This window comes from Candidatus Paceibacterota bacterium (assembly GCA_041666915.1).
In the GTDB taxonomy this organism is placed as follows: Bacteria; Patescibacteriota; Minisyncoccia; order Phycocordibacterales; family PALSA-1337; genus C7867-002.
The window spans coordinates 1-99,216 of sequence record JBAYFZ010000003.1 but is presented as its reverse complement, the minus strand read 5'-3'; the positions used below and the strand labels follow the sequence as shown (position 1 = coordinate 99,216).

Genomic DNA, 99,216 nt, shown 5'->3' with positions numbered 1-99,216 from the left:
TGTAATTATTAGTTAATAGTTAAGGAACTTAATAATTTTTAACTAAAACTTTGCATTTTGCACTTTTCACTTTGCACTCATATCTCGTAATAATCCTAGATTCCCGCCTTCGCGGGAATGACAACAGTGACTTAATTAGTAATTCTTCTTAAACTCCTCCCACCTTCCTTCCACAATCGCCTTCCTCGCTTCCTTAACTAAATTCACCAGAAAATAAAGATTGTGAATAGATGTCAAAGTGGCTGCCAACATCTCTTTGGCTCTAAATAAGTGAGCAATATAAGCTCTGGTGTAATTTTTGCAAGTATAACAACCGCAAGTAGGATCAATAGGAGAAAAATCGGAGACAAAACGAGAATTGAAAAGATTGATGGTCTGTTTCTGCTGGTTTTCCGGAAGCGAGGCTTCCGAATCGCTGCTTCCGGAAGCGAGGCCTCCGGAGGTTACACCTCCGGAAACATACGCGGTTCCATTTCTAGCGATGCGCGTAGGAGCAACACAATCAAAAGTATCCATGCCATTTTCTATACCCAAAATGAGGTCAGCGGGATTGCCAATACCTAGGAGATGTCTCGGCTTACCTTCTGGCAACTCGTCAGCAACCCAACCAACAGCTGTACCAATATCATCTTTATCAAAAGAACCACCAATGCCGAAGCCGTCAAAGTCCATAGCACCAATAGTTCTTGCGGAAAGACGTCGCAAATCTTCGTGGCGACCGCCTTGAACTATACCGAAAAGGGCTTGGGATTGGGTTTTTCCGGAAGCCTCGCCTCCGTAAGTCCCAAAAGCATTCAGACACCTTTTTGCCCAAATTGCAGTCCTTTCTATAGCTTTCTTTTGTTTTTCGTAAGATTCGTGAGGCGATAAACATTCATCAAAAGCAAAAATGATGTCCGCGCCTATAGCCTGCTGGATTTCGATGGAACGTTCTGGAGTGAAGCGATGAGTAGAACCATCTATTATGGATTTGAAAGTAACGCCATCATCGTCCATCTTTGCCATCATTGCGGAAACCTCGCTTCCGGAGGACTCCGACATTCGCTGGCTGGCGGAATGGGCTACCGAAAAATTCAATACCCCCTCCCCCCCAGGGGGGGTGGTATTTTCATTTTCGGACGATACCCCCAAGGCAATCTTCGCAATCTTTCCACCTTTTTTCCCCATCCCAGAACCAAGAGAAAAAGCCTGAAAACCACCAGAATCAGTGAAAGTTGGACCAGACCAATTCATAAATTTTCCCAAACCACCTGCCTTTTTCAATACATCAATCCCAGGTTGTAAATACAAATGATATGTATTAGCAAGAATAGCTTGTGGACCGACATCATCTCGTACCTGCTCTGGTGTCAAAGCCTTTATGGTCGCTTTTGTGGCAACAGGAATAAAAGCAGGAGTTTCAATCTTGCCATGCGCAGTTTCTATAATACCAGCACGACCACGACCGTTGGGCAATTTTGATTGGATGGTGAATTTCATATTACTGTCATTCCCGCGAAGGTGATTTAGTAAAATCATGTCGTATGGACCGGTAAATCCAGGATTATTACGAACAAACAATTACTTCACTTTGTGGTAAGCATGGATTCCCGCCTTCGCGGGAATGACACCCTTTTTAATTAATATTTCTCCACCACTCACTGACTGGAGCTTTTTTGATGATTTCTATAACCTTATCAAGAGAATCGGTAATCTCAAACATATTCAAACTGTCCTGATCTATAGCATGATATTTATTCATAGTATGGTCAGTCAAAAATTGTTTGAATGGATTCCAATAATTTGAATCAAAAAGAATGATAGGTACTTTTGGAATCTTCCCTGTTTGAATCAAAGTTAAAACATTGAAAAGCTCATCCAATGTACCATATCCCCCAGGAAAAAATACAAAAGCCTCAGCCGCAAACATAAGCATTGTCTTTCTAGAAAAGAAATACGAAAATTTTATAGAATGGGTAACATAGGCATTTGTAGTCCTTTCATGAGGAAGGCTGACGTTGAGTCCCAAAGAAACTCCTCCCGCTTCATAAGCACCCTTGTTGGACGCTTCCATGATACCAGGACCTCCTCCAGTAATAATGGTATAACCAATATCCCTAACTATACGAGCCGAAAGTTCCTCTGCTTTTTTATAAGCTTCATCTTCTGGCTTTGCTAATGATGAACCAAAAACTGTAACCGACTTGGGGTATTTTTTTAAAAATTCAAAACCATCACTAAATTCTCTATTAATATGTTCTAGATGAGATATCACCTCGTTGCCGTGAATATCACTCTTGGAAAATTCGTTGTTGTTTGACATGGAGATAGTATAACAAAATGTTGTCATTCCCGCGAAGGCGGGAATCTAGGATATCACCGCAAAATCCATTTTCAAATAAATTACAACAAACTATTATCTCGTAATAATCCTGGATTCCCGCCTTCGCGGGAATGACACAAAAAACAATAAACCCCGTATTGTTTCCAATACGAGGTGTTACTGTTCGCGAGCTTGGGGCAATTATGCCTTTGGGCGTGCTTCTGATACGACAATCTTGCGACCATCTAATTCAGAACCATTGAGCTTGGTAACAGCATCGACAGCTTCCTGATCGGAAGACATCTCAACGAAACCAAAACCCTTTGAGCGGCCGGACATCTTGTCCATGATAACACTTGCCGACTCAACTTGACCGGCCTGTTCGAAATGTGATTTCAGGGTCTGGTCGGTCGTACCCCAGGCAATACTGCCTACGAAAAGTCTCTTTGACATTTTCTTTTATTTTACCCGTGAGCGGATCACTAGAAGTAACGCGCTAGCGGAAGCTCTCGTACATTAATTGCTAACGCGCGTAAGTGACGAGAATACCTACACGAAAGTAGCATAGCATAGGTTTTGTATAAATGCAAGCTTGAAAACAATTACGGTCTTATGTGTTTTTGGATTGATCGGATATAGTTTTCGTATAATGGGACAAACTCTTTCGCTGACTTGTAAAAAATAAAATTGTCTTCGTCAAAATCATATTCATGAATCAAAATGTTTCTCAAATTAGAACTTCTTATAAAATCTGGCAAAGATTTTTCATCTAGAATCTTTAGTTCAACTACTCTTCTAAATGAATCTTTGTATGTATCGGGAGTCTGTGCTCCCATATCCGCTATGATTTGCGCGTTTATATCGCTTGCAAGTTCAATAATGAGTTGGAAATTCCTTTCTGCAGAACGAATATTTTTGAATGTAGACTTGAACTCAGAAAAAGGAATTTCGAGAAGTTCTCGCAGTTCTCCGAGCAATACAGACATTTGTTCAAGCTTTTTTAGGATGAGATTGTTAAGCATATTTCTTCATCATTACTTCTTCACGTAAACGACGGAATTTCGCAGTATCAACGTACTCTTTAAAAGCTAGGACTTTGAATCTAATAAAATCGAAATACTCACCATCTATGAGTTTGCCATTTCTCGCAACCTCGAACTTCAAGAGAGGTGAGGCAGTACGAAGATCGACGATGTCAATCTTATCTTCATTGATATCTAGCTTTTTTGAGATGTAATCTGACAGGTCAGTACGTTCAGATAGAGATAACGACTGCTTTCCAAGCACACCAAAATCATGGTCAGACATGGTAGTAGATTTACCGCTCACCTGCGAACCAAAAGCAATGATAAGTGGAGTCTTCATGTTTATAATATAACATATCTCTCTAGATTTTCCTATTTTTGTCGGATATATTCTGACAGAGATCATCAAGGTGCAACCTTGATAATTAGCCCTACCTCCCCATATTATATAACTGTTTAACTTCGGAGGCAGAGAGAGCGCGGTTGTAGATACGGACGTCGTCAACCAAAGAATCCCAACTGTATGTACCGGTACTTCTTGCTCCTATAGTCGTTATTTCTCCAGTTCCAGCTATAGTTCCTGTTAAATTATCAGGTGTTCCAGTAAGTGCCCCATTTACATAATATCTCACCTTACTTCCATCATAGGTATAACCTACATAAGCCCACGAACTTCCTATTACATTACCAGATTGATTAACAGTTGTGCAATCTGAATTCCTAACAAATATATCTATACTATATCCTATACTCTGTTTGATAAAAAGATCTCCGCAGGGAGCTGTCCAGTAGCCTCCATCATAAGAAGATATATTAATCTTAGACGGATTTAATATTTTTATCCACATGAATACAGACTTCTGACTTAAATTGGTTAGACTGGTAGAAGTCATTGAACCAACAATTTTTACTCTGTCATCCACCCCATCAAACTTCAGCCCCTGCCCCATCTTCCCTTGCGCGTAAAAAGTAGAAGTGGCGATGTTGATCAAGTTACCATTATTACCATTGCCACTTTTATCTTGTGCAACACCATTTGCCATATCTTTTCCATCAAAAGTCCAATAACCCATCAACCCGGAAGCGAGGCCTCCGGAGACTTTTGGTGGAACTGATACTTTATTTCCACCCATACTATATAGTTGCTGGATTTCAGTGACTGAGAGGGCGCGATTGTAAATACGGACGTCGTCGAGGGATCCGTTGAAAAAATTGGCGGGGGTAGCTTGATAATCAGCTCCAACGCGCACACTACCAGCTTGTACAGGTATAGTACCTGGAGAGCTTTCACTCGCACCTTTTTGGACTCCATCAACATAGACTCTCATATCAACACCATCATACCTACCTACCAGATGATGCCATTTACCATCCGCTATATTAATCACACTATCAGCTGTATACGTATTTGCACCATTCTTCATCATAAATTGACCACCATTGACCATACTCAAAGCATAAGGAACATTGGTTTTTTGTTCGGCACCACAAGTGACTGTAGTAGGAGGACTTTCACTTGTTACTGAATTAGTAGCTTTGATATTATATACACCAGCAGATTCACATTTTAGACTTTTGGTAAAAGAAGAAAGGCTAGAAGAACAGGTATCTCCATTACAATCAAGATATGGATCGGGTGTAGGTGTTCCAGAAGGTATAGTTACATAAGAACCAGTTACATCAGTTTGAATATATTTCGTCCCACATGTACCTATAGAAAAAACATTTACAGACACTGTAGAGCCAACATTTGCTGTATATGGGTGATCTGTAAAATATATATCCGTACACGGTGAAGAAAAATCAGTCCAAGACATTTCCTTCTTAGTCAGAGTTCCAATTTTATTTTTTGCAGTAAGAACAGTCTTGTATTCTTTATCAATAGTATCGTGTACAAACCAATCTCTTTTCCATAAACCATCATATATAGTACCTTTAACCAATTTCAAATCTACCCAATCAGTCCCTTTTTCATGAGGAAAAGAAGCTATTACCGATTGAATTCCATTTTTATCAACTATCCTTGAACTTATATTCATATTATCCCCAGGCTTAACATCCAGAGGAAAGATATGGGAACTTTTTATTGAATTATTGTCAGATATTGGTTTAGCTAGATGTACGAAGTAATCCTTGAAATCTTTTTGACTCCAGTCATACCAGATCTGACCGATTGATTGATTGTCCAAAGTACTGATCTTGAATACCTGATCTTTTTTGATTCTCTCTTGAAGATTTTTCTCATTAGTATTTTGTAATACTTTTTGCTTACTTATGATAAATTCCGTATTCCAATAATAATCTTTCCCTTCACGGACATCCATATCCGTCTTTATAGTTATATCGCCATAGACTTGATCTAATGTTTTGTAAACAGCTTTAACAAATTCATAATTTCCACAACAAACCCAAAGACGAATAGTACCTTCGCTATTAACTTTTTTCTTTAATAACTGAAAATATTCTACAGAATAAAAAGGTGAGACTTGGCTTAATGAAGGCATATTCAATTCAACATTCACAAAATCGTATTTACTTTGAGTTCTAGCCAAAAAATGTAATATATCATCTGTACGCAAAACGACTTTTTTATCTTTGAGGAGATTATCATTACCAAAATATTTCAGAGTTTGCTGTAATACTGGATTTATATCTACAACTTCAACAGTATCTATTTTGCTACTAGAAGCGATCATTTGTGCTGAATATCCACAACCAAGCCCAACATCTAGTGCCGTACTTTTTCCCGGCAATTTGCCTAAAATAGAATCTAGATTCGTCTCCAATAAAGGATAATTGCTATCACATTGAATGATCTTGGATATTGAAAGTGATGTATTATTATTTTTATTCGTGACCGCAATAGCACCAAAAGCAGATTCTTTTTTAAAAAGAGTATTCTCAACCGAAGAAATCGTACCCGAACTTGATACTGTAAAATTTTTATCTTTTACAAGACTTCCAATCAAAAATATGAGAACAATTGTGGTCAATAGAACAAACCATATTCTTTTTGTTTCAATTTTATAAATCAATAAACCAGCAATAATATTTATTGTCGCTCCGAAAACAAAAGCTATACTCAATCCAAATATTGGCAATAAAATAAAACCTGACAATAATGCACCCAAGACTGCCCCTACCAGATCCCAAGAATAAAGTTTTCCTACAACACTACCTGCAGTTTGGACATCTTTTATTATTAATGATGAAGCCAGTGGAAAAGAAGCACCGAGCATTACAGTTGGAAAAATCAAAAAGGAAATACCAACCAAAAACTTAAGAATTAGAATCAAAGTCGGAGAATTGAAAGCTAAATCATAAACAACCGGCATAGCATACAAAATATGTTGATATTGAGTTAGAACAATGAGAGCGTATATGCCAGCCAATATCTGCATAATAACTAACAATCTCAACGGAGATTTGATACTGGATAAATATTTTGAAATGATAAAACTACCCAAAGCCAAACCAAATAAAAATGAAATGATGGCTGTAGCGACCGAATAAGAACTGGAATTGAAAAAGTAAGTCAGAGCCTGCGTTGAAGCTACTTCATATATCAAAGCTGAACAACCAGACAATGCTGTAACTATGATAATAATATTTGCAGATATTTCTTTTTGTCTTGATTTATAAAAACCTAAACCAATAAACGAAAAAATAAGAATTATTGATAATATTAAAATATCTTTTTCAATAGCAAAAAGACTTGGTGGATTTTTATTTGGAACCTTAACATCGACAACTTCGGAAACCTCGGTAATCGGTGGATCCTTTGCGATGATATAACCACCGCTTGTTGTGGTTTTTACCCACGCAGACAAGGTTACATTCGCAGGATTCAACTCTGATGCGTCAGCCACCTCAACATAATCATCCACCCCATCAAACTTCCCCGCTTGACCAATCTTCCCTTGTGCATAAAAAGTAGAGGTGGCGATATTGATAACATTCCCATTGTTTCCATTACCACTTTTATCTTGTGCAACACCATTTGCCATATCTTTTCCATCAAAGGTCCAGTGGCCCACCAATCCAGAAGAGATGCCTGCAAGGGATTGTCCAGAACCTGTAGATGAGAGCGAGGCTGATACTTTATTTCCACCCATACTATATAGTTGTTGGACAGTGGAGGTAGAAATAGCACGATTATAGATACGAACATCGTCTAATAGACCATTGAAATAATAACTACTAGCTTGACTCCCTAAATAAGCTGTTGTTGCCAATGTACCACCTCTTGCATAATAAGCTCCCTGTGCAACAATAGAATTATTACGGTAAATTTTTAGACCTTCAGTTGAACTACACGTTGCCACAATGTGATACCAAGAGTTTGACCAAGAAAGTACACTTGAATTTAACCAATGGCCTCCTCCATCACAAGTCATAACCAATGACTTATCAACAGCGATTCCAATCTTAAAATCATTAGTTGAGGGAGCATCTGCTAGACTAAAAAGATACGGGGTATTTGAATGAAATGTACTACTATTAGTAGGTTTCATAAATAACGAGATTGAGACATTACCAGTCCCTATACTATTTTTAACACTGGAGACGTCCACTTTTTGAGCACCACTAAACTTCCCCGCTTGCCCCATCTTCCCTTGTGCATAAAAAGTAGAAGTGGCGATGCCCAAAAAATTACCATTATTACCACTACCACTCTTGTCTTGCATGACCCCATTCACAATATCTTTTCCATCAAAGGTCCAGTGACCGACAAGACCATTTGTGAGTGAACCAGATGAACTCCTAGTCACTCCGACCAAAGCACCTTCGGCAAATCTTGAGCCAATGGCAATAAAAAACACGACAATCATTATCAAAATTAATTTCCTAGAGGAAGATGAGTTCGTTCGCATAAGCCTATTTTAACACATCTACGACTCTTCTATCTTCCCATGTTATACAATTGCACAACCTCGCCAGCAGAGAGAGCTCGGTTGTAGATACGGACTTCGTCAATAGAACCTTTAAAATAATATGCATACTGACTTAAACCAATTATCAAAGGCCCAGCTACTATAGGTGGAACCCAAGCAGTAGTGTCAGAATTTGCCAATAATCCATTGACATAAAGTTTGTAACCACTAGCGTCAGCAGTAGCAACAACGTGATACCATTTGTTTATTCCGCTGAGAGAAGTATATATATCGTGAGAATTATAGGCATTTTTAAAATACAACCTTCCAGCTGAACCAGTATTCAAATCAAACTCCGTATAAAAATCATAGTTATAAAGGTTATATGAAGGAGTAGTATAAAAATCAATTATTCCTCGTCTGATACTATAGCCTTCGGTGAAAAGATTTGGATATATCCACGCTGAAGTGGTTATACCAGCCGAAGGCATAAAGTTGGCACTTGTACCAACGGTCACAGTATCATTTACACCATCAAAATTTCCTGCTTGACCAACTTTTCCAGCCTTATAAAAAGTGGAAGTGGCTATACCAGCAAAAGCGCCTTTACTATTATTCCCACTTTTATCTTGAAGTACTCCGTTAACTATATCTTTTCCATCAAAAGTCCAATAACCCATCAAACCAAAATTGAGGCCTCCGGAAGTCTGGGTGCTCGTAGCCATACTAGGATATACTGCCATTTTTGTACCTGCACCAGTGCTATATAACTGAGAGATTTCTTGAACAGAAAGAGCACGACTATAAACACGGATATCATCAAGTTTTCCTTTGAACCAATAACCATTGTTCCAATAAGTCCCAATAGTCCAATTTGTACTTGGAGGATTGCCGTAGGTACCAGAACTATCACTACTACTTACTCCAATATCAACATTATTCAAATAACATTTCCATAGGGAAGCATTCGTAGATGAATTGATTATAAATGTCAGATGATACCATTTATTCAAATCCGAAGCGGTAAAAGTTTTATTGCAAAATGTTCTGAATGTACCAGCAGAATAAGAATCAACTTCAATCACATTTGAACTAGTCAAGCTTATCCCGTAAGCGGGATTACTAAGTGAATATTTTATGAATGCTTGAGTTGAACTAAGTTTGGTCGGATAAAACCAGAGGGACACCGAATACGGAACAGTCAGAGTTGGAGCGGTCGGGACTTTCATATAATCATTTGTCCCATCAAAATTCCCCGCTTGCCCGATCTTTCCAGCCTTATAAAAAGTGGAGGTTGAAATACTCAAGAAAGTGCCGACGTAATTATTTCCACTCTTATCTCGCATTCCTCCATTGACCACATCTTTTCCATCAAAAGTCCAATAAGCAGATAGACCGTTCATCAAGGAATTGTCGGTACCAGTTTGAGTACTGGTAGCTGTACTAGGAGATGATGACATCTTTGTGCCTGCACCTATACTATATAATTGAAAAACTTCTTGAGCAGAAAGCGCACGGTTGTAGATACGGACGTCGTCGATGGAGCCTGGAAAATAACGGAAACTTGCCGATGAACTTCTGCCAATATTCAGTGAAGAAAACGAATTCAAATTCTTTAATGAAACTGTTCCGGCTGATATACCATTCACATAGAGAGACTGGTTGGAACCGTCAAAAACTCCAACCGCATGATACCAAGTATTCGCCACTATTCCAGTAAACGTATTTCCCCCACCAAAATCCTCACTACCAATATGGAAAACTAATTGGGTATTTATTTGTCCTATTCCTGCACCACTATAAGTTTGACCTGGAAAGAAAACAACATTTAATGTCGAGCCACCCGTACTAGCTGAATTTGGCTTAAACCAAACACTAATCGTCATTGGAGCATTAGCTGAAAATGAATTAACAGTCGTGCTGGCATAATCATTCACCCCATCAAACTTCCCCGCTTGCCCAATCTTCCCTGGTCTATAAAAAGTGGAAGTAGCGATACTTATAAAATTAGCGGTGTTATTGTTACCACTTTTATCTCGCATAGCTCCACTCACTATATCTTTTCCATCAAAAGTCCAATGACCAACAAGACCATTTGTAAGAGGACTAGTAGATCCTGTTGTTGTAACTCCTATAAAGGCAGAATCGGCTATCTGGTAGCTCCACAGAAAGCATAATAAAAACAAAATAGTAATTCTATATAGAAGAGTACGCATAAATGTATTTTAACACATAAAGATCTTTTACTTTCCCATGTTATATAATTGTCGAATCTCAACAGCAGAAAGCGCGCGGTTGTAAATGCGGACGTCGTCCAATGCGGAATTAGTATACCCAATACCCTCTTGATAACCGATCAATAAATTATTTCCAGCATCAGAATATAATCCAGCTCCATCTGTTCCACCACTTTGAGTCTGTAATAAACCATTCTTATATACAGTAACTCCACTTTGTAACGCGGAACCATTCCATGAAAAAACTATGTGTTGCCATACGCCAGTCGTCAATTCACTGTTGTAATATACAATCATATCTGTCGTGCCATCTTTTCTGAATATTAATCTCGCGGGATTTGTGTCAGAAGTTTTTGAAATAGTCATATGCCCAGTACTATTTGAGAGTACACCCTTTGATATGATGGCACCTGTACTATTTGAAGGAGGTTTAATCCAAAACGCTACTGTCATTACGCCACCACTTTGAAGTTGAATGTCATCCAGAGTTGAAGCTGAACCCGCATTTATATAATCATTGCTTCCGTCAAACTTCAATCCCTGACCTATCCTGCCAAGAATAACCGCGCTAGAAGTAGAAGTAAATCCTGACATTGATCCATTATTTCCTTGTCCACTACTATCTGTAACATTTCTTAACATCTTGTTACCATCAAAAGTCCACCAGCCTACCAATCCGGAAGAGAAGCTTCCGGAAACTCCGGAAGTAGGAGGTGATACAGATACTTTATTTCCACCCATACTATATAGTTGTTGGATTTCTACAGCAGAAAGCGCGCGGTTGTAGATACGGACGTCGTCGATGGAGCCGTCAAAAAGAGCACCCGTGACCGGTATACTTGAACCAATAGCCATATTAAGCGAACTATCAGTTCTCCTCGAACCAGCTATATCTGCATCGCGACAATAAGTATAAGGTACCTCCTGCCCATTCTTATAAAGATGAATATGAGTGCAATCATTTGTACCGTCCCACGTAGCAACTAGATGAATCCATGTATTTACAGTAATAGAACCTAGCTCGGCCTTACGACTAACGGCACCATAACCACCCCCAGTGTAGGCCTCTTGAAAAATAAATGCTTTATCTGATGTTGTATAAAACAATGGGCCATTTGAAAATCGTCCTCCTTTATTAACTATATTATATGTACCGTACGACTTAGGATTAATCCATACGGAATATGTCATCTCTGCCAATTGATCTAACGACGCACCCGACCCAACATCCACATAATCATTACTCCCATCAAACTTCAATCCCTGCCCTACCCTGCCAAGAATAACCGCGCTAGAAGTAGAAGTAAAACCGACCATGCTTCCATTGTTTCCTTGTCCGCTGGAATCGGTTATATTATTTTTCATTTTCGGCCCATCAAAAGTCCACCAACCTACCAATCCGGAAGAGAGGCTTCCGGAAGTTCCAGAAACAGGAGGTGGAACTGCCATTTTTGTACCTGCGCCGAGACTGTAGAGTCTACGGACTTCATTGGCAGAAAGCGCGCGGTTGTATATACGGACATCGTCCAAAGTACCCGGAAAATACGAGCTACCATTTGTATCTCCACCAATGACTAGAGCATTAGCGGTTGTTGGTTGAACCCATGCTGTTGTGGTTGAATTATTGAGCGACCCATTTATGTAAATATTGTAACCAGTAGAATCTGCTGTAAAAGTCACATACGACCACGCGTTTAGAGGTAATGCAGAAGCACTATTTAAATTAACCCATGAACGAGACGCATCTAGGATCCCTACCAAACGAGTATTTGTGAATCTTGTATAATATCCATTGCCAGTCTGGAGCTTAGTAAGAAAAGTTTTGGTAGACGCCGTAGTAGGTTTTAACCACAAAGATATAGTGATACCATTTGCGGGATTGAAGGTGGCTGAAGATCCTGTATTTATTACATAATCATTGCTCCCATCAAACTTCAACCCTTGCCCTATCTTACCAGCTACAACTGCCGAAGAAGTTGAGGTGAAATTTACGAGTTTTCCATTATTACCATTACCACTTTTATCAGTAACATTACGTAACATATCTGCACCGTCAAAAGTCCACCAACCCAAAAGACCACTCATCAAACTATTAGAGCTAGACATAGAACTACCGACGACCGAAGCTGACACTGTTTGATAGCCAAAAAGAATACAAAAAATAAATAAGGGAAGTATTTTATTTATTTTAAGTATTTTTTTATTCATAAATTAATATTTAATTATGGGGCTGGAGTTGGTGCAGGTGCTGGAGCGGGTTCAGAAACAGGCGCTGGTGCTGGAGCTGGAGTAGGTTCAACGACAGGTGCCGGAGCAGGAGTTGGTTCAACTACTGGATCTGGAGTAGGTGCTGGTGTTGGTGTTGGAACAGGTTCTACAACTGGTTCTGTAATTGGAGATGGTGTTGGATCTGGAGTTGGGATTGGTTCAGAAACTGGAGGTGTACTCGTTGCAACAACAGGAGGAGTTGAACTTGCTTGAATAGGATTAACTACAGGTTCTACTGGAATTACTACTGGATTTGGAGTGACTATCGCAGGATTCTCTGGAACTACTGGTATTGTTGAAGTTGCAACTTCTGGAAGAGGAACACTAGCACATGTACCTTGAATCTTATTCCAATCACCATTCTTGATAGTTACACACCATACTGCACCAGAAGCCTGATCTACGATTTCCATACCTTTGGAGATAGCGACTGTTCCTGCTTCAACACGATTGATATAAGCGACCTTGGCCGTAAATCTGTCTACGACCCAATCACCTGCTGAAGAAATAATATTTTTGACCGCCTCTGCGACAACGGCAACAAATGAAGGATTTGAAGTCAAAACAGAAGCTGTTGAAGAAGAGACAGCAGTAACAAATTCTGTACTTGAAGCCAAGTTTGAAGCAACAGTAGCGCTAGTTGAAGCTACGAGAAGTTCCATATTCAAAGTACTTGAAGCTAATATTGCATCAACTTTCAAATCCAAAGCTACGATAGCGTCGGCTAGACTTTGTACTGACGAAGAGGTTGTCTTGATCTGACCATCAATACCCGCTTGCATATCAGCTGTACTTGAAGCCAAAGAACTCATATCTCCAGACAATTTACTCAATGACTGACTGACACAAGTGACATTATTTGAACAAATGTCTCCAGAAATATTTACATTTCCTAGATCGTCAATAGACAAAACTCTCTCGCCTTTTTGACTCTTTAAATACAAAGCCTGAGTAGTGGTTGAATTGATAGGTTGTGCTTCAGTGAAGCTGAAGTTGTTTGCGAAGAATAGATCACCAGTATAGGTATTGTCTGCACGGAAACCGCCTATGACCTGTAAGTTACCAGTGATAGTAGAAGTTGCTCCGGGTGTATTCATTGTCAAAAGTCCATTCTGATCAATTTGTAGAGATGGTGAGGCATTGGTTGAAGTAGAAATTGCAAACAAAGGTGTAGTACCAGAAGTTGCTCCTTGGATAGAAAGTTTTGCGTATGGTGAAGATGTAGCAATTCCCACATTTCCAGTACCGCTAACCATAAAGTATGAACCAGTGAATGTTGCTGTTGTCGTACCAATATTGAAAGCTGGGTATGTGGTTGTAAATGGTGAGATTGCAAAACTACCCCAAGGAGAAGTCGTACCGATACCTACTCCGGCATTTGTAATATTACCTCCACCATCAGAAAGACCTCCGATAGTAAGCATTGGCGCACTATTCAAATGAGCAGTATAACTCTGTGGTGTATTTGCAGGAGCGCCAGAATCTATGACAAGTTCTGCCCATGATACAGCACCGGCATTTGTTTCAAAATTGAAGTTTCCTGTTTGGAGTGAAGAAGCTGAAGTAATACCTGTGTAAGCTTCGTAGATAAGACCACCATTTCCAACATTAAATCCACCAGCGATAGTAGTCGTTGCTGTAGAAGTACCCATGCTTATACTGCCGTTTGCTAAGACACTAAAGAGAGTGGTTGTGGCATAAGCACTGGTAGAAGAAGCGATTGCAAACAAGGTGGAGTTATAAGTATCAGTTGCTCCGGCGTGAATAGAAAGTTTTGCAAATGGTGAAGTGCTACCGATACCGACATTGCCACCAGTTGTAGCAAAGTAAGCATTTCCTGTTGAACTGATCTGTGTGGTACTTGCATATCCGAAGACATTCAAGCCTGTCCATGTATTGTAATCAGATAATAGAGTAGAACTTGATGTGCCGTCGCCTGCACCACCACCGCCACCTATACAAACATCATTAACAGCAAAACATCCTGTTCTTAGGTTTATACCTGTGCCAAATGTTGAAGTGGCTGTGGCTGAGATGTTGATGGTGTTACTGCCAGTATCACCCAAAGAAAGGATAGAACCTGGGGTGGTTGTTCCTATTCCAATATTTCCTGAGAAATAACCTGTACCATTTTCCAATACACTCATGAGTGTTGTTGAAGCACTGTTTGTTAATTCAAACATCCTATTTGTTCCTGTTGAAGCCCCCCAAACTGAAAGTCTGGAATATGGAGTGGTTGTACCAACGCCCAATTCTCCTGCAAATGAGTTATCACCCGTACCATAGAACACTGCGTGTCCAGTACTATTTATAGTAGCTACCGTAGCTTGAGATCCGTTTGAAAAGATGACTCCTTGATTGCCGTGATCGTAGTTGAAATAGACAGCTCCAGACTTTGCGCTAAGTATTGCATTACCGGTTGCAGGATTTGTTCTAAAATCACTGTATGAGGTACCAGCATCACTGTTGCCTGTATAGAAACGGAAGGCGTCAGCGACTATTGATTGGCCACTAGATTTGAATGTTCCACTGACATCAAGAACATTTGTTGGGCTTGCTGTTCCGATACCAACATACCCATTTCCCAAAACTGTAAGTAACGAAGCTCCAGTAGTAGAAGCCACTGTAAAGAGTGGTAATGCTCCATCTTGTTGTGCAGAAGTAGAAACTGAAAGAGTTGAGAATGGTGAAGTTGTTCCAACTCCTACCTTTCCACCTGTTGTAGCAAAGTAAGCATTTCCAGTTGAACTGATCTGTGTGGTACTTGCATATCCGAAGACATTCAAACCTGTCCATGTGTTGTAATCAGATAGTAGAGTAGAACTTGATGTGCCGTCGCCTGCACCACCACCGCCACCTATACAAACATCATTAACAGCAAAACATCCTGTTCTTAGGTTTATTCCTGTGCCAAAGGTTGAAGTGGCAGTAGCTGAGATGTTGATTGTATTGTTTCCAGTGTTTCCGAGAGAAAGAAGAGTACCTGGAGAGGTTGTGCCGATACCGACACTTCCATTATTCAAAACTTTCATAAGTGTTGTTGAGGCACTATCTACAAGCTCAAATATTCCTCCTGTTCCAGTACCATTACCAAAAACTGTCAATTTTGAACTAGGTGTAGTCGTACCTGCAGATGTACCTCCGATAGATACTCTCGGCCAATCAGATTGAAGATTACCAGCACCATCTGATATACCATATATAGTAAGTGTTGAACTTCCGTTTAGACCTGCTGAATAACTCTGGACTGTACCGCTTGGAGCATTGGAATCTGTAGGAAGATCTACCCATGAGACCATACCTGCATTTGTTTCAAAATTGAAATTAGAAGTCTGTAGAGAACTGATATAAGTAATACCTGAACCCTGTTCGTAAGTAAGTCCACCACTACCTACATCAAAACCACCAGCAAATGTTGAGGTTGCTGTTGTAGAAGTTGCATGGAAGTATTCAGCCACTACTGGACCAACTACTGAAAGTTTTGCATAAGGAGAAGTTGTACCAATTCCAACATTACCCAAGAAATAGCCTGTACCATTTTCCAACATACTCATAAGTGTTGTTGAGGCACTGTTGGTTAGCTCAAACATTCTGTTTGTTCCTGTTGAAGAACCCCAGACGGAGAGTTTGGAGTATGGGGAGGAGGTGCCTACTCCTAAATTAGTGCCAAGTGTTCCATCAGCAGACTGGACTATAAGATTAGATCCAGAAGCCCCAATTGCAGGAAAAGCTGAAGTGGTTCCTCCAAGATTAATTCTTGAAAAAGATGTTCCAGCGTTATTATAGAAAGAAAATTGACCATCAGCAGTTGAATAAATACTACTACGACCATTCCATATCAAGCCGTAAACACCACCCGCATATAAGGCTCCACCAGCAGCAATATTTCCACTAGCAGATATTCCCCCTGTCACATCCAAAGCAACCGTTGGATTAGATTTACCAATTCCAACATACCCATTTCCCAAAACAGTTAATAACGTCGCACCAGTCGTAGAAGCTACTGTAAAGAGTGGTGATGCTCCATTTTGTTGTGCAGAAGTAGAAACAGAAAGAGTTGAGAATGGTGAGGTGGTACCAATTCCAACATTACTATTGAATATATTAGAACCTGTCCAAGTATTATTATCAGACAAAAGAGTAGAACTTGCTGTACCATCACCTGCGCCTGCACCACCTCCTACGCAGACGCCGTTAATGGCAAAACAACCGGATGTAATATTCCAACCTACGTTAGAAGTAGAAGTAGCTGAACCGGAGATATTTAGACCAGCCAAAGTAGTAGTGCCAAAGCCGGTGGTAGCTACAGAGAAGACCGAGCTGGTAGCCGCGTTCAGTATCTGGAAAGCCGTGGCTGAATTGGTTGGAGTCTGGAAAACCACGTCGCCGTAGATGTTAAGTTTGGCTAATGGAGTGGTGGTGCCGATGCCGACGTTGCCTGGTAAATATTGCGTAGTAAAACCAGTACCCAACTGTAACTGTGTACCACTATAAGAAACAGCGGTTCCACCATTAAGTTGAAGATAAGTTGCTATATTCAATAGACCCGAAGAATTCATACTCATAACTGTGTTTGCTCCAGACGCGACAATAAAAAGCTTTGTTGGATTATTTGTCCCAATCCCAACATTCCCATTTCCCAAAACTGTAAATAACGAAGCACTTGTAGTAGAAGCTACTGTAAAGAGTGGCGTTGATCCATCCTGTTGAGCAGAAGTAGAAACTGAAAGTTTACTGAAAGGAGAAGTGGTACCAACTCCAAAATTCCCTGTACTTGTAATGTACGAGGCACCCTGATTGCCGAAATAAACATTACCAAGAGCGCTTGAAGAATCATAACCGAGATAAAGATTACCAGCAGTACCATTTGCAGTAGAACCTGTACCTCCAGCACCACCTGATATATATAGACTCCCTCCAGCACCACCATTATTGGTTGTAGCACCACTAGCATTACCTCCAGCACCACCTTTCAAAGTGAAAGCTCCACCATTACCAGCAGTATTAGAACTTGCTAGACCACCATTTGAAGCATTACCTCCAGCACCACCAGCCAAAGTCATGAGACCTCCGTTACCTGCAACTCTAGACATAAAATCAATACTAGGAGAAGCCGTTGCACCTCCAGCACCAGCAAGCATAGATACTGCACCTCCAGCACCACCTGTCTCTGAGAAAGTAGAAAGTCCTGCGGAACCTCCAACACCAGCTGTAAGTTGCAAACCGCCACCGATACCACCAACACCAATATTTGTATCATTTGAATTTCCTCCGATACCACCGGCTACAGAGAAACCTAGAGGAGCATTTGTACCTGTACCACTACCAACAACGGTCGGTTGAGGATTTGTGATAGCAAAGCCTCCGAGAGAACCATTGACTGCCATTGTAACTCCACCAGTAGAAGAAACCCCGACATTCATGTAATTACTCGTGTTATATGCGAGCTGGAATTGAGGAGCGGAAGCGTTGAAGACTGACAAAGCTGAGGTAGGAGTAGTTGTACCGATACCAATAAAACTATTTGTCTGATTTATAAATATAGAAGAAGTTGCAGAAACTGCTTGCAAATTTGCAGAGTAATAAGGTATCTGACCAGGTGTACCCAATGCAATAGCACTAGCACCCAAAATTCCCAATGTTGAAGTTGCAACTAAGTCATATTTTCCAGTACCATCACCCATAAGTAATTTTCCATATGTTGGAGATGTAGATGTACCTGTACCTCCATAAGCAATTGAAAGTGTTGAAGTTGCAGAAACTACTCCGTTGACAGCTTGGAGAGAACCATTCAAATAACCGATAGTAACATTACCATTTGCAGAAACTTTAAATAGACTTGAGACTATATCTGTTGCTGTCGTTGAAGAAACATTGAATAAATCTGCTTGAGAACCCAAGACTCCGGCAACATCCAATCTTGCCAAAGGTGAAGTCGTTCCAACACCAACATTACCAACAAGAGTAGACAAGCCTTCAACTTGTAAGACTGAGCCACTTCCATTTGCAGTAGAAGCTCCAATGAGAACATAAGGACTCATTAGACCGAATTGACCATCAGAACCAGCACCTACACCATCAACCAAATGGAGGTAACCACGACTACTTGATGCGGCTCCAATCTGTATAAAAGCATCATTATCATTACCTGCTAGCAAATTACCAGTACCGTAACCGAGGAACAATCCGCGAGAATTATCATCTTTGAATATACCCACATGTCCATAATCTTGATTGGAAATAAAGTTTGCTATCTTACCTGCTGTACCAAAATAACCATCAGCTATGACATTAAGAGGAACTGAATTATCTATAAGTGATGTTCCACCAATGATAGTGTAGCCACTAAAGCTAGAAGTCCCATCAACTGAAAACTTACTGACAGGACTTGTCGTACCAATGCCAACATTGCCTCCCAATGTCGCAAGATATGTATCAGCCGTTGTTGTGAATTGTGTTGAAGAGGCATACCCAAAGACATTCAAACCTGTCCATGTGTTGGTGTCTGATAGTAGAGTAGAACTTGCTGTACCATCTGCACCACCGACACAAATTCCGTTGACGGCGAAGCAACCTGTTCTTAGATTTATTCCTGTACCAAATGTTGAAGTGGCAGTAGCTGAAATATTAATGGTACTGTTGCCGGTATTTCCAAGAGAAAGGAGTGTACCTGGGGTGGTTGTTCCAATTCCAATATTACCCAAGAAATATCCTGTGCCATTTTCCAACATACTCATGAGTGTTGTTGAAGCACTGTTGGTTAATTCAAACATTCTGTTTGTTCCTGTTGAAGAACCCCAGACGGAGAGTTTGGAATATGAGGTAGTTGTACCGATTCCGATACCAGCATTTATAATATTCCCAGCACCATCAGAAAGACCTCCGATAGTGAGCATTGGCAAACCGTTCAAGTTGGCAGTGTAACTCTGTGGTGTATTTGCTGGGGCACTACTATCTATTGGAAGATCTATCCAAGATACAGCACCTGCATTGAGATCAAAACTTAAGTTACCCATTTGGAATGAAGAAGCTGAAGTGATACCTGTAGAAGCCTCATAAACAAGTCCACCATTTCCTACATCAAGCCCACCAGCAAATGTTGAAGTTGCTGTTGTGGAGGTTGCATAGAAATATTCAGCCACTACCGGACCAACCACTGAAAGTTTCGCGTATGGTGAAGTTGTTCCAATTCCAATATTACCCAAGAAATAGCCTGTGCCATTTTCCAACATACTCATGAGTGTTGTTGAAGCACTGTTGGTTAATTCAAACATTCTGTTTGTTCCTGTTGAAGCACCCCAGACGGAGAGTTTGGAATATGGAGAGGTGGTGCCGATGCCGACGTTGCCACCAGTCGAGACTCTCATCCTTTCTGAACCACCAGCATTAACTACAAGAGGATAAGTACTTCCATAAGTATCTCCTATATTTATAGCAGAATTTGCTAATATAAGAGAAATCACATTACTTGTTCTATAAGAGGCTGCGTTCACACTTCCATTAACATCTAATGGATACGCTGGATTCATTGTTCCAATCCCCACATTCCCATTTCCCAAAACAGTTAATAGCGTCGCACCAGTCGTAGAAGCTACTGTAAGAAGTGGTAATGACCCGCTCTGTTGTGCAGGAGTAGAAACAGAAAGGGTTGAGAATGGCGAAGTTGTTCCAACTCCTACCTTTCCTCCAGTCGTTGCAAAGTAAGCATTTCCTGTTGAACTGATCTGCGTGGTACTTGCGTAACCAAAGACATTCAAACCTGTCCAAGTATTAGTATCAGACAAAAGTGTAGAACTTGCTGTACCGTCTGCACCGCTCAAACAGACGCCGTTAATGGCGAAACAACCTGTTCTTAAATCTATTCCCGTACCAAAGGTTGAAGTGGCAGTAGCCGAAATATTAATGGTACTGTTGCCGGTGTTTCCAAGAGATAAAAGTGTGCCCGGAGTGGTCGTGCCGATGCCGATATTTCCATTGCCTAAGACAGAAAATAGAGAAGCGCCCGTAGTAGAAGCAACCGTGAAGAGCGATAACAATCCACTCTGCTGTACAGGAGTAGAAACAGAAAGAGTTGAGAATGGCGAAGTTGTACCGATACCAACATTTCCAGAAACTATCAAACTCTGCATGGAAGAAGTTCCTGATTTACTGATTGACCAATCTGCCGTGTTTAATGAAAATTGACTTAGGCTTGAAAGACCGTAAGCATTCAACGTTGACATTCCACCACCTAGTTGTATTCCCTTTGTAAAGCTACCACTTTGTGCATAAATAGATTTGAAACGATTGCCGGTTGGGGTAAAGATATATGTTTGACCGCGAGATGTACCTCCGCCAGCGGCACCATATGCTCCAACCATAACATCAGAGTACCCATCATTATTTATATCTCCAGCAGAAGTAACACTGGAACCAAAAGCATCACTAGTGGCAATTCCTGAAAAAGCAACGTCTGCAGATGAAGCTGTATAAGTACTTGAAAGATCAGACTTACCGTAGAAAATATATGCTTGACCGCGAGATGTACCTCCACCAGCGGCACCAACTGCTCCAACTATAATATCTCCATATCCGTCACCATTCACATCTCCAGCGGAGGCAACACTGTAACCAAGAGCATCACTATTGGCGATTCCGGAAATAGTTACATTAGCGGAAGATGCAGAATATGTACTTGCTAAATTTGATTTACCGTAGAAGACATAGGCTTGACCGCGAGAAGTACCTCCACCAGCTGCACTACTTGCCCCAATGATAAAGTCAGAATATCCATCACCGTTCACATCTCCAGCAGAAGCAGAACTGATACCCATAAAGCCCATATCTACCATTCCAGTGACAATAACATTCGCAGAAGAAGCTGAATAAGCACTTGCAAGGTTTGGCTTACCATAAAAGATATAGGCTTGACCGCGATTATTACCTCCAACATCTGCAGATTGTGCACCAATGATCACATCGCCATATCCATCACCGTTCACATCTCCAACAGAAGCTACGCTATTACCCATCTGAACACCATCGGTATTTCCTGAAATAATAACATCAGCATTTGCTGTAGTATATGTACTTGCAAGGTTTGGCTTACCATAAAAGATATAGGCTTGACCACGATCAAAACCTCCATCATCAGCAGACAATGCAGTCATGATCACATCGCCATATCCATCACCGTTTACATCTCCTGCAGAAGCTACAACTTGACCATTACTATCATAATCAGCCGCTCCGGAAATAATTACATTTGCAGAAGAAGCAATTATTGCACCTGTGAAATTTGGGCCTCCATAAAAGATATATGTTTGACCACGATATGAACCTCCGCCAGCAACATTAGTAGCTCCGACTATCACATCGCCATATCCATCACCGTTTACATCTCCAGCAGAGGCGACACTAGTACCAAAACTACCAGAATCTTCTGAACCAGAAAGGATAACGTCGGCAGAAGCAGGAGCAAATGTTGTCCTAGGAGTGGTTGAACCAAAGAAGATGTAAGCTTGACCACGATCGGTACCTGCACCATCAGCAGCAGTTGCACCGATAATAACATCGTTAATACCATCACCATTCACATCTCCAGCAGAAGCGGAACTAACACCAAGTAGATCTGAATTAGCGATTCCTGAAGCTGTAATATTAGCTACGGAAGCAACAGCGGAATTTAGAGTGTAGCTACCAGCGGTATATAGGTTAGTCATTGAAGGAGCAATGTTGCCTTCCACAAAAAGTTTTTCTGAAACAGTAGAAGTCCCAATCCCCACATTCCCATTTCCCAAAACTGTAAATAATGAAGCACTCGTTGTAGAAGCAACTGTAAAGAGTGGTAATGTTCCACTCTGTTGTGCAGAAGTAGAAACTGAAAGTTTACTGAAAGGTGAAGTTGTACCAACTCCAACATTCCCACCAGTTGTTGCGAAATAGGCGGAACCTGTTGAAGATATCTGCGTGGTACTTGCGTACCCAAAGACATTCAAACCTGTCCAAGTGTTAGTGTCTGATAATAGAGTAGAACTTGAAGTACCATCTGCACCACCGACACAAGTTCCGTTTACAGCGAAGCAACCTGTTCGTAGATTTATTCCTGTACCAAAGGTTGAAGTGGCTGTAACTGAAAGATTGATGGTGCTATCACCGGTATTTCCAAGAGAAAGAATAGTACCTGGAGTGGTGGTGCCAATTCCGATATTACCCAAGAAATAACCTGTACCATTTTCCAACATACTCATTAGTGTTGTTGAAGCACTGTTGGTTAATTCAAACATTCTGTTTGTTCCTGTTGAAGAACCCCAGACGGAGAGTTTGGAATATGGGGTAGAGGTGCCGATGCCTACGAGGCCGGCATCTTTAATCGTCATAACTGTGCCGACAGAGGCTGTTTTGAGAGCAAGATCAACACCAGAATTTGCAAAAGAATACGCTCCATTGGAAACCGAGTCATAATATATTCCTGTATTCTGAACAAGTAGATGAGTACCGGCTATCATGGTTGTAGCATTTATATTTCCATTAACATCTAAAACACTTGTAGGCACCGCCGTACCAATCCCCACATTGCCATTCCCAAGAACCGTAAGTAGCGAGGCACTCGTTGTAGAAGCAACTGTAAAGAGTGGTAATGATCCGCTTTGTTGAGCAGGAGTAGAAACTGAAAGTTTACTGAATGGTGAAGTGGTACCAACTCCAACATTACCTCGCAAATCAGCTAAGACAATTTTACCATTACCTCCACCTCCAGTTAGACCTGGATTTATTGTTACATTTCCACCAACACCACTCCCATCAGTAGCACCACCATTACCGGCCGTAAATGTTAAACTACCTCCGTTACCATCTCCTAAAGCAGAACTTGCTCCATTACCAGCGATAAGGATAATATCCGCTCCTTTACCCCCAGGGATCGAAGATCCTCCACCACCGGTTCCTCCTTGAACATAGAGAGCTGTTGGTGCAATCCTAGTTTCCGCCGTACCTTGTGTCTTGCCGTTTCGTCCTAAGATACTGAAAATTGCAGAAGGGCTCGTGCTTCCAACCCCAATCATTCCTTCATTTGTAACTATAAAATCTGTTCTAGTAGAAGAACCAATGACGAATGACGCCCCATCACCAGCAATTGGATTGATTGCAAATTTTGCGAATGGCGAAGTGGTGCCGATACCAACATTCCCACCAGTCGTAGCAAGATAAGCATTTCCTGTTGAACTGATCTGAGTGGTACTTGCATAACCAAAGACATTCAAACCTGTCCATGTGTTGGTATCAGATAATAGAGTGGAACTGGCCGTACCATCTGCACCACTCAAACAGACACCGTTGACTGCAAAACATCCCGTGGAGATATTCCAACCTACGTTAGAGGTAGAAGTAGCTGAACCAGAAATAGTTAGACCAGCTAAAGTAGTAGTACCAAAGCCTGTAGTAGCTACAGAGAAAACCGAACTGGTGGCCGAGTTTAGTATCTGAAAAGCTGTGGCTGAATTTGATGGAGTTTGGAAAGATACGTCACCATAAACATTAAACCTAGATGATGGAGTAGTTGTTCCGACTCCGACATTACCATTTGATAAAATTGAAAAGACACTTTGTGCTGCGCTCCCAAAAAATTCTGCAATCTTACCAGCACCAGATTGTAAGACACTGAAGAAAGTTGAAGATGATGAAGTAGCATTTTGTATATCAGAGCGAAGGAATTGTGAAGAATTCAATCCAGATAAGGTGTCAGCAGAATTTGCAGAAAGAGCCACCGTAGAAGTTGCGGAATAAAATGCGGAAGGGACAGCTCCGAGAATCTTACGAGGTGACATTTCCCCATCCCATGAAGCCGTTGCTCCAGAACCTCCGATCTCAACACCGAGATATAGAGGCTGATTGAAATCAATGCCATCTAAAGCAGTCGTACTTCCAAGCATGGTGCTAAATAATCCACTAGTCAAAGTTATTCTACTATCCGCACCTGTACCCAAACCATCACAAGTTGAAGTGTTACACCATGTCTCAGTCCAAATAGGTGAACCTCCAGACAAGGTCGTATAAAGTTTGAAACGAATACTATATGAACCATTGGCAACATTTGAACCAACACTATCGGTCAATTTACCTTGATAATTTATCTCTGGATTGAAAGTAGTAGCAAATGCTTGTTGAATTCCGAATGAAGCCGTAACAACCAAGACAAATATTGAAATCTTTGAAATAGCATTGAAAACATCTCTGGAAATAGTAACTCCAGAAGTTTTTGGTTTGTCTACAGTCTGATGTTCTGGAGAATAATTGATCCACTTACGAAGCAATGCGATAGCCAAAATAACAAGGATGATTACCAAGAGCAACAACAATATGCCCAAGAAATCAAAATTATTACCGAAATCAAAAGGCATTGCATTGAAAGCAAGCGCAGCAAGAGTTCCATTCAAACGTTTCAAACCTTTATTTTCATAATCCAAAATAACTACTGACATTCCATAACGACCAGATTTACCCAAAGCACCAATAGTCGCTTCATAGTAAGTCTTGTCAGCATTGATACGTAACAAAAATGGGAAGACTTTTGTTTTATCTGATGGATCTTGCAAGGTGAAAGCAACTGTCTTCAAAATTTCAGGAACTTTGTTGTATGCAAGACGAATAGTTAGATTTTCGCCACCTTTTATAGCAACCGTACTACCGATAACTGAAAGATTTTTCCCTTCTTGAATAAATTCAAAATCAGACAAAGTAATCTTTTTGATCATCGGATCCACATTTGTTGACTCTGGAATATTTATAAATGGATCTGTTGAAGTTGGCGAGACTACTATCTCTCCAGCTGGAGCGATGCGAGCTTGAGCCAAAGCACCTGAAGAATATTCTCCATCTATACCCTTTGCAAAAATAGCATAGTAATACGTAGTACCGATTTTTGCACTCTTATCTACAAAAGATTGACCATCACCCTCATATATAGGAGTACCGTCAAATTGATCTATTGGGAAAAATCCTTCTGTACGAACTATTCTGACATTATTGAATCTCTCATCTATAGGATTGTCCCAAGTAAGATTGATATTTTTGTCTGTAGCTTGTGCCAAGAAATTTGATGGGTTTGGCAAAGGACCAAGTTCTACTACAGCAAGATCAGTCTTGAAAGAAATATCTCTATATGTAGATATACCTTGACTATTGGTAGCTGTAATCCTGACAAAATATGTTAAACCTTCAACAAGACCATTTATCATTTGAGAATGTTCTTTTCCATAAAAAATATTTTGAAGGGAACCGATTTCAAAATCATTTGAGAATCCCCACTGGACTTTCGTCTGAGCTGATACATTGGTCTTAAATGAAATATTTGCATTATTTGTTCCAGCGACGACCTTAATATCAGTGATATTGATCACTGAAGATCCCGAACTTCCTCCACCAGAAGAAGGTGGTGTTACTGGAGGAGTTACAGGAGGAACAACTGGTGTTGCTGTAGTTGTAGCTGTAGAAGTGGCAGACTGTCCAGACAATTGAATAATTGAATCAAAAGCTTCTACTGTATATGAATAAGCTGTCTCTGGAGTCAAACCTGTATCGGAATAAACCACTGAACTAGTTGTGGCCAAAAATACAGAATCACGGAAAATCCTATAACCAGTAACTGTGTAGAATGTCGGAACCGAAGCTGTCCAAGAAAGATCAATCTGTGTATCAGAGACTGCGGTAGCCAAAAGATTGGAAGGTATTGCCGGTGGTGTTGTAGCAACTCCAGTAGTAGTTAGAGAAGTTGTAAATGTAGACTGAACGGCAAAAACTGACAAAGGAGAAACAATGAAAGAAATAATTAAAGTAAAGATAACAAAACATCGAGGTGCAACCTTGATGATATTTTTTCCTAAGTTTTTAATAAAATTTTTATTCATTGCTTCTTTGCCCCCTTTTTCTAATCCCTAATTCTCTATCCTCTAATCCCTTACCCTCACAATGCCACTACCGTAATCGTTGTCGTTGCCATATAAACTCCGTCTACTTGTATATGATTACTCCCTGATTCCGCTCTAAACTTTATCGTTGACGCTGTACCAGATGGATTGTTTGATGAAGTTCTATTTAGTATCGTCTTTCCTGTCGTTGATAAACCATTCCAACAAGCATCTGCAGTATCACTTCCTGCAACCCCACAAACTCCACCAGAATCTTCATAATCAACATCCAAATCAGTACTCTCTGGAGTAAAGGCAAAAGAAGAATTTGTTGAAGCGTTCGTAAAAGTAAAATCAGGGACCGCACCAGCTGGAACATAATCCGTAAAACTATCTGCCGATGTCCTAAGTGCTGGAGACATAGTTGCTGCGATCGTCGCTGAATAACCAGCAGGATTGTCGGTAGTTACAGTAAAGGATGTCTGTCCATTGGCTGTACCTCCGGTAACACCTCCGAATGAAGGAGACATTGTTACATTTGAAGATTGCGTGACTGAAACTGTGTAGATATCTTGAGTCTGTTGATAACCAGCTTTCATAATGTAATTGGTACTAGACGACATACCTGTTGCAATTTCTCCGGCAGTATCTTCAATGACATAAGAAGTAGAAGTGGCACGTCCTCCACCAAAATTGATACTGTCATTTTCAAGTTTGTAATTTGTGCTAGACATAACCTCTGCGTTGACAACATTCAATAGACCAAAGATTGAAACTACAAAAAAGGCAGTAACGATTAAGACGGTAAACTTGCTGTGATATCCGACATCACAAGAATTTTTCCTTAAGTTTTTAATGAAATTTTTGTTCATTGCTTCTTTCTTAACTCTTACCTCCTACCTCTTAACTCTTACCTCTTCCTTCTACTTTCTCGTTATCTTGAACTTCTTGAATATCCATCTCACTAATCCTATAAAAACCACCAGACCCGCTATCACCATCAACATCATCTTCCACGGCACGATCCAGAATGTGACACTCATCTCATCTTTGAGGTCACCGTAACCTCTCTCTATGACCGCATGAGCTGTGTATCTTCCAAAGAGAAAAGGTGCTTTCCATTCAACCTCACGAAAGCGAAGTGAATTTGGCATAGCAAACCATGGTTCAACTTTTATATTTCCAACATTTGAACCAAGCAGATTGTTTATAGTTATTGTTCCACTTGGATTGAGGTGAATATTTCCTGAATTCTTGTACAAAAGATCAAAGACTACAGGCTCTCCTCCAGAAATAAACTTGTGATTGCCAGCTAATATAAAACCTGTAAGCTCACCACTTTCTTTGACTGCACCAGCAACTCTCACAAAAACCAAAGTACCTATACGAGTGATTATTGGATTAGTTGTATTGACTCCGGTTGAACTAGAATTGTCACCAGCCTTACTCACGGTACCGATGACAACACTTCCATATAGACCACCTGGCTGAGCATTCTTAGGAACAGATACAGTTATCAAGACGCGAGACTTTACAGCATGAGGAATGTCTATTGAACTTGTACCTATCTTCAAATAATCCTTGAGCGAATATGGGCCACGGTCATTACCCAACAAGACAACAGTTTTGTCTGGATCATTTGAGCCGACGAAATCTTCTTCTACGATTGAAAAAGTTTTCTCTGTACCTAATCTGTTCGCAATAGTAAGTTCAAAAGTTTTTGATTCTCCAGGAGCAATATCTATCTGGACTTTTCCTGGACCAACAACAAAATCATTGAATACTGTATTTTCTGGCAAAGTTTCAAAAGAGACTACTGCTTTTTCTGTAACAGGACTTGTCGTGGTGGATGTTTCTACTTTTGCCAACACCATATTGGAGACACCGACTACGACTACAAATATTGCAAGGATCGCTAGCACCTTATTCAGATTGACAGTATTCAATTTGTTTATAATCGTGATTTTTTTCATATTTTTAATTTGCAGTCGCTGTAAGTGTCGTTGTAGCAACATAAGTATCATCTGGGATAACTGGACTTGGATTGGCATTGATAGTAACTCTAAATTTCAAAGTAGTTGTTGCTCCAGAAGCTGGCGTCTGCCAAGTTCTATTGACTACCGTATACGCTGTTGAAGTTGCTGCTATCCAACATTTGTCAGCAGTATCACTTCCACCAGCAGAATCACAAGCACTAGCAGCGTCTTTGAAAGAAGTTGCTAGGTCAGCAGTCGTAGACGCTTCAACTGAATAACCAAAATATGCCTTATTGGCTGGAACAGTAAAACTAAAATCTGGAACACCTGCTGTAGCTGTTACATAAGCTGGAATAGAATTGGATGAACTAGCATTACCGATCATACCTACCGATGAACTAGCCATGATAGTCATCATGTACCCAAGACTACTGTTAGTAGTCACCACTATCTGCGTTTCGCCTGTTGCTGTACCCCCAGTCAAACCTCCCAAAGAAGGAGAAAGGGTTACATTGGACCCTGGTGTCGTGAAGGAAATCTCTTTGGAGACTGTTTGCGCGATAGTGAAGGTGTTCTGGGCACCCTGTAATATCGCTGGTTCTAAAAATAGGAATATCCAGAAGATTGCAAAGAATCCTATTCCTATTTCCAATATTGCACTGATAATATTTTTTTTCATATTTTTACCTTAAATCTTTATAATAGAGGGCTCATTATGTCTTTTGATAAACTTTACGGTGTCACGCTTGCCCCCTTACCATCTACCGGAACCATTACATAAATAAAATCTTTTCCTTTTGACTCTCTAAACACTGGAGTGATCACACCTGCTGTACCACTCTCATCTGGACTAACTTCAACTTCATCTGAAAACGAACCCTTAATCTTTTGTTTAACCGCTTCATCTACACTATCCGAACCACTTGATGATGTGACTGCTAAACCATTTGGTGATAGTCCTTGACTACCACCAAAACCATCTGGCGGAGATGTATCGTTGAGAGTGAGTTTTGATGTTTTTGTAAACAAAGATGCAATATTGCCAAATCCATTTTTAACAAAAGAAGTAGCAACCATTATCACATCGTAAACATTTGCTCTGGCCGATCCCGATGCAACACTAGGAGAACTAGAAGCATTGGTTGCGACCGAGACTTCTTCACTATTGAAAATATTGAAAGTCATCGTACCCATACCGATAAAGAACATGATTACTAGAGCTGAAGCAAGTGCACGTCTCAAAATTATTGAACGAGTAAGTTCTGGATATGAGATGATAGGTTTTCCTACTGTAGTTAACTTCTTGAGAGACTTTGTAACTTTTCCAGCGATCTCACTAGCTGATCTATTTTTTGTAACAGCTGATTTACTTTCATTCTTTGATAAGAATGAAAGTATTTTTTTATTCTTAGAAACATTCGCAACTGGTGTAACAGGCTTCTTCAATACTGGTAACAATGGCCTTTCATCAGAAGTGTAAACAAATGATGAACCAGAAACTTTGGATTGTGCAGGAGTAGACCCCGAAACAACAGGAGCTTGTTGATTTGATATTACAGGATTTGAACTAACAACTATTGAGGAGTTTGTAACTGTTACAACATTGGTTGAAGTCTGAGTCTGTGTAGAAGCGGAAGTCTTAATTGCTTCTGAGCTTACAACCAAGTTCCTATTTTTCTTTCCACGGAGATTTTCAATCCTGTTTCTGACAACTTCATCTTGGAGAACATTTGTTTTGTGTAGACTGAGAGACTCTTCGGTAATGAACCATGCACGTCCGACCATTTTGCAATCCAACTTTCCTGCTCGACAAAGTTGTCCGATGTAATCAGAAGCATAGTCCGAGATTTCGGAAGCTCGTCTAGACGAGATGTATTTTTTACCTTCAATAATAAAGCTATCTTTCATATTGGTTCGCTAATCATTATATCGTAATCTTTAACGAAAATATTCAGGAAAACTGTGGACAACAAATTATAAAACAGAAATAAAAAAAGGTATGTAGTAATTTTTCCGGAGGTGTAACCTCCGTAAATCTCAGAGGCTGTAATTTCATTTATAGGGAAAGATATATCAATACTTAAAAGAGTCGGGCGACTAGATCGTGTAGAGACCTGTTTTAATCAGGAAGGGATAAACTTAGTATATAAATAGTACTCACACAATAAATATACGGCTAATATTATAAGGTGTGATATAAATAAATATGATGGTTTTACAAGTAGACAATAATTTCAATTCAAAACTTGGCTTTAAAATCGTTTATAGGGCTTTATGCACATTTTTAAGAGTTGCACCTTAATAAATATGTTAAACTTATAAACGTAAAGCTAAAAGTTGATCATGAATTTTTATTAAAATTTTCTATCTTATTTTACCCTTTATAAACATTAATACGATTTAGACAGAATTTGCATAATTTTAGATTACATTTTATTCAATTTATATATATTTAATAACTATTATCAATGTTTATTAACCTTTAATTTTATGGATATTCTTCAAACAAAACTTATAACTATACAGAAAGCAGCCGAGATATTGGGTGTTACCCCTCTCACATTACGCAATTGGGACAATAGCGGTAAATTCTCAGCAGGACGTCACCCTATCAACAATTACCGCGTTTATAAAGTATCTGATATAGAGAAACTACTTATAGAAATAGAAGTCAGTCGTGGAATGAAGAAGCCTACGAAAAAGCAGGTCCGTAAACTCATGGTTCAACATCTGACAGATTAATGTTAATCTATACGGTATATGGAAAACAATAAATATATACCAACTATTGGCTTGGAAATACACGCCGAGCTTCGTACTAATTCAAAGATGTTCTGTTCTTGTAGGAACAATCCAGATGAAGAAAAACCTAACCAAAATGTCTGCCCTATCTGTCTAGCTCACCCAGGTACTCTTCCAGTCCTCAACAAAGAAGCAATCAAACATGTTATCCGCGTAGGTACAGCCATAGGTGGAACTATTGCCGATTTTACAGAATGGGATCGCAAAAATTATTTTTATCCTGATATACCAAAAGGTTACCAGATCTCTCAATACAAATACCCTCTCGTCTCTGGAGGAAATCTTGCTGGCATTGAACTAGAGAGAATCCATCTTGAAGAAGACACTGCCCAGTCCACTCACGACTCACACGAAAAAAGTTTAGTAAATTTTAATAGATCTGGAGTACCGCTCATGGAGCTCGTTACAAAACCTGTCATCCATGATGCCGTCACTGCTGTACGTTTCGCAAAAGAGTTGCAACTACTTTTACGTTACCTTGGAGCTGGTGAAGCAAATATGGAAAAAGGAGAAATGCGTGTTGAAGCAAATATTTCTATCGCCTCCCCCGCTGACACTACCAAAGGAAAATTTGGAACGAAGACTGAAGTCAAAAATTTAAATTCATTTCGTTCTGTAGAAAAAGCTATTGAGTGTGAACTTCTACGTCAGACTTCTCTCCTTGAAGCTGGTGAAGTTGTCGTGCAAGAGACTCGAGGTTGGGATGACTCCGCCGGAGAAACTTATTCTCAACGAAAAAAAGAAAGTTCTCATGACTATCGCTACTTCCCTGAACCAGATATTCCAAAGTTGAAAATTTCTGAGATGCCGGAATTTTCTAAAAATGTTATAGAAAAAGATTTGCCAGAGTTGCCATGGACAAAACGAGATCGCTTCAAAAATTCTTTTGGCATGACTGACAAAGAAGTTGCGGTATTCATAGAACAACCAGAAGTTGCAAAATATTTTGAATCAGTCATTTCCACATTCAAAGGTGATGCAAAGAAGATCAAACTTGCTGTCAACTATCTCCTCACTGATTACTTGGGACTACTCAAAAAAGTCTCTGGTACAAATGATTCAACTGGCACGACCGATTCAACAGAAAATGTCAGTTCAAATACAAACACCGAAAAAAATAATTCAGCAGATAAAAAAGGTTCAATCGGATCTGATGCAAAATCTTCGGGCATTCTCGGACCAATCGGATCAGACACCTTCGCTGAACTCATTGAACTCATCGTAAGTGGTGACCTTTCTTCACGTGGAGCAAAAGATCTTTTGATATTACTCGTAGGTGGAACTGATAGCAAATCGACTCATGTTGAAGCTGGTCAATTGCGTGCATTCGCTGAAAAAAATAACCTTATCCAAAAGAGTGATCTTGGTGCACTTGATCCAGTCATCGCAAACATCATCTCTACCAACCCTTCTGTAATAGCTGAATACAAAAACGGTAAAACTGCTTCACTCCAATTCCTCATAGGTCAAGCGATGAAAGCCACAAAAGGTTCAGCCAACCCTGAAATACTGAAGAAGTTACTCATAGAAAAGATTGGTTAACACTTTTCTGATGTCTGACATCCGGAACGAATTAGAGCCATATAAAATATTTAAACATTAATAAACTATAATAAACACCGCCAACTAGCGGTGTTTTAATTCCCTACCCTTTCGAGAGACATGTCTCTGTTTTTCCGAAATCTCGGCTGACTCCGGAGGTTACACCTCCGGAGGAAATCTTCATTGTTTCTTCATAACTTTTTTATCATTTCTTTAACCTTTCTTTATCAGGATTTTAACTCGTCCTGATAATATACAATTTCGGAGGTTACACCTCCGGAAAAATATGAAAGAAATTTACTATCATATCTACAACCGAGGAGCTCATAAAGCAGTCATTTTTAATGACGCCAGCGACTATTGGCGTATGTTGAAACTACTCTATATAGCTAATAATACCGAATCTTTTGAACTCAAAGGTTTCGGAGAAAAAGATATATTTTCAATTGAACGTAAAGGTACGCTTGTTGATATTGTCGCTTATTGTTTAATGCCTAATCATTTCCATATCGTCTTAAAACTTCCGGAGGCTTCACCTCCAGAAAACATTACTAAATTCATGCATAAATTCTGCACTGGCTATTCTGGTTATTACAACAAAAAATACGATCATTCTGGAACTATCTGGCAAGGATCGTTCAAAGAAAAAGGTGTGTACGAAAAAGATTATCTTGATAAGCTAATCAATTATGTCCATCTAAATCCTTACGGGATCAAGGAACCAGAAATGTCAAAAGAAGCTCAGAAGGAACATGCCATGGAAGCAATGGCCTATTCTAAAAATTATGAGTACTCTAGCTTCAAAGATTATTTAGGTGAGATTCGTAAACAAACACCAATACTGTTTTCCGGAGGTTACACCTCCGGAAGAAACTTCCCTACTCCGCCAACTTCTTAGTCAATTTATCCGACAAATCTTTAATAGATCCATCATCTAAAATACTAACAGTGAGAATAGTCGGCGTCTTATTTCCGGAGGTTACACCTCCGGAAAGACTCTTTCTCGCTTCTTCTATCTTTTCTGGACCTACAAGATCCGTCTTCGTAAGAATTATTATTTCTTCTTTTTGATCCAAACCCTCACCAAATCTCTCCAATTCTTTTCTAATACCTTGATAAACTTCTATAACATTTTCATTCTCCAAAGAAACAAGATGGAGCAACATTTTTGTTCTCTTTACATGCTTCAAGAACTTATGACCGAGACCTTTACCTTCAGCCGCACCTTCTATAAGTCCTGGCAAATCAGCGAGAATATAACCTCCTGGTAAAGCTCCTAGGTTAGGATCCAGAGTTGTAAATTGATAACTACCAACCTTCGCGCGTGCCTCCGTGAGTGCGTTCAGCAGACTAGATTTACCTGCATTAGGAAGACCAATAAGCCCCGCGTCAGCGATGAGGTTCAATTCAACCGTAAAGTCAGCCTCTTCACCATAGACACCGTCAGTTGATTGCTCAGGTCTAATATTTGTAGAAGCCTTGAAGTACTCATTACCAAGACCGCCACGACCACCGTGTAGAATCTTCTGTTCTTCCCCTTCATTGAATAGCTCAATTGTACGTCCAGTCTGCAGATTTACAATCACTGAACCGATCGGTAAATCTATATAACAATCATCTCCAGCCTTACCTTGCATATTAAAATTTTGTCCATCGTCACCATTTCTAGCTTGGAATAATTTTGTAGTTTTATGTCTAGCTAAGATATTTATATCGCGAACAGTCCGTACGTAGACATCCCCACCAGGTCCACCGTTACCACCTCCTGCGCCAGCAAATTCTTTATTCTTCTCATGACGCCAACGAACAACGCCGTTACCGCCGTTGCCTGCTTTTGCATGAAATTGTATTTCGTCAATGAGAGCCATGATGGTAGAGGTAAGAGGTAAGAGGTAAGAGGTAAGAGGTAAGAGGTAAAGAAGCCGATGTAATTTGTGATTAATCTTAGCTCTTACCTCTTAACTCTTAGCTCTACTCTCCATCCTTGATGTTAGTAAATGATGTTCTATATATCTCTAGTAATGCAAAGAGTAATGAAAGTATGAGAGGTCCTAGAACAAATCCGACTGGTCCAAAAACTGACAATCCACCCAAGACTGAAATAAGAATAAGGAATGGATGAATGTGTACTCCTTTATTGATCAAATGAGGACCAAGAATATTATCAATAAGGCCTACCGCGACTGTTCCCCAAATAGTTAACCCTACCGCATAAGGATAATTACCAGTTAATACCAAGTACAATATTCCAGGGACAATAACCAGACTTGTACCTATTCCAGGAATAAAGGCTGCGATAGATGCCACGGCACCCCAAACCGCTGGAGCCGGCACACCGAAAATCCAGAAGCCAAATCCAGTCAGTATTCCTTGAATCAAAGCAACGACGACAGTACCTCCGAAAACCGACAGAATGGCTTTCTTCAAAGTTATGGTAATATACTCATCATAATTATCAAGCAAGGGACTCCATGAGACAAATTTTCTCTTGATCATTGCTCCATCTCTAAGGAAATAGAACATTGATAATAAGAAGACGAACAAATAGATTGCAACCGTCGCTACACCAGTGAAAATCTTATCCAGATTGCCAAATATCCAGATCAAAAAGCCTTTCATATACTCTGTAATGTTCAGCGAATCAAAAGAATAAGCTGGGAAAACATTGAAAAGTCTATTTGATAATGACTGGGACAATGAATTTAGACTATTGATAATAACCGAGCGTTCTGATTCATCTGTTAAAGCTGTGTAAAGAGATTGGACTTCAACGTACATTCTACTGATCAAAAAGAATACTGGTACAACGACAACGACAACAAGAATAAGGACGGTAAGAAAAGCAGCCAAATTTGTCCTAGCTGCTCCAGCACCAACTTTACCAACTCCAAAAAGTTTACTGAACCAACGATAGACTGGGTAAGCAATAACCGAAGCAGCTATACCCAAAATGATCGGTGTCAAAAATGGCAAGAAAATAAAGACTGACGCTACAACAGCACAGAGTAATAAGACAAAAAAGAAGTATGCGGAGACTCTTGAAATCATGACTATAGATTAACACACCATAAAGGTTTTGGGAACCAGATGCCTGACATCCGGAAATATGCTATATTTCAACAACTTCTGGAAGCCTCGCTTCCGTAAACCACATCATTATGGCCATACAAAACTTCTTATTCAAGCAATTACTCAAATCAAAGATGAAGGATGTTCCTCAAGCAGAACAGGATAAAATTTTTGAATTATTAGAAAAAAATCCCGATTTCTTCAAAAAAATAGCTGAGGAAGTGCAAAGTAAAGTCAAAAACGGAAAAGATCAGACTACAGCTGTCATGGAGACTGTAGAAAAACATAAGGAGGAATTACAAAAAGTCTTTGGTGGTAAATAATTATTCCTTCGGTTCGCCAAAGCCCTGAGCTTGTCGAAGGGCGGAGGCGACCAGAAAATCACTCCAAATAGTCAACCACGGTCAAATCTTTGTCTAGTATTTTATCTGCTTCACCAAAGAGAAACTTCCCTTTAAATTTCTTTCTCTTCAAAAATAGTGGTATCCAATAGACGTCATCTGGCCACATTTCTTTGAACGGAATCTCCTCTACGAAAAACCATTGCGGTTTCATCTCATCACTCTCGGTTGGTCTACCACGAAAATCATCGGTCTTAAATATATGGACTTCCAAAATCTCGGGGTTGCCCTGAAATTCAAAATCCAAAATTCCAACTTTTTCAAGATTGACAGCTTTGATACCCGCTTCTTCATGTAGTTCCCTCACCGCAGCATCCTCTATAGTCTCTCCTTTTTCAACCTTACCACCAAAACCATTCCATCTACCAGCTCCAAAGCCTTTCTTCTTCATTCCAAGAAGGACTTTTGGATGTTGATGAACTATGCAAAGTGTTAGTTGTTTTTTCATTTGAAAAATTACTTCCCCGCCCCATGACATTTCTTGTATTTCTTACCACTTCCGCAAGGACAAGGATCGTTGCGACCTACTTCAGGTTCTTTTTTAATAGAATTTGAACTACTTGAGCCATCACCTGCACCAATAATCTGAGCATTTTCATGAACCTCCTTCAGATCAGCTTGAATACCAACAGGTTTTGAAGCGCCATTTGAATTGCTTGAATTACTGCTGACAATAGGATTACCATCATTGACTGGGACTACATGAGGAATGATTTTAATAACTTGCTCCCTCATAGCGCCCTGCATTTCTTTGAATAGTCTGAGACCTTCCTTCTTGTATTCAACCAGAGGATCACGTTGACCGTAAGCGCGTAGATTTACACTTGAACGCGTGTAATCCATTACCTCTAGGTGTTCCACCCAATACATATCAATCGTCTGTAATAAAATTATACGAACAGCCATCAAGAAAGGTTCGCGACCAAATTCTGCAATTTTCTTTTGAATTATTCCCGTAACATCAGAGTTCTCTCCCCCAATAATCTGACCTAACTCCGCTTCAACATCATCAACTGTACCCATAAGCAATTTGCGACGTCTACCATAGATAGCAGTTCTCTGGTGATTTATGATGTCATCAAATTCCAAAACATGTTTTCTAGAATCAAAATTGAATCCCTCAATCTTTTCTTGAGCAGATTCCAAAGACCTAGAAATGATCTTATGTTCAATAGCCTCATCTTCTGGCATGCCGAGCTTACCCATCATTGACTTCAACATATCCGAAGCAAAGACACGCATGAGAGTATCTTCAAGAGAAACGAAGAATTGCGTCTCACCCGGATCACCCTGACGACCCGAACGGCCTCGAAGTTGATTATCAATGCGACGTGCTTCATGTCTCTCTGTACCAAGGACAAAAAGACCACCGTTTTGTTTTATCTCTGCATAAGATTCTGGAGTATTTGGATTACCACCAAGTTTGATATCAACTCCGCGACCAGCCATGTTTGTGGCAATAGTCACAGCACCCTTTTTGCCAGCCTGAGCGATAATCTCTCCTTCACGTTCATGATTCTTGGCATTCAAAATTTCATGAGGAACACCCTCCGCTTTCAAAAACTGTGACAAAACTTCATTTTTTTCAATAGAGACTGTACCAATAAGAACAGGTTGACCCTTGGCATGAAGCTCTTTTACTTTGCGAGAAATAGCTTTGTATTTACCGATCTCCGTGCGGAAGATCTGATCATTCTCATCTTTACGAACAGCAGGAACGTTCGTAGGCACCGTTGTAACTTCCAAACCATAAACTTTGAAAAATTCTTCAGATGAAGTGACGGCTGTACCTGTCATACCCGACAACTTCGGATACATACGGAAAAAGTTCTGGAATGTAATAGATGCATAAGTCCTAGACTCTTGTTGAATAGAAACACCTTCTTTGGCTTCTATAGCCTGATGCAAACCATCAGACCAACGTCTTCCTGGTTGAATACGTCCTGTAAATTCATCAACGATCAAGATCTGGTTATCTTTGACCACATACTCTTTGTTATTGTTATACAAAGCTACGGCCTTGATAGCAGTTTCCAAATGATGGACTGACTTGATACCCTTTTCTGTATAAATATTTTCTATACCCAGAGCCTTTTCAGCTTTGGTAATACCAGCTGGAGTAAGAGAGATTGAACGATGTTTCTCCTCAACCGTGTAGTCCTCATCTTTTTTGAATGAAGTAACAAGCTGGGCAAATTGTTTGTAAGTACTTTCGGCATCACGAGTTGGTGCAGAGATAATGAGAGGTGTCCTAGCTTCATCTATAAGAATAGAGTCAATCTCATCAACAATAGCGTAATTGAAAGTTCTCTGACGCAACCTATCTCTAGAATATTCTAGATTGTCACGCAAATAATCAAAACCGAATTCATTATTAGTACCATAAGTAATGTCAGCCATGTAGGCTTCGTGCCTAGAAACTGGTCGTAGAAATTCATGAACAACTTTGAAAGCACCGAGTGAATCGCGTTCTTTATCTAGTGAATCTGGAAGCGAATCTGGAGGTGTGACCTCCTGGCTCTTGTTGTCATTTACCGTCCCCTTCGAGGATAAACTTCGGCGGGAATCCAGGATATCACCACTAGGTGTGACAGCAGTAGCATCATACAAAAAAGATGCTTCGTGGTTTATAACACCTACAGAAAGACCCAAGAAAGAATAAATCTGACCCATCCAAACGGCATCACGTCTAGAGAGATAATCGTTGACTGTAACAATATGTACACCTTTACCAGTCAGAGCATTCAAATACGCTGGTAATGTGGCCACCAAAGTCTTACCTTCACCAGTTCGCATCTCTGCAATACCTCCAGAATTCAAAACCATACCTCCCAGAAGTTGAACATCAAAATGTCTCTGACCCAAAGTACGGCGAGATGCTTCACGAATCACTGCAAAAGCTTCGGGCAAAATCTCATTTAATTTCGCATTCAAAATTTTCTTTTCTTCTGCAGGGTCGGTAAATTTCAAGGTTTCGCCAGATTTAGGATCAACTATTTCAAGTCTTTTTTTAAATTCAACTGTCTTTCTTTTCAATTCTTCATCAGAAAGAGCCTGAATCTTTGCTTCAAGCTGATTTATCTCTTTTACGATAGGCTGAAACCCTTTCAAGGCCTTCGTATGAGAACCACCTCTTAATTTATCCAAAAATGACATGCGTAGAGCCACTTTATCACATTTATTGAGGTGAGGCGAGCCTTGTGTGCTTTCTTTTTGTTACATTACTGCCTCTTGTGTCATTCCCGCGAAGGCGGGAATCCAGGATATTACCACTATAGATCATTACTGGATAAATCTTTCCAAATTGGATTAGTTTCTTCAATCAATCTAATCTTCCATCTACGATTCCACTTTTTAAGCTGTTTCTCTCTTTGTATTGCAGAATCAATACTATTAGTACACTCGTACCAAACTAATTTGTGAATACTATATTTCTCTGTAAATCCTTTTACTAGGTTATTCTTGTGTTCATGCAATCTTCTTCTAAGATCATTAGTAACACCTATATATAAAGTACCATTCTTATCATTTGTTAATATATAAACATAATATACCTTATTCATATTATTCGTTATGTTTTGGTAATATCCTGGATTCCCGCCTTCGCGGGAATGACACAAAATCAATTGACCCACTCAACCTCTGCTTCTATTATCAAACCAGTTTTTTCTTTGACTTTATCTTGCATTTTTTTAGTAAGTTCTACGACTTCAGTAGAACTTGCACCAGGCCTGGTCACAATAACCAAAGCTTGTTTTTCATAGACACCAACGTGACCAAAAAATTGTCCCTTAAAATTACATATCTTATCCAAAATCCAACCAAGAGGGATCTTAATCATTCCATTTGGTTCTACAAAACCTGGCAAATCTGGAAATTTCTTTTTCAAATCGTCATATTGTTTAGTTTTAATTATCGGATTTTTGAAAAATGAACCTGCTGTCCCCCACATTTTCCAATCAGGCAATTTATTACCACGTATTTCAATAACCGCATTACGAACTTCTAAAATTGAAGGGATTTTTTCATCCGCACCAGAGTTGCCCACATCGGAACTATCTACACCAAAGCCTTTTTTAGAAAAATATTCCGCCAAATCCTTGTAGCCAATATCTACTTTCTTATTCTTTTCAAGTTTGAAAGTAACACTAACTACGATGAAGCGACCTTTCTGATGTTTGAATATACTATCTCTATAATCAAAACCGCAATCAGAATTTGAAAAAACTACAAATTCCAAATTACTAGTATCAAAAACCCTAACCGATTCAATAACACTGGAAACATCCGAGCCATAAGCTCCAATATTTTGTACAGCGGTAGCACCTACAGTCCCAGGGATAGCAGAAAGATTTTCTAAACCGCCAAAACCACGACTGACTGTATTTGCAACAAATTCATCCCAGATCTCACCAGCAAATGCTGTAACCATATTATTTACGTAAGAAATGCCACGATTTTCTATCTTTATAACCAAACCACGAAAACCTTCATCTGAAATCAACAAATTTGAACCTCCACCCAAAATAAATACGTGCAACTTTTTACTTTTAGCAAATTTTACAGCTTCAATAAGTTCTGTCTCATTTGTAACCACACAAAAATATCTAGCTAATCCGCCAATTTTGAACGTTGTATACTGTGCAAGCGGAATGTTTTCCTGAATAGTCATGAATATTTAAGTTGTGCACTAATTTTGCGCCCAATGATGGCGACGGGTGCGAGCTCCAAATAAAATGTTTAGAATTATGTGAGTACAACCGTCGCCGTCACTTGGTACAATCCTCAAGTATTATAACTTAAAAGCTACTGCGAACGCAAAATTTACGGAGGTTACACCTCCGGAAGCCTCGCTTCCGTAAAAACCCCACCTCTCCACAACGCAAAAGCCCGCCGAGGCGGGACTTTGCGAAACATTTATATAGGAGATCTCACACCGTACTTCACACATTGGTATACTACCACACTATTTTAGAGTTTTCAACAAGTTATCCCCACTTCTTCGTTCCTGACGGAACTTCGAAGTGCGGGCACCCTTTTCCCCTATTTTTGTATCTGCTTTATAGTAGCGTCAATTTGAGCTTTCAATTCTGGATTACTCTTTTCTATATCACGCAAAGTTGCAACTGCTTCATAAATCTGACCTGCCATATATTGTATCTGGGCCAATTGAGCACGGAGATCTACATCTTTTGGATTAGCCTTTATCAAACCTCTATATATTGTAATAGCTTTGGAATATTGTTTGAGCATCACAAAAGCCTTTGCCATCTGAGCGGTGTTGAAGATTCCCAAATCATCGCTAAATATCTTTCTAGCCTCTGTCTCTTTTCCAGAAAGAACCAAGGCTGTAGCATAAGAAGATTTTGCTTGATAAAAATCTGGAGTGGTTTCATAAACCTGCTTTAGTAAGATGACAGCTTTATCGGCTTTTTCAAGATTCAAATAATCAGTTGCCAACTCAAAGGAGATTGATTGCTTTGCTGGTGATAATTCATGAGCTTTTTCAAGAAGAGGTAAAGCTTCATTGAATTGTCCTATACTATTCAAGAATGAACCACCTAAAGTATAAATACGAGTATCTTTAGGAGTAGCTTTTATCTGAGCTTGGATCTCATTCATTGCTGTAGAAAAGAAAGCTTGTCGGATAGGACCTGCAAGTTGTTGAGAAGGAATAACTCTACCAGCACAACTAAGTATCTGCTCGCGAATCTCTTGGTTGGCACCGTAAACATTTACATCCAAAGCTTTCTCATACAAAGTCGCATCTGGCTGACCGCTTCCTGAACAAGAAACCAGAGCAGTAATAAGACGTGTATTGGCTTGTACCAAACGATATTGGAAGAAATACAATACACCAACCAGACAAACTATAACTATCGGAGCGACTACATATTCAACAGCATCTTTGCTAACTGTATTTTTACCAAATAATGTACGATGTTCACTTCTAGTTTGTGAATTGGCAAAACCTAAAACAGTAAAGAATAGAACGTAACTAGCCAAGTTATCAAAGACGAAGATATTGTGGATAAAATATCCAGCCGTAAGTCCTGTAAGAACACTCTTTTCTGCAATGGTCATGGAAGATTTCCAGACTGCCATAAGTAATAGTACATACAATGCAAGATATGCAATAACACCTACAAAACCACCTGCAACCAACCAATCTATGAACACACTGTGAGCACGGTCAAACCATTGTTCCTGGGTGTACATTGCCGGATTGTAATTGGCATTGAATATATAGTTGAAGTTTTCTTGTCCCCAACCGAGAATTGGTCTTTCCATTGCACCTTTTATAGCTAATGGCCAAATGTAATTACGAGCTTGACCCTTGGCTTCTGACCAAGAAATACTAGCCATACGATTGAGCAATTGACTATTTTGAACAAAAGAAGAATTGCGATTCGTCCAGAAGATAACACCGATCAAGATGATGACAGCTATAACTCCTACCGCAATACCGCGAGATTTACTTGATTCATTTTTGGCGAGCAAAGCATATAGACCAAGAGCCAAGAGAATTCCTCCGATGAGTCCTAGAATAGTACCGCGAGTCTGTGTTTGGAATACAAGGAAAGCAAACAATAAAGAAATTATAGGATAAAACCATTTCAAAAAATCAGCATTGACAATCTTTTTTGCCTTAGCAACAAAATACATATAAGCAGCGATGAAAGCATGGATCAGCATATAAACTGCCATATATGCTGAGTTACCAAGAGAAGCGTCCAAACGTGTACTACCTTGGTGAATCTCTGCCCAACCAAAATATTGAGCCAATCCATAAAAGGCAGTGACCAAAGCAACAGCAAGAGACATATTCAACCAACGATGCCACATTCTCTTACCTTCTTCTCCAGAACCAAAGACATTTGTAGTTACCATGAACAATGCCCACAAATGAACTATTGTTATCCAACCTTCCATACGTTCAAAGTTTGACCAAAGACTGCGAAGAGGATTGACCCCGAGAATATCCGCAAGAAAAGCGATAACGGTAAACAAAGTTACACCAATAGTAAGTGGTGTTAATTTTGGTCTATATTTTGCATCAATAAAAGTTAAGATAAGCCATCCTGCGAAAGCGACCTCAACCATCAATCTGAAATAGAAAGCTTTACCGGTAATGAATGGGAAAAAGAAAAGGTTAGATACTTCAAACGGAGTATGAGGTATTGGAAATAGAGCAAAAAGCGGCAAAAGGAATAAAGAAGCGACCGTTATACCATGAACTATTTTCTTGAGGGGCATATTTTTGAGTAAATTGATATTAGTAAAAGTAAGGGTATCGTACATCATACCAGTACGGATTTCAATGTTGAACCCCCAAAGACACGTCAGAACATTCCTTTTGAAAGCCTGCGAGACTCGCTCCGTTTACTTTCTAAGTAAACTGCTCAGGAATTACGGAGGACTAATCGTCCTCTCGTAATTCCAAGGACATTCGCATTTTACTAAGAAACTAAAACTGCGCTCAGACAGATTCTCGGCTTTCAAAAGGAATGTTCTGATGTGTCTTTGACCCTATTTGACACCATTTGACACTTCAGCTAAAATGACCTTATGGCAGAAGAAATCAAACCAAACAGTGTATATACAACCTCTGAGACTCAAGACATTTTGAGGATCAGTGAAAGTACGGTCAAACGCCTTCTAAAAAAAGGTTTGCTCCGTGCCAATAAAGTTGGTGGACAGTACCGCATCCTTGGCAAAGAAATCCTACGTGTCCTCTCCCCCGAAATAGAACAAGAAGCTGTGAAGTCTTATCTTTCACTAAAAAAGAAAGTCGTTAATAAGATAAACAAATGGTAAAATCTAAAACCATGACAACGAATTCTTCAATTACAGTCATAAGACCAAAAAAATTATTCCATTTCTCTGATCTAAAAGAGCTGTGGCAGTATCGTGAATTACTTTATTTCTTTACTTGGAGAGATCTCAAAGTCCGATACAAACAAACTGCTATCGGTGTTGCTTGGGCTATTTTCCAACCATTCGTAACAATGGTTATCTTTTCAGTCTTCTTCGGTGGACTAGCAAAAATCCCTTCTGACGGAGTACCCTACCCTATATTCGTTTATGTCGGACTTCTATTTTGGCAATTCTTCTCCGGTGCTCTTTCCGAAACAAGTACTACTTTAGTAACCAATCAAGCCATCATCACCAAAGTTTATTTTCCAAGACTCATCCTCCCCATTTCTTCAGTTATGACAAAGCTGGTTGATTTTATTATTGCTTCAGTAATATTGATTGGCCTGATGTTCTACTATGGGTACGTTCCTCATCTAGCCGGTCTTTTCATTGTTCCACTACTACTTATTATCACTTTCATGGCATCAGTTGGTGGCGGACTATTCCTAGCCGCTATCAACGTCAAATACCGCGACGTTAGATACGCCCTTCCCTTTTTCATCCAAATTCTTATGTTTGTAACGCCAGTTATTTACCCCGCTAGTATTGCTGGCAAATATTCAACAATTTTAGCTCTAAACCCAATGATGGGAGTCATCCAAAATGCTCGTGCAGCCTTACTCGGTACAGCACCCATCAACTGGATGTTATTGGGTATTTCATTCATTGCTTGTGTAATACTTTTATTCGTAGGAATTTATGTTTTCAAGAAAGTTGAAAGATATTTCGCAGATATTGTTTAAAAAAATATATGGAACCTATCATTGAAGTAAGAAATATAAGTAAAAAATATAAGATAAACCATGAGCGTGGTGGTTATATTGCTTTGCGTGACGTCATGATGAATATAATCAAGCAACCTCTTTCTTATCTAAAAACAAAAGCCAAATCAGTTGCTGGTTTAGAAAAGAAAGAAGATTTCTGGGCACTCAAAGATGTTAACTTCACCGTAAATAAAGGCGAGGTTATAGGTATCATCGGTAAAAATGGTGCCGGCAAATCAACTCTTTTGAAAATTCTTTCTCAAATCACCCCACCAACCGAAGGAGAAATAATCCTTCGTGGTAAAGTCGGTAGTCTCCTAGAAGTTGGAACCGGTTTCCATCCAGAACTTACCGGCCGCGAGAATATTTTTCTCAACGGTGCCATTCTAGGTATGACCCAAAAAGAAATAGCCAAGAAATTTGATCAAATCGTCGGATTTGCTGGCATTGAAAAATTCTTGGATACACCCGTAAAATATTACTCCAGTGGCATGTACGTTCGCCTCGCCTTCTCCGTTGCCGCCCACATGGAACCAGATATTTTGATCATTGACGAAGTCTTGGCCGTTGGTGACGCCGAATTCCAAAAGAAATGTTTGGGTAAGATAGAGGAGGTAACGCATCAGGATGGAAGGACGATCATTTTCGTGAGCCATAATTTAGATGCGATTGAAAGATTGTGTACCAAAACTGTTTTACTTAAAAAAGGTGAGCTTATTAAATTTGGCAAAACCTCAGAAGTTATCAACTACTATCTACAATCAGAAAGAACTCTTGATTCTATTACAGAATATCCTATCAACAATAATCCCGAGGGACAGATCACAAGAGTGGTTATATTAGACAAAGACAATCAATCTCAGACTCAAATACCCGTTGGAGAAAAGTTTTTTATAGAGATAGAATTAGATGTTAGAAAAAAATTAGAAAATAAACTTATTGTACTTCACTTCTATTATCATGGTGATTTGATATTAGTATCTACAGAAGGAGATGCCAATGGAAAACATCGCGATTATGAAGTAGGAAAATATAAAACTCGAGTTGAAATACCGAGTTCCCTATTTCAAATTGGCAATATTTCTGTAGTAATAAGCTTCAAACATTTCAATGAGGGTAAGAGTGGTGTAGATATAGTCAAAGACATCAATTTTGAAATTACAAATAAAAACAATCCAAGACAAGCAATATTCGGAGATAATCATTGGGGTAAAATAGCCACTATTTTAAAATACGAGACTCAACCAATCACACAAAATGAAAAATAAAATTAAAAAAATATTATTTGAACGACCATATTCAGAAAGTATAAAAATACTAAGACAATATCTGACTGGTAAATTTATAAACTTGACGGTAATCAAATCATTAAAAGACTTGGAATCGGATAGGAAGCAACTTATATTTTACAACAAATACATCGGCAAAAATAAACTTATTTTTGATATCGGAGCCAATATTGGTGACAAAACTAATCTATTTTTAAAATTAGGATGCAAGGTTATTGCAGTAGAACCACAATCTGATTTGGCCAACCGCCTCAGAATAAAATATACAAATAATAAAAATGTGGCGGTTGAGCGATGTGGTATTGGCAAAGAAGATGGTGAGGCTGAAATCAACATTTCTACGAAATATCCAGGGTTTTCTAGTTTTATCAAGACATGGCAACAAGGAACAAAATATCACACATTCGAGAAAACCGAAAAAGTTAAGATAACAACGTTAGACAAACTTATCTCCAAATATGGCATACCATATTTTTGCAAAATAGACGTTGAGGGATTTGAGTATGAAGTACTATCAGGTTTATCAAAAAAAATCCCGCTTATAAATTTTGAATTCCACACTGACGACAAACAGCACACCGAGCGATGTGTATCTAAATTACAGTCAATAGGTTTTACGGAATTCAATTTTGTAATTGCAGCAGACTCTAAAATGGCATCACTGTATTGGCTTAATGCTGAACACTTGTTATCTGAAATAGAAAAAAAACATGCAAACAATCAACCAATTTATTACGGGGACGTATACGCTAAATAATTAAACATCATCATGATTATCACTGCTTTCAAAGGTCAATTAGGAAATCAATTGTTTCAGTACGCTGCTGCACGAAAATTTGCACATGACAGTCACACAGAAATCAAGCTCGATCTTAGGAGTTACGTCAACGTAATGGACGCTCTTAAAATTAGATTCTTTAATATCAAAGATGTTGTCGCAACCGAGAGTGAATGCAAAAAACTAAAAAATAAAGATTTTCTATACTACCTCGAACGATTAATACCCTATTACAGGAGAAGATTTGTCTGGGAAAAAAACTGGGCTTTTGATAAAAACCTTATCGGTATTAAGAGAAAAAATATGTACATACGTGGAATTTTTCAAAGTCCAAAATATTTTGAAGGAATAGAAGACATTCTCAGGGAAGAATTCAAATTAAAACAGTCTATAGATCTCAAATACAAAGACGAGATTAACGCCATAACAAATACCAACTCTGTTTCTATCCACATTAGAAGGGGTGACATCATGTTGGGAAATGTGAAATTTGAAAAACCAACAACTTCAGTTGATTACTACGAAAAAGCTGTTGATTATATCTCTAAAAATACGAGTAACCCGCATTATTTTGTTTTTTCTGACGATATTAAGTGGGCAAAAGAAAATCTAAATTTTATTAATCCAGTAACTTTTGTATCTAGAAAAGAAATAACTGACTATGAAGAGCTGTCGATAATGAGTAGATGTAAACACAACATTATTGGCAATAGTACATTTAGTTGGTGGGGTGCATGGTTGAATGCCAACCCTAACAAAATCGTAATCAATCCAAAAAAATGGTTTATCGACCCAGTCATGAATGCGGAATATACCAAACATCTAATATTGAAATCGTGGATAACAATCTAACATAATGAAACTGATACAAGATACAAAGAAATTAATAAAATCTATGGCAAGAAAATTTCTTGGTCTTGATTTAAGCCTAAGGAAAATAATAATGACTTCAGATTTCATTGAACAAAAAAAATTATTACGAGATACCAATACTAAAATTATTTTTGACGTCGGAGCAAATGTAGGTCAGACAACACAAAAATATCGTAAACTATTTCCAAAAAGTAAAATATTTGGTTTCGAACCATTCAAGGATGTTTTTAAAATATATTCAAACAATACTGACGGCGACAAAATGACACTACGAAACAATATCGCCCTTTCAAATCACACCGGAACAGCATCTTTTTATTCTAACGAATGTCACTATACCAATTCCCTCTTACCTTTCGACGATAAATACAGCGGTAAAGAAAATTTGAAATCAAAATCACAAATTCAGATTATTACAAATACTCTCGACAATTTTTGTGATAAGAATAATTTGAATCATATAAACATTCTCAAAATAGATGTTCAGGGTGGAGAAATGTTGGTCCTTGAAGGTGCAAAAGAGATGCTTTCAAAAAAAGCTATTGATCTTATATACTCTGAAGTTGAATTTGTAGCTATTTACAAAAACCAACCATTATTCAAAGACATAGAGAAATTCTTAGCTCAATATGATTACCATTTTTATAAAAATTTCAATCTATACTATGACAAAGATAATGTATTAATCTCTGGGGATGCAATTTTTATCAGAACAGAACTAATAAAATAACCATGAGATACTATAGCCAATACAATCAGGATAAATTTCTCGATGAAAATGTATTCAAACAATTCAAAAATGGAGTATTTCTGGAGATGGGTGCAGATGACGGAGTGGTTGGTAGCAATACTCTTTTCTTTGAACGCGAAAGGGGTTGGTCAGGTTTATGTATAGAACCAAGAAAGTCCGCCTACGAAAAACTTGTAAAAAACCGCCACTGTCAGACAACAAACATAGCTATCTCTTCGAATAAAGCTACTACAAAAAAATTTATTGAAGCGCCTGGAGATATGGGTCAGATTTCTGGATTAGTTGAAACCTTTGATAAACGATACCTTGACAGGCTACAAAAAGAAGCATCAGAACGTGGAGTTACAACTACCACAATAGATGTTCAAACAATGACAATCAACGATGTCCTAGAAAAATTCAGGCTTTCCCATATAGACTACTTCAGTTTAGATACTGAAGGTGGCGAACTAGAAATATTACAATCAATTGATTTTGGTCGCTTCCATATTGAATGTATCTCTGTTGAAAATCCATTTGAAGATAAACGTCTAAATAATTTTTTGTCTAATAAAGGATACAAGAAACTAACTAGAATCAAAATCGATGATATTTTCATATTAAAAAAATCTATTTTCAATACATACAAAGAACCACTAAAAAATAAATACGAAGTAATAATGAAGAAAATCAAGAGGTCTATAAAAAGATTGATTGGGTACAAATCATAATAATATGAACGAAAGAATCAAAGTCAAAATATCATCAAACTCTCATGGTTGGTCATTCTTGAGACAGACTCCAGAATCAAAGGGGATTTGGGGAAATTACCAATTTTATACAGACGACAATACAGAAGAATTTGACTGGTGGGTAATCATTGATGGAATACCAAGAGAACAAACAATAAAGTGCTATCCGGAAAATACAATACTTATTACAGGTGAACCTCCAAGTATAAAAAAATACAACAAAGACTTCACCAAGCAGTTTAATACCATCATCACTACTCAAGAAGGATTAGATAATAAAAATATTTTTAAATTCCAGCTCTTACCGTGGTATATTGGTGCTCATTTTGATTTAAAAAACAATAAACTTGGTCCTTTCACAAAGAGTTACGATGAATTGAAACGGCTTACCGATATATCCAAGACAAAATTAATATCAGTGATATCATCGAGTAAAACTACGACCCGAGGACACCGAAAAAGATTAAAATTCATAAAAATTTTAAAAGATCATTTCAAAGAAAAACTCGATGTGTTAGGTTCCGGTATCAACATGATATCAGACAAATGGGACGGAATCGCTCCTTACAGATATCACGTAGTTATTGAAAATAACGTATATAAAAATTATTGGACTGAAAAACTCGCGGACTCATTATTAGCTGAATCTTATCCATTCTATTTTGGCTGCCCAAATATCGATGATTATTTTTCTCCAAATACAATAGTAAAGATAGATATAAATAAACCTTTTGAAGCAATATTGGCTATTGAAAATGCTATTCAAAATGATTATTACAGAAAATTCCATAAAGAAATATCTGAAGCAAAAAAACAGATATTAGATAGATATCAGATTTTTCCTAGATTATGTGAGGTGATGAATACATTAAATAGAGACAACGCTCATTCTAGTAAAGTTAGGGTAACAATAAAACCGGAAATCACAAGGGGTGCAAGTATAATTTCTAGAATATCTTCAAAATTATTCAAAAAAAGATATAGCAAGCTAGCTTCAACTGTAAAAGTTGACGCCGGACGTTAGACTGAACCGAAAAACTTATCTAACACCAACTATTTATATAAAAGAACATGGACAAACAAACTATAAAAAAATCACTGGATATACCTGTCCTATTTATTATCTTTAATAGACCACAAACGACAGCAAAGGTCTTCGAATCGATCCGCAAAGTTAAACCAGAAAGATTATTTATTGCTGGAGATGGTCCAAGAAATAATAAATCTGAAGACAAACAACTATGTTCTGATGCTCGTAATATAACCAAGCAAATAGACTGGCCATGTAAAGTAAAAACATTATTCCAAGAAAAAAATCTCGGTTGTGGTCATGGGGTATCAACAGCCATTAATTGGTTTTTTGACAATGTTGAATATGGAATAATCTTGGAAGATGATTGTCTCCCCAATGAATCATTTTATTATTATTGTCAGGAATTATTAGAATACTACAAAAATAACAATAAAATTATGCACATAAGTGGTAATAATTTTCAATATGGTAAAAAACGTGGAAATTCATCATATTATTTCTCCGAATATACTCATATCTGGGGATGGGCGACTTGGAAGCGTGCATGGAATTATTATGATTTCAATTGCATCTCACCAGAAAAACGTTACTCTAGTTGGGATAAACAATGGTTAATATCCGTAAACAAAAATAATGGTTTATCAATACTTCCTAATGTTAATCTTGTTTCTAATATTGGATTTGGTAATGAAGCAACACACACACCAACAATAACAGAATATTCAAATCTACCCACTTACCCTATTATATTTCCTCTGATTCATCCAAAAGTAATTAGAATTAATTTGTCTGCCGATCTCATGACACATCGTAAGATGTTTAACGGTAATAATATCGGATTTCTAATACAAAAATTATTAAGAGTAATTCCAGAGCCAATAAAGAAGACTACGAAATATATTATGAATAAAATATGATAACATTAAATACCATGACACCAAAAAGCCCAATAACAGGTTCAAATAACGTTATTCTAGAAAAAGAAATCCCAATCTCTCTAATAATCGATGAATATAAGAACGGTTTAAACATAGACGTCAAGAGCTTTTTTAAATCAATTGAAAATATCTCTATCTTCAAGTGTATCGATACCGGGTACCGTTTCTATTCCCCATTCAATACAGCCGGTGATGATAAATTCTATCAAGAAATTGAAAAATTCCCATGGTACTACATGAATAATAAGTGGGAACATATAATTGCATCAAACTATGTCAATAAAGGAAATAAGGTACTTGAGATCGGATGTGCCCGAGGAAGTTTTCTTCAGACCTTAAAAGATAAAGGTGCTATTGTTGAAGGCTTAGAAATGAATTCTGATGCAGCAAGAACATGTACAAACTCTGGTATCTCAGTAAAAACCGACTCCATCGAAAAATTCTCTCTAAATAATCCAAATAAATACGATATGGTATGTTCTTTCCAAGTTCTAGAACATGTACCTGAGGTCAAAAATTTTATTCAATCTTCCCTGTCAGTCTTGAAACCTGGAGGACTAATGATAATAAGCGTCCCCAACAACGATAGTATTATTTTCCAATCTAATAAAATAAGTCTGAATATGCCACCTCACCATATGGGCCTATGGGATATAAATTCTCTAATAAAATTACAAAAATATTTTGATATGTACGTAGAATCTGTTCACCTAGAGCCCCTACAAGAATACCACTCCGGATATGCAATGAAACTTGCATATAAAAATATTGAAACCAAACTAAGGAAGAGGATTGGTTTTATAACCAAATTTATAATGCCAATTTCAAGACGCATAGCTTGTACAGGGGTGTCAGCTGTCACCAAATTTATTATCGGACACTCGGTTCTAATAGTTTTCAGAAAAAATGAATAACAATAATCAAAAAGTAAGCTTCGTCATACCGGCGTACAATAGTATTGACACCTTAGCTGAAGCGGTCGAATCTATTTATAATGGCAACTTTGAAGATGGTGATGAAGTTATAATCGTTGACAATGCATCAACAGATGCGACAAGAGACGTTATTCGGAAGCTCAAAAAAAGGTTTACAACGATAATCGAAATTGATAATCCAAAAAATGTTGGGTGTCCCGCAAGTCGCAATATAGGTGTTAGAAGATCGAAGAATCCCCTTATCTTCAATCTAGATTCAGACAATGTCCTGATTCCAGGAAGTATCAAACGAATGAAAAACTATTTGCTTTCAGAAAACGCTGACATGGCTTCTTTCAGTGAATACCATTATTTTCAAAAACATAAAATAAATAAAATAACACACAAGTGGACATATAAACCAGGCGTTATGAATCTAGCAGATTTCTTAGCTGGACCAATCAATCCCGGACCTGGTGGTAACTTCATGTACACGAAAAAAAGTTGGGAGAAAATCGGTGGTTATTGGGAATATGGAGAAGGGGTTCAGGAAGCATGGGGTTTTACTCTCAAACAACTCGTCAACGGAGCAAAATTTGTTGTGTTACCTAATTCATATTATTTACATCGTTATGGTATTAATTCCTTGTTTGTTCGTAAGGCTCAAGATATTGGTAAAAGTTCAATCATGGCAACCAAAATGATATTGCCATATTTACACTTATTAAATGATGAGGATGCTGCGTACATTGCCAGTGAAAAAGGTGGAAAAGAATGGTTTGAATATAGAAACTACATTTACAGACCTATACGAGTCAAGTCAGGCGAGGTTGGTACAACCGGCTACAAAATAGTTCTATCTGATAGTTCCTTTTTATCAAAAATAAAAAGATTTATTCCTTCAAAAATCTACAATTCAATAAAAAAGATCTATAAATATACAATCTACTTAAAAGAATTCGTAAAATTTCGACAATATTCTACGTCTAAAAAAGACTATAGATTTAAAATCTCATGGAAAAATAGACGACCAGAACTGAATGACAAAACCGCGGACACAAAATTTGATACTCACTATATTTACCATCCTGCTTGGGCGGCTAGGATAGTTAAACAAATTAACCCAGAATTTCACGTAGACATATCATCAACACTTTCTTTTTCATCAATACTATCAGCCTTTATACCCGTAAAATTCTACGACTTTCGTCCAGCAAAGATAACATTGAGTGATTTAGAATCAAGAAAAGGAGATCTTCTTTCATTACCGTTAAAAAACAACAGTATCACTTCTATATCATGCATGCATACAGTAGAACATATAGGACTAGGGAGATATGGTGATCCAATAGATCCCACAGCAGACATCAAAGCTATAGATGAGCTAAAGAGGGTTACAGCAATAGGAGGAAGCTTGCTCTTTGTTATACCTATTGGGAAACCAAAGGTTATATTCAATTCCCATCGTGTTTACTCCTATAAACAGATTGTTTCATTATTTACAGGATTCGATCTGAAAGAATTCACCCTGATTCCTGATAATGCAAGCTATGCTGGAATTATAAAGAATGCTACAGAAGAAATCGCAAATATTCAAAATTACGGCTGTGGTTGTTTTTGGTTTATTAAAAAATAACTTAAAGATATGACGATCAATATTATAAAAAAACTATTCGCCGATGGTAGCATTGGAACCAATAACAAAACAGTTCGCGAGACTTGGCTCAAATCAACGCTAGAAAAGATACCTAAGGGCCTATCCATTCTAGATGCCGGCGCTGGTGAATTGCAATACAAAAAATTCTGTCAGCATCTCAAATATACTTCTCAGGACTTCGCTAAGTATGATGGTAGAGGCAACGAATCAGCCCTACAACCAGGTAGCTGGGACAACTCCAAATTAGATATCGTTAGTGACATTGGTTCAATACCAAGGCCAGACAAATCCTTTGACACCGTAATGTGCGTTGAGGTTCTGGAACATATCCCTTATCCCAACGAAGCTTTCAAAGAATTCTCTCGCCTACTAAAATCTGGCGGCAAACTGATTATCACTGCCCCATTTTGCAGTCTATCTCACTTTACTCCTTACCATTTTGCGACTGGCTTCAATAAATACTTCTACGAGACTGTGCTCAAAGCTAACGGTTTTAAGGTATTAGAGATAATACCTAATGGAAACTACTATGAATATATTGCTCAAGAGATACGTCGTGTACCAAACATTGTTAGTAAATATTCCAATACTAAAGTAAGTATATTTGAAAAACTTTCGATCAAACTTATGTTGCGTTTACTCAACAAATACAACAAGAAAGATATCGGTTCCAAAGAATTACTATGCTTTGGATACCACGTTTTAGCGCAAAAGATTTAAATCCCACAGATGATCATCGTTAAACTACAAGGAGGTCTCGGTAATCAAATGTTCCAATATGCAATGGGACGTTCTTTGAGTATAAAAAATAATACGAAACTATTATTAGATACGAGAGAATACGACCGAAAGAATTTTCGGACTTACGAATTAGGAAATTTCTCAATCAACGCGAAAGTGGCAAATCTTATTGATAGATTAAATCCTTTCAATACACATGTTATAGGCTATTTCCAAAGTGAACAGTATTTTAAATCTATAGAAAAAATAATACGAAAAGAATTCCAACTAAAAAATATTAACGAAGAAAAGCTAAACCCCTATCTTTCAGAAATTAAAAATACTGAATCAGTTTCTCTCCACATACGACGAACTGACTACCTGGCAACAAAGAACCAAAAAGTTTACCTTCAAATTCCACTAGAATACTACTCAAAAGCAATAGAAAAAATTCGTACCACACTAGGTATAACAAATGATGTCTCGAGTAATAAATTAAAAGTATTTGTTTTTTCCGATGATATAGATTGGGTAAGAAATAACTTAAAGATACCTTTTGATATTCCAATCAAATTCGTATCTGGAAATGGTTTTTCTAATTCTGAAGAACTCTACCTTATGACTCAATGCAAACATAATATCACAGCAAACAGCACATTTAGTTGGTGGAGTGCTTGGTTAAATACAAACCCACAAAAAATCGTAACAACACCACAAAAATGGTTTGTTGAAAAAAATAAAGAAGAGACAGGTCTTATTCCTTCTAGTTGGATAAAACTATAATTCTTTGTCTAAAATCAACCAAAAACTATTTATCTCTCTGCATTATCTTATCTAGAACAGAACGTCCACCAATTAGATCTGTCTCAATTTGAATTGTAAAACATCCAGCCCTGTCCCCCACCTCAATATCGCTTTTGGAATCACCAATCATAAAACTTCTAGACATATCAATCTTATAATCATATTCAGCCTTAAATAAAAGTCCTGGGCTAGGTTTCCGGCACACGCAACCTTCAGATTCAAGATGCGGGCAATAATAGAAACCGTCGATATTCGTTCCGATAGTTTTGAGATCTTCGTTCATCTTTTTATGCAAATCCTCAATGAACTTTTCTGAAACCTTACCCTTAGCAATTCCCTGTTGATTACTGATAACAATAACCAAAAATCCCCGAGTTTTAAATTCTTTAATCAGATCTTGAGCCCCATCATTCCAAAAAAATTCGCTGAAATTCTTTACATAGTCATGTTCTCTAGGTTTTCTATTCAAGACGCCATCACGATCAATAAATATTGCCTTATTGGGAAACAATATTTTGTAATCTTCCCGAGCTTTCACTAAAGCTTCTGGGGAGCCAATATCAATATGATACCCCTGTAAATGGTATCCATAAATAAATTTGCCTTCATTCAAAAGTGCTGGAAAAATATCCTTACCAAAATCATAATCTCTATCACTAGGTATGAAAGAAAAAATCTCTGGTTCTACTATGTATATTCCCGCATTGCCAACATTTGTTGTTATTTCATGAGGCTGTGGCTTTTCTCTGAACCACAAGATCTTTTCTTCTTTATCCAAGCCAACTATACCTTTTGATCCTGGATTTTCCCATTCTTTGAGTGCAATAGTTGCAAGGCCTCCTTTCTTCTTATGATAATCGGAAAAATCTGAAACACTCAAATCAAACATGTTATCTCCATAAACAATCAAACAACTTTCATTGCCAACAAAATCTTTAAAATTTTTGAAACCGCTCGCAGTTTCAGATAAAGTTTTCTGATGCGAATAATGTATACGTGCACCAAATTTTGATCCATCACCGAAATAATCCACCACAACTTCAGGTAAATAAAATAAATTTATCCCTATATCTCTTATTCCATTTCCGACCAGCCATTCTATATGATGTTGAAGTAATGGCTTTCCCCCTATAGGAATCATCACTTTAGGGATCGTATTTGTTATAGGACGGAGTCTAGTACCAAGTCCTGCACATAAAATTACAGCTTTCATTGATTCTTATAAAAGTTTATTGCTTCTACAAGCCCATCATGTAAAGAATATTTTGGTCTCCATCCAACAGCTTTGTATATTGCACTCGTATCCGCAACAAGTTTCATCGGATCGCCTACACGTTCACCCAAATCAATAACCTCATTTCGTTTGACAATAATCTCGAATATTTCTTCCAATAGATCTGTCATAACTACCCCTGTACCAGAACCAACATTGAAGACGTTACAACCACCAAGATCAAGAACATCTATATGTGCTTGAGCAATATCTTTTACAAAGACGTAATCTCTAAGTTGACAACCTTTCCAATATACTTTAATGGGCTCATTCGCCAATATTTCCTTTATCCACATCGGTACCGCCCTCGTAGCAGGTATTTGCTCATCTCTTGGGCCATAAGCATTGAAATATCGCAATGAGGTACTCTCTATACCAAAACTATGGTAATAAGCTGATAACACAGCTTCAAAGGCTAACTTACTAGCCCCATAAGGTTGAAGTGGCTTTTTCATCTGATCTTCTTTTACTGGGACTTGTTCAGGCTCACCATATACAGAAGCTGAGGAAGAAAAGATAATTTTCTTTACTCCAATTTTACGCATAGAATCGAGCAACTTAACGCCATTGATTATATTATTTTCAAAATAAGATGCTGGGTCATCAATAGAAAATTTGATAATACTCGATGCTGCAAAGTGAAATACCGCATCAACTCCCAATAAAGCTTCTTCTAGTACCTTCTCATCTGCTATTGAAGCTTCATAAAATTTCGCTCTAGGGTCCAAAAATTTCTTAAACCCGAAAGACAAATCATCAATTACTCGAACCGAATACCCCTGATCACAAAGAAGTTCTACGGTATTGGATCCTATAAATCCAGCACCACCGGTTACCAAAATAGTCTTATTTTTTAACATTTTTGTATTATAACAAAGCTTGGAAATAAAGATAGAATAGTATAATATTGATTAATATGATAATCAGTAGAACCCCACTTCGTATAAGTTTCGCAGGAGGTGGATCTGATATGCCAGATTTTTATGAAAAACAGGAAGGTGCTGTTATCAGCACAGCAATCGATAAATACATCCATATTTTTTTACATCCAAACTTTTACACTGATAGATTATTAGTAAAATATTCCCAAACTGAAGAAGTTACTGACGCAAGAGATTTAAAAAACGATATATTCAGGACCATCCTCACTGATACAAAAATCACAGGGCTTGAAATTGCTAGTTCTGGAGATGTGCCAACAAAGACTGGACTGGGCTCATCAAGCGCTTTTGCGGTTGGTTTATACAACGCACTAAGTGCATATAAACACAAAAAGCTAACTCCCGAAGAACTTGCTTCTTATGCTTGTGATATAGAGATAAACAAACTCAGACATCCAATTGGAAAACAGGATCAGTATGCCTCAGCATATGGAGGTTTTAATTTTTATAGATTTCTTCCAAATAACAAGGTCATAGTGGAGCCCGTAAATATTTCTCCTAAGAAAAAGAAGGAACTAAATGAAAATCTTGTACTTTTTTACACCGGGATTACTCGTTCAGCCGATGATATCCTAGGCGAACAAAAGAATAATATAAAAAAATCCGGAGAAACTGTATCAACCCTACGAAAGATGACAGAACTTGCCCATGAAATGAGAAATGCCCTTGAAGACGATAGTATAGATAAATTCGGAGAATTACTACACAAAGGTTGGCTTCTAAAAAAGACAGTGGCTTCAACAATATCAAATAGTATTATTGATAAATACTATGAGATTGGACTTAAAAATGGTGCTTTGGGCGGCAAACTTCTAGGGGCTGGAGGTGGTGGTTGTCTCCTATTCTATTGTGAAAAGAAGAATCAAGAAAAACTAAAAGATGCTTTGAAAGATTTGCGTCATATTCCATTCTCTTTTACCAATAAAAAATCTGAGATCATTTTTAAGAATGAATAAAAAACAACCACAGTTGATAAGTGTTATTTTACCTGTTCATAACGGTGAACAATACGTCGGACAGGCTATACAAAGTATTTTAGATCAAACATACAAAAACTTTGAACTACTAATTTTAATCTCTGCAACTACAAACAAAGAAAGCCTAGATGTAATAAATTCATTCAATGACAATAGAATACGTCTTATATTTCGTACTGCTGATGATAATCTACCAAAAGCACTCAACTTAGGTATTAAAGAGGCCAAAGGAGAATATATCGCTAGAATGGATGCTGACGACATAAGTTTACCTAAGCGTCTAGAAAAACAGGTAGAATTTATGAATTCTCACCCCGAAGTTGGTCTATGCGGTTCATGGTGTAAATCGTTCGGATACGGTAAATCAACAGTAAATAAAGTTTATACAAATCCTGAAGATATTAGGGCTAGCCTTCTATTTAACACATCACTTATTCATCCTTCAGTAATGATAAAGAAAAGTCTATTCGATAAATTTTGTCTATCCTATAATGAAAACCTAAATCACGGTGAAGATTATGATCTTTGGAGCAGGTGCACTAATTTTTTCCACGTTGCTAATATTGATAAAGTATTATTGAAATACCGTATTCACGACAAAAGTACATCGCAAATTTTCAAAAAAGAAACATCCGATGTGGCCACAAATATTAGACTTCGATTATTAAATAAAATTGACCTAAAACCATCTGAAGAAGAAATTCGTCTCCATAATTCCATACTACCAAAAGAATATCAGACTATTAAATCTTTTATAGAAAAAGAGGATATTTGGTTATCGAAAATAATCTCACAAAATATAAAATCTAATATCTATAATAGTGACTCTCTAAATAAAATCGTCTACAAAAGATGGCGAACAATTTGTGGTTTTAATACCACTCAAGGACTGAAGACGTGGAAAGCGTTTAAAACATCACCACTCTATAAGTTAGTTACGAATAAAAAATCAATTGACAACATTAAGATACTGATAAAAAGTATACTAAAGATGTAGTTGGGCTGATTTCACCTCTAACCCCTCACAAACTCAACGATATTTTTTGCACGCTCCAACCAAGTACAACTGACAACTTTCTTAGAGGCATTCATTACGAGTTCACTTCCCTTATTTGGATTTGATTTCAATTCAAGAATTTTATTGGCTAAATCTTGACTTGATCCTGGTTCAAAAGAAATAGCACAACCAGCAAGCACCTCTTTCATTATAGGAAGATTTGAATATAAAACTGGTCTATTGCTAGCCAAATATTCATAAGCTTTCATAGGAAAACCGTACTTCCTAAAATGAGGCCGGTCAGGATAAGGTATAACCAAAACATCCATGGCCTTTTCATAAGCTGGCATACCGTCGGCTGGTACAACTGGCACAAAGACGATCCTGTCAGCAACGCCAGTATTCTTTGCTATAAGCTTATATTCTTCTATCTCATCTGGTTTACCACCAACAAAAACCATCTTTATATTATTATCTTCAATCAAAGATAAAGCATTTATCATAGTATCCAAACCTTTGGTCATTTTCATCGTCTTATAAAAGCCTATATAACCAACGATAAAAGCATCAACTGGTAAACCTAGACGATTTCTCAAAGAAGATACGGACTCTGTAACAGCATCAAACTTCAACAGATCAACTCCACCATAAGCAGTCAGGACATCTTTATTATCAACGCCAGAACTAGCAACCAACAAATCTTTCAAATGATCTGTGGTTGTAATCATTTTTGCACTATTTTTTGAAACAAACCTATCTCGCCAATTTTCAAACAACATATGCCAATCAGAAACAATCTTGTATTTCAAACCAAAAACTTTCTTCCAAAAAATGAGGATTGATAATAGATTGGCATCGTTGGAAAAAAATAATGTGTCTATATTATTTAGACCATCTTTCCAAATAAAATATGGCAACCATACAAAATATCTAATACCAAGACGTCTTATAGCTTTGAGTTCCAAACTCTTATAAGAAATATCTTTGAGCTCATCGGAAGTGTTGTCTGCCACTACAAGTAAAAAATCTTTTGACAAAATCTTCGTAAAAGCTTTGGCCATCTCTTTGACAAAAAAATGATCGGCCGTAGTCGCTGGGAATCTTTTTGAAGTTAGGTAAATCAGTTTCATGTTTAAAACGGTAGATTAAAATTGGAAAGGACGTAATTCATATTGAAGTTAACTACAATATACAAAATAAGTGGCAATATGAAAACCCACCAATATTTTTCCCATTTTTTGAACATAAACGAAGCGATAACAATAGCGGCTGGAACGGTAATAAATAATATCCTCTGAGTTATAGCTGGCCAAATAAAGACTGGGAGTATAGACAAAGAAACAGAGATAATAAAAACTCTAAGTCTATTATCTGCCACCAATTCCTTTCGATTATAAATAAAATAGAATATTCCACCTATAAACAAGAAAGCGAGAAAATTATACAAAGAACCAAGACTTTTTATGTATTCAATATACTTATGAGCATAAACGTAATGCTCTTGGTTAGAAGAGAGCCACGTAGCATAGGTGTAACCAAATTTTTTATAAACAACCAAATAAACTGGGATTGCAGGGACAAAGACTATCAAGGCTGGAACTAATCCTTTTTTTATAATCGTAATAAATTTTGGCCAATTTTCATAAGCTAATACAATAGCAATAGGTATAACTCCCAAAAAGGCATATTCCTTGAATAAACCTCCGAAACCAATAACAACGGCAGAATACAACAACATCTTTCTATCTCCAGTCTGGACGTATTTTAGGGTCAAATAGAGGGATAATAAGTAGAAAGCCCAACCTCCAATATCCATCAAATAAGCTAAACCAAACGAAATGACGGCGTAATTGGTAGCAAAGAAAAGTGAAGCAATAAAAGCTGTTTTATCACTTTCAAAGAGGGTCCGTATTATTTTATAAAAAATAATACTAGAAACAAAAAATAGTGTTATGTTTAGAAGAATCCAACCCAGTTCAACATTTCCAAATATTTTTGATAGCAAGATTATAAGTCCAAGACCATAAAAATTGGCTATCATCCTATTTGGAACAAAATCACTTGGAATATTTCCACCTTGGATAACCTTGATCGTATCTACATATGAAAAACCGTCACCAGCAACAACCGGCTTAAAAATGAATAAAGAAACAAAACATACAACAGAAATTACAATTACAAAAACCCAAAAGAATATTTTACTTTTGTCATTCGCCATGCTTCAATTATACGATGAAAACTCTTTCCATCATAATACCTTGCTTCAACGAGCAAGCTACTATTCATGAACTTCTACAAAGAGTTTTACAGGTATCATTACCGTCAAACTGGAAAAAAGAAATCGTGGTAGTTGACGATGGATCGCAAGATGATACTAGAAAGATTCTAGATGACTACAAGGATCGCTTGAAAATTATTTACCACACAAAAAACCAAGGAAAAGGTAGCGCCGTCAAAACAGGTATAGAAAACAGTTCTGGAGATTATATCTTGATACAAGACGCTGATCTAGAATATAACCCAAAAGAAATTCCTCTACTTATAAACGAACTCAACAAAGGTAAAGCCGACATTATATATGGATCAAGAAACATCCACCATGAAAAAAGAAAAGGTATGTATATTCCACGAGTTGGAGTCTGGTTCATAACAAAACAATTCAATATACTTTACGGTTCAAAATTGACCGACCTTTGGACTTGTTATAAACTCTTTCCGAAGAAAGCTGGTCACCTCTTTGTTTCGGGTAGATTTGAATCCGAACTAATATTCTCGACTAGCTTGGTCAAAAATAATTTCAAAATAGCAGAAGTACCAATATCTCATAATCCAAGAACTATTGAGAATGGTAAAAAGATAAAATACCGCGATGGTATCATCGGTATTTGGGTATTATTTATTCAACGATTCAAATGATTTCATGATAATATAATCAGCATATTAAATAAAAATTTTATGGAACACCGAAATAACACTAGAGAACATAGAGACATTTGGCAAAATATTTGGCTACATAAAAACAGACTGTCTTATTTTGTAGATTACGGACGTTTTGTCTACAACGGTTTCTTTCGTAAAATGTTGCGAAAGCATATCAACGGGCAAACGGAATTTCTAGAACTTGGTTGCGGTACTTCTACACTGACGATCTCTTTAGCAAAAGAAATGAAGGGTTTGGTAGGTTTAGATATTTCTCCAGAAGCTTTGAAAATATCGCAAGATTGCGCAAAAAAATATGGAGTTACAAATGCCAAATTCATTGACGGGAATTGTCTTGATGTCCCTTTTCAGGGGACATTTGATATAGTCTGGAGCCAAGGGCTCATGGAACATTTTGATAATCCACTACTCGTAGCAGAGCAACATTGGAAAGCTACAAAACTAGGTGGAACCACCCTCATCAGTGTTCCGTATAAATGGTCATATCTCACACCTTGGTACACTATTACTCGTCCAAAAATATTCCGCTCGCTATGGCCATGGACTGATCAAACATTCTTTTCTAAAAAAGAATTGATAAAGATAGGCAAAAAGATTACCCCATCTGCACGTGTATATCTACTACGACCATTTTTTCTTGGTATCGTAATATTGGAACTAAAGAAACCTATTTCTTAATCTTTTTCAAAATAGAATATTTGTAAAAGGTTTTGTCTAAACTATATTTTACAAACAGGCTCTGATCAAGTCCGCTCAATCTACCTGTAGTAATAACTACTTTATCGGTTATACCTTGACGTATAACATCCAATTCTTCAGTACCAATCTTCATACTTGGCGCTGGTTCTATATATTGATAATAATTACTACCATTCATAAAGATCGCAACTTCAGGAGTATCGTAAAAGAAAACGGATTCTTTTGAGGGTAACTTCTCAAAGTAATTTTGCCAATCAGCAGTCTTATTTGATCCATAAGCTTCAGCAACCCAAGAATTGAAGAGAACTTGATATATACCGAGAAATGTCAGTGGTATAAATACAATAGCCAAACCAAGCGTTACAAATTTCTTTTTCGTATTATCAAACCATGAAGTTGAAAATGTATTTAGTATGTAAGCTAAAGCTGATGGAAAGAAAATCAAAGAAATCACTTGAGCTGGATAAAGGTATCTAAAGATTCCTGATATTCTCAAATAAGCCAAAACACAGAGAACAGAAAAAGTGAAGGCTGTTATTTCCTCTGGAGAAATTTCTGAACGTCTCTTAAACTTAATTATCAAAGATACCAACCAGACAAACAATACCACCATAAGATATAGCGGGCCTACACTGGTAAATAGACTTTTAATACTATTAAAGACTATGCTAATAATACTAGAAACTTGATAGGGGTTGGCGTAGAAAGAAAAAATCTTCAAGAATGAATCTCCTGATTGGAACTGGGTTGTCAGCCAAATAATTATCGGTATCAACGTAGCTATTGAACCTAGATATAGATCAGACATCTTAATCTGCATAATTTTTCTACTGGAAAACAAACCAACAATAAGCGCTGGAATCAATATAAGAAAGAATGGTTTTGTAGCTACAGCCAAACCAACAAATAAACCAGCAAACACGATATATTTATTCCTTGATCCAAATTTTGTTCTAGCTAAATAAACAAACAATAAAGCTAAGACTAAAAACAACAATCCTGGTGTCTCACCTAATACACTTTTACCATTACCATATAAAGGTGGAAATGTAGACAATAAAATTGTAGAAATTATCGCTATATTTCTGCCATATAGTTTCTTTATGAGAAAATAACTAGAAATGATAAGACCTAAAATAAACAAAATCATAAGCAAACGTGCTGTGAAAATATCTATTCCAAAAATATTGAAAAATCCGGCCAAAGAATAAGTCAATGGAAAACCAACACTAAACTCCGAAACATGACGGATAATATCTGGAGAAAACCTAACTCCTACGATTCCATCTTGGACAAGGTTTACAGCATCCTGAATATACAAGCCTTCGTCATACCAGACAGGTGGACTCTCTTTTAAATGGAAAAGAGCAAACATAAAAGCACAGAGCACAGTAGAAATCAGTAAAGCTTTTTTCAAAACCTCTTTGAAATGTGACCATTTGAATGTTTTACGAGCCGCTATTCTCCAAGGGGTCAAAATTCCCTCTTTGATAATCCTTCCAGACATTTTTGATGTACCTACTATACGATCAACAAAAGTAATAGGAATTTCATTCCAACTTCTTCCAGCTTCAAGTAAAGTATTCTTGAATTCTATTTGATAAGAATAACCAGCACTAGCAATAGCAGGAATATTGATACCGTCCAAAGCAGTTCTCCTGAAGGCTACAAAACCAGCAGTAGAATCATTGATACCAAAACCAATAATAATCCTAGCATATAGATTGCCACCCATACTCAAAAAATTCCTATACATGCCCATACCCTTCATTCCACCACCGCCGCTCGTATATCTAGAACCAATACTCAAATCAACTTTTTGAAGCGAATCTAGAAGTTCTCTTATCTTCAAAGGATTATGAGAACCATCAGCATCCATCGTTATTACACTCCTAACATCACCCATTTTTTGGATTTTGATCAAAGTATCTTTATAAGCATCGCCTAGACCAGTCTTTGCTTTACGGACAATCAAACTCACCTTTGGATTGGATTTCATGATTGTAGAGACAATCTTTGCTGTTCCATCAGGTGAACTATCGTCAACTACCCATATTTCCAGCTCAGGATAAAGCCCACTAACTTTTTCAATTATTTTGCCTATGTTGTCTTTCTCGTTATAGGTCGGTATGATGATAATATCTCTATAGGCTTTCATATAAATCTTTAACCGTGTAATTATAATCATTTATGCCGAAACAACAAGCTCTCAAATCCGATAGACACGCTTCGGTTTTAACAAAGATCATTGGTCTATTACCACCCTCTATACCAGCAAAAATCTACCGTACAGCATCACTTGTACCAATTCTAAAAACAATTCTAAATAAGATCATCTTATCCAAGATCCCCCCACAGATAAATATCCAAGAAGGTACTATCATACTGGATCAAACTGATGTGGCAGTGTCAGGAACACTTGCTCTAGGAAGTTTTGAAGATACCGAGATAGAGCTATTCCGAAAATCACTGAAAAATGGTTTTACCGTAGTTGATATCGGTGCAAATATCGGATACTACACCATAATAGCTAGCGGACACATTGGATCAAACGGCAAAATATTCGCCTACGAACCAGAAAATAGAAACTACTCTTTTCTTCAAAAAAATATTGAGGTCAATAGACTTACAAATGTAAAAGCACAAAAAATTGGTTTGTCCGACAAAAAAGGTTCAAATACATTGTATCTAGATCCAAATAATAAAGGTCATCATTCTCTAGTCTATGACAAAGATAAACCAGGATTAACAATAGAATTGGATACTTTAGATAATTCTCTCAAACAATTTGGTTCGCCAAAGATAGATATTATAAAAATAGACATAGAAGGAGCTGAATTCTTGGCACTAGAAGGTATGCGAGAAACAATACAAAAAAGCCCTAACTTGATAATCTTCACTGAAGTCTATCCAAAAGCCATGGCCAGACTAGGTGGCAATGCTCAAAGATATCTTGAAAACCTAGCGGGACTTGGCTTTTCGCTTTCTCTAATAGATGAAAATAAAAAAGATATTCAACCAATAACAAATATAGAAGAATTTATTCAGACTTTCCCCAAAGGTGAATCATTCAAAAATATTTTTGCTGTCAAAAAATAACACGGGTACTACAAAAATTTCATCTTTTTTGAAGCGAAAACTGTCATCTTCAAGAGTAACCATCCATGTTTCCAACGACTTATGTTGGTCGTGCCATAGACACGTTCTCCATAATGAACTGGCATATCAATAATTTTCAAATTTAATTTTGCTGCACCAAACAGGAGATCAAAATCACCAAAAGGATCAAAATCACCGAAGAAAGTTCTGCCTTGTTTGATTTTTTCATAATCACTACGCCACAAGACTTTTGTACCACAAAGTGTATCTTTGAGTGGTTGTCCCAAAATCCAACTAAAAGCCAAACTGAAAAACTTATTTCCAAAGAAATTCAAAACTCGCATTGATTCCTTTTGCATAGGATAGACCAAACGAGACCCATTAATAAAATCCCCTTTATTACTGACGATAGCTTCATAGAATTTGACGACTTCATCAGCTGGAACTGTCATATCAGCATCATATATAGCGAGAATATCACCAGTTGCCATATCAAAACCTTTTCTGACAGCATCACCTTTTCCTTTTCCACTTTGTTTTGCAAACTTGATTTTCTTTGTCTTACCAAAAATCTTTACAACTCTTTGTATTTCAGAATAAGTGTTATCGGTTGAATTACCCTCAATAAAAATTATTTCTGTGAACGAACCTAATTCTGGCAATTCTCTAGCTATTTTTTCTATTGTTCCAGCTTCATTCCTAGCAGGGACAACAATAGATATAGATGGTTTATCACCTGTCTTTAATCCGGACTTTCTTGCAACAATATAATGAAAAAGACCAAGATGAGAAAATGGCCAAATATTCATCAAAAATTTATTACAAACGAATGATAGGATCGGAATATAAACAGGTAAAATCAATTTTGTACCAGATTTTATAACTTCAAAACCAGCCAAATAAGCAAAGTTTTTTAGATCTAACATTGAAAGCCAGTTCTGTTCTATAACGGCTTTTCTCAACCCCAAAGCAGAAGCAAGCCTCAAAATAGGCTCCCAAAGGGCATTATATTGAGTTATAACAACTCTTCCGTCATCTGTAAGCATTTTCTTGGTTCCCCTTAGGAACAACTCTATATCACGAATATTACCCAGAGTGTCAGAAGTGACCACATAATCATACTTAGAAGAATTTGAGAAAAGATTTGCCGTATCAAATTCATTCTGATTTAGATGAAGAACTTTTGCATTTACAGGTACAAGAAAAGAAACGAAGGAATCTAAATAATCGTAATAGTATCTTTTCCAAAAGTCTTTCTTCATAGTGATTATATACTATCAATAATCTTCTTACTGTCCAGACAATCATAAACTCTAGCGGTTATCTTTCCTGATCTAGATTCAAAAATAACATCACATTTAGCCAAGAACTTTCCATAGAAAATACTCTCACTTATATGTGGAATATCTACTACCAAATATTGCCCTTTGAAGTCAGCGAATACTTTACGATGATTACTCTCAAATTGTGGAGCGGCATAAAACCTCATATACCATTTCCCAGTTGGAGACAACTCACGAATACCAATACTGTTGTATGACATTACCTTCTTTATTGAATCAGTTTTGGTTATAAAAGAAACCGCTGTGGCGAGTAATTTTGTAGAATTTCCATTAATCTTTCCGAACATCAGTTCCTCTGCAAGAACAATGTTATAAACCAAACCAATAGCAATAAGAATAATTGCACAAGATTGTCTCCAATCTTTCTTTATAAGACCAACCAAACCCACTACTGCTGAAAAGATAAACGAGACTGCGATAAATAAGAAAGAAACGTAGAAGCCAATTGGACCAGAACCACCATTGAACGGGTTAAGGAAATTCCATTGACCATGCAAAACTCTAGAGAACCACTCTGTCTTTGGATACAAAGGCATTACAGCGTGAGGTAAGAAATTGATAGCAATGAGAATGACTGCGACAACAACCGAAATAATTATTGGTATTTTCAGACTCTTCAAAGAAGGTTTAAAATTCTTGAAAAGACTGGCAAAAATAGCTCCGGATATAACAGCGAGAGGTATCGTCGCAAATATCAAATATTTATCCAACACCCCCCTAGAGAAATCAAAGATGACGAAATAGAATAGAAAACCGACCAAAAGATATATGAAAAATATGCGCGTTTTTCTAAAAATCTCTTTTGATAAAAATAGTAATGGCACAATCAAAAGTGGAGAAAGATAATAAATCGCTTTTACTCCTTGAACAACTATTTGTGTATAATCCCTTCCAATATCAGGAACAAATTGATTGGCATGACCAAGCATAAAATCAATACTAAATGCAGGATAAATAGCTTGGATGACATAAAGAGCAACGACATAAATTATACCGAAACCACCCAGAGATCCAGCCAAGACCACCCATTTCTTCAAAGTTAAACTGCGCCAATTAGTCCAGACATAGTCCAATAAGAAAACTCCAACAACTAAAATGAAACTAAGTTTTATCAAAAATCCAGCAAGACATGACAAAAGAAGTAATATAAACCATTTACGCTTAGAATTATCCGCTGAAAGATTGGACTCATCGTAACAATATACTGCAAGCAAAAACAGCAAAGGCATCACTGGGCCATCAACATCAACCATTAGAGAACCCCAGATGCTATAAAAAACTACCGTAAAAAGAGATGCTGACAATAAAGCTGTTGTATTATCAAATCTTTTCCTCACAACAATATACAGAAGGACAAGCGTCATCGCAGAGAATAGTATTGGAAATAGTCTAAAATTATTTTCACCAAATATCGCATACCCAGCGACAAACCACATTTGCATCAAAGGCGGATGAGCAAAGAAAGCTCCAGCCGATTCAACACTTGAAGCCGAGGATACATTTTTCCATTCATCTTGATAATAAGATATGGAGACACCCGATATCCTTATCACAAAAAAGGTTAGTAATAATATAAGAATAACTCTCAATTCTTTTGAATAAGAAAATAATCTTGATTCTGGAATAATCATGGTTTTATCAAAATAGTCCTTCTAAAAATCAAAAACTGATAAACGAAATAATTTTCAATTGCAATCAAAATGCTTATCAAAATCTGAGCAGATAAATAATGAAGGCCAATATATTCAACACATAAATACAATAAACCAGCATTCAGACAAAGGTTAAAAGATGCCATCGTAAAATATATAATAGCCTGACGGTGCATACCCTCTTTTGACATATCTTGGAATGTCCAAAACTTCTGAAGAGTAAAACTAACAACAAAAGCAATAACGAAAGCCATTATTGCAGATGTTATATACCATATATCAAATACGTCAGTAAAAACATACAACAAAGCAATATTTACAAAAGTAGCTGTACCACCAGAAATCAAAAAGCGGACCAACTTCGTATGCGTTGGATATTTATCATTCAATTCTATATATTTTTTTATTGTCCAATCAACCATAAATATCTTATTTTTTTCTCAAAACCAAAAAATATTCCCGTCTGAAAAGTGGTGTGTAATAACCCAGAAAAGCGGAAATCAAATACATAACTCTGTTGGAATAATAATCACCTAAATAAAATACTCCGACCCATTCAAGGCTGGAAATCGGTTCAAATTCTTCCCTACTATCTTCGCGTAACAATTTTTTAACAGCACTTGGAGGATAAGGTCTGGTGTGACCGAAAGTTCCCCAAAATTTTCTGGTTATAACTTCGGAACTAAGTACCAACATACCGCCCCTTTTCAGAACTCTTGCAGATTCGCATAACATTCCGTGAGCGGTCTTAGGGATAAGATGTTCTATAACATTATGACAATGAGCCATTTCAAACTTCCCATCTTCATACGGGATCTTATCGGCACTAGCAACTTTGACCATAAAACCATCGCTAGCCAGTTTTTGGACCACAACTTCGTTCAGATCTACACCGTGTATCAATTTCTTATCAAATGCCAAAAATTGACCGCCACCACAACCAACATCAATAGTTCTTTTACCTTTGAAATAAAACTCGTAAATAAAATTTCGTCCTTTCATCTTCTCTCTTAAGAGATACCAAAAACTTGGAATGAGTTTACTCATGGGGATTATAATAGGTTAATTAGATAGTTTCTGCAATCTTGGAAGCGAGACTCGTCAAACTCTGTGTTTCAGCAAACTTAACACAATTGGAAATAATCTTCTTTTTACTCTCTTCTTCTAAAGACAAGACTTCGTCCAATTGCTTCACAACTTCTGATACTTCAATACTCTTTATACTCAACCTTCCATCAACCTGTTCTTTCAGATTATCATTGGTAGTCAAAGTCAAACATCCACAAGCCATTGCTTCAAATATAGTCTTATCATAAGCGCCACTAGGAGTCAGGTTAACAAATATTTCATGACTATTATAAATTTCTGGTGTTTTATAGTTCGGTACTCCACTCATAAATTTAAGCATGTTATTAAGACCAAGCTCTTTTGCTTTTGACTTTATCTCTTCAAAATATTGAGTATCTTTTGGTAAAGCATCTCCATATATATCAGCCGTAAAGATTATTCCGCTTTTTTTCAACATACCTAAAGCTTCAACAAAAATATGAACATTCTTTATCTTTGCTATTCTTCCTAGAAATAGAATGGAATTTTTTATCTTAGGTTTAGAATTATCAACCTTGAATTTATTCATATCTATACCTACAGGCATAAGCGTCGTTTTCTTGTATTTTGCTGTATAAGAATATTTTGATGTACAGAAAACTTTATTACAAAAGATTGAAGCTATGTCTGTCATGGTATTTCCATGAGGATGATTGCGCCACATGAAAACCTTCTTTCCCATTATTCTCCACAACCAACCAGCCAAGACGACATATTCTTCGTTCATGTGAACAAAGACAGCATCATAACGATTGGAATATCTCAAAGAAAAATAGAACAATAAAAAAATATACTTGGCCTTACTTTGCCACTTTTCCTTACCAAGTGATAAAACAGCAACATTTCCAGGTAATTCATATTTACCTTTTGATAAACAAATAACAACGACCGCTTTGAAGCGTCTTGAAAATTCTTCTATCCAGCCATGAAAAAAACCCAATACTGGATCCTCTCTATCTACTTTTTGGGTTATTATCAGTAATCTCATAATTCGTCTGCTACCTAATCTTGGAAACAATCACATCTGCAACTTCCTTAGTATTATATCCTACGATCGTCGCATTCATTTCTTTTGCTATTCCTACGTCAGTAGAGACAATCTTACACCCGACAGCATTGGCTTCAACTAGAGTCATACCGTAACCTTCAAATAATGAAGTGACCAAAAACAGATCAGCTGTTTTGTAATATGAAGCTAGAATATTTTTATCTACCCATTTTTCCATAAAAATATTCTTATTTAATCCCAACTTTGAGATTAATGTTTTGAGTTTAGATCCTTCGGAGCCACTACCGACTATGATCAAACCAACTGTTGGATTGATTTTAATAATTTCTGACCAAGACCTAATAGCCAATTCAATATTTTTTTCTTTTTCCAATCGTGAAGCCATCAGGACTATCTTTGTAAATTGTGGATATTTTTTATGCAAATCAACAGTAATCGGTGCATTTTTAATAAATTCCGTATCTACAACTATCGGACGGACTTCTATTAAAGTCTTATCGCAGGCGCAATTATCACCGCAACATTTACAACTATTACCTGTTTCGCACCTACAATCACCGCAACAATCTTTATTGGAAAGAATCACCTCAACATATTTTTTAATTCTCTCTGAAACGACCCTTATTTTATCCGCTTCCAGCAAATATTTTTTTGCCATCATAAGTCGGATCTTATTGGTAATAGTACGAGCAAAATATGGACTACCGATATCCGTATGAATCTGAATCTCCAGTGGAATATTAAACTTCTTTTTAAGAGATACGCCGACCATTGCTGTCAGAGAAGAATCTTGGCAAGTTATTTCACTGATTTTATGTTCAGTAATAATCTGACGACCAAGCTTGATGGCGTCAAATGGGTACAAAAACTTTGAATATGATTCTGTTGAATAGATCCAGCAGTTAGGGGAGATTTTCAAATTCGCATCTGATACCCCCCGGGGGTATCGATTAAAGACGACAATGTGTACTTCGTCCCAATTCTTAGCGTATTCAATCTGGCGCGCACGAACTTCGCTCTTCTCATCAAAGATTAATCTGTCGGTCGAAATCATTAATAATCGTTTTTGATTCACGGTATTATTCAACGAGAAAAGTGTATAACTTATTCAAGGTATTTTCAATAGAAAACATCTTTGACTTAATTTTAGCCTGCATGATAATAGACGATCTAAATTGTTCATCATTAACAATTTTCAAGATTGAATCACTCAAAGCTTTTTTATCATCAGGTGCAACAAGTATTCCCTCCTCACCATTTTCAACAATTTCAGAAATATTTCCTATATCCGTAGAGATAACTGGCGTACCAGCGTGCATTGCCTCAACTATTTGGAATGAGAAACTCTCAAATGACGTATTTAGCACAAACACATCTGAAGCTACCAAATATGAAAAGACTTTCTCACGAGGGACTGCTCCAGTGAGAAAAACCACTTCATCAAGACCTCTTTCAGAGATATATTTCTTCAAAGATTCCTTATCTGGACCAGTACCAACAATATACAGACGATATTGTGAAGAAACCTTTTGCAAATCCCCGACAACATCTATCAGACCGAAAAAGCCTTTCCATGGTACAAGTCTTCCAATAGTTACTAAAACTTTTGTATCACTAGGAATCGCAAGCACTTTTCGTGCATCTTCTTTACTTTGAGTCACCGGCAACATATCAATTCCATTATAAATATGGAAAACTCTTTTTTGCTTTTTATTCCATCCAGCTACCAAATCCCTAAAATAGATACTAGGTGTAAATACTGTATCCGCTCTACCAACGACAAACCTCTGGATCATTCGCAAAAAACTTGTCTTTGCACCATATTTCTTTTTTTGAAAATCATCAATATTATCTTTGATACCATATCTTTGTACAGCTTGTTCCCAAGCATAATCACCAGCTACACGTATAAAGAATTTTTTACGCATGATGAAAGTTGTCAACCATGATGGAAAGCCGACCGAAACTGGATCTTGTGCAAAGATTATATCTACATCACGACCCCTAATCATTGCTTTACAAAAAAAGACTAGATGTCTGATAACTTTTGGTAAATAACGAACTTCTCCAAAGGTCAAAATTTTAACTTGAATTCCCTTCTCCGGTAATTTTTCTCGAAGCAATTGTGAATATGTAGCAGGCCCTCCAATATCAGGTGGGTATATTCCGGTTGCTATTAAAATTTTCATAATTTAAGTCTAGCAGAATTAAGCTTATTTTTCATTTCTTGACGAGAGACTTCAACTGTAGAAACTGATAGAAAAATCTCCTTCATCTTTTCTACGACAGTGTCCCACTGGTAATGTTTCTTCACCATCTCCTTCGCTTGTCTCACAATATATTCTCTTGATTCTCTATCTTTGATTATCTTATCAACTTTCTGAGCAATACTTCTTGGATTATTAACTTCACACAAAAGTCCCGTTTCACCATCTTTCAGAAAATCTACAATACCACCAACTGGTGTTGCTATAACAGGAATGCCTACAGCCATGGCTTCAATAAAAGAGTTACCAAAACCTTCAGATAGAGATGGTCTGATGAAGACGTCACTTATATGTAAATACTTCGGCATTTCAGCATGTGGTACAAATCCCAAAAATTTGACGCGGTACTCTAATTTTAAATCAACAACTTGCTTCTTGAGATTTTTTTCTTCATAACCAGTGCCGAGAATCAAAAATTTTATATTACCTGGAAGATACTCCAGAGCTTGAATTATGTCATTCACGGCATTTTTTATCACCAACCTAGATGTGGTTATTAGAAAAACATCATCCTCTTTTTTACCAAGTTTATTTTTTAATTGACTAGCTTCTTCTACAGAAATATCTTTTGAGAATAATTCATAATCAACAGCGTTTGGTACGACGGTCACTGGACATCTTGCGCCCATATCTTTTGCCCAATTTGCCAAATATTTTGAAATGGTTTGGATATGGTCGGCACGTTCAAAGATCATTTTGAAAAGTGGATAGAAAATCCCAACCCTTCTACGAATATGATCAAATGAATCCCCTTCTTGTAAAGTTAAGATAAATGGTACTTTTGGATTTTTCTTTTTAAAGAAAAGTGCAGAAAATCCAGCATAATTGGCCATGATGGACCAGATGGCATCATATTTATTTTTCTTATGTAATTCTAAAGCTTTGAAATATGCCAGGAATATAAATAAATATTTTGAAAATGGAAATATCTTTGAACCAACTCGATAGATATTAACATTACCAATACGTTCAAAAGCTGGTGAATGCTTGCGCAAAGTTACCATATCAAATTCCACATCTTCCGGAGAAATCCTATCTGTTATCTCTTTTATGGCAACTTCTGCCCCACCAATAAGACGAGGATAATATACGAGAGAAAATATGAGTATGCGCCTTGGCTTCATACCTTCATAATTCCATAAATTTAGTCATCTTTCAAGACCTTCTTTAATAGATCTTCTGGAACTTCTTTTGGCACTTCTTTTGCAGGAATTGATGCTGGTGAAATATTAGTTGGAGGAACAGGTTTGACAATTCCAACATTCACAGGTTTTTGTTGCGGAACAACTGAATCCTTTTTTTCAATATTAGTTTTACCTAGAGCAGCTGACAAAGCATCTTTCAGACTATTAACATTCTTTGGTGTTGGGACCTTGGGATCATTTCTAGGAGCATGCCTTGCCGCTAATGTATGCAAGGAGACTGGCTTTGTATGATCTTCCAAAGGATGATGCGAATTTATTGAAGGCATTGACGGAGAAGGTTTTGATTGTGGAGGTTTTGACACTTGTTGAATTGGAGCACTTACAGATTTAGGGGCACTTGAATTAGTTATGGACTTTGAAGAAGTAACGGCCGGCTCTGGATTTGAGGCTGACACAACAGATTGAGAGACATTTGAATTAACCGCCGAATTAACAACTGGCGACTTTGAAACGTTTGAATTAACTACAGTATTAATAGTTGGCGGTTTAGGAATATTTTCTACAGCTTTAATAGGAACCACTTCTTTATTTACAGGGTTTGAATTTGGCACCACCTTAATCGTAGCCGACTCCTTATTTACAGGACTTGGAATCGTACTGGGTATAGAGGTTTTAACCGTTGGAACAGTCTTAGTAACTGGAGGCTTTGCAACAGGATTATGAAAAGCCATAACTATCTGCTCAACTTCAGCTCTAGGTCTAGCAAATTGTTCACGAGAAGCAGATATGATCTCTTTTACATAAGAAACTTCTGGATGAGCAATAGGTGGTAAAGTCGTGGCAGAAAACGGCTGTGAAGAAAGTCCATCAATCATCAATTTGAGATATATTTGAGCAAAACCTAGATTGACCAAATCTTCAAGAACAAAGATTGGTGCGAATTCTTTTTCCAAAGCTTCAGCATCAGTGGCGCCTACACGAAAAGCAATCATTGTTCCGACGTTACCAAAGACGGCTGGACGAACTATCTCGTCCATCTGTTCTATATACTGATGAGCAATAGTTAGATTGAGTTTATATTTTCTAGCTTCAGAGAGAATATCTGCAAAAGAAGCATTAGCGAAGTTTTGAAATTCGTCAACAAAAAGATAGAAATTTGGCAACATCTTTGCTGTCCTATCTGGAACATCAGCACGTGACATAGCTGCAAGATAAATCTTGGTTACAAGAAGTCCGCCCAAGAGTTTCATATTTTCATCACCGATTCTTCCCTTTGAAAGGTTGATGATGATGATTTTCTTTTTGTCCATTGCTTCACGGAAATCAAAAGAAGAATGTTCCTGACCGATCATATTTCGGATCAAGGGATTGGCAGTGAATTGTCCAACTTTATTTTGAATAGCTGGTACAGCTTCTGCAGCCTGACGTTCGGTATAACTAGCAAACTCTTTATTCCAAAATGTTTTGACCGACGGATCTTGAACATGCGAAACAATCTCTTTACGATATTCTTTATCAGACAACATCCTGTTTACTCCGAGTAAAGTAGAACCAGGTGCTTCAAGTAAGGCCAAAAGAGTATTGGTCAAAATATATTCCATTCTGGCAGACCAAGCATCCTCCCAAATCTTTTTGAAAGTACTCATAAGACCAGAGGCTACCAAGTGTCTCTTTTGAGGATCTACACTTTCAAGAACATTAAATGAAATAGGGTAATCCGTATCAAATGGTGCAATATATATAACATCACGAATACGTTCCTTTGGAACATACTCCAGCAACAAATCTGCAGTCTTTCCGTGTGGATCTATAAAGCACATACCTTCGTGACCCATGATATCCTGCACGGCCATATTCTCTAGCATTGTAGACTTTCCCATACCAGTCTTTCCGATCACATAGACATGACGAGTACGATCCTTGGCTTTGATGCCAAATTTGACCCGTTTATTACGGGCATCAGTTTCTCCGAAATAGGTTATTCTATTCTCGTCCATACTCACCAAATTATATCACAAAAAGATTTTATGAACGGCAACATTATATCGCACAACATTTCTGGTAAAAAAAGACCCGACGTTCCTCATACGTCGGGTTGATTTGGTCACCCAGAACCTCTAGGTAACCCCTGTGCTCATACGTTGCATACTACGGCTGGTAAAAAACCCTCTCGCCACACGACCATCCGTCTCATTATCAACAAACTTTTTCAGAGATTCCTCATTACTGAAACTACCTCCATCACGAAGAAACTTCTGAACCCTTGTACCATGACGACCGTCAATCGAAAACATCACCTTTTTTCCATTGACGCCGACAGGAACTCTGCACGTACATGATAATGACATAACTAATTTTCCTCCACACACCACGATCATCTGCCGTTTCAATTATTTAATTAAAAAATCACCTACTCCAAATAGGTAACCTTAAACAATCGTGCATACTTTCATAGTGCGTCTGATGAAGAATAGTACCACAGTTGTAGAAGAAAGCAATGGTTGTCATTCCTGCCGAAGCTTATCCGCGAAGGCGGGAATGACACAACAATAATTACTTCCCCAACAAAGATTTTTTATTATAAACACTTCCAGCATTCCAGAGCATCCAACTATCCAATCCAGAATCGTAAGTCGCTTGTATCTGAGCACGGACCATAGCTGGAGTATATACAGCACCGAGGTCAAAGGCTTGAAGCCAAGGACGAATCTTTGAAGAAGGAGCCATCACTGCATTTGCCTTCAAAATACCTTGATCCATAGAATTCTTTATAACCTCATAAGGGTGGTCTGCTGGCTTAGTGTAATTCAAATATCCAGAAGAAAAATGAGATGGATAAACCATTGGAGAGACATAATCAAAATACATCAAAGCATCTGAAAGGTTCTGGCCAATGCCGAGGTCATCATCAGAACTAGTCGTGAGCCCAAAGAGGTCTGCTGACAAAGGGATGCTACTGGTCGCAAACTGTTCTCGCAAATACAAGAAAAAGGATTTCATTACTTCTTGTCTAGTCCTACCATCACTCCAAGAATAAACTATATCTTTCATATTACCGTCTGAAGGGTACCTTATATAATCAAAATTGAGCTCATCAAAACCAACAGCGTAAGATTCTTTGCCGATAGTTACCAAATATTCCCAAACTGGTTCTGCTCCAGCATCAAGCCACTTCACCCCCTTGTAATCCTGCCAGATCTTTCCTTCCCCATTTCTAACTGCCAATTCTGGATGAACATTTATCAAATACGAATCTTGAAAAGAAGAAATCCTAGCGATCACATAGACTCCTTTATCATGAAGTTTACCGATGAATTCTTTTATATCTGGTATACGTTTTTCCACTGCACCACTTTTCTTTATCTCTGGATTGTCCATAGGAAAACTGATACGGCCAGAATAATCTTTTACATCAATAACTACAGAATTTATCTCCGTATTATCAACAAGGTCAAAGAGTTCTTTTCTAAACTTTTGATTACCCGCTGCCCAACTAGTCATATATACAGCTTTGACAGCTTTTGGCGTTGATACATGTGTAACTACAAAAGGTGCAGGTAATACATCTGTAACAGAAGCAGTCAAACTATCGGTCTCTAGATTTTCAAGACCAAGAGAATAATCAATCCTATCTTTTGGCAAAAGCCAGAGTATGAGAAGACCCAAAGCAACAATGAGTAAAGCACCTATCATGATGGCAAATACTCTTGTTGCTCCATTATCTTGCCATAGTCTCATTTAGAATTTCAATTATTATTTAATACTATTAACAGAGACGCTTTCCTGATCTGACTTATGATCTACAAAAGGTAAATCGGTTGATACTGTTGATTCTTTTTGTGGAACAGAATTTGTAACTGGCTGAATAACAGATTTGCTGGATTTTACCGAAGGAATCAATTTATAAGAAACTACGATAATGAGAAGACCCAAAACTATACTAATAATATTATCCCAAGACGAAGGAAAACCTAAAAATGGTAAAAAAATAACCGCTACTCCCAATAACATTATGACTTGGCGTTTTGACATGTTGCCATTATAACCTATGAGACGATAACAACAAACTCGCCTCTGACCTTATCGGTATTTTTATCAAAATATTCTTTCACTTCTAGAGCACTACCACTCACTACTTCTTCAAACATTTTTGTAAGTTCACGACAAACTGTAACTTTTTTTGAGGGGACGTGTTCAATCAGAGATTCTAAGGTCTTAATAATCCTATGTGGGGATTCATAAAAAATCATTGTTCTCTCTGAAATTGCAATTTCTTTAAATAAAGTCTCTCTTCCCTTTTTATGTGGCAAAAATCCCAAAAATGTAAAATCCGCGCAAGGGACTCCGGAAATAGAAATAGCTGTAGTCAAAGCTGAGGGTCCGGGTATTGCCTCTATTTTTACAGAACCACCACTTATCTCCGCTACCAATTCTTGTCTAATATATTTTACAAGTTCAATCCCTGGATCAGAAATGCCTGGAGTACCAGCATCAGAGACCAAAGCCAAATTTTTTCCTTCTTTGAGTAAGCCAACTATTTCTTCTTTTCGTGAAAGTTTACTATGAGTATGATACGACTTTGTCGGAACATAGATATCGTGACGATCCAAAAGTCTTTTGGTCATTCTGGTATCTTCACAAAGAATCAAATCCGCCCCACGCAAAACACTCAAAGCTCGAAGTGTAATATCTTCAAGATTACCTATCGGTGTTGCCGTTACTGAAAATATAGCCATACCGATACCTTACCAAAAATGAAGTCAAAACGCGACCTTGCATCTTGGCGTAATAAACTTTAGACTGTGAACCATGATTAACACCGAAAAAACTATCATATATATCACTCGCGATATAGAAAGGGCTCTCGGCATGGCTCCAAGTGAAAAATACATCGTTGTCTCCAATAAGACCGCTTATAGTGAGAAAATAAAGAAGTTATACCCCGATTTTGTTCATCTTATCCAAAGTCCTACTTCTGATCTACTCGGTACCACCGAACTTCTAGCTCATCCAGAAACAGTCAAGCTTATAACTCCTGATTCTTGCTTACTCGTCTTTAAAAACACCCTTCGTGTAGAATCACAGATCGGAGTCAACCATTGGCACACAATCAATCCCAAATCTTATTTAGCAGAAAGAGTTGAAAACAAACTTTCACAAATCCGTTGGCTTGGAGAATTGGGTACAAAATATTTACCATCACATACTGCAAAACAAGCCAAATTTATTTCTTGGAAAAATGATCCTTTCATTATTCAATGGGCACATGGTCATACAGGCGACGGAACTATCCTCATAAAGACTCGCGAGGAACTTTCTGCTCTTCAAGAAAAATTCCCAGAACGTATGGCTCGCCTTTCTTCTTTCATCAAGGGACCATCTTTCACCGTCAATGCTGTTGTAGCAAAAGACAAAATCTTGATGGGAAATATCAGTTATCAAATTACAGGTCTTCAACCTTTTACGGACAATGAATTCAGCACTATCGGTAACGATTGGGGTTTTGCTCACAATGTGTTATCTGAAAATAGTCGCAGTAGCATAGAAAACATAGTCAAAGATATTGGAACGAAACTTCAAAAAGACGGCTGGCGCGGACTTTTTGGTGTAGATGTTATCATTGATGAAAAGAGCAAACGTGTATATCTCATTGAAGTCAATGCTCGCCAACCTGCTTCTACTACTTTTGAATCAAACTTACAAGAAGAAGCTAGGAAAAAAGGTGCTGTAGGTCTCACAACTTTTGAGGCTCACCTATTGGCTTTGCTTGATTCTCCTATTACAGAAAATATCATCGCTGTTACCGATGGGGCACAAATCATCCAACGTGTCACAAAAAATGTTCAGGGTATATTTGATAATGCTTGCACTTCCCTAGAATCAAAAGATTACCAAGTCGTCGTATATCAAAATACCGTTTTGAATTCTGATCTTCTACGTATCCAAAGTGCTGGAAGTATTACAGAGGATCATGGCTTACTCAATGCAAAAGGTATAGCAATCATGGAAACCATCAAGTCCTGCAAACTAAATCTTCAGGTATAATAGTAGTACAAATGGAAACAAAGACTCTTTCAAAACCAGCGTTGAATGTCATTGACCAATATCTAAATTTTAAATTTGGTTCAGCTATTTCTTCTATCCCTTACTTCAATAACAAAACCACTCGTACCAGAGCGGCTTTGCGTACACATATCGGCAAAGGTAGTCCAAAAGATATCAGAGAAGAACTAGAGACTTTGATAGTAAAAAACCATTTGGATCAAAATACTCTTACAAATGAATCTCTAAAAAAAATACTTGTAGATAATAATCTTGGAATAGAATGTTCTGGTTTTGCTTATCAAGTTTTGAATACGGAATCGGAAGAACGTGGTCGCGGTGCTTTGAACAAACATCTTTCTTTTGTCAATTGCAAAGGTCTTCTTGCAAAGATCCGCTGTTCTTTGCGACCTATAGAAAATTGTGACGTAGCCACTTTTGCTGACGATTCTAATAGTCACACAGTTTCTTTGAATGAAATCACGGCTGGAGATATTATTACAATGACAAGTTCCGAGATGAATAATGAATCGGCTGAAAGAAATCACATATTAGTTGTGCACGAAGTTTTAACGGTCCTCCCCACCAACGGACAGATGACAAACAACATAATCAAAATCTCTTACACTCATTCTGTAGCATATCCAGAAGATGGTATTTACGGTACAGGTGTTAAACAAGGTTATATTGAAATTTCTGACGTGAATAAGCCTATTACAGAAGCCAGATGGGTTGAAGGTAATAAAGAAGGATTATCTAACATCCTTTTCATCAGGGCCAAAAAAAGTAAGACGGAAGTTAGGAGATTGAAATAGCACCCTTTTACATGGTATTGTTAGAGCCATGATAACCATTCTTCAAGGCACAGCCGACTTGGCTTATATCCTTGGTTTTACACTACTGAGCGCCTTTATAGCCTTCCTTTGGTCACCTTTTTTGTCTCACCTACTCTACAAATTCCATGTCATCAAATCTGCCAAAGTTGAACTAAAAACCATAGACTCTCAATCATACAAAGTTTCCACACCAGTCATGGGAGGACTTTTGGTTATTATCACCGTCGCTGTCATCACTTACATTTTCAATTGGTCACGAAGTTTCACTTGGGTTCCTATCGGCGTAATGCTCTTTTCTGGAGCTCTCGGTGCTATTGATGACCTCATGAATATCTTCGGCAAAGAACGTCATTCTAGAAAATTTGGTCATGTACTCACCCTCATTCGTGTTCACAAAGAATGGAATATGCGTCTTTGGTACATCCTCACTTTACCTTGGGTAGCTTTCAAACGTATTTCAGTTTGGTTCGGATCACGCACATCCCGTGGAGTATTCGTCCACGAAAAACTCGTTCTGCAATTCATTGCAGGAAGCTTCACTGCTTGGTGGGTATATTCCAGACTAGGCCCAGCTTGGCATTATGTTTATTTCCCTTTTGGTGGTGGTATAGATGCAGGAATATTCATCATCCCCGTCATCATTTTTATCGTTATGTTCACCGCTAACGCCGTCAATATCGCCGATGGTATGGACGGTCTAGCAGGTGGAATGTTACTCATCACTATGAGTGCTCTTACATTACTTTCTTGGATCAACGGTTTTGGCGAGATTGCTATCTTGAACGCTACGACAGTCGGAGCACTAGTGACCTATACTTATTTCAATATTAAACCTGCCCGATTTATGATGGGCGATGTCGGATCTTTGGGACTTGGTGCTCTTCTCGCCGTCAATGCCATGGCCATCGGAGAAACCAGTGCTCTTATTTTCCTTGGATTTATGTTCTATGTTGAAGCTCTCTCTGTCGTCATCCAAGTCGCTTCCAGATATTTCTTAGGTCGCAAAGTATTTCGTATGGCTCCACTTCATCATCATTTTGAACTCTCTGGCTGGAGTGAGGAAAAGACCGTCATGCGTTTCTGGGTTGTCCACTTCTTCTTTGTAGTTTTTGGATTCTGGTTAGCTCTACACTAGTATGAAATATTTATCTTGGAATGAAACCGTCGTCACAGATTTTTCTCCTGAGAAAATAAGTGAAATGTATGAAAAAGGATATGTTTTCACTCGCATAGAAAAAGGAGCGATGCAACAGACTCGCTCTGTTCGTATAGATCTTTCAAAGTTTGAACTTTCAAGCGAAAACCGCCGTATTCTGAAAAAGGTTCCTGATTTGAAAATAGAATCTATTGATTTGCCTTTGGCTGATTATGATTATTCTATTGGTAAGATGGCCAAATATTTTTATGAAATAAAATTCGGACCAAAGATTATGAGTGCTCAAAAAGTCAAAATGATGCTGTCTGACAAAGAAAGAAGTAATTTTAATAAGCTTTTGAAATTCACAGCTTCTCCGGATGTCACACCCGGTTCGCCGGAGCTTACCAAAGCGAAAGTAACCGGTCCAGAAACCGGTTACACTATAACTTTCGCCGGTCCTAGATTCTTACATTATTCTTACCCTTTTTATGATCTCAAAAATTCTCCAAAAGATATGGGACTAGCGATGATGACAAAGACTATTCAATACGCCAAAGAAATTGGATTAAAATACGTTTATCTTGGTTCACTCCAAAGACCCACTGATGTATATAAACTCCAATTTTCTGGACTTGAGTGGTTTGATGGTCAGACTTGGAGTGATGATATAGAAAAAGTGAAAAATATTCTCGGCACTTTTTAAAAGGAAAATACACTAAATCAAAAACGTCGAAAATTTCGACGTTTTTTATAAGAAAAGCCGATGAGGCATACACATCTTTTTCTCTGACAAATTCACTAATGAAAATGTGACGAAAAATCCGTCACATTTTTATTAGTAGTGAATTTCCAAATTTTGATACCCTCCGATGGTGTCAGACACAAAAAAACCGAGCCATCCCCCCCCTCCCCCCCTAGGGGGTATCAAATGAACAAATACAAATGTACCCCTCCCCCCGAGGGGGGTGGTCACTAATCTTAAAAGAAATGTCGCCACCACCCCTAAAAAAGAAAACACTCTTAAGCCTAAACTTAAAAGTGTTTTGTGTTTTGATTTTAAATTTCTCACCAAATAAAGAACCCCACACACGATCCTCACTAGCTGGAATAAAGAATTCTGCAATAGACTACCCAATATCCCTGAAACAAAGATCAAGACGGTTTCCAATCATTCCCAAGTAAACGATGAACTTCTGCAACTTTTTGACGAACATCGTCAGGATAAGCAATATCCCCACGGGAACCATATGCTTCAATCTTTAGAAACTCCCTCCAAACGATCCTGATCAATTCAGGTTGAGCAGTCCAAAGATCTGGTTCTATCACACCTAATTTTTCAGATACTGAAGCGACATAACCGTGTTGGTAAAACTTTACTCCTGGCAAAAGCTTCTCCAGAGTTAGTCGGCAACGCCCACAGTGATACCCTTTGGCTATAAAAGAAATACTTTTGTATTCTGCAAGACCAAGACTTATGGCCATTTGAACATTCTGTAATGTATTTCTTGAATCTTCTTCCAAAACAAATTTTATACCATTATATTTACCATATTTACCAGAACGCCAAGTTCCACCAGGACAAATACGGGACATAATTTGCTCAGATTCAGATCCCCAATTAGCACCAGTATTTCCACCAGTTATGAAAACAGCCTTAGGTCTGTTTGATTTAACAACCTCTTTGAAATGATCACCGCAAAGACGCTGACACATTTGATTCGCCGTCCCAAAGATCAGTATCACTTCCGATGGTTCATTGTGAGAATCTTGCTTCCCAAAACAAAGATCAGTGGTGATAGGAAAAGCTCTTTCTTCATTCACTTCTTTTTGAGTCTTCTCCTCTACAGGAGGAGATGAATAACTAGAACACTGTCCGACATTCAAAATAGCACTTAAACTATTCATATTTTACCTTTCTATTTAAGATTTCAATCTTTCTATTATATAAGCTATACTAAATAAACCATGAATGCAAACGAACCCATTCGGCAGGCTCAGAGCATACAGAAGCTACCAAAAAAGCTCCACGTTATAGGTATTTGTGGTGTTGCTACTAGTGCTTTGGCTATAGCCTTCCACAAGAGAGGCGTAGTCGTTACAGGCAGTGACAAAGGCTTCTTTCCACCAGTATCTACTGAACTAGAAAAACAAGGTATTTCATACTACGCAGGTTGGCATCCAGAGAAGATGTTTGGCGGTTTATTGAATCTTAATAGTCCAGCCGTACCAGATGAAAAAGCATTACAAGGTGGTGATTACATTGTCATTATCGGTACAGCTTCAGGAAGTGCCAACCCAGAAACTATTTTGGCCAAAGAAAAAGGTATACCGACTTATTCATACCCAGAAGTTATAGGAAAATATTTTGCCAAAGAAAAATCCATAGTTTGCTCTGGTACTTGGGGCAAAACATCTTCCTCTGCATTATTGTCTTTCATCTTAGAACAATCAAAACTTGACCCTACTTACATGTTTGGTGGTATTTCTCTTTCTCATGAATCATCCGCCAAATTAACATCTTCCAATTACAGTATCTTTGAAGGTGATGAATACAAGAGTTCCCCTACCGATCTTCGTGCCAAATTCTTCCATTACAAAGCAACACATTTACTATTATCAGCAGTTTCTTGGGATCATGCAGATCTATATCCTACAGAAAAAGAATATTTTGAAGCTTTCAATAAGCTGATAGTAACGATACCTCATGACGGTATGATTGTTGCCTGTGCCGACCATGAAGGTGCGATGAGAGTAGTCAAATCATTCAAAGGAAAAACCATTCTTTATGGTCGCGAATTGCCTGAAGCAAAAAAGATTGCCGGATATTATGGTTACAAAAATGTCGCCCAAACAAAAGAAGGTTTAATTTTAACCATAACTCACGAAGGGGTTGAATATAAAATCAATTCTCCAATGCTTGGACTTTATCAAAGTGAAAACATTACCGGCTGTTTCGCTATGGCAAATTCTCTCGGTATTCCAGTTGAAAAAATAATAAAAGCTATTTCCCTTTTCAAAGGACTCAAAAGAAGAATGGAGAAACGCCTTGAATCAAAAGTTACTATCATAGACGATATCGCCCATTCCCCAGAAAAAGCTTCTTCTGTACTCAACACTCTTAGATCTATTTACTCCGAAAAGATTGTCGTCGTATTTGAACCAAACATTGGTGGTAGAAGTCGTGAATCAATAGTAAAATATGACAACGCTTTCAATGATGCCGACATTGTAATAATTCCACGCCTAACAAAACTAAAAGTTTCTGAGGATGAAAAAGAGCAACCAATGGAAGGAGATGAACTTGCTTCTACTATCAGAAAAACTCATTCACACGTTGAATATATGGAAGATGACGAGAAATTAGTCACATTTTTAACTTCTGAAACAAAAAAAGGTGACGTTATCGCCTTTCTAGGATCACACGGGTTTAGAGGGATGATTGAGGAGACAACGAAGAGAATCGACAGTGCAAAGTGAAAAATGCAAAGTGCAAAGTTTTAGTGAAAAATTATCAAGTTTCCTTAACTATTCACTAGTAACTACAACTTTGCACTTTGCATTTTTCACTTTGCACTATCGTAGTGATTACTTCCCTTCATCAACAATCTCCGTCTTGATACCATCACTAGCAATCTCCTTGACCAATAAAGTCATACCACAATGATTGCATTCAATAACCATACCAACAGCTAGGTTGGGATAGTTTGAAAGATCAATGGGATTTTTACATTCTGGGCAAACACATAAAGTATTCATAGTTTTAATATTTTGTTGTAACATAAATTCTAATTAGACTACCTTCCAATGGTAACCAAAAAAGTGTAGGATAGCAACATGACACCAACCGAACATTGTCCCGATTTGGCCAAAGTTTTGGGTCTTTCTGACCTATATTTGAAGCGTGAAGACCTACACAAATACGGTTCTCATAAAGGACGCTCCATTCCTACAATGATTGACCACTACTACAAAAATGGTGACCGCCGATTTGTTATTTCTTCGTCTGGTAACGCCGCTCTAGCAGCCGCTCTTTACGTAATTGAATTAAATAATAAAAATAGTGAGACTATAGACCTCAATATTTTTGTTGGTAAAAATATTACTGAATACAAATTAGAAAAGCTCCGCAAAGTCGCCGACGATTCCAACGGTCATGTTCAAGTCCTCATAAAAGAGCGTACTCTTCAAGCTTTATCACAAGCTGTAGAAGAAGGCTGGCGTAGTCTTCGTCAATCAACTGACGATGTAGCTTTGGTGGGTTACAAATCTCTTGCAGAAGAATTATCTAAGATAAAAAAAGCTGGCGCGGTATTCATCGGAACATCCTCTGGTACAACCGCAGAAGCATTGGCTGAATATTTTATAAAAAATAAATTACCTATCCAAGTTCACATAGTCCAAACTTCTTCATGTCATCCTCTTTCAGATGAGTTTGAAAATTATGATGGTGACAATGAAAAATCCATCGCCGATGCCATCGTCAGTCTAACTTCCCAAAGAAAATCCAAGCTAACCCCTCTCATCAAAGAAACTGGTGGCTACGGCTGGACCGCTTCCAATACCGAGATTAGAACCGCAAAAGAATTGGTTCAAAAACACGCCAATCTTGATATTTCTAATAATAGTGCCTTATCTGTAGTCGGTGCGATGCAATCTGTTTATCGTGATTGGAAAATAAAAGGAGCGGTGATTTGTTTGGTTTGTGGAGATTAATTATTATTAGGAGTATAATTTTTCCCCTACATCCCCCTCACCACCCTCACGAACCTCTCGCCCCTCTCCTTCCTAGAACTATCCACGCCTACAGCCTCAAAACCGGGGCTAAACAGCACAATATCACCCTTTCTGGTACTTTCTACAGCCATCCTCACAGCTTCTTCTATAGAAGGCGCTGACTTCACGGATAGATCTGGAACCTTTTCTATAATATTACGTTCGCGTAACGTACCACTTCCAGGTAACAAAACCACCGTGTGAACATATTGCGAAATAACTTCATAAAGAGGTTTGTAATATCCTTCACTTTTTGCACCACCAAATATAAGAACAACATTCCTATCTCGCGACAGAGTCTTTATCGCCATCAAAACTGCCGTAGGAGAAACAGATGCTGAGTCATTATAAAATTCAATATTCTTCACTTTCTTTATCATTTCCAAATGACCCTTTGGAGACTTCCAACGAGTCAAAACATTTCTGGCGGATTCATTATCAACTTTGAATAAACTGGCAGTCTGGAGAGCTAAAGCAGCAATCTCACGATCATGTACGAAGTTCTTTTCATTCAATTGCCAATCTACTGGGATTATAGAAGGCTTAGTACGAAGCATTTTTGCTTTTGGTTGCACTTTCAAGGAATGAGTCATGTCCACAATCTCATCAGAAGCAACAATAAAATTGTTATACGTTTGATACGAAAGTATTTCAAAAGGAGACTTATCATACGAGTCATCAGCTGGTACTGAAGTAAAGACAGCAACCTGTGGGCTTATACGAATCTTGTAAAGTTCTTTCATTATAAATCCAACAATTCTAAAAAGAACAATATCTCCATTTTTTATTTTCTTTAGATTGGCCAAGATGCCATCATTAGACTCTGGATCAATAACAAAGAATCCTTGTCCATCAATAGAAGAACAAGCCATTTCCAATAGAGGTTGCAACATTGACATCAGTGTTGATTTACCATGAGCGCCCATAATACCGACAATAGTTACCGGTGGAGCCAATTTGAAGAAAAGCGTCTCTGGATATTCTATTGATATAGATCTGCCGTCAGAATTTGCCGTATAAACCGCCTCAAGAAAAGTGGCATCACGTGTATATTCGTGTGACAAGATAATCATATCCATATCAAGCAGATCATCCGCAGGAATAGAACCACAAACATAATTTGCCAATCCTATTGTACGCAAGAATACTAGATGATTTTTGAGTCTAGCTTCACTCTTCAAATCGTAGACACTGACCAGAGCCCCCGCTTTTATCAGGAATTTGACATCTTCTACCATTTCACCGTGGGAACCAAGTCCCACGACTGCTATACGTTTGTTCTTGAAATAATCTCTAGCGGACATATCGGTAGTATAGGCTATGACTTCTCTCCTATCAATCTTTTGACTTTTATCATTTCTTGAAGCATTGCTTGAAGCTTTACTGTCTCATCAGAATCAGAAGTTGATTTAACCACAAAATATGACAATTTATTCATAAATATTCCATACAAATCATGAAAATATCCTTCCAAAACTTTCTGATCTTCTTCTGTTTTTTTCTTATCATACTTGGTCGGACATTCTCTGTTCACACCTTTTGTAGCTGGACCATCTAAAACTCTAAGCAATTCAATCGGACGTTTTATACCTTCATACAACAAAGAACTATGGTTCAAAACCCCTTCCAAAGAAGGAGAAGCTATTTGGTAATCTCTCATTTTAATTTGATTCTGTGTCATTCCCGCGAAGGCGGGAATCCATGATTACCACAAAGTAAATGGATTATTGTTCGTAATAATCCTGGATCCCCGCTTTCGCGGGGATGACGCATTAATAATTCGCACTAACACTTACAAAAGAATTTTTTGTGATAATAACATGATCCAAAATAGTAATGCCCAAGATCTTCCCGGCTTGGACAAGGTCAGCAGTAATATCCGTATCTTCTTTACTTGGAACAGCTTCGCCAGATGGATGATTGTGTGCAAGAATGACCGCCGCTGCATTACATTCTATAGCTGGTCGAAAAACTTCGCGTGCATGAATCATATTGGAATTGACTGTACCAATAGAGATGACTTCATCCCTCAAGATCCGATTGTGACTATTCAAATAAATGCCTCTTAGATGCTCTTTTGGCAAATTACGCATATCCTGTAAATAATCGTAAACATCTTTTGCATTTCTAATAGTAACAAAACCGGATTCACTCCTGTCATAAAAGCGTCTACCCAATTCTCCACAAGCCACTATTTGGCAAGCTTTGACTATAGGGATATCCATATCCTTGGAAAGTTTCTCGGCATTACGTTCAGCCAAAATACTCCTTTCGCCATAATCACGAATAAGGCGGTTAGACATCTCTATAACATCTTCTTTGGTTGTACCAGTCATCAAGATGACAGCCAACAACTCTTTCATGCTCAAGGCCTCTGGTCCACTAGCGATGATTTTCTCGCGTGGTTTCTCTTCAGACGGCAGGTCGTGTATCGTAAGTGGATACTCGCGATACGTCCGATCGAGAAATTTAACATTGGGTCTTATGGCATAAGTTTGCATGGAGCAATTATACCATAGGAATAAAACCACAAAAATAAGACCTTCAATTTTGAATGCAGTTCTAGGAGTAAGTGAGGCTTGTGACTAAGCTGTATGATTAATACTGCTTAGTCACAAACGAGCGAAACGACGACGAAATGCGTCAAAATTGAAGGTCTTACAAAGTTTCAACAAGAATAAAGTTGGTCTCACTAGTTCCCCCAAACGGCATTCCCGCAATGATAACTATCTTATCTCCTTTCTTGACCAACTTATTATCCAAGGTAATTTTACGAACGATGTCCATGATCTCATTAGTAGTTTTGAACGTTGGAACCATCATAGGATAACAACCAAAAGAAAGCATCATCTTATTCAAACATTCTTCATTATCTGTCATAGCCAAGATCATTTCTGCTGGACGATAACGAGCGATCATCCTAGGTGTATGACCACCACGAGTCAAAGTGACAATAAGAGAAGCCTCTACATTATGAGAAAGTCTTACAGCTGATTGCGAAACTACATCAGTAACACCATGAGCGGTTTCATATTCAGCGATAGTATCTCTGGTATAAACTTCCTTTTCAACACGCAAAGCAACACGCGTCATAACTTCTACAGCTGCTACCGGATAATCTCCCAAAGTAGTCTCTTCAGAAAGCATGATTGCATCTGTTCCGTCAATAATAGCGTTTGCAATATCAGAAACTTCAGCCCTTGTAGGTACAGAATTCTTTATCATAGACTCCAACATCTGAGTAGCTGTGATAACTGGCTTGCCAATACAATTACATTTATGAATGAGAATCTTCTGAACCAAAGGTACATCCTCGGCTGGTATCTCTATAGCCAGATCGCCACGAGCGACCATTACAGCGTCGGTAGCCTCTATGATAGCGTCTATATCCTCCAAAGCCTCTGGAGTCTCAATTTTGGCGATTATATGGGCCTTTGAACCAGCTTTGTTCAAAATCTCACGTAGTTCAAGGATGTCAGAAGCATGACGGACAAAAGATAGAGCAATAAAGTCCACATTATTCTTCAAACCAAATTCTAGATCTGCACGATCCTTTTCGGTCAAAGATTTTACTGAAAGATTGGCACCTGGGACATTGACTCCTTTGCGACCAGACACGCGTCCACCAACCACAACTTTTGTAACAATGTCATTACCCTTAACTTCCATAACTTCAAACTTCTTTGTGCCGTCTTGAAGCATGATGATCGTTCCCTTCTTAACTTCCTTTGGCAAAGCTGGATAGTTGATATGAACTTTTTCTTTTGTTCCTTCTACTTCATCTGTAGTCAAAGTGAAAGTATCACCAGGAGCCAACATAATAAAATTGTCTTTGAATGTACCAATACGAATCTTTGGACCACAAAGGTCTTGCATTATAGCTACCACAACCCCAGTCTCTTTTGTAATTTTCCTTATCCTATCAACACGAGCTTGATGTTCGGCAAAATCACCATGAGAAAAGTTGAGTCTGGCAACATTCATCCCAGCGTCTATGAGCTTCCTGAGATTTTCTTCACTCTCTGTTGCTGGGCCAATAGTACAAACGATCTTTGTTTTTTTACCTAATTTCATATTTTTTTATTTTTTAATAATCGGATACTTGTCCGGATCTATAGTTCTTGTAAAACACACTCTGCCTGCTTCGTGTTTCCAATTGTCATTACCTTCGTAATAACCAACATCATATTTACTGCTCATAGCCATAGTTGGGTAAGAATTACTTCCGTAAAAATCACCTCGCCCTTTGTTGTCTTGTGTAGACAAAGCAAAGTCTGCACAAAGCTCAAAAGATGGATTGGCACTTACTAACGTTTTTAATATCGCGTATTGATAAGCAGATTCTGTCTTTGGATCAAGAGGAATATTGTAACCACTAATATTATCTTTTAGATCAGACAATGTATTTGGTAGGTTTCCCTTTTGTTGCCAATGACTGATAACTTGCCATTGAATATTACTCAGATCATTTACACGCTGACTATCAAAACGGAGGTTACGCTGTTTGTTTGGTGAACCAACAGCAATGAATCCGCTGACGATTGCCAACAATACCATAACTAGGCCAATCCAAGCAAAGATTTTCTGACTCTTTGATTTAATCACAATACCATCTTGCTGTTGAACTTGAGTCTTGGTAAGTAAGTAATAAACAAAAACTATTCCTGCAATAATGAGAACAATCAAAACTTTGTAGATGAAACGACTAGAAATCTCGCCGTTCAAGTAGACATTGATGAGAGTTATAAGGTCCCCAACGATAGTTGCGCCAGTGAAAAATAATGTTAGATATATTCTCCAATTTCTAATCCAAAGATTTGCCTTTTCTGGTGATTGGCGGATATCTCTAATGATGAAATACTCAATGATGTAGAGAAGTGGTGTGAGAATGACCAACATTGAGATCGGCCAAGCTATATTGTTGGCATAAAAGTAACCAGCCAATTGATCTGGTAAATAATAGTTGATAACGCTAAAAGATAGATTAATAAGAGCGATTACAGCCGCAAAAAGAGCGACCGTCGCCCCCAGATGAAGGAAGAAATCCTTCGGGGTGATTTTTGTATTCATCCCAAAATTTTAACATATTTTAAGGATTGGTCGAGGGTGATTAATACTTCTACCCGTGCAAACCAATTTGAAGTTCATAGAGTCTCCTGTACTCCCCTCCATCTATCTTGATCAATTCATCATGTTTACCAGATTCTAAGATTTTTCCGTCCTTGAAAACTAGTATCTTATCTGCTCTACGAACTGTGCTTAGACGATGCGCAATAATAAAAGTCGTCTTACCTTTCATCAATTCATCAAGTGATTCTGTAATTATTTTTTCTGAGCCAGCATCAAGAGCAGAAGTAGGTTCATCAAGAATCAAAATTCGTGGATTACGTAAGATTGCACGTGCTATTGCCACACGCTGTTTTTGACCAACAGACAATTTGATACCACGTTCACCGACCATCTGATTCCATTTATTTGGAAACTTTTCAATAAAATCATAAGCGTGAGCCTTCTTAGCAGCCACCTCCATATCTTCATCTGATGCTAGAAAATTACCGTACTTTATATTGGTTTTTATTGTATCGTTGAAAAGTACAACTTCTTGAGGGACAACAGCGATTTGAGAACGTAGAGACCGGAGATTCAACGTCTCAATCGCCAAGCCATCTATCAACAATTTTCCACTCATTGGGAAATGGTAGGCTGAAATAAGATCAATAAGCGTACTCTTGCCAACACCAGATTCACCGACCAAAGCGATCACTTCTCCAGCCTTTACGGAGAAAGTGACGTTTGAAAGAACCGGCTTTCCTTCTTCATATTGGAATGAGACATTGTCCAGAGTTAGATCACCATGTACTGCAAATTCTTTAGAATGTTTAGGTGTATAATTTTCCGTCTCCAAAGCCAAGATTTTTTCTGTTTCTTGAATATTGATGATTCCATTCTGAATTGTCTGCCAGTTTCTGGCTATAGTCACGAATGGTCCAAAGATCATGGCGGCATAAGCGTTGAAGGCTAAAAGCTCTCCCAAAGTCATCATACCCATGTGAATGTAAAAAACAGAAAATGCAAAGATAAATATCTGTGTTCCGAGAATTATCATTCTCTGATAAAGGCTCAGGTTTCCCCAAGTCTTGACCTGCTTCATCCATAACGGCAAAATCTCACTAGGCTTTTTCTTTAATTTTTCTTTTTCATATTCTTCCACCGTCGCTTGTTTGATGGCCATAGTGTTACCGATCATATCGTAGGCGTCGCCAAACAATTCATTGACCTTGTTATAATATGCCTTTTGATATCCACCGAGTGGCTTCACGATACGGGCGAAAACAAGTAAATAGACTGCTAGACCTACCACAGGGAACAATGCCATCGTTGGCATCATAATAAAAGAAATGGTCAACGCAACAACAATGCTCAAAATTTGAGGTGCCAGATCAATGATGACCCTGCCAGCGATTGTTTCTAGTGATCCAGCTGCTTGATTTATCTTTCCTCCGATTTCGCCGATCTTATTCTTTTTATGGAAAGCCATCGGCAAGTTCACAAGGAATCCAAAGCCTTTGGTCATGTAATCCAACCAAATATAATTAGATAAGTATTCACTCTTTATCTGAATACGCCAATCAATAATATACGTAATAAGTTGTATAACTGCCCAAAGAATAAGAAGTGCTACATAGAGCGGAAGAACAAAATTAAATATATTAACCGAACTAGGGATTATTATTGAGTCAAAAAATTTACCAGCAACATAAGGAATAATGCCATTACCTATAGCCGATAAAATACCGATAATACTCAATATGACAATATCTTTACGATATTGAGAAATATATCTCATGAGGACCTTGAATCCTGTATAGAGATTATCTTTTGTTATTCGGCTGTTATCCACGGTTTCTTTGTTCATGTCAAACAAATTTAAGTGTGCGCGCACCAGGATTCGAACCTGGGACCCCACCAGTATCAGTGGTGTGCTCTACCAACTGAGCTATGCGCGCGTGATTCAGTAACTCCGTCATATGCGTATATTATCTAGAGTAGGTGTAACGACCTACCAAGACAGCTATACACGCGTAACAAGAAATTTAGCAGAAAATCCTCACAATTACCAGTCTTTGCTGTTGGTATAGAAATTACACATCTTCGTGTGTTAATGTACTACTATGACACAAAAAACATCTTGGGGAGGCGTTGCGGGCTGGTATGACGATATGCTTGAGAATTCTGAGGATTCATATCAGAAGAATGTGATCATGCCCAACCTAGTCAGACTAGTAGAACCAAAGAAAGACATGACCATTCTTGACGTTGCTTGTGGCCAAGGATATTTTTCTAATGCTTTCGCCGAACACGGTGCAAAAGTTATCGGTTGTGACATTTCTGCAGAACTCATTGAACTAGCCAAGAAAAATAATCAAAAAGAAAAGGCTGTTGAATTCCACATATCTCCTGCTGACAGTATTCCCTTCATGACAGACAAGTCTGCAGACAAAATAACCATCGTCCTTGCTATTCAAAATATAGAAAACCTAGCTGGCACACTAGCCGAATGTTCCAGAATCCTCAAATCAGATGGTCGTCTATTTATAATCCTAAATCACCCAACTTTCCGAATTCCTCAAAATTCCAGTTGGCAATGGGATGGGAAAATTGGTAAACAATATAGACGCATTGATTCATATATGTCAGATCAGATGTCAAAAATAGACATGACCCCAGGAGAATTAGACAATTACAAAAAGAAATTCACTGTCACTTTTCACCGACCATTACAATCATATTTCAAAGCTCTGAATAAAGCTGGACTATCTGTAGCTCGTCTAGAAGAATGGATTTCTCATAGGAAAAGTCAAAAAGGTCCTCGTGGTGATGAAGAAGATCGTACAAGAAAAGAGATTCCATTGTTTATGTGTTTGGAATGTGTGAGGAGGTAAAAAGTAACTATCTCGGATATGTTGATGGGGACTTAAAAATACTCAGTACTATATACCGGATGAATTAATAAGTTCAATAAAAGCATCCTCCCTTTCTGGTGTAATCGCTTTAAAAAATTGTGTCATACCATTATCCATATCCGTATCTGATACATAATGATTACGAGCGTATTCCAAATGTCCCTTAGTAAATATAGCCTCTCCTTTCATACCATAATAATTTTTAAGTTGTGACATTCTTTCCACAAGTTCCTCTGGCGACGAGAGATATTCAAAAAACATCTGCTTAATTTCTTCAACTGATTTCCCTTGATCTTCTGGAGGTATAGCTTTCTTAAATATAGTACTCTCCGCTTCACTATAAGGTACGGATTCAAAATCAAATCCTTTGTGAAAATGATGCTTAAGAAATTCTGTTGCAGAATATGGACGAATACGGTGACCTTTTTCATGAGCTTCGATAATGCTCATCTGTTTCGTATTGAAAGTTTTACCAGACCATGGAGCAACCGAACCCAAAGTAATCACTTCCTGTGTAGGTAAATCATGAGCCGCCTGACTGGACCTAATTTCTGTAACCGTTTCTATATCTTTCAATGTATCATCATACTGCTTCTCTAATTCTTCTCTAGTTTGAGCAATAAAAGGTTTTAATTCTTTAACAATAGGTTCTCCCTCATCATTAAAGACAAGGTTACCATCCTTGTCTTCTTCAAGAGACTCAACGGATGTTCCAACACGAGATTGTTCATCCTGAAACAAAAGCTCAATAATCTGATTCCGTATCTTATCGTTCCGCAAACGATCAAAAAGAATCTCAGTATCATTACCTTCAAAATTTGCTTCAGATTCAATTGAAAGAGTATTCGGAAATTTTTCCATGGTCTAAATAACTCTAACAAGATTATCATATACAATACAAGTGGGCACGGGGAGATTCGAACTCCCAACTCTTTCGAGATACGCTTCTGAGACGTACGCGTATACCAATTCCGCCACGTGCCCAAATAAATTAATTACTTAAAAGTTCTATGGATTATGCTAGTCCATTATCATTGTTCGTGCAACAAAAAAGCCGTGATAATACAATCCACGGCTTCTCTAGTGCCAAGCCTCGGATTAGAATCCGTAAATAGGCTTGGTAATGACATCCAGGAGAAATATTACCCCTAATGCCGTTAACAGTACGATTAAGACCTGATTAAGAGGACTTTCCTCATTGAACAGTCTCCAGTACCTTTTAACGGTGCCGAAAACCACATCCTTGAAACTGGTCGAACCAGGTAACGGTTCTTTACCAACCAGCCCCGAATCATCCGATGTTCCAGATAATTCCTGAAACGACGGAGTTCTACTTAGAAGTCCGACTTTCGTCGACCTTCCACTTACTTGGGCCCAACGTGTAGTTCGAGAAATGTGCATGATAACATTCCCTTCTTTGTTGTTTTTCGTCTCCACACAATGTGAAGAACCTACCTAATAGGATACCATACTTCATTACAGAAGTCAATAGTAGGACACATTTCATCAAATTAGGCAAATAGTAGGAAAGTAACAGACGAGTAACAAAAAACCGCCCTTTTACAGACGGTTTTTTGGTATTATTTAGCACTCTTTATTTTGTTCCGTTCGTCCATGAATGATTCAATTGAGATCATCCATGTATGTCGGGTATCTTCCCCGACTAAGCGTCCCTGTTTTAAGATTAGAAGGACGATCATCCATGTATCTAGGACACATATCGACTATAAGTCAATTCAAGCCGAAGCCTGAAAGACGGTTGATTCTTTGAAATATTCCACGAGCAGCTTCCGCTACCCGTGCCTTGTTACGACTTACCCCCTGTCATCGAATTTGCCTTAGGCCCGCGCGAGGCGAGATTTCGGGCACCTCCGACTCCCTTGGGTTGACGGGCGACTATGTTCATTAAACTATGAATTGATGTTCCCACGTAGTGTGCGGATTTCCCGCGCTACGCGAGCTCAGTGCATGCGTTGCTTCAACTTAAACAACTTTCCTAATCCATTTGGAGTGAGATGTTCTTTACTTTCTATCATCTCCATCATTTGGCAAAATAATTCAAAATCATTTCTTTTCGAAACAAGCCGTAAAGGATGCTTCTTGAAGAAAGGTATGATTGTTTTGATCAAATCTTCCCTATTATAGACTTCATATCGGTAACAATGTTGATGGTTTGGTCTATTATCTTTTTGGAAGTAAATACTTCCGCATTTGAAATATGCTTTGAGCTTTTCCAATATTTCCTTGTCTTTTTCGATAAGTTTCAAGTAAAACTTTGGCTCTACCGTGACTCTTCTCTTCAAGGTTCGAGGTAATTTTGGGTCACGAATATATATCGTGAAGCTCCCTTCACCATCTACAAGACCAATAATGTAATCTGGATTAAGAATATACATTGAGTGAATCCTTCGTCGTCATATTATAATAATTTGACGAGTTACTATGACTCAGCTGACTTCTGACGCTGCGTAAGTTTAATTATATTCCTTTTTACAAGAATAACAACATCAGATCTCCACAGGTTACGTAAATTTCTATTCCAAACATCCAATAAAGACTTCAAATTGAATCTTCCCTACCCTCACCGCCCTATACTAGGTAAGTAGGTCGATTCGTCTTTTTGATAACTGGCTGCTCTTCGTCTTCGGATCCTTCGCAAAATACCTCACGGTATTTTACTACCCGTCGACTATAAAAGTGGATTTTAACCACTTAGAAAAGTACGCTGCTGCGCGCTTTTATTGTGAGTACAAGACTTGAGAACGTATTCACCGCAGTATAGCTGACCTGCGATTACTAGCGATTCCGGCTTCATGAGGTCGAGTTGCAGACCTCAATCCGAACTGAGCGCGAGTTTATAAGGGTTTGCTCCACCTTCGATCGGTATTGCGTCCCGTTGTCTCGCGCATTGTAACACGTGTGTAGCCCAGGGTGTCAAAGGGCCATGCTGACTTGGCGTCATCCCCACCTTCCTCCCAGCCCGGAGGGCACAGAAGAGTTAAGAAGTAAGAGTTAAGAGTTAAGATAAACACAAAAAAATTGTATAAATCTTATCTCTTACATCTTAGCTCTTACCTCCCTCTGCCTTCTGGGCTGGGCGGTCTCGCCTGACACTTATAACAGGCAACAGGGGTTGCGTTCGTTACCCCACTGAAGGGAACAGTTCAAACCACGAACTGACGACAGCCATGCAGCACCTGTCCATCCGCCTTGCGGCGACCAACGTTTCTGCTGGTCTTCGAATGGATTTCTAACCCTGGTAAGGTTCTTCGTTTAGCGTCGAATTAAACCACATGTTCCACCGCTTGTGCAAGTCCCCGTCTATTCCTTTGAGTTTCAACCTTGCGGTCGTACTACCCAGGCGGATCTCTTATCGTGTTAACTTAGCCTCGAAGAGGGTCGATACTCCTCAAAGCTAGAGATCATCGTTTAGGGCGTGGACTACTGGGGTATCTAATCCCATTCG

Annotated in this window: 77 protein-coding genes, 2 tRNA genes and 1 rRNA gene; 29 read left to right on the top strand and 51 right to left on the bottom strand. The window is 37.9% G+C overall.

What is annotated here, in order from left to right:
• Positions 1–135: 135 nt before the first annotated feature.
• The 13 genes from tgt to WCS89_03350 form a co-directional block, all read right to left on the bottom strand.
• Positions 136–1,479, bottom strand: a complete 1,344-nt coding sequence (gene tgt, locus WCS89_03410) for a tRNA guanosine(34) transglycosylase Tgt (GenBank protein ID MFA6554532.1) — start codon at positions 1,477–1,479, stop codon at positions 136–138.
• Positions 1,480–1,615: 136 nt separating this feature from the next.
• Complete coding sequence (locus WCS89_03405; GenBank protein ID MFA6554531.1) at positions 1,616–2,302, bottom strand: TIGR00730 family Rossman fold protein; 687 nt, start codon at positions 2,300–2,302, stop codon at positions 1,616–1,618.
• Positions 2,303–2,503: 201 nt separating this feature from the next.
• Positions 2,504–2,755: an RNA-binding protein gene (locus WCS89_03400; protein MFA6554530.1), complete on the bottom strand. Its 252-nt coding sequence runs from the start codon at positions 2,753–2,755 to the stop codon at positions 2,504–2,506.
• 149 nt (positions 2,756–2,904) lie between these two features.
• Positions 2,905–3,324 (bottom strand): DUF86 domain-containing protein, encoded by a 420-nt coding sequence (locus tag WCS89_03395; protein MFA6554529.1) that lies wholly within the window; start codon positions 3,322–3,324, stop codon positions 2,905–2,907.
• A complete protein-coding gene (locus WCS89_03390; protein ID MFA6554528.1) occupies positions 3,317–3,667 on the bottom strand; it encodes a nucleotidyltransferase domain-containing protein in 351 nt (116 codons plus the stop codon). Before WCS89_03390 ends, WCS89_03395 begins: the two co-directional genes overlap by 8 nt.
• A 91-nt stretch (positions 3,668–3,758) precedes the next feature.
• The gene (locus WCS89_03385) at positions 3,759–8,201 is read right to left on the bottom strand and encodes a fused MFS/spermidine synthase (protein MFA6554527.1); all 4,443 of its coding nucleotides are present in this window, start codon (positions 8,199–8,201) and stop codon (positions 3,759–3,761) included.
• A gap of 29 nt (positions 8,202–8,230) precedes the next feature.
• Positions 8,231–10,417: a LamG domain-containing protein gene (locus tag WCS89_03380; GenBank protein MFA6554526.1), complete on the bottom strand. Its 2,187-nt coding sequence runs from the start codon at positions 10,415–10,417 to the stop codon at positions 8,231–8,233.
• Positions 10,418–10,444: 27 nt separating this feature from the next.
• Complete coding sequence (locus WCS89_03375) at positions 10,445–12,646, bottom strand: LamG domain-containing protein (GenBank protein MFA6554525.1); 2,202 nt, start codon at positions 12,644–12,646, stop codon at positions 10,445–10,447.
• A gap of 14 nt (positions 12,647–12,660) precedes the next feature.
• Positions 12,661–26,589 (bottom strand): hypothetical protein, encoded by a 13,929-nt coding sequence (locus WCS89_03370; GenBank protein MFA6554524.1) that lies wholly within the window; start codon positions 26,587–26,589, stop codon positions 12,661–12,663.
• A 56-nt stretch (positions 26,590–26,645) separates the two neighbouring features.
• Complete coding sequence (locus WCS89_03365) at positions 26,646–27,461, bottom strand: hypothetical protein (protein ID MFA6554523.1); 816 nt, start codon at positions 27,459–27,461, stop codon at positions 26,646–26,648.
• 51 nt (positions 27,462–27,512) lie between these two features.
• A complete protein-coding gene (locus tag WCS89_03360; protein MFA6554522.1) occupies positions 27,513–28,562 on the bottom strand; it encodes a hypothetical protein in 1,050 nt (349 codons plus the stop codon).
• A 4-nt stretch (positions 28,563–28,566) separates the two neighbouring features.
• Positions 28,567–29,244, bottom strand: a complete 678-nt coding sequence (locus WCS89_03355) for a hypothetical protein (protein ID MFA6554521.1) — start codon at positions 29,242–29,244, stop codon at positions 28,567–28,569.
• Between the two features lie 53 nt (positions 29,245–29,297).
• Positions 29,298–30,473, bottom strand: coding sequence for a hypothetical protein (locus WCS89_03350; protein MFA6554520.1), 1,176 nt, complete (start codon positions 30,471–30,473; stop codon positions 29,298–29,300).
• Between the two features lie 582 nt (positions 30,474–31,055).
• Between WCS89_03350 and WCS89_03345 the strand changes: the two genes are divergently transcribed.
• The 3 genes from WCS89_03345 (at position 31,056) to WCS89_03335 (ending at position 33,807) form a co-directional block, all read left to right on the top strand.
• Positions 31,056–31,307, top strand: a complete 252-nt coding sequence (locus WCS89_03345; protein ID MFA6554519.1) for a MerR family DNA-binding transcriptional regulator — start codon at positions 31,056–31,058, stop codon at positions 31,305–31,307.
• A gap of 18 nt (positions 31,308–31,325) precedes the next feature.
• On the top strand, positions 31,326–32,909 hold the full coding sequence (gatB, locus tag WCS89_03340; GenBank protein MFA6554518.1) for an Asp-tRNA(Asn)/Glu-tRNA(Gln) amidotransferase subunit GatB: 1,584 nt from the start codon (positions 31,326–31,328) through the stop codon (positions 32,907–32,909).
• 286 nt (positions 32,910–33,195) lie between these two features.
• Positions 33,196–33,807: a transposase gene (locus WCS89_03335; protein MFA6554517.1), complete on the top strand. Its 612-nt coding sequence runs from the start codon at positions 33,196–33,198 to the stop codon at positions 33,805–33,807.
• Here WCS89_03335 and obgE read toward each other — a convergent pair.
• Both obgE and WCS89_03325 read right to left on the bottom strand, forming a co-directional pair.
• Entirely contained in the window at positions 33,788–34,777 is a 990-nt protein-coding gene (gene obgE, locus WCS89_03330) for a GTPase ObgE (protein MFA6554516.1), read from the bottom strand. The genes WCS89_03335 and obgE overlap by 20 nt on opposite strands.
• Before the next feature lie 103 nt (positions 34,778–34,880).
• Positions 34,881–35,957, bottom strand: a complete 1,077-nt coding sequence (locus tag WCS89_03325) for an AI-2E family transporter (GenBank protein ID MFA6554515.1) — start codon at positions 35,955–35,957, stop codon at positions 34,881–34,883.
• A gap of 110 nt (positions 35,958–36,067) precedes the next feature.
• Between WCS89_03325 and WCS89_03320 the strand changes: the two genes are divergently transcribed.
• Entirely contained in the window at positions 36,068–36,301 is a 234-nt protein-coding gene (locus WCS89_03320; GenBank protein ID MFA6554514.1) for a hypothetical protein, read from the top strand.
• Positions 36,302–36,359: 58 nt separating this feature from the next.
• Here the strand turns inward: WCS89_03320 and WCS89_03315 are convergent, their stop codons facing one another.
• From WCS89_03315 to WCS89_03295, 5 genes are all read right to left on the bottom strand, one after another.
• Positions 36,360–36,827, bottom strand: a complete 468-nt coding sequence (locus WCS89_03315; GenBank protein MFA6554513.1) for an 8-oxo-dGTP diphosphatase — start codon at positions 36,825–36,827, stop codon at positions 36,360–36,362.
• 8 nt (positions 36,828–36,835) lie between these two features.
• Positions 36,836–39,535: a preprotein translocase subunit SecA gene (gene secA / locus WCS89_03310; GenBank protein ID MFA6554512.1), complete on the bottom strand. Its 2,700-nt coding sequence runs from the start codon at positions 39,533–39,535 to the stop codon at positions 36,836–36,838.
• 116 nt (positions 39,536–39,651) lie between these two features.
• Positions 39,652–39,942 (bottom strand): GIY-YIG nuclease family protein, encoded by a 291-nt coding sequence (locus WCS89_03305; GenBank protein MFA6554511.1) that lies wholly within the window; start codon positions 39,940–39,942, stop codon positions 39,652–39,654.
• A 59-nt stretch (positions 39,943–40,001) separates the two neighbouring features.
• The gene (gene murB, locus WCS89_03300) at positions 40,002–41,051 is read right to left on the bottom strand and encodes a UDP-N-acetylmuramate dehydrogenase (protein MFA6554510.1); all 1,050 of its coding nucleotides are present in this window, start codon (positions 41,049–41,051) and stop codon (positions 40,002–40,004) included.
• Between the two features lie 371 nt (positions 41,052–41,422).
• Positions 41,423–43,684, bottom strand: a complete 2,262-nt coding sequence (locus tag WCS89_03295) for an O-antigen ligase family protein (GenBank protein ID MFA6554509.1) — start codon at positions 43,682–43,684, stop codon at positions 41,423–41,425.
• A 264-nt stretch (positions 43,685–43,948) separates the two neighbouring features.
• Here WCS89_03295 and WCS89_03290 point away from each other — a divergent pair, with 264 nt between their 5' ends.
• The 13 genes from WCS89_03290 to WCS89_03230 are packed head-to-tail and all read left to right on the top strand — an operon-like array spanning position 43,949 to position 55,527.
• On the top strand, positions 43,949–44,197 hold the full coding sequence (locus WCS89_03290; protein ID MFA6554508.1) for a helix-turn-helix domain-containing protein: 249 nt from the start codon (positions 43,949–43,951) through the stop codon (positions 44,195–44,197).
• A gap of 11 nt (positions 44,198–44,208) precedes the next feature.
• Positions 44,209–45,039, top strand: a complete 831-nt coding sequence (locus WCS89_03285; GenBank protein ID MFA6554507.1) for an ABC transporter permease — start codon at positions 44,209–44,211, stop codon at positions 45,037–45,039.
• A gap of 8 nt (positions 45,040–45,047) precedes the next feature.
• Positions 45,048–46,328 (top strand): ABC transporter ATP-binding protein, encoded by a 1,281-nt coding sequence (locus tag WCS89_03280; GenBank protein ID MFA6554506.1) that lies wholly within the window; start codon positions 45,048–45,050, stop codon positions 46,326–46,328.
• Entirely contained in the window at positions 46,318–47,106 is a 789-nt protein-coding gene (locus WCS89_03275; protein MFA6554505.1) for an FkbM family methyltransferase, read from the top strand. Before WCS89_03280 ends, WCS89_03275 begins: the two co-directional genes overlap by 11 nt.
• A 12-nt stretch (positions 47,107–47,118) precedes the next feature.
• A complete protein-coding gene (locus WCS89_03270; protein ID MFA6554504.1) occupies positions 47,119–47,979 on the top strand; it encodes an alpha-1,2-fucosyltransferase in 861 nt (286 codons plus the stop codon).
• A gap of 4 nt (positions 47,980–47,983) precedes the next feature.
• Positions 47,984–48,730, top strand: a complete 747-nt coding sequence (locus WCS89_03265; protein MFA6554503.1) for an FkbM family methyltransferase — start codon at positions 47,984–47,986, stop codon at positions 48,728–48,730.
• Between the two features lie 2 nt (positions 48,731–48,732).
• Positions 48,733–49,461, top strand: a complete 729-nt coding sequence (locus WCS89_03260; protein ID MFA6554502.1) for an FkbM family methyltransferase — start codon at positions 48,733–48,735, stop codon at positions 49,459–49,461.
• A 4-nt stretch (positions 49,462–49,465) separates the two neighbouring features.
• A complete protein-coding gene (locus WCS89_03255) occupies positions 49,466–50,506 on the top strand; it encodes a glycosyltransferase family 10 (protein MFA6554501.1) in 1,041 nt (346 codons plus the stop codon).
• 47 nt (positions 50,507–50,553) lie between these two features.
• Positions 50,554–51,432, top strand: a complete 879-nt coding sequence (locus tag WCS89_03250; GenBank protein ID MFA6554500.1) for a nucleotide-diphospho-sugar transferase — start codon at positions 50,554–50,556, stop codon at positions 51,430–51,432.
• Positions 51,429–52,367: a class I SAM-dependent methyltransferase gene (locus WCS89_03245; protein MFA6554499.1), complete on the top strand. Its 939-nt coding sequence runs from the start codon at positions 51,429–51,431 to the stop codon at positions 52,365–52,367. Before WCS89_03250 ends, WCS89_03245 begins: the two co-directional genes overlap by 4 nt.
• Complete coding sequence (locus WCS89_03240) at positions 52,360–54,003, top strand: glycosyltransferase (GenBank protein MFA6554498.1); 1,644 nt, start codon at positions 52,360–52,362, stop codon at positions 54,001–54,003. The genes WCS89_03245 and WCS89_03240 overlap by 8 nt, the downstream gene beginning before the upstream one ends.
• A 9-nt stretch (positions 54,004–54,012) precedes the next feature.
• Positions 54,013–54,744, top strand: a complete 732-nt coding sequence (locus tag WCS89_03235; protein MFA6554497.1) for a methyltransferase domain-containing protein — start codon at positions 54,013–54,015, stop codon at positions 54,742–54,744.
• 9 nt (positions 54,745–54,753) lie between these two features.
• Positions 54,754–55,527, top strand: coding sequence for an alpha-1,2-fucosyltransferase (locus tag WCS89_03230; GenBank protein MFA6554496.1), 774 nt, complete (start codon positions 54,754–54,756; stop codon positions 55,525–55,527).
• Positions 55,528–55,552: 25 nt separating this feature from the next.
• Here the strand turns inward: WCS89_03230 and WCS89_03225 are convergent, their stop codons facing one another.
• A complete protein-coding gene (locus WCS89_03225; protein ID MFA6554495.1) occupies positions 55,553–56,761 on the bottom strand; it encodes an HAD-IIIA family hydrolase in 1,209 nt (402 codons plus the stop codon).
• Positions 56,758–57,681, bottom strand: coding sequence for an NAD-dependent epimerase/dehydratase family protein (locus WCS89_03220; protein ID MFA6554494.1), 924 nt, complete (start codon positions 57,679–57,681; stop codon positions 56,758–56,760). Before WCS89_03220 ends, WCS89_03225 begins: the two co-directional genes overlap by 4 nt.
• Positions 57,682–57,737: 56 nt before the next feature.
• On the opposite strand from WCS89_03220, the gene WCS89_03215 reads away from it, so the two are divergent.
• Both WCS89_03215 and WCS89_03210 read left to right on the top strand, forming a co-directional pair.
• Complete coding sequence (locus WCS89_03215) at positions 57,738–58,718, top strand: GHMP kinase (protein MFA6554493.1); 981 nt, start codon at positions 57,738–57,740, stop codon at positions 58,716–58,718.
• A complete protein-coding gene (locus tag WCS89_03210; protein ID MFA6554492.1) occupies positions 58,711–59,736 on the top strand; it encodes a glycosyltransferase in 1,026 nt (341 codons plus the stop codon). The genes WCS89_03215 and WCS89_03210 overlap by 8 nt, the downstream gene beginning before the upstream one ends.
• A 17-nt stretch (positions 59,737–59,753) precedes the next feature.
• On the opposite strand, the gene WCS89_03205 is transcribed toward WCS89_03210, so the two are convergent.
• A complete protein-coding gene (locus WCS89_03205) occupies positions 59,754–60,866 on the bottom strand; it encodes a glycosyltransferase family 4 protein (protein ID MFA6554491.1) in 1,113 nt (370 codons plus the stop codon).
• A gap of 2 nt (positions 60,867–60,868) precedes the next feature.
• Positions 60,869–61,954, bottom strand: coding sequence for a glycosyltransferase family 39 protein (locus WCS89_03200; protein MFA6554490.1), 1,086 nt, complete (start codon positions 61,952–61,954; stop codon positions 60,869–60,871).
• 14 nt (positions 61,955–61,968) lie between these two features.
• Here WCS89_03200 and WCS89_03195 point away from each other — a divergent pair, with 14 nt between their 5' ends.
• Both WCS89_03195 and WCS89_03190 read left to right on the top strand, forming a co-directional pair.
• Positions 61,969–62,652, top strand: a complete 684-nt coding sequence (locus tag WCS89_03195) for a glycosyltransferase family 2 protein (protein ID MFA6554489.1) — start codon at positions 61,969–61,971, stop codon at positions 62,650–62,652.
• A 39-nt stretch (positions 62,653–62,691) separates the two neighbouring features.
• Complete coding sequence (locus WCS89_03190) at positions 62,692–63,354, top strand: class I SAM-dependent methyltransferase (protein MFA6554488.1); 663 nt, start codon at positions 62,692–62,694, stop codon at positions 63,352–63,354.
• On the opposite strand, the gene WCS89_03185 is transcribed toward WCS89_03190, so the two are convergent.
• Positions 63,344–65,533: a glycosyltransferase gene (locus WCS89_03185; GenBank protein ID MFA6554487.1), complete on the bottom strand. Its 2,190-nt coding sequence runs from the start codon at positions 65,531–65,533 to the stop codon at positions 63,344–63,346. The genes WCS89_03190 and WCS89_03185 overlap by 11 nt on opposite strands.
• 32 nt (positions 65,534–65,565) lie before the next feature.
• Between WCS89_03185 and WCS89_03180 the strand changes: the two genes are divergently transcribed.
• The gene (locus WCS89_03180) at positions 65,566–66,474 is read left to right on the top strand and encodes an FkbM family methyltransferase (GenBank protein MFA6554486.1); all 909 of its coding nucleotides are present in this window, start codon (positions 65,566–65,568) and stop codon (positions 66,472–66,474) included.
• 8 nt (positions 66,475–66,482) lie between these two features.
• Here WCS89_03180 and WCS89_03175 read toward each other — a convergent pair whose 3' ends face one another.
• The 13 genes from WCS89_03175 to rsmI all read right to left on the bottom strand — a co-directional run bounded on the left by WCS89_03175 (position 66,483) and on the right by rsmI (position 79,733).
• Positions 66,483–67,736 (bottom strand): glycosyltransferase, encoded by a 1,254-nt coding sequence (locus WCS89_03175; protein ID MFA6554485.1) that lies wholly within the window; start codon positions 67,734–67,736, stop codon positions 66,483–66,485.
• 5 nt (positions 67,737–67,741) lie between these two features.
• On the bottom strand, positions 67,742–69,448 hold the full coding sequence (locus tag WCS89_03170) for a glycosyltransferase family 39 protein (GenBank protein MFA6554484.1): 1,707 nt from the start codon (positions 69,446–69,448) through the stop codon (positions 67,742–67,744).
• Complete coding sequence (locus WCS89_03165) at positions 69,445–69,891, bottom strand: GtrA family protein (GenBank protein ID MFA6554483.1); 447 nt, start codon at positions 69,889–69,891, stop codon at positions 69,445–69,447. Before WCS89_03165 ends, WCS89_03170 begins: the two co-directional genes overlap by 4 nt.
• Positions 69,892–69,898: 7 nt before the next feature.
• Positions 69,899–70,516: a class I SAM-dependent methyltransferase gene (locus WCS89_03160; protein ID MFA6554482.1), complete on the bottom strand. Its 618-nt coding sequence runs from the start codon at positions 70,514–70,516 to the stop codon at positions 69,899–69,901.
• 19 nt (positions 70,517–70,535) lie between these two features.
• A complete protein-coding gene (locus tag WCS89_03155; protein MFA6554481.1) occupies positions 70,536–71,564 on the bottom strand; it encodes a glycosyltransferase in 1,029 nt (342 codons plus the stop codon).
• Positions 71,565–71,574: 10 nt separating this feature from the next.
• Positions 71,575–72,639 (bottom strand): glycosyltransferase, encoded by a 1,065-nt coding sequence (locus WCS89_03150; GenBank protein MFA6554480.1) that lies wholly within the window; start codon positions 72,637–72,639, stop codon positions 71,575–71,577.
• A 25-nt stretch (positions 72,640–72,664) separates the two neighbouring features.
• A complete protein-coding gene (locus tag WCS89_03145; protein MFA6554479.1) occupies positions 72,665–73,774 on the bottom strand; it encodes a glycosyltransferase family 4 protein in 1,110 nt (369 codons plus the stop codon).
• Positions 73,771–74,976 (bottom strand): glycosyltransferase family 4 protein, encoded by a 1,206-nt coding sequence (locus WCS89_03140; protein ID MFA6554478.1) that lies wholly within the window; start codon positions 74,974–74,976, stop codon positions 73,771–73,773. Before WCS89_03140 ends, WCS89_03145 begins: the two co-directional genes overlap by 4 nt.
• 20 nt (positions 74,977–74,996) lie before the next feature.
• Positions 74,997–76,994 (bottom strand): type IV secretion system DNA-binding domain-containing protein, encoded by a 1,998-nt coding sequence (locus tag WCS89_03135; protein ID MFA6554477.1) that lies wholly within the window; start codon positions 76,992–76,994, stop codon positions 74,997–74,999.
• A 120-nt stretch (positions 76,995–77,114) separates the two neighbouring features.
• Positions 77,115–77,345, bottom strand: coding sequence for a hypothetical protein (locus WCS89_03130; GenBank protein MFA6554476.1), 231 nt, complete (start codon positions 77,343–77,345; stop codon positions 77,115–77,117).
• Positions 77,346–77,550: 205 nt separating this feature from the next.
• Entirely contained in the window at positions 77,551–78,735 is a 1,185-nt protein-coding gene (locus tag WCS89_03125; GenBank protein ID MFA6554475.1) for a putative glycoside hydrolase, read from the bottom strand.
• A gap of 15 nt (positions 78,736–78,750) precedes the next feature.
• Positions 78,751–79,029, bottom strand: a complete 279-nt coding sequence (locus WCS89_03120; protein MFA6554474.1) for a hypothetical protein — start codon at positions 79,027–79,029, stop codon at positions 78,751–78,753.
• Positions 79,030–79,043: 14 nt separating this feature from the next.
• Entirely contained in the window at positions 79,044–79,733 is a 690-nt protein-coding gene (rsmI, locus tag WCS89_03115) for a 16S rRNA (cytidine(1402)-2'-O)-methyltransferase (GenBank protein ID MFA6554473.1), read from the bottom strand.
• Between the two features lie 73 nt (positions 79,734–79,806).
• Here rsmI and WCS89_03110 point away from each other — a divergent pair, with 73 nt between their 5' ends.
• From WCS89_03110 to WCS89_03095, 4 genes are read left to right on the top strand one after another with little or no spacing between them, the layout of a single operon-like run.
• The gene (locus WCS89_03110) at positions 79,807–81,042 is read left to right on the top strand and encodes an ATP-grasp domain-containing protein (protein MFA6554472.1); all 1,236 of its coding nucleotides are present in this window, start codon (positions 79,807–79,809) and stop codon (positions 81,040–81,042) included.
• An 11-nt stretch (positions 81,043–81,053) separates the two neighbouring features.
• Positions 81,054–81,854: a hypothetical protein gene (locus WCS89_03105; protein MFA6554471.1), complete on the top strand. Its 801-nt coding sequence runs from the start codon at positions 81,054–81,056 to the stop codon at positions 81,852–81,854.
• A 28-nt stretch (positions 81,855–81,882) separates the two neighbouring features.
• Positions 81,883–83,010, top strand: coding sequence for a hypothetical protein (locus tag WCS89_03100; GenBank protein ID MFA6554470.1), 1,128 nt, complete (start codon positions 81,883–81,885; stop codon positions 83,008–83,010).
• 1 nt (position 83,011) lies between these two features.
• Positions 83,012–83,716, top strand: coding sequence for a hypothetical protein (locus WCS89_03095; protein MFA6554469.1), 705 nt, complete (start codon positions 83,012–83,014; stop codon positions 83,714–83,716).
• Between the two features lie 449 nt (positions 83,717–84,165).
• On the opposite strand, the gene WCS89_03090 is transcribed toward WCS89_03095, so the two are convergent.
• Positions 84,166–84,918 carry a YdcF family protein gene (locus WCS89_03090; GenBank protein ID MFA6554468.1) on the bottom strand — a complete coding sequence of 251 codons (753 nt, stop codon included), beginning with the start codon at positions 84,916–84,918 and terminating at the stop codon, positions 84,166–84,168.
• Between the two features lie 60 nt (positions 84,919–84,978).
• Between WCS89_03090 and WCS89_03085 the strand changes: the two genes are divergently transcribed.
• Positions 84,979–86,490, top strand: coding sequence for a Mur ligase family protein (locus WCS89_03085; GenBank protein MFA6554467.1), 1,512 nt, complete (start codon positions 84,979–84,981; stop codon positions 86,488–86,490).
• 108 nt (positions 86,491–86,598) lie between these two features.
• Here the strand turns inward: WCS89_03085 and WCS89_03080 are convergent, their stop codons facing one another.
• On the bottom strand, positions 86,599–86,769 hold the full coding sequence (locus WCS89_03080) for a hypothetical protein (GenBank protein ID MFA6554466.1): 171 nt from the start codon (positions 86,767–86,769) through the stop codon (positions 86,599–86,601).
• Positions 86,770–86,847: 78 nt separating this feature from the next.
• On the opposite strand from WCS89_03080, the gene WCS89_03075 reads away from it, so the two are divergent.
• Positions 86,848–87,726, top strand: coding sequence for a PLP-dependent lyase/thiolase (locus WCS89_03075; protein ID MFA6554465.1), 879 nt, complete (start codon positions 86,848–86,850; stop codon positions 87,724–87,726).
• Positions 87,727–87,752: 26 nt separating this feature from the next.
• On the opposite strand, the gene WCS89_03070 is transcribed toward WCS89_03075, so the two are convergent.
• From WCS89_03070 to WCS89_03040, 7 genes are all read right to left on the bottom strand, one after another.
• Positions 87,753–89,090 carry a hypothetical protein gene (locus WCS89_03070; GenBank protein MFA6554464.1) on the bottom strand — a complete coding sequence of 446 codons (1,338 nt, stop codon included), beginning with the start codon at positions 89,088–89,090 and terminating at the stop codon, positions 87,753–87,755.
• A 14-nt stretch (positions 89,091–89,104) separates the two neighbouring features.
• The gene (locus WCS89_03065) at positions 89,105–89,467 is read right to left on the bottom strand and encodes a hypothetical protein (protein MFA6554463.1); all 363 of its coding nucleotides are present in this window, start codon (positions 89,465–89,467) and stop codon (positions 89,105–89,107) included.
• A 91-nt stretch (positions 89,468–89,558) separates the two neighbouring features.
• On the bottom strand, positions 89,559–90,287 hold the full coding sequence (gene radC / locus WCS89_03060) for a DNA repair protein RadC (GenBank protein MFA6554462.1): 729 nt from the start codon (positions 90,285–90,287) through the stop codon (positions 89,559–89,561).
• A gap of 157 nt (positions 90,288–90,444) precedes the next feature.
• Positions 90,445–91,860 (bottom strand): pyruvate kinase, encoded by a 1,416-nt coding sequence (pyk, locus tag WCS89_03055; GenBank protein ID MFA6554461.1) that lies wholly within the window; start codon positions 91,858–91,860, stop codon positions 90,445–90,447.
• Positions 91,861–91,866: 6 nt separating this feature from the next.
• Positions 91,867–92,856, bottom strand: coding sequence for a DUF5671 domain-containing protein (locus tag WCS89_03050; GenBank protein MFA6554460.1), 990 nt, complete (start codon positions 92,854–92,856; stop codon positions 91,867–91,869).
• Between the two features lie 49 nt (positions 92,857–92,905).
• A complete protein-coding gene (locus tag WCS89_03045) occupies positions 92,906–94,702 on the bottom strand; it encodes an ABC transporter ATP-binding protein (GenBank protein MFA6554459.1) in 1,797 nt (598 codons plus the stop codon).
• Between the two features lie 18 nt (positions 94,703–94,720).
• Positions 94,721–94,793, bottom strand: a tRNA-Ile gene (locus WCS89_03040).
• Between the two features lie 165 nt (positions 94,794–94,958).
• Here WCS89_03040 and WCS89_03035 point away from each other — a divergent pair.
• Complete coding sequence (locus WCS89_03035) at positions 94,959–95,729, top strand: class I SAM-dependent methyltransferase (protein ID MFA6554458.1); 771 nt, start codon at positions 94,959–94,961, stop codon at positions 95,727–95,729.
• 48 nt (positions 95,730–95,777) lie between these two features.
• On the opposite strand, the gene WCS89_03030 is transcribed toward WCS89_03035, so the two are convergent.
• The 4 genes from WCS89_03030 to WCS89_03015 form a co-directional block, all read right to left on the bottom strand.
• Positions 95,778–96,611: a hypothetical protein gene (locus tag WCS89_03030; protein MFA6554457.1), complete on the bottom strand. Its 834-nt coding sequence runs from the start codon at positions 96,609–96,611 to the stop codon at positions 95,778–95,780.
• A 41-nt stretch (positions 96,612–96,652) separates the two neighbouring features.
• A tRNA-Leu gene (locus WCS89_03025) sits at positions 96,653–96,734 on the bottom strand.
• Positions 96,735–97,711: 977 nt separating this feature from the next.
• Positions 97,712–98,146 (bottom strand): LAGLIDADG family homing endonuclease, encoded by a 435-nt coding sequence (locus WCS89_03020; protein MFA6554456.1) that lies wholly within the window; start codon positions 98,144–98,146, stop codon positions 97,712–97,714.
• A 298-nt stretch (positions 98,147–98,444) separates the two neighbouring features.
• A 16S ribosomal RNA gene (locus WCS89_03015) occupies positions 98,445–99,216 on the bottom strand; the annotation flags it as partial.

Bases quoted from the DNA above. Each gene is read 5' to 3' on its own strand.
- tgt (MFA6554532.1), bottom strand. From the start codon at position 1,479: ATGAAATTCACCATCCAATCAAAATTGCCCAACGGTCGTGGTCGTGCT.
- WCS89_03405 (MFA6554531.1), bottom strand. From the start codon at position 2,302: ATGTCAAACAACAACGAATTTTCCAAGAGTGATATTCACGGCAACGAG.
- WCS89_03400 (MFA6554530.1), bottom strand. From the start codon at position 2,755: ATGTCAAAGAGACTTTTCGTAGGCAGTATTGCCTGGGGTACGACCGAC.
- WCS89_03395 (MFA6554529.1), bottom strand. From the start codon at position 3,324: ATGCTTAACAATCTCATCCTAAAAAAGCTTGAACAAATGTCTGTATTG.
- WCS89_03390 (MFA6554528.1), bottom strand. From the start codon at position 3,667: ATGAAGACTCCACTTATCATTGCTTTTGGTTCGCAGGTGAGCGGTAAA.
- WCS89_03385 (MFA6554527.1), bottom strand. From the start codon at position 8,201: ATGCGAACGAACTCATCTTCCTCTAGGAAATTAATTTTGATAATGATT.
- WCS89_03380 (MFA6554526.1), bottom strand. From the start codon at position 10,417: ATGCGTACTCTTCTATATAGAATTACTATTTTGTTTTTATTATGCTTT.
- WCS89_03375 (MFA6554525.1), bottom strand. From the start codon at position 12,646: ATGAATAAAAAAATACTTAAAATAAATAAAATACTTCCCTTATTTATT.
- WCS89_03370 (MFA6554524.1), bottom strand. From the start codon at position 26,589: ATGAATAAAAATTTTATTAAAAACTTAGGAAAAAATATCATCAAGGTT.
- WCS89_03365 (MFA6554523.1), bottom strand. From the start codon at position 27,461: ATGAACAAAAATTTCATTAAAAACTTAAGGAAAAATTCTTGTGATGTC.
- WCS89_03360 (MFA6554522.1), bottom strand. From the start codon at position 28,562: ATGAAAAAAATCACGATTATAAACAAATTGAATACTGTCAATCTGAAT.
- WCS89_03355 (MFA6554521.1), bottom strand. From the start codon at position 29,244: ATGAAAAAAAATATTATCAGTGCAATATTGGAAATAGGAATAGGATTC.
- WCS89_03350 (MFA6554520.1), bottom strand. From the start codon at position 30,473: ATGAAAGATAGCTTTATTATTGAAGGTAAAAAATACATCTCGTCTAGA.
- WCS89_03345 (MFA6554519.1), top strand. From the start codon at position 31,056: ATGGATATTCTTCAAACAAAACTTATAACTATACAGAAAGCAGCCGAG.
- gatB (MFA6554518.1), top strand. From the start codon at position 31,326: ATGGAAAACAATAAATATATACCAACTATTGGCTTGGAAATACACGCC.
- WCS89_03335 (MFA6554517.1), top strand. From the start codon at position 33,196: ATGAAAGAAATTTACTATCATATCTACAACCGAGGAGCTCATAAAGCA.
- obgE (MFA6554516.1), bottom strand. From the start codon at position 34,777: ATGGCTCTCATTGACGAAATACAATTTCATGCAAAAGCAGGCAACGGC.
- WCS89_03325 (MFA6554515.1), bottom strand. From the start codon at position 35,957: ATGATTTCAAGAGTCTCCGCATACTTCTTTTTTGTCTTATTACTCTGT.
- WCS89_03320 (MFA6554514.1), top strand. From the start codon at position 36,068: ATGGCCATACAAAACTTCTTATTCAAGCAATTACTCAAATCAAAGATG.
- WCS89_03315 (MFA6554513.1), bottom strand. From the start codon at position 36,827: ATGAAAAAACAACTAACACTTTGCATAGTTCATCAACATCCAAAAGTC.
- secA (MFA6554512.1), bottom strand. From the start codon at position 39,535: ATGTCATTTTTGGATAAATTAAGAGGTGGTTCTCATACGAAGGCCTTG.
- WCS89_03305 (MFA6554511.1), bottom strand. From the start codon at position 39,942: ATGAATAAGGTATATTATGTTTATATATTAACAAATGATAAGAATGGT.
- murB (MFA6554510.1), bottom strand. From the start codon at position 41,051: ATGACTATTCAGGAAAACATTCCGCTTGCACAGTATACAACGTTCAAA.
- WCS89_03295 (MFA6554509.1), bottom strand. From the start codon at position 43,684: ATGATGTACGATACCCTTACTTTTACTAATATCAATTTACTCAAAAAT.
- WCS89_03290 (MFA6554508.1), top strand. From the start codon at position 43,949: ATGGCAGAAGAAATCAAACCAAACAGTGTATATACAACCTCTGAGACT.
- WCS89_03285 (MFA6554507.1), top strand. From the start codon at position 44,209: ATGACAACGAATTCTTCAATTACAGTCATAAGACCAAAAAAATTATTC.
- WCS89_03280 (MFA6554506.1), top strand. From the start codon at position 45,048: ATGGAACCTATCATTGAAGTAAGAAATATAAGTAAAAAATATAAGATA.
- WCS89_03275 (MFA6554505.1), top strand. From the start codon at position 46,318: ATGAAAAATAAAATTAAAAAAATATTATTTGAACGACCATATTCAGAA.
- WCS89_03270 (MFA6554504.1), top strand. From the start codon at position 47,119: ATGATTATCACTGCTTTCAAAGGTCAATTAGGAAATCAATTGTTTCAG.
- WCS89_03265 (MFA6554503.1), top strand. From the start codon at position 47,984: ATGAAACTGATACAAGATACAAAGAAATTAATAAAATCTATGGCAAGA.
- WCS89_03260 (MFA6554502.1), top strand. From the start codon at position 48,733: ATGAGATACTATAGCCAATACAATCAGGATAAATTTCTCGATGAAAAT.
- WCS89_03255 (MFA6554501.1), top strand. From the start codon at position 49,466: ATGAACGAAAGAATCAAAGTCAAAATATCATCAAACTCTCATGGTTGG.
- WCS89_03250 (MFA6554500.1), top strand. From the start codon at position 50,554: ATGGACAAACAAACTATAAAAAAATCACTGGATATACCTGTCCTATTT.
- WCS89_03245 (MFA6554499.1), top strand. From the start codon at position 51,429: ATGATAACATTAAATACCATGACACCAAAAAGCCCAATAACAGGTTCA.
- WCS89_03240 (MFA6554498.1), top strand. From the start codon at position 52,360: ATGAATAACAATAATCAAAAAGTAAGCTTCGTCATACCGGCGTACAAT.
- WCS89_03235 (MFA6554497.1), top strand. From the start codon at position 54,013: ATGACGATCAATATTATAAAAAAACTATTCGCCGATGGTAGCATTGGA.
- WCS89_03230 (MFA6554496.1), top strand. From the start codon at position 54,754: ATGATCATCGTTAAACTACAAGGAGGTCTCGGTAATCAAATGTTCCAA.
- WCS89_03225 (MFA6554495.1), bottom strand. From the start codon at position 56,761: ATGAAAGCTGTAATTTTATGTGCAGGACTTGGTACTAGACTCCGTCCT.
- WCS89_03220 (MFA6554494.1), bottom strand. From the start codon at position 57,681: ATGTTAAAAAATAAGACTATTTTGGTAACCGGTGGTGCTGGATTTATA.
- WCS89_03215 (MFA6554493.1), top strand. From the start codon at position 57,738: ATGATAATCAGTAGAACCCCACTTCGTATAAGTTTCGCAGGAGGTGGA.
- WCS89_03210 (MFA6554492.1), top strand. From the start codon at position 58,711: ATGAATAAAAAACAACCACAGTTGATAAGTGTTATTTTACCTGTTCAT.
- WCS89_03205 (MFA6554491.1), bottom strand. From the start codon at position 60,866: ATGAAACTGATTTACCTAACTTCAAAAAGATTCCCAGCGACTACGGCC.
- WCS89_03200 (MFA6554490.1), bottom strand. From the start codon at position 61,954: ATGGCGAATGACAAAAGTAAAATATTCTTTTGGGTTTTTGTAATTGTA.
- WCS89_03195 (MFA6554489.1), top strand. From the start codon at position 61,969: ATGAAAACTCTTTCCATCATAATACCTTGCTTCAACGAGCAAGCTACT.
- WCS89_03190 (MFA6554488.1), top strand. From the start codon at position 62,692: ATGGAACACCGAAATAACACTAGAGAACATAGAGACATTTGGCAAAAT.
- WCS89_03185 (MFA6554487.1), bottom strand. From the start codon at position 65,533: ATGAAAGCCTATAGAGATATTATCATCATACCGACCTATAACGAGAAA.
- WCS89_03180 (MFA6554486.1), top strand. From the start codon at position 65,566: ATGCCGAAACAACAAGCTCTCAAATCCGATAGACACGCTTCGGTTTTA.
- WCS89_03175 (MFA6554485.1), bottom strand. From the start codon at position 67,736: ATGAAGAAAGACTTTTGGAAAAGATACTATTACGATTATTTAGATTCC.
- WCS89_03170 (MFA6554484.1), bottom strand. From the start codon at position 69,448: ATGATTATTCCAGAATCAAGATTATTTTCTTATTCAAAAGAATTGAGA.
- WCS89_03165 (MFA6554483.1), bottom strand. From the start codon at position 69,891: ATGGTTGATTGGACAATAAAAAAATATATAGAATTGAATGATAAATAT.
- WCS89_03160 (MFA6554482.1), bottom strand. From the start codon at position 70,516: ATGAGTAAACTCATTCCAAGTTTTTGGTATCTCTTAAGAGAGAAGATG.
- WCS89_03155 (MFA6554481.1), bottom strand. From the start codon at position 71,564: ATGAGATTACTGATAATAACCCAAAAAGTAGATAGAGAGGATCCAGTA.
- WCS89_03150 (MFA6554480.1), bottom strand. From the start codon at position 72,639: ATGATTTCGACCGACAGATTAATCTTTGATGAGAAGAGCGAAGTTCGT.
- WCS89_03145 (MFA6554479.1), bottom strand. From the start codon at position 73,774: ATGAAAATTTTAATAGCAACCGGAATATACCCACCTGATATTGGAGGG.
- WCS89_03140 (MFA6554478.1), bottom strand. From the start codon at position 74,976: ATGAAGCCAAGGCGCATACTCATATTTTCTCTCGTATATTATCCTCGT.
- WCS89_03135 (MFA6554477.1), bottom strand. From the start codon at position 76,994: ATGGACGAGAATAGAATAACCTATTTCGGAGAAACTGATGCCCGTAAT.
- WCS89_03130 (MFA6554476.1), bottom strand. From the start codon at position 77,345: ATGTCATTATCATGTACGTGCAGAGTTCCTGTCGGCGTCAATGGAAAA.
- WCS89_03125 (MFA6554475.1), bottom strand. From the start codon at position 78,735: ATGAGACTATGGCAAGATAATGGAGCAACAAGAGTATTTGCCATCATG.
- WCS89_03120 (MFA6554474.1), bottom strand. From the start codon at position 79,029: ATGTCAAAACGCCAAGTCATAATGTTATTGGGAGTAGCGGTTATTTTT.
- rsmI (MFA6554473.1), bottom strand. From the start codon at position 79,733: ATGGCTATATTTTCAGTAACGGCAACACCGATAGGTAATCTTGAAGAT.
- WCS89_03110 (MFA6554472.1), top strand. From the start codon at position 79,807: ATGATTAACACCGAAAAAACTATCATATATATCACTCGCGATATAGAA.
- WCS89_03105 (MFA6554471.1), top strand. From the start codon at position 81,054: ATGGAAACAAAGACTCTTTCAAAACCAGCGTTGAATGTCATTGACCAA.
- WCS89_03100 (MFA6554470.1), top strand. From the start codon at position 81,883: ATGATAACCATTCTTCAAGGCACAGCCGACTTGGCTTATATCCTTGGT.
- WCS89_03095 (MFA6554469.1), top strand. From the start codon at position 83,012: ATGAAATATTTATCTTGGAATGAAACCGTCGTCACAGATTTTTCTCCT.
- WCS89_03090 (MFA6554468.1), bottom strand. From the start codon at position 84,918: ATGAATAGTTTAAGTGCTATTTTGAATGTCGGACAGTGTTCTAGTTAT.
- WCS89_03085 (MFA6554467.1), top strand. From the start codon at position 84,979: ATGAATGCAAACGAACCCATTCGGCAGGCTCAGAGCATACAGAAGCTA.
- WCS89_03080 (MFA6554466.1), bottom strand. From the start codon at position 86,769: ATGAATACTTTATGTGTTTGCCCAGAATGTAAAAATCCCATTGATCTT.
- WCS89_03075 (MFA6554465.1), top strand. From the start codon at position 86,848: ATGACACCAACCGAACATTGTCCCGATTTGGCCAAAGTTTTGGGTCTT.
- WCS89_03070 (MFA6554464.1), bottom strand. From the start codon at position 89,090: ATGTCCGCTAGAGATTATTTCAAGAACAAACGTATAGCAGTCGTGGGA.
- WCS89_03065 (MFA6554463.1), bottom strand. From the start codon at position 89,467: ATGACACAGAATCAAATTAAAATGAGAGATTACCAAATAGCTTCTCCT.
- radC (MFA6554462.1), bottom strand. From the start codon at position 90,287: ATGCAAACTTATGCCATAAGACCCAATGTTAAATTTCTCGATCGGACG.
- pyk (MFA6554461.1), bottom strand. From the start codon at position 91,860: ATGAAATTAGGTAAAAAAACAAAGATCGTTTGTACTATTGGCCCAGCA.
- WCS89_03050 (MFA6554460.1), bottom strand. From the start codon at position 92,856: ATGAATACAAAAATCACCCCGAAGGATTTCTTCCTTCATCTGGGGGCG.
- WCS89_03045 (MFA6554459.1), bottom strand. From the start codon at position 94,702: ATGAACAAAGAAACCGTGGATAACAGCCGAATAACAAAAGATAATCTC.
- WCS89_03035 (MFA6554458.1), top strand. From the start codon at position 94,959: ATGACACAAAAAACATCTTGGGGAGGCGTTGCGGGCTGGTATGACGAT.
- WCS89_03030 (MFA6554457.1), bottom strand. From the start codon at position 96,611: ATGGAAAAATTTCCGAATACTCTTTCAATTGAATCTGAAGCAAATTTT.
- WCS89_03020 (MFA6554456.1), bottom strand. From the start codon at position 98,146: ATGTATATTCTTAATCCAGATTACATTATTGGTCTTGTAGATGGTGAA.